General features: G+C 43.2%; 60 protein-coding genes and 2 pseudogenes (1 of these 62 only partly in view). 16 read left to right on the top strand and 46 right to left on the bottom strand.

Annotation, left to right across the window (positions count from 1 at the left end; genetic code table 11):
• Positions 1 to 134: 134 nt before the first annotated feature.
• The 7 genes from AB6735_RS12025 to AB6735_RS12055 all read right to left on the bottom strand — a co-directional run bounded on the left by AB6735_RS12025 (position 135) and on the right by AB6735_RS12055 (position 15,151).
• A complete protein-coding gene (locus tag AB6735_RS12025) occupies positions 135 to 2,792 on the bottom strand; it encodes a hypothetical protein (protein ID WP_370996172.1) in 2,658 nt (885 codons plus the stop codon).
• 203 nt (positions 2,793 to 2,995) lie between these two features.
• Positions 2,996 to 5,698: a hypothetical protein gene (locus tag AB6735_RS12030; protein WP_370996173.1), complete on the bottom strand. Its 2,703-nt coding sequence runs from the start codon at positions 5,696 to 5,698 to the stop codon at positions 2,996 to 2,998.
• A 137-nt stretch (positions 5,699 to 5,835) separates the two neighbouring features.
• Positions 5,836 to 7,350, bottom strand: coding sequence for a RagB/SusD family nutrient uptake outer membrane protein (locus AB6735_RS12035; protein ID WP_370996174.1), 1,515 nt, complete (start codon positions 7,348 to 7,350; stop codon positions 5,836 to 5,838).
• A 25-nt stretch (positions 7,351 to 7,375) separates the two neighbouring features.
• Entirely contained in the window at positions 7,376 to 10,408 is a 3,033-nt protein-coding gene (locus AB6735_RS12040; RefSeq protein WP_370996175.1) for a SusC/RagA family TonB-linked outer membrane protein, read from the bottom strand.
• A 193-nt stretch (positions 10,409 to 10,601) separates the two neighbouring features.
• A complete protein-coding gene (locus AB6735_RS12045) occupies positions 10,602 to 12,419 on the bottom strand; it encodes a class I mannose-6-phosphate isomerase (protein WP_370996176.1) in 1,818 nt (605 codons plus the stop codon).
• A 150-nt stretch (positions 12,420 to 12,569) separates the two neighbouring features.
• The gene (locus AB6735_RS12050; RefSeq protein ID WP_370996177.1) at positions 12,570 to 13,655 is read right to left on the bottom strand and encodes a 2Fe-2S iron-sulfur cluster-binding protein; all 1,086 of its coding nucleotides are present in this window, start codon (positions 13,653 to 13,655) and stop codon (positions 12,570 to 12,572) included.
• A gap of 71 nt (positions 13,656 to 13,726) precedes the next feature.
• Positions 13,727 to 15,151: a hypothetical protein gene (locus AB6735_RS12055; RefSeq protein ID WP_370996178.1), complete on the bottom strand. Its 1,425-nt coding sequence runs from the start codon at positions 15,149 to 15,151 to the stop codon at positions 13,727 to 13,729.
• 151 nt (positions 15,152 to 15,302) lie between these two features.
• Between AB6735_RS12055 and AB6735_RS12060 the strand changes: the two genes are divergently transcribed.
• The gene (locus AB6735_RS12060) at positions 15,303 to 16,154 is read left to right on the top strand and encodes an AraC family transcriptional regulator (protein ID WP_370996179.1); all 852 of its coding nucleotides are present in this window, start codon (positions 15,303 to 15,305) and stop codon (positions 16,152 to 16,154) included.
• Positions 16,155 to 16,497: 343 nt separating this feature from the next.
• Here AB6735_RS12060 and AB6735_RS12065 read toward each other — a convergent pair whose 3' ends face one another.
• The 8 genes from AB6735_RS12065 to AB6735_RS12100 form a co-directional block, all read right to left on the bottom strand.
• Positions 16,498 to 17,625, bottom strand: a complete 1,128-nt coding sequence (locus tag AB6735_RS12065) for a hypothetical protein (protein ID WP_370996180.1) — start codon at positions 17,623 to 17,625, stop codon at positions 16,498 to 16,500.
• A 267-nt stretch (positions 17,626 to 17,892) separates the two neighbouring features.
• Entirely contained in the window at positions 17,893 to 20,670 is a 2,778-nt protein-coding gene (locus tag AB6735_RS12070) for a glycosyl hydrolase-related protein (RefSeq protein ID WP_370996181.1), read from the bottom strand.
• A gap of 137 nt (positions 20,671 to 20,807) precedes the next feature.
• Positions 20,808 to 22,679 (bottom strand): DUF1565 domain-containing protein, encoded by a 1,872-nt coding sequence (locus tag AB6735_RS12075; RefSeq protein WP_370996182.1) that lies wholly within the window; start codon positions 22,677 to 22,679, stop codon positions 20,808 to 20,810.
• An 88-nt stretch (positions 22,680 to 22,767) separates the two neighbouring features.
• Entirely contained in the window at positions 22,768 to 23,589 is an 822-nt protein-coding gene (locus AB6735_RS12080; RefSeq protein WP_370996183.1) for a sugar phosphate isomerase/epimerase, read from the bottom strand.
• A 5-nt stretch (positions 23,590 to 23,594) separates the two neighbouring features.
• Positions 23,595 to 24,464, bottom strand: coding sequence for a phytanoyl-CoA dioxygenase family protein (locus AB6735_RS12085; RefSeq protein ID WP_370996184.1), 870 nt, complete (start codon positions 24,462 to 24,464; stop codon positions 23,595 to 23,597).
• Positions 24,457 to 25,842: a sugar porter family MFS transporter gene (locus AB6735_RS12090; protein ID WP_370996185.1), complete on the bottom strand. Its 1,386-nt coding sequence runs from the start codon at positions 25,840 to 25,842 to the stop codon at positions 24,457 to 24,459. Before AB6735_RS12090 ends, AB6735_RS12085 begins: the two co-directional genes overlap by 8 nt.
• Positions 25,843 to 26,628: 786 nt before the next feature.
• On the bottom strand, positions 26,629 to 28,452 hold the full coding sequence (locus tag AB6735_RS12095; protein ID WP_370996186.1) for a RagB/SusD family nutrient uptake outer membrane protein: 1,824 nt from the start codon (positions 28,450 to 28,452) through the stop codon (positions 26,629 to 26,631).
• 11 nt (positions 28,453 to 28,463) lie between these two features.
• Positions 28,464 to 31,637, bottom strand: a complete 3,174-nt coding sequence (locus AB6735_RS12100) for a SusC/RagA family TonB-linked outer membrane protein (protein WP_370996187.1) — start codon at positions 31,635 to 31,637, stop codon at positions 28,464 to 28,466.
• Between the two features lie 568 nt (positions 31,638 to 32,205).
• On the opposite strand from AB6735_RS12100, the gene AB6735_RS12105 reads away from it, so the two are divergent.
• The 4 genes from AB6735_RS12105 (at position 32,206) to AB6735_RS12120 (ending at position 36,834) form a co-directional block, all read left to right on the top strand.
• Entirely contained in the window at positions 32,206 to 33,099 is an 894-nt protein-coding gene (locus AB6735_RS12105) for an AraC family transcriptional regulator (protein WP_370996188.1), read from the top strand.
• Between the two features lie 231 nt (positions 33,100 to 33,330).
• Complete coding sequence (locus tag AB6735_RS12110; protein ID WP_370996189.1) at positions 33,331 to 33,777, top strand: GntR family transcriptional regulator; 447 nt, start codon at positions 33,331 to 33,333, stop codon at positions 33,775 to 33,777.
• Positions 33,778 to 33,983: 206 nt separating this feature from the next.
• Complete coding sequence (locus AB6735_RS12115) at positions 33,984 to 35,204, top strand: hypothetical protein (protein ID WP_370996190.1); 1,221 nt, start codon at positions 33,984 to 33,986, stop codon at positions 35,202 to 35,204.
• Positions 35,205 to 35,589: 385 nt separating this feature from the next.
• Complete coding sequence (locus tag AB6735_RS12120) at positions 35,590 to 36,834, top strand: thioredoxin family protein (RefSeq protein ID WP_370996191.1); 1,245 nt, start codon at positions 35,590 to 35,592, stop codon at positions 36,832 to 36,834.
• A gap of 367 nt (positions 36,835 to 37,201) precedes the next feature.
• Here the strand turns inward: AB6735_RS12120 and AB6735_RS12125 are convergent, their stop codons facing one another.
• The 15 genes from AB6735_RS12125 to AB6735_RS12195 all read right to left on the bottom strand — a co-directional run bounded on the left by AB6735_RS12125 (position 37,202) and on the right by AB6735_RS12195 (position 55,660).
• Positions 37,202 to 38,017 (bottom strand): PRTRC system ThiF family protein, encoded by an 816-nt coding sequence (locus tag AB6735_RS12125; protein WP_370996192.1) that lies wholly within the window; start codon positions 38,015 to 38,017, stop codon positions 37,202 to 37,204.
• Positions 38,014 to 38,754 carry a PRTRC system protein B gene (locus AB6735_RS12130; RefSeq protein ID WP_370996193.1) on the bottom strand — a complete coding sequence of 247 codons (741 nt, stop codon included), beginning with the start codon at positions 38,752 to 38,754 and terminating at the stop codon, positions 38,014 to 38,016. Before AB6735_RS12130 ends, AB6735_RS12125 begins: the two co-directional genes overlap by 4 nt.
• Positions 38,729 to 39,607 (bottom strand): hypothetical protein, encoded by an 879-nt coding sequence (locus AB6735_RS12135; RefSeq protein WP_370996194.1) that lies wholly within the window; start codon positions 39,605 to 39,607, stop codon positions 38,729 to 38,731. Before AB6735_RS12135 ends, AB6735_RS12130 begins: the two co-directional genes overlap by 26 nt.
• 98 nt (positions 39,608 to 39,705) lie before the next feature.
• Complete coding sequence (locus AB6735_RS12140; protein ID WP_176851928.1) at positions 39,706 to 39,882, bottom strand: hypothetical protein; 177 nt, start codon at positions 39,880 to 39,882, stop codon at positions 39,706 to 39,708.
• Between the two features lie 3 nt (positions 39,883 to 39,885).
• Positions 39,886 to 40,101: a PRTRC system protein C gene (locus AB6735_RS12145; protein WP_370996195.1), complete on the bottom strand. Its 216-nt coding sequence runs from the start codon at positions 40,099 to 40,101 to the stop codon at positions 39,886 to 39,888.
• Between the two features lie 16 nt (positions 40,102 to 40,117).
• Positions 40,118 to 40,741: a PRTRC system protein E gene (locus AB6735_RS12150; RefSeq protein ID WP_370996196.1), complete on the bottom strand. Its 624-nt coding sequence runs from the start codon at positions 40,739 to 40,741 to the stop codon at positions 40,118 to 40,120.
• A 4-nt stretch (positions 40,742 to 40,745) separates the two neighbouring features.
• Complete coding sequence (locus AB6735_RS12155) at positions 40,746 to 40,997, bottom strand: hypothetical protein (RefSeq protein ID WP_370996197.1); 252 nt, start codon at positions 40,995 to 40,997, stop codon at positions 40,746 to 40,748.
• Positions 40,998 to 41,027: 30 nt separating this feature from the next.
• On the bottom strand, positions 41,028 to 41,894 hold the full coding sequence (locus AB6735_RS12160) for a hypothetical protein (protein WP_090463807.1): 867 nt from the start codon (positions 41,892 to 41,894) through the stop codon (positions 41,028 to 41,030).
• Between the two features lie 35 nt (positions 41,895 to 41,929).
• Positions 41,930 to 42,250, bottom strand: a complete 321-nt coding sequence (locus AB6735_RS12165) for a single-stranded DNA-binding protein (RefSeq protein ID WP_090463804.1) — start codon at positions 42,248 to 42,250, stop codon at positions 41,930 to 41,932.
• 1,402 nt (positions 42,251 to 43,652) lie between these two features.
• Complete coding sequence (locus AB6735_RS12170) at positions 43,653 to 43,808, bottom strand: hypothetical protein (protein ID WP_176851927.1); 156 nt, start codon at positions 43,806 to 43,808, stop codon at positions 43,653 to 43,655.
• 107 nt (positions 43,809 to 43,915) lie between these two features.
• Positions 43,916 to 44,920, bottom strand: coding sequence for a glycoside hydrolase family 43 protein (locus tag AB6735_RS12175; RefSeq protein ID WP_090463800.1), 1,005 nt, complete (start codon positions 44,918 to 44,920; stop codon positions 43,916 to 43,918).
• A gap of 117 nt (positions 44,921 to 45,037) precedes the next feature.
• Entirely contained in the window at positions 45,038 to 46,489 is a 1,452-nt protein-coding gene (locus tag AB6735_RS12180) for a RagB/SusD family nutrient uptake outer membrane protein (protein ID WP_090463797.1), read from the bottom strand.
• Between the two features lie 20 nt (positions 46,490 to 46,509).
• Positions 46,510 to 49,617 (bottom strand): TonB-dependent receptor, encoded by a 3,108-nt coding sequence (locus tag AB6735_RS12185; RefSeq protein ID WP_090463794.1) that lies wholly within the window; start codon positions 49,615 to 49,617, stop codon positions 46,510 to 46,512.
• Between the two features lie 217 nt (positions 49,618 to 49,834).
• Positions 49,835 to 54,028, bottom strand: a complete 4,194-nt coding sequence (locus AB6735_RS12190; protein WP_176851926.1) for a two-component regulator propeller domain-containing protein — start codon at positions 54,026 to 54,028, stop codon at positions 49,835 to 49,837.
• Between the two features lie 183 nt (positions 54,029 to 54,211).
• Positions 54,212 to 55,660, bottom strand: a complete 1,449-nt coding sequence (locus AB6735_RS12195; protein WP_090463788.1) for a glycosyl hydrolase family 28 protein — start codon at positions 55,658 to 55,660, stop codon at positions 54,212 to 54,214.
• A 952-nt stretch (positions 55,661 to 56,612) separates the two neighbouring features.
• On the opposite strand from AB6735_RS12195, the gene AB6735_RS12200 reads away from it, so the two are divergent.
• Positions 56,613 to 59,771, top strand: coding sequence for a SusC/RagA family TonB-linked outer membrane protein (locus AB6735_RS12200; protein WP_370996198.1), 3,159 nt, complete (start codon positions 56,613 to 56,615; stop codon positions 59,769 to 59,771).
• Positions 59,772 to 59,784: 13 nt separating this feature from the next.
• On the top strand, positions 59,785 to 61,629 hold the full coding sequence (locus AB6735_RS12205; protein WP_090463783.1) for a RagB/SusD family nutrient uptake outer membrane protein: 1,845 nt from the start codon (positions 59,785 to 59,787) through the stop codon (positions 61,627 to 61,629).
• Positions 61,630 to 62,118: 489 nt separating this feature from the next.
• Here AB6735_RS12205 and AB6735_RS12210 read toward each other — a convergent pair.
• The 4 genes and pseudogenes from AB6735_RS12210 to AB6735_RS12225 form a co-directional block, all read right to left on the bottom strand.
• A pseudogene (locus AB6735_RS12210) lies at positions 62,119 to 62,325 on the bottom strand (DUF6805 domain-containing protein); the annotation flags it as partial.
• 459 nt (positions 62,326 to 62,784) lie between these two features.
• Complete coding sequence (locus tag AB6735_RS12215; protein WP_090463777.1) at positions 62,785 to 64,779, bottom strand: alpha-L-arabinofuranosidase C-terminal domain-containing protein; 1,995 nt, start codon at positions 64,777 to 64,779, stop codon at positions 62,785 to 62,787.
• A gap of 324 nt (positions 64,780 to 65,103) precedes the next feature.
• A complete protein-coding gene (locus AB6735_RS12220; RefSeq protein WP_090463774.1) occupies positions 65,104 to 66,045 on the bottom strand; it encodes a glycoside hydrolase family 43 protein in 942 nt (313 codons plus the stop codon).
• Between the two features lie 929 nt (positions 66,046 to 66,974).
• The gene (locus AB6735_RS12225) at positions 66,975 to 67,973 is read right to left on the bottom strand and encodes a family 43 glycosylhydrolase (protein WP_090463771.1); all 999 of its coding nucleotides are present in this window, start codon (positions 67,971 to 67,973) and stop codon (positions 66,975 to 66,977) included.
• Positions 67,974 to 68,395: 422 nt separating this feature from the next.
• Here AB6735_RS12225 and AB6735_RS12230 point away from each other — a divergent pair, with 422 nt between their 5' ends.
• Complete coding sequence (locus tag AB6735_RS12230; protein ID WP_370996199.1) at positions 68,396 to 70,870, top strand: family 43 glycosylhydrolase; 2,475 nt, start codon at positions 68,396 to 68,398, stop codon at positions 70,868 to 70,870.
• 204 nt (positions 70,871 to 71,074) lie between these two features.
• Here the strand turns inward: AB6735_RS12230 and AB6735_RS12235 are convergent, their stop codons facing one another.
• From AB6735_RS12235 to AB6735_RS12275, 9 genes are all read right to left on the bottom strand, one after another.
• The gene (locus AB6735_RS12235) at positions 71,075 to 72,727 is read right to left on the bottom strand and encodes an RICIN domain-containing protein (protein ID WP_370996200.1); all 1,653 of its coding nucleotides are present in this window, start codon (positions 72,725 to 72,727) and stop codon (positions 71,075 to 71,077) included.
• Positions 72,728 to 73,433: 706 nt separating this feature from the next.
• The gene (locus tag AB6735_RS12240; RefSeq protein WP_176851923.1) at positions 73,434 to 74,435 is read right to left on the bottom strand and encodes a family 43 glycosylhydrolase; all 1,002 of its coding nucleotides are present in this window, start codon (positions 74,433 to 74,435) and stop codon (positions 73,434 to 73,436) included.
• A 45-nt stretch (positions 74,436 to 74,480) separates the two neighbouring features.
• Complete coding sequence (locus AB6735_RS12245; protein WP_090463757.1) at positions 74,481 to 75,062, bottom strand: RNA polymerase sigma factor; 582 nt, start codon at positions 75,060 to 75,062, stop codon at positions 74,481 to 74,483.
• A gap of 239 nt (positions 75,063 to 75,301) precedes the next feature.
• Positions 75,302 to 79,435: a two-component regulator propeller domain-containing protein gene (locus AB6735_RS12250; RefSeq protein ID WP_370996201.1), complete on the bottom strand. Its 4,134-nt coding sequence runs from the start codon at positions 79,433 to 79,435 to the stop codon at positions 75,302 to 75,304.
• A 56-nt stretch (positions 79,436 to 79,491) separates the two neighbouring features.
• A complete protein-coding gene (locus AB6735_RS12255) occupies positions 79,492 to 79,638 on the bottom strand; it encodes a hypothetical protein (protein WP_176851921.1) in 147 nt (48 codons plus the stop codon).
• A complete protein-coding gene (locus AB6735_RS12260; RefSeq protein WP_369829166.1) occupies positions 79,622 to 79,882 on the bottom strand; it encodes a hypothetical protein in 261 nt (86 codons plus the stop codon). The genes AB6735_RS12255 and AB6735_RS12260 overlap by 17 nt, the downstream gene beginning before the upstream one ends.
• Positions 79,840 to 80,064, bottom strand: a complete 225-nt coding sequence (locus AB6735_RS12265; protein WP_143013807.1) for a hypothetical protein — start codon at positions 80,062 to 80,064, stop codon at positions 79,840 to 79,842. The genes AB6735_RS12260 and AB6735_RS12265 overlap by 43 nt, the downstream gene beginning before the upstream one ends.
• 410 nt (positions 80,065 to 80,474) lie before the next feature.
• Entirely contained in the window at positions 80,475 to 81,503 is a 1,029-nt protein-coding gene (locus AB6735_RS12270) for a LacI family DNA-binding transcriptional regulator (RefSeq protein ID WP_090463749.1), read from the bottom strand.
• A 65-nt stretch (positions 81,504 to 81,568) separates the two neighbouring features.
• Positions 81,569 to 83,473: a glycoside hydrolase family 97 protein gene (locus AB6735_RS12275; protein ID WP_176851920.1), complete on the bottom strand. Its 1,905-nt coding sequence runs from the start codon at positions 83,471 to 83,473 to the stop codon at positions 81,569 to 81,571.
• Between the two features lie 238 nt (positions 83,474 to 83,711).
• Between AB6735_RS12275 and AB6735_RS12280 the strand changes: the two genes are divergently transcribed.
• The 4 genes from AB6735_RS12280 (at position 83,712) to AB6735_RS12295 (ending at position 95,848) form a co-directional block, all read left to right on the top strand.
• Positions 83,712 to 85,193: a glycosyl hydrolase family 28 protein gene (locus tag AB6735_RS12280; RefSeq protein ID WP_090463743.1), complete on the top strand. Its 1,482-nt coding sequence runs from the start codon at positions 83,712 to 83,714 to the stop codon at positions 85,191 to 85,193.
• Positions 85,194 to 85,334: 141 nt separating this feature from the next.
• Positions 85,335 to 87,383, top strand: a complete 2,049-nt coding sequence (locus tag AB6735_RS12285) for an alginate lyase family protein (protein ID WP_370996202.1) — start codon at positions 85,335 to 85,337, stop codon at positions 87,381 to 87,383.
• 340 nt (positions 87,384 to 87,723) lie between these two features.
• Entirely contained in the window at positions 87,724 to 94,899 is a 7,176-nt protein-coding gene (locus AB6735_RS12290; RefSeq protein ID WP_090463734.1) for a cellulose binding domain-containing protein, read from the top strand.
• 16 nt (positions 94,900 to 94,915) lie between these two features.
• Positions 94,916 to 95,848, top strand: coding sequence for a PorP/SprF family type IX secretion system membrane protein (locus AB6735_RS12295; protein WP_090463731.1), 933 nt, complete (start codon positions 94,916 to 94,918; stop codon positions 95,846 to 95,848).
• 232 nt (positions 95,849 to 96,080) lie between these two features.
• Here the strand turns inward: AB6735_RS12295 and AB6735_RS12300 are convergent, their stop codons facing one another.
• Positions 96,081 to 98,411 carry a beta-galactosidase gene (locus AB6735_RS12300; protein WP_370996203.1) on the bottom strand — a complete coding sequence of 777 codons (2,331 nt, stop codon included), beginning with the start codon at positions 98,409 to 98,411 and terminating at the stop codon, positions 96,081 to 96,083.
• Positions 98,412 to 99,153: 742 nt separating this feature from the next.
• A complete protein-coding gene (locus AB6735_RS12305; RefSeq protein ID WP_090463722.1) occupies positions 99,154 to 104,952 on the bottom strand; it encodes a glycoside hydrolase family 98 domain-containing protein in 5,799 nt (1,932 codons plus the stop codon).
• Between the two features lie 549 nt (positions 104,953 to 105,501).
• Between AB6735_RS12305 and AB6735_RS12310 the strand changes: the two genes are divergently transcribed.
• On the top strand, positions 105,502 to 109,689 hold the full coding sequence (locus tag AB6735_RS12310) for a two-component regulator propeller domain-containing protein (protein WP_143013806.1): 4,188 nt from the start codon (positions 105,502 to 105,504) through the stop codon (positions 109,687 to 109,689).
• Between the two features lie 483 nt (positions 109,690 to 110,172).
• Positions 110,173 to 113,064: a glycosyl hydrolase 115 family protein gene (locus AB6735_RS12315; RefSeq protein WP_176851918.1), complete on the top strand. Its 2,892-nt coding sequence runs from the start codon at positions 110,173 to 110,175 to the stop codon at positions 113,062 to 113,064.
• 147 nt (positions 113,065 to 113,211) lie between these two features.
• Here AB6735_RS12315 and uxuA read toward each other — a convergent pair whose 3' ends face one another.
• On the bottom strand, positions 113,212 to 114,414 hold the full coding sequence (gene uxuA, locus AB6735_RS12320; RefSeq protein ID WP_090463713.1) for a mannonate dehydratase: 1,203 nt from the start codon (positions 114,412 to 114,414) through the stop codon (positions 113,212 to 113,214).
• A gap of 304 nt (positions 114,415 to 114,718) precedes the next feature.
• Between uxuA and AB6735_RS12325 the strand changes: the two genes are divergently transcribed.
• Together AB6735_RS12325 and AB6735_RS12330 are read left to right on the top strand one after the other, a co-directional pair.
• Complete coding sequence (locus AB6735_RS12325; protein WP_255366842.1) at positions 114,719 to 114,889, top strand: hypothetical protein; 171 nt, start codon at positions 114,719 to 114,721, stop codon at positions 114,887 to 114,889.
• A 34-nt stretch (positions 114,890 to 114,923) separates the two neighbouring features.
• Positions 114,924 to 115,343 (top strand): annotated as a pseudogene (locus tag AB6735_RS12330) (SDR family oxidoreductase) (it continues 207 nt past the right edge of the window).

The following is a 115,343-nucleotide window of genomic DNA, read 5'->3' on the forward strand; positions in this document are numbered from 1 at the left end:
CAACCAAATCTCAAGATCTCACCCTTGAAATATTTTTCAGCCCCCCTGCTTTTTGCTGTCGCCCCCTCGCAGGAAAGGCCGTCTTACTATCTGATAAATAATTTCCCATTGTTACTTTAGCGTTTATAATTTATTTACTCCAATACAAAACTTGCCGGTGCATAATGTCCCAAGAAAAACGTTAATTTACCCTTAGAAACCGATAGCTGTTTCCCGCTTTTTTCACCACGCAGGTTTACAGGAGTCGCTTTTGTGTAATTTGAACCTTTGGGTAATGTAACTGTAACAGAAGCTGAATTACCTGCCTGTTCCCATAAGCGCAGCAGTGTGCCTTTGTTGCCATCAGTATCTTCACCAAAAGCGGTAACAAGTACACCTTTACGTGAAACTGAGATGCCGGTTTGCTGCGCGGGCAGTATTTTGCCTTGCCCATTTGCGGCAACAGCCATTAATGGAGTTCTCGCTTCCCATGATTGTACAGCGAGATTCTCTGCTGTTTTTTCTCCTTTCTTGATGCTCCAGATGCGTACCCTTTCGCTCCACGATCCTTCGGTCCAGTATGGGAAATTGGTATTCCACATATTGTTGTACAGATTCACAAATACAGCGGGCTGTTTTGGAAAATAATCATAATCATATTGCCAGAGTCCCGGTTTGCCAAAGCTAAGCAAGGGTGCATCGATAGCACAAATACCAACACCCGATTGATCTGAAGCAACAAGTGACGCCCCTGTTTGTACACCGTATATATAGCGGTTACCACCAACAATCTGATCTTTTGCTAAATTCATAGCCCCACCCAAACGGCCTACGAGATACTTTGGCTTATGCACGTTAAACGGAAAGCAAAGCCATCCTCCCTCTGGTACGGTGTTGGGAGTTTTATTGGTAACATCCCACTCCACATCCACATACGCAAATGCTTTTGGAAAAGTAAAGCTGATAGAAACCGATTCGGCGATAGGATTTGCATTGTTTGTAACCAGCGTAACCTTATCAGCGACGGGTGATTGTTCTACTTTCATTTTCCAATCGACAGGCGTCGTAGCCGAATAAGAAATATCCTGCGGCAAGTTTGGTTTAAGGCCTGCCAGCGGATTATTCATTGTATAATTTCTGTCGTGGTAATCTTTGGTTTGTGCATAGCTGAAACGTTCATGCAGAAACTGGCCAAGCACATAATTGGAATGCTGATCAACCAACTCTTTTCCGGTTGCTTTTTCAATTAACGAAACAACTCCGCCTTTCTTCGTATCAAACTTTACTGTAAAAAAATTGGTATTGAGAATGGTTGTATTAGCATCCGATGTAGTAAAGGTTGATGCCCGATTTCTGATTACTTTGTAACCATCTGCAGGAATATTTTTGACCGCTATTTTTTCCCCATTAAAATCAACCATTCCGCTTCGCATCCAGGGCAATGGATTGTACACCACTATGTCGCCGACATTCGCCTTTATATTGCTGGCCAGCAGGTTAATACGGGTATTGAAATTTGTTCCAATAATGCTGTCTGTTGTATTAATGTATTGTGCCTTGTCTTTAAAGCTGGCTTCGAATTTCTCATAAAAGCCTTCTTTTCTTGCTTTAATAAAATCCTCATTGTACTTGTATCGATCTGCTACCGGCACTTCTGTTTTTCCGTCTTTTGAAAATACACCGGTGCCCGGTGCCCATGCACCAAAAGTATGCTCACTAAAGAGCATACTGTTTTCGTATGCCTTTGCCAAAGGTTGTGCTAATGATGTGGTTGCAACACCCCATGACTTCAATTCTGTGTTCAATACATCCAGAGCTGGTTCAAGCGGGCGAATATTCCTGGCAGTTTTTGATTCCTGAGGCATCGCCATTACACCGTGAATCCACGGATCAACCATATCTCCACGAATAGTGGGTACCTGCGGATTTTCGGCCAGCAGAACTTTCGCATATTCATCCAGGTCAGTTAAATGCAGGCGAACACCTTTCATTTCGGCTGCCTGCTTTTTCACCTCTTCAATTTCTTTGGGTGAAGGGGGGCCTTCATTGTCGTGCGTCATAATTACGGCGAGGTAATTTTTAGAAGGCCAGTTCTCCGGAGGTTTTACGCCAGAACCATAATGCGGCGTATAGTTGCAAAGCACTTTTGATCCATCGGGCCCCTGCCACCAAAAAAGTTGCGGCAGACGTACCGGTTGAACGGTATAGTTACAACCAATTTGTATAAATTTAATACCCGCATGATGTAGCAAGGTAGGTAATAACCAACTGTGCGCTGGTACATCTGTCATCTTTGCCGCAATCGGTAATTTATGACCATACTCCCTCGCAATCTGGGAAGAAAAGATCAGGCTCCGTACATAATCTTCCTGTTCCATCACATCCGATTCAATAGTGGCCGGTAACGCGTGTACACTTATAGCGCCAGCCCGGATGGCCTGTTCTACTTTTTGTTTTCGTTCGGCCGTTTGCAACGGACCAAGAATAACTGCTTTCATGGGCCAGCCGGCAATCGTCCATCTAAAGCGCTCATCAGGCGTTCTTTTCTTATCGGCCTCTATTAAGCGGATGGCATTATCCATCATATCTTCACGATATTTCTTAAATACCGCGCTGGCAGGCATGGTGTACCCCAGATCGCAATGTGTTTTAAACACTACCCATACATCAGTAACTACAGGCGCCTTTTTTCCTGGTAGTAAATTCGAGGGGACGGGCGCTTCTGGTATAGGAGAAACGGGTTTGTCTTGTGCGAATGTTCCTGTTGACAATATCAACATAGTAAAAACTAAAATCCTGATTTTCTTTCTCATACGTATTTACTTCCTGGTTTATAATTACCTCGTTTAGATTTTTTTTAAGTATTCCGACAATGCCGGAAATACTCATCAACTAAATCTCAGGATCTCATCCCTGAAATATCTTTACCCTTTTGCTTTTTTATCTTCGACGCCCAACAAAAAAGATCACATTACAATCAGAATAATAATTTCTGTTTTTACTATGACCATCCGATTTACTCTAATACAAAACTTGCCGGTGCATAATGTCCCAGAAAAAACGTAAGAGTACCCTTAGAAATCGAACGCTGTTTTCCGATTATTTCACCACGTAGATTTACCGGGGTTGCTTTGATGGAATTTGAACCTTCCGGCAATGTAACCGTAACAGAACCCGAATTACCGCCTTGCTCCCACAAGCGCAACAGAGTGGCATTTTGATTATTGTTGTGTGTTGCAAATACAGGATTATTGGCACTATTATGACGATAAGCAGTAATTTGGATACCTTTCCTTGAAACAGAAATCCCGGGTTGCTCAGTTGGAAGATTGCCTGCATTCCCATCGGCTTCGCCTACCAATAATGGAGTAGTTGCTTCCAGAGCCGGAGTAACCAATCTTGATTCTACCGTACTATTTTTCGTAAAGGTCGATATCCTCACTTTGGAGCTCCAGGTTCCCGGATACCAGTAACGATAGTTGGTATTCCATTGGTTATTATAAAGATTAAGATAAATAACCGCTTTATGCGGAATGAACTCCTTAGAAAACTTCCAGATGCCGGGTCTGTCCAAACTGATCAGCGGGTGATCAAAGGGAACAAAAGCTATTCCGGCTCCGTCATGACCGGTTATCGTAACCCCAGTTCCAACAGCATACATATCTTTATCTGCACCTTCCTGAATATCTTTGGCCGGGTCCATCATGCCTAAACAGCGGCCTACCGTAAATTTAGGTGTGTTTATTTTAAACGGGAAACAGAACCAATCAGCTTCAGGCCAGTTATCTTTTGCTTTGTCCTTAATCGTGATCTCCATATCCACAAAAGGCTTATCATTTTGTAGTATAACCCGCAATGAAGAGGCAGGAAAATGATTAGCAGTATCTGCAGGCATATCAATAATGCCTGTTTCCTGATTAACTTCTTTAATGATTTTTAAACTGCCATTTTTTGATAATGCAGCACGGTAAGGAATCTGCTTTTCTGAGATCATTCCAGGCTTGTATAAACCCGGATGCAGCCATACTCCTTTTGCGCCAAAGATGTCCATCGCACGCCCCTGCTGATATTCAGTATCGTATTTTACGGTTTGTTCATAAGTAAACCGCTCGTTCATATACTGCCCCATGCCCTGTTTAGCATTGCCGTCAACCCATTCTTTTCCGGTACGTTTGTCAATAAGGGATGAAATACCGCCCCGGGTTGGATCAAACGTGATTACGAAATACTTATTCTCGATCTTGTTTGAATTTAACTCAACGGCAGCTTTTTCCACCAGATCTTTTTCGGTAAAGGTTTTGTAACCACAGGAAGGGATATCCTTAGCATTAATATATTTATGATCACGGCCTGCTTCAACCCACCCTGATCTGCTGTAAGGAAGCGGGTTATAAATTATATAACGTTTACCTGGCTGATTAACATTTTGAGCGAGGGCCGACAGGTTATCTGCCAGCAGGGATTCTATAATATGCTGTGTTGTATGAATATAATTGGTCTTATCTTCCCATGATGCTTCCAAATCTTTATATGTTTCGGGTGAAAGGTTTTTAAATGCCTCTCCGTATTGGTTTACAGAACTGGCTCCTCCCCAGGTATGTTCCGCATACAATAACACATTTTCATAAGCTTTTGAAATATCTTTGGTTGGATCAGGAACATTTATATTCCAGTTTTTAAGTTGCGTGTTCAGCCCCTCGACGGCTGGTATAAGTGGATTAATATTGCGGGAGATTTTCATTCCACCGGGGTCGCTCATATTACCCTGGATCCAGGTGTCTGGTGCATCTGTTTTTACAATTGGTAATTGAGGATGTGTTTTTAAAACAGCGTCGGCAAAATCTTCCAGGCGCCCTACCCGAACCTTCACACCCGGCATTTTTTTTGCGGCCTCATCAAATAATGCTTTTACGTCTTTTGGACTGGGCGGACCCGAATTATCAAGGGTGACAAAAATAGCAGGCCATACTTTATAGGGCCAATTAGCAGGTGGAATTAGATTCTCTCCTACGTATCCATCTTTACCTCCCCATGCCTTTGGCCATGACAATCCTGTTGCGGTCCCGTAAATAGTCGAATAAAGCGTCAAAACACGGCTTCCATCAGGCCCTTGCCACCAGAAAAGGGGTGGATATTTTACGTATCCACTTGGCCAGTTGCAGCCAATATGCATAAATTTCACCCCGCCTCGTGCCAAGCCTGTTGCCAAGAGACTTGCCTGAGAAGGCACATCCGTCATTTTTGCTCCGCGCGGCAACGGCAAACCATATTTCCTGGAAACAAAAGAAGATGATTCGTATGACCTCGCAATATCTTCGGGAAACAATATTTGTGATTGAACGGAGAAAGGCATGGCATGGGCTACAAACCGCCCTGACTTAAAGGCATCTTCCAATCGTTGGTGGCGCTCGGGTGTTTGGCCGGGCCAATCTTCCAATACCTTAGCCATTACCCAGCCTGGTGCAGTCCAGGTAAATTGCTGTGATGTGGGCAAATCTTTGGTTTTGTCCATTATATCCAAAGCCTTATCGATCATTTCCGTCCGATAATATTGTACAACATCTTTAACCCGATGTGTATAACCAATATCAAAGTGCGTTTTGAATATCACTATAACCTCTTTAACATTTGGATTTACAGGCGGTAAACCGCGACGCTTATCCTGCCCCAAAACTATTATGCTATGGAGTAATAAGATGCCTATCGCTATTTTTTTCATAATTGCTTATTTTCTGATTCTCCCCGTTTTGTTCTCATTTTTCATAAGTGAGAAAGTGGTGCTATCACGGCACCACTTTCTTTAAAGGCAGCGACCTGAGATCTATTACTGTTAAAGTATTTGTATCTTTTTATGTCTTAGTATCCTGTATTTTGCGTAAGCTTAGGATTGGCTTGTATTTCAGATTGAGGCAAGGGGAATAGTAAATTTTTTGTCTGAAAAGTGATATTCGATCCGTAAGGAAAGGTATATCCTACCAAAGGTACAAATGCATCATTTTTGGTATCGTAAGCCATACGGGTTCTAACCATGTCAAACCAAGTTATATTTTCATAACAAAGTTCATGATTCCGTTCACGCCAAACGGCTTGACGAAACTGACTTTGACTGAGCGCTGTCAATGGGGCTAACCCAGCTCTTGATCTGATTTGATTCAAATAGGTATATGAATTAGCATCTGGAGTTCCATCCGCTTCATTTTGGGCTTCTGCACATAAAAGCATAATGTCAGTCAAACGAATTATTGGAAAGCATTTACCAGATTGTGTGTTATTAGCATAACTTACATTATCAAAGTATTTAAAAATATGCTGTCCCTCACTAAATACAACATCTGCACCTGATCCGTGATTTGCGTAATGAGAAAAGAAGTATTGATCTTCTTGTCCTCTTTTATCGCCAGGCTTGAATGATTTGTAAAACGTTAAATCTGGTGTTAGCGCACCGTTACCTGAATAAACACCGCTTATGGGCTGAAACAATGGAAGTGTCTGGGCAAACAATGGGTTAGACAGATCTTTGCTTGAAAATTGGGCCATAAAAATATTCTCCATCTTATTGTCATTCGACGGGTCACGGAACTGATCATAATTGCTGTACAACGTAAACTGATTTGACGAAATAACTTCCAGTGCTTTTTGTTTGGCTAAAGCGTGTTTATCTGCCTGCTGCAGGGGATAACCGGCCATCGTTTCATATACCTTTGCCAGCAATCCTTTTACCGCCCCCAATGACACTCTTCCTGTTTGATCTGCAAACGGTAAGCCGCTTTGCTCTGCCGATAATAGATCAGGCACAATTAATTTCTCATATATATCTTTAGTCGGGTTTCTTGGAATTTGTGAATCTGCAGTGCCAGTTGTTGGAGTAGTTAATAATGGTACATCTCCATAAATCCTTACCAAATTAAAATAAAACCACGCTCTTAAAAATTGAGCTTGCCCAACTAACTGACTCTTTTGAGTAGCAGACACGACTGAAGCTGGCATAGCGGAAATATTGGTAATTGCCAAATTCGCTGCGTCAATACCCTTATAAGATGTCCTCCACCATTGACGTACATATAAATTCGCAGAACTTGTATTTAGGTGTAGTAACTCTTGATTGTTGGTCGACTGGCTGATATCAGTGTTGGACTGACCTGTTGGCATTTCAAGCAACAGCAAACCTAAATCATCAAAATTACCGCCCTGACTGTATAAAGTACTGATTGAAGCGTAAATACCGTTAACAGCATTTTGTGCCTGAACAAGACTTTTATAGTAATTGGCTGGAGTATAGGCGCTTGGTGGATTCTCCTCAAGGAATTTCTTACAGGATGGCATCGCCAGAAAGGCGAATGCAATGACTGATAGTTTTATTATTTTTTTCATGACTAACAAATTTTACAGGTTGATATTATTTAATGTTCATGCTTAATCCAAGATTGAATATTCTTGGCCTGGGTTCACCATACAAATCGATACCGTAGGCAAAAGGTAAAGACGGCGCCCATGATGATGCCTCAGGATCGTGGCCGATTTTATACTTTGTAAGCATAAAGAAGTTTTGCAAGCCAGCAAAAACCCTTAATGAACTCATACTGAATTTATTAGCAATAGATTGCGGAAAAGTATAGCCCAATGTCATGTTTCTGCCTCTGATAAAGGATCCGTCGTATACGTACCTTGATGTTTGGAGCAGCGTAGACCCATGGGGGTCGTTATTCAAGCGTACATAGCCTACGTCCGTTTTTTGATTTGCAGGTGTCCACGCATTACGAACGGTTGTAAAAGCATTAGCATAGGTTTGTCTCTGTTCCTGAATAAGAACTCCGATGTTAAAGACGCTGTTTCCCTGGCTAAAGCCTATATCTAAGGAGAAATCAAAATTTTTGTACTTTAACCTATTAATAAATTCTCCTGTATAATTTGGATAAGAGTGCCCAAGTATGGTTTGATCTTTGGAATTAATTTGGCCATCATTGTTTAAGTCAACTACTTTAATATCGCCAGGCCTTTTCCCGTACTTTGCTGCTTGTGCAGCCTCATCTGAGCCCCAGGTGCCATCTTGTTTATAGCCCCATAAAGATCCTACCGGCTGTCCTACTCTTAAAATACCTATTTGGTCAAGAACTGACGGACCTGGAAATATATCTTCATTGTTAGTTCCTAATGCCAATACCTTATTTTTGTTGAAAGCAAGATTTAATGTGGTGCTCCAGGTTAAATCTCCAGTCAAATTATTTGAAGTAATTCCTAATTCAAGGCCCTTATTACCGACCGAACCAATGTTTTTTAATACGTTATCATAACCTGTTGACAAGGGAACCGGCGCATTAAGCAGCAAATTATGGGTTACTTTATTATAAACATCGGCAACGATATTTATACGCCCATGAAATAGATCCAGGTCCAGCCCTAAATCAAGCTGATTGGTTTGCTCCCATTTTAAATCCGAATTGGGAATAACACCCTGCACAACCCCGGCTGTCCTTGTACCTGAAAAAATTGCGTAATTTGTACTTAGCGTACTGAGAGACCGATAGGAATCTATGGAGGAATTTCCCGTACTTCCGTAACTTAATCTTAGCTTTAAATTGCTGATCAGCTTGCTGTTCTTTAAAAAATCTTCTTGTGAAACGCGCCACGCAATTGCCGCCGAAGGGAAAAACGCAAACTTATGATTTTCACCAAACACTGATGCTCCATCGTAACGGCCGGTTGCGGTGAACAAATATTTGTCTGACAAAGAGTATACTACCCTGCCAAAATACGAATTGGTTTGCTTTTTGTAAGCAGCAGACGTTGGCGGATTAGCAATGTTTGCAGCGCCTAAATTATTAAATAAAAAATAACTGCTATCAAAACCGTTAACACCGTCCGCAAAGGTTTCATCAGAAGTTTGTGACCACTCTGCACCCAGCGTTGCGTTAATTTTATGGATCCGACCGAACGTGTTATTGTAAGTAAAATAACTTGAACTTTGCCAATACAGGTTTTGATCTGTGCTTATAGATGCATTAATACCATTATATTGACCTCTATCCAGCAGATCAGAGCTATAAGCGAAATTATTTTTACTTGAATTCACCTGACCTGACAGACTCGTTTTGAAACTCAGGTTCGGAGAAAGAACAGCCTCCAAATAAGTGTTAGCGAAAGTAAGCGTCCGGTGGGTTAGGTCAAGGTCATTAGTAGCGTCTGCAACAGGATTGGCCGGAGTACTTTCACCTAATAAATGCATACCGTCGGATCCCCATTTTCCGTTAGGGAGTTTTACAGGAATATAAGGCAAAGATTCCAAAGCCATCCTCTGTACACCATAGCCAAACCCATCATTAGTTTTTGACAGATTGTAAATCCCTGATATGTTTAACCCGGCATTAAGCCATTGGTTTATCTTTGAGTCTACGTTTAGCCGGGCAGAAAATTTCTTATTATAAGTAAATAACGACAATGGCCGATCATCCTGATAACCAACAGCTAAGTTAAACTTAGAAGCATCAGTTCCACCACTTACAGACAAATTATGATTCTGTGAAAATGTTGGTTTATACACTTCTTTCTGCCAGTCTGTATTATACCTTGGCGTATTATCTGGCTTAAACAAATCCGGTTCAAGTACGCCGAAATTAGGATAAGGCACACCTGAATTGGCATAAGCTTGTTTTTCCATAGCCTGGTATTGGGTTGAATTCAAAACCGGGATCTCTCTTTGTAAGCTATTGAACCCCCCTACCGCATTGTAACTTAAAGTGGTTGGCCTATTATAATTACCTTGTTTTGTAGTAATTATAATTACGCCGCCAGAACCGCGTGCTCCGTAAATTGCAGATGCTGATGCATCCTTCAGTACATCAATTTTGTCTATATCATTTGGGTTTATCGCACTGTAATCAGCCCCGATAACGCCATCAATAACAAATAAAGGATTATTGGATGCGTTAATAGAATTGAAGCCTCTGATATTGATTCTATAATCACCTGTTTTGCCTGAGTTTTGAGTAATGTTTACTCCGGGTACTTGACCTTGTAAGGCACCAATGGCATCAGGTGACGATCTTTCTGTGATTGCTCTGCTATTAACTGAGCCGATAGATCCTGTAACATCTATTTTACGTTGTGTACCATAGCCTACAACTACAACTTCTTTCAAAGACGAAGACTCCTTTAATACTATCGCAGAAGAGAAAGTCTTGGAAGCAACATCAACCTCTATTGCCTCATAGCCGACGTAAGTAACTGTCAAAACAGTTTTCCCAGCAGGTAGTTTAATTGTAAATGCACCATATTTATCGGTTAACGTACCGGTACTTGTCCCTTTCACCCTTACTGATGCGGCTACCAGAGGTGTTCCCCGTAAATCCTTTACTGATCCTGAAATGGCTTGCTGGGCGAAAGCCTGTTGAATGCCTCCTAAAAGACAAAGCAATACAACGACAAGCTTCATTAGGGTTCCCAGCCCTGCATTTGTGTTGCATTTTTGTAAAAAAAATCTCATAAAATTGGTTTATAATTGGTTTATAATTAATTAGGCAAAAAGTTTAATTCTCTGGATCAGCAAGTTATGGCGGATATTTTAAGCAAATGCCAGACTCACCACACATAGAGGACTTTAGGATAATGATCTGAATCGTTGTCATCTATATCTGCTTTAAAAATGCTTTAATAACTTTTGCCCGTCCCTTACCCTGATTAGTCAGTTTATAATTTTTTGCCGCAGCCGGGATTACAAAGGTCTCAGCATAGGCCAAAGTCTGTTTAGTACCGTTAGCCGTTTCTACCAAAACGGCATCGCCTTCAACCAGCATCATCACATGGCAGCCATTATTGGTATCAATACTGATGGTGTTATCAAACTCAATTCTGTGTACATCATAAAAATGTTGCTGATGAGTTGGAAGGTGAACCAGCTGCCAATCTTCGCCGTCTTCAATAATCTGTGGCTTTGCAATAAGTTCCTCCTGCACACGATTTCCCTTCCGATCAAAATCGAGATTCTTAAATGCATGTTCAATATTGATCGGCCGGGGATTCCCATCCATATCCAACCTTAACCAGTCGTACATTTTAAAGGTGAATATGTACGGTGTTGCACTTATTTCAAGCACCATATTGTTTACCCCTGCGCTATGAATGGTTCCGTTCGGAATTAAAAACAGGTCATGCTTTTTTGCCGGAAGTGACTGAACAAAGTCATTAATCTTTACTTCGACATTTCTATTTTGACTATCTATTAAGATATTCTTAAAGGAAGCTGCATCAATATCTTCCCGAAAACCAAGATATACCTGGGCATCGCCTTTACAATCAAGTATATAGTAAGTTTCATCCTGGGTGATATTTTCGCCAAAAAGCTCCTGAATATATTTTAAGCGGGGATGGCACTGTATTGATAAGTTGCCACCATCATAGGTATCAAGAAAATCAAACCTTATCGGAAACTCATCTCCAAATTGAGCAGCATGCCTGCCCAACACTTGCTCTTGATTACAAAACATCAAAAAGTCGAAGGAGACTTCAAGTAAATAGCCATTACTTTCAAAAACCAATCCGTTCTCGGGAACAATCAGTTCAAATGACCAGGCGTAGTTTTCTACTTCTTTATTTACCTGGGACAGATGTTGTTTTATCCATTGTCCGCCCCATACGCCTGGCTCAAACCAGGGCCTTACGCGGATAATGGATTTACTAACCTGATTTAAACCTTCGATAAGGTCAGTTTTTAACATCCAGTTTATTTCATCAATCCATTGCCCATCAGCAATAACAGTGATTGTATCGAGTATCGATTTTTTATGCTGGTTTAGTAATACCCAATCCACAAAGTAGAACCTCTTATACATTGAAATGGGGTCAGATAACCGGTTGTTCCCTAAATTGGTAATCGAGCCCGCCCGCATTCGGTATTGCAATTCATTTTTTGGCAGATCGATATAGATTATCGGCACATTCCAGTCTATCAGTGACGCACCCGACCCCACAACAATATTAATATCATATCCTTCATCGGGCGATTGTGCCGAGAACTCATCCTCAAAAAGATCTTTAAGCGTCAGTAAACATTTTGTTCCCCAAACCGATTCCGGTTCACCTAAAAAAGGGCTTACCATAGCGTCGATTTCTGATACGGGTTTTAAATATGCGGCAGAATAAATCCAATTGATTGTTAACCCGGCGTTTATAATTTGTTGATTTAACGCGGACTGAACCCTACCCCAAAAAACTCCCACATAGCCGTCAATAATCACGTTTTTTTGTTGAACGATCCATTTGGCCAAGGAGGCATAACCATTAAATATCTTGTCCTCACCAAGTGAATGAGCCGGATAAATATTATAAGTCATCTCTGTATCCGGTCGATTTAACGTGCCAGGCATTAGCCTTTGCGAAGATTTGCGAAGCAGTATATGCTCCGGCATATAACCATTCACTTGATCAGTAACCTTATTTGAATTCATTTCTTGTTATTAGTAGTAATGTATGTACATATTTTATCTAAAAACATATCCTTTTCTATCTCAAAGCTTTAACTATCTGTTTGTTTCTGTTACAAAATGTTGGCTCCCTGCATGGAAGCTTAATTTCTAAAGCGAAAAGTATTAATAAATCTATGCATTTAATATCACATCACTTGTTGGTATACAACTGCAGGGCAAACAGTTACCTTTATCAACTGCCACCAGTGTTTGATGTGTATAGCGTACATTTCCTTCCCTTATCTCGGTAAGACAAGTACCGCAGTCACCGAAAAGACAACCAGAGCTTATTTCTATGTCATTCCCTTCCGCAAACTCCAGTATAGATCGGTACCGATTATCCCATAGTATCTTTTTACCCGACTGTAAAAACTCTACTGAAAAGTCAGCATTTAGTTTTAAACTTTCCTGACCGGATAACGGCACCGGCATTTCTCCTGCCAAATTCTCTTCATTTTTATGATTAAATGACTCCGTATGGATATTTTGTTTATCAATGCCTAATTTTTCTAGTTCTCCGGTAATATAGGTCATCATTGCGCCCGGCCCGCATATATAATAATCCAAATAGATCTCTTTCGTTATTTGTAATATGGTTTGTACGTTTATGAACCCTCCATAATCATAATGCAGCCCTTGTACATCACCGGAGTTTTCCTTATTATAAAAGGTGGTAATACAGCTATTATTATGCGCATCACTAATTTGCCGCAATTCCGTTTGAAAAGCATGTTCGCTACTTTCATTGACTCCGTAAAAAAGATAAACCATTTTGTCCGGATTAGATTTGGCAATTGATTTAATGATGCTTAGCAACGGTGTTATACCTATCCCGCCGGCAATTAAAACAACTGGTTTATTATCTTCAGGATTTAAATAAAAATCACCTGATGGTCCTTTTGCTTCCAGAATATCACCTTCCTTTACACAATCATATAAATAAGAAGAAGCTACTCCTTCCGGTAAATCAAAATTCTTACCGGGAGGAAGTTCTTTTTTTACCGATACCCGATAATATTCGTGATTGAACATATCAGAAAAGCTGTAATATCGAAATACAGGAACCTCATGACCAGGGATGTGCAGCTTGAACAGCAAATGCTGGCCTGGCAGAAACGAAGTTAATGGAATACCGTCTATTGGCGCCAGGTACAACGAAACGACTAAGCTACTTTCTTTAACTTTCCCGATAACTTTATACATTCTGTATGATTTCATACGCTATTTTTAAGAAGGAAAAACATCTGATCATTTCATAATGCTTTCCTGTCAAATAATTAAGATCTGTTCTATACCTTTTGCTGATCCGGCCGGGATTCCCTGTAACTGATATCAAAATTCAAAACCTCGGGGTCGGGTTCTATTTCCCAGTGTTTGCATGCCTCGGAGTAAATCTCGGGCCACCAATTGTGATGCTTTGTCCTCCCTTCCTGCTCAAATTGATCGTACCGGTTAGTTAACGCCTTGTCCCAGGCTCTGTTGCCAAATTCCAACGCCTTGTCCTGCCCTCCTAATTCAGGTACAATCCAGTCACGACCGATACGGGCATGTAATACCTCATCCGCCCAATCATAATCCTGAATTAATTCTGTGAGTCTGTTTGTTGTGGCAACGGCAACTTCCCACTCGTATTTTTTCCCGGTCTTCGCCGGCATTAATCCTTGTTCAATATAAAACAGAACCGCATGGCGCTCTTTATTACTTAACTCAGTATTAAGGATATGGCACCAGGTGACATCCATCGGTATTTTCTTCCAATCAATATCGAGCGACGCAAATCCTACCTCGCCCATCATGGCGTGTCTGGCTTCATCCCATATCTGACGAATCATTTCCCTATAATATTCCCAGGGCTTATCTTTGGTTTCATGCACGATGCTGGCCATCATCTCTGGTACATTAATTTCGCGCATGCGCTTAAAATAAAGCATAAGTGTTTTAGGAAGGGCATCAATATCCCTATCGAATAAGAAGGCTTCCGCATTAACCCGCATATTATATCCATCGAAAAAACGTTCGTCTCTTTGAGGAATAAAATCAAATAAGTAAGCTTCTTTCCAGAATAATTCATCAGACGCCACCACAGAAACTGGCTGTGTTCCGTCCAAGCCGCCCATTGAATTCAGACCTATTTCAAGATAACACATCCAGTCATGATACGCTATCAGATCATCTGCAGAAATTAAAGCCTTGATAGCTTTTTGTCCGTAATCCTCAATTTCTTTTATATCTGACAATGCCAGTTTGCATATCCTATATGTCGGATGATCAAAAAGCTTATTATTGTCTGCAATATGTCGTTCCAGACCACTCACAAGCGCTGGAATGATGTATTGGTAAATTCCTAATATCAGCGCTTCGGTGGTAGGGGCATTCTGAATTTCATTTAGTACAATGTCCATGGCAACATGGGGCGTTTCGTCCATGCCATAAGGAGGTTCGCGCATTTCCCTTACCCGGTTAAAAAACGGCTCTACGTGCTCTGCCAACAAATGCGCATGCATACTAAATGCCATTTTCAACTCATATATAGGCATCGACGTGATCCGTCCGATCAGAATAAGGCTTAAGCGTTTTGCTGTCCAATGATATCTTTTTAGTCTGTTCACACTTTCGGATACCGTTAAACCTTTATCAATTGCATCCTCCATTTTGTGGAGGCCAACGATTGCGGGTAATCCTTTATACCCCTTATAATCAGTAGTTACTGGCATGAAATTTAAATTGGTTTAAACAAAAGTATTTTAAACCAACAGATATTATCGCCCCTAATTGGTCAATTTCTTCCTCTCTATTGAATTATTGGTAGTCTTTGTTTGAATTTCCAATCAAAACAGATAAATTTATTAAGTAATTATTTTGCAGATGAAGACTCAATTTATAAAGATAACGGCCAACCCGGGGGAGCTTCTTGTTGCGAGAGAAGTAAAAGAGAAAAAATTTTCGGCTCCACTTCATTATCATCCGGAACTAGAGCTTACATTAATACTCAAAAGTCGGGGAAAAAGATTCATAGGCGACAGTATAGAAAATTTCGAACCTGGAGATCTTGTTTTGGTAGGAGAAAACACCCCTCATTTTTGGTGTAATGATAATCATTTACAAGATGATAGCTATTCGCTTGCCATTGTGGTACAATTTAACAAAGATTTCCTTGGCGAATACTTTTTCAGATTGACCGGAGCTGAGCATATCGAAAAGTTGATCAATAACAGTAGAAGAGGAATTTGTTTAAAAGATGCCACGACAAACGAATTAGTAAAGGAAAAAATATTGAAAATATTAGACCTGGCAACCTTTGAAAAAACTTTAGCCCTGCTTGAAATACTTAATATTTTTTCAAAGTCGGATATATATTACCTGTCCAGCCCAGGGTTTAAACCTTATTTGAATGAGGTTGACTGTACAAGGATGAACAAAGTTTACAATTACGTTTACAACAATATCAACAGCTCATTTGATGTATCAGAAATAGCAGGCTTATTAAACATGAGTGTTTCAGCGTTTAGCCATTATTTCAAAAAAAGGACTCAAAAAACATTTACCCAATTTATAAATGAAACAAGAGTTGGCAATGCAAAGCGGTTGCTAATGGAGACCGATAAATCCATAGCTGAAATCGCGTACGAAAGCGGCTACAACAGCTTGTCTAATTTTAACAAACAGTTTTACTCGTTAGTAAAATTCCCTCCAAAAACTTTCAGAAAAAATTATTGAGTTATAATTGTATTATAAAAGCGATACCTCAATAACGCCTATAAGAACCTCAATTCCTTTGCCTACTGTCCCTATTAATCAATTTATACTGATAATATTTAGTCCCTCGGCAAAAACCGGGCTTTTTCAAATAACTCTGGCAAATGAAAGTTGATCTTTTACAAGACTTGTAAGTCCCGATTTTTTGCAGGAAAAGTTAAATAGGACGAAACACAGGACAATTGCCAACGTTGAATATGAATTTTTCGACCTTGTTATGTTTTCAATTGAGTTGTCTTCATAAATTTACAGGTAAAGAAGTAGTATGATTTGTTAATTTCAAACAGAAACCATTATATCCGCATTATAAATCTGACGGTTTATAATAGTTGCTGGTTTTTATGGGGAGTAAGCCTTTCGCAATCATCATCAAATACACATTCCCGGTTGCCACAACTGCACCCCTGTTATCTGAAGAAGGATAGGTCATGCTTGAACTGTGAGAAAAACCAACCATATGACCAATTTCATGCACTGCTTCGAAACAGATGTTTTTGGTCATGTATTTGACTAAGAGATAGTCAGCCAAACCGTAAGTGGAGCCACCTCCTAATCCGGAAACATTCACCACCACGCCACAATTAAATTTAGGGATATCGAGTATGCTGTTAAAAGCCTGTTGTTTTTGTGCAGTTGTCATTAAAACCTTGTTGTTATCCGTGATCGGTTCAGCTAAAAATACTTTCTGCGTCGTGTCGGCCTGTAACATATACGCTAAATTGATCATCAAACCAGTGAACCTTCTTACATCTCTTGCGTCGATATTATCCTTCCAATTATCCTTGGGATTATCTGTGGGGTCAAAGTCCTGGTACTTGACCTTCCATTTCAGTTTAGCCAATGATTTGAGCTTTATGATCAGATCTGTAGTCCCGGTAAAATCAAAAGATACTTTGTTTGTTGGGATACCTGTAGTTTTATATTGGACCAGATCAACTACCTGATTGTCGGTATTTATAAATTTGGTACTCCCTTTAATAAATGAATATGGTATCACCTTAATTGCATGCGCCCTGATCTTCCCGACCCTGAAAAGCTTTATTGGTTTTGCCTGTCCTTCAATAGTCAAAAGTATCGTAGCATCCAAAATATCGACAGGCGCAAAGTTTGCCACTTCTATTGTTGTCGTATCAACCGCTTTCACACGCAGTACCTTTCCAATTTCATAACGCCTGGCTTCCGAAGTAAGAAGAGCCATAGATTCTCCATCCTGGAACATCAGACCGGAATTGCTGTCGTTATCAAAATTATATTCAACAAGGGATGGAGCCGGCTCGTTTTTGGGGCCGGGAGATGAGTTGTGATCCTTTAAAGGATCTATAACTCCCAATTTTTTGCAGGAAAAGTTAAATAGAACAAAACACAGGACGATTGCCAACGTTAAATGTGATTTTTTCGGCCTTGTCAGTTTTTTTAATAAATTTTGTTTCATAGTTTAATAGTAAAATATTTGGTGTGTTTAGATTAATTTCCTTTATGAAAGAATGTCATTGTTAGACCTTTTTGATCGGTAAAACTTATTGCTACCGCTTATGCAATTTGATTTGGTTTTCGAAAACAAAATCACGCTGGCCATTTACCTCTGACTATCTCATCTGACATTATTCGTTTCGTATTTTACCTCGTCTGTGTTCGCTTATAACCCGTCAATTGTTTGCCATAGAAAAACAACGTTTATACTACATGATAATTCATTGCCCTAGTTTTTCAGAACAAAACTGGCAGGAGCATAAGCATGAATCTCGAATGTTAACTTGCCATCTTTAATATCAATAGGTTTTCCGTAATTTTCCCCTCGCAGGTTTACGGGTTGAGCTGATGTTTTCTTAATATTCTGCGGCAGGGAAACTTCAATTTTACTTGTTAGCCCCCCTTGCTCCCAAATTCTAAGAACAATACCCTCGCCATCAGGATTCGGACCAAATGCCGTTACAGCTACTCCTTTGCGCGAAAGAGAAATACCAGCCTGTGTAACCGGTAAGCTCCCGTTCTTTACATTGGAACAAGCTGCTAGCATAGGCTCACGTGTCTCCATGGCCGGCGTATATAGCGCACTTTCAGACGTGAATTTGTCAAATGCCCATATCCGTACCCGGGCACTCATACGTTGCCCATTTCCGATCCACGCAGGGAAATTGGTACGCCAATGGTTATTATACAGGTTTATATATACATATGGTTTCCGGGGCTTATAACGCTTGTCAAACTTATATTCTCCGGGCTCTCCGAGGCTTACCAAAGGTGCATCGGGCGAACAGATACCTACTCCAGCTCCTGTAGTTCCATTATACACAGCTACTCCGGTATTGACCCACGATAAATGATAATTGGCGTTGTCAACGTTCATATCCTCAACCGGATCAACGTCGGCACCTATTCGACCGAGGCGAAAACGGGGATTGTCGCATTTAAACGGCAGGCAAATCCAGGCTGCTTCCGGCCAGGAATCGGGTTGTTTCTGCCAGCTCACTTCGAGATCGGCTATAGGTTGCAGACCGGAAAGGCTCAATGAGATAGAAATCTTTTGTGGTTGTCCGGGTCCGGGAATAGTACCAATTAATACGGCTTTAACATCTATGGCAGATTTTTCTATAGTCAGGGTCATATCCTCTGGAAGTGCCGAACTGTAGACAACATCCTGAGGCATATCATAAGCTACAAACGAAAACCTGTGCGCCTGATATTGGGGATAAAGCGATTTGTCTATCCATCCGGAAAGCTGCTTATATCCAAACCGCTCATAAAAATACTGGCCGAAACCTTGCGGAGCATTTGTATCAACCAGCTCTTTTCCGGTTCTTTTATCAATCAGGCTGGCAATCCTGCCCCGTTTAGCGTCGATGGCTGCTTTGAAAAACGGACTTTCTATCACTCCTGAATTTTTATCTGCAATCATCTCCGGATTATCAACCTTCTCATTGGAAGCTACATAAGTACGATAGCCCATGGGTGGAATATCCTTAACTACGAAACGGGACATAGGCGCTTTGTCTTCAATTGACGGGGATTCATGGGAAACTGTGATAGCGGCACCTCCATCAACCGGTTTGAGTGAGGCAAAATCGCTACCGAAGGCCAGGCGTGTATCAAGTTCAATTTCCCCATCGCGTTTCCAGGGCAAAGGATTATAAACAACTATGCGGTGTCCTTCCACTTTAACATTGTCCGCAAGTGATGCTACCGCATCCCGGTATGGATTTGAGATAAGTCTTTGAACATTGGTGATATAATCTGCTTTATATCTCCATGATTCTTCCATTAATTTATATTGAGGGGGCAAACCTTTGCTCCACAATTCATCCCAAGCTTTTCCATAAGGAACTTTTATGTAATGCTGGTTGGCGAGCCCCCAGGTGTGTTCACTGTAAAGCAGGCTTTGTTCATACGCTTCGGCCGTTATATTACGCAAGTCGGGACGGTAAATACCCCAGATCGTTTCGAGCGTCGACAGCTTGTCCATTCCACCAATTGAAGGCCTGATATTTTGAGCCAGTTTGGTTGCCTCGGGCATACTCATTGTACCATGGATCCATACATCACCAATATCACTGTGAACGACAGGTAGTTTGCTTAAATCCTCTTTCATGATCGTTTCGGAAAAATCATCCATTGTCCCAACATTGGCTTCAATCCCAAGCCTTTTATAATATGCGAGATCTTTGGCTATGGTTTCAGGGGCGGGTGGCCCCTGGTTGTCACCGGTCATGCTGATGTGTAACCAGGTTTTATAGGGCCAATTAGCTGGCGGAAGAGGGTCGCTTCCATAGCCATTATTGTAAAGCGTGAGAACACGGGATCCATCAGGTCCTTCCCACCAAAAAAAGGGTGGCAGTCCCAATGTTATATTTACCTGCGGCCCGCCCATGTGATAAAACTTAACGCCGGCGTTTGCGAGAAGCGTTGGAATAAACCATGAATAAGAAGGAGCATCGCTCATTTTTGCACTGATAGAAAGTGGCTGTCTATACTTTCGTGCAAGAGTTGATGAAATATTAAGCCCCCTTACCATGTCTTCAATATCTGCACTTTCTGCATGCATTGAAAATGGTAATGCATGAATAGCGATGTTGCCATCAGAGATGGCTTTTTCAATTTTCTTCTTGCGACCAGCTGCCTGTCCGTCCCATAGGATCTGCTTCATCGGCCATCCTGAAAGCGTCCAGACAAATTGTTTATCCTTAGGCTGATTAATATTTTTGTCGATAGCCTCAATTACCATGTCTGCCATCGACGTCCGGTAATCATGTACAACCTGTTGTACGGTCCCGGAGTAACCCAGATCAAAATGTGTTTTATAAACAATAATAACTTTTTCGACAGCTGACTTTTTTGACAAACTATCCTTAGCATTCTGTTCTTCTTCTGTCTTGTTTTTGCCTGGTATTGTTGATTTAGGATCATAATTCTGCGCTTTTGAAATTACGACAGATATCAAGCAAATGGCAAGTAAAATAACTAAACGAAAAATCTTTCTCATGCTAATTGAGTCTTCTTATTATTTGTCTTTCTTTTTCAACACTATTAAATACACATATCCACCATCGATTTGGATCAATTAGCCGATTGTATCCGCCTATGTTTCATATTTCTTTGAGTTCTGGGCTCTGTTGTGGTTTACCATACCCTGATTCGTTGCTTTCCGCTTTTCACTATTTCAAACGGACCCGGCGACGGATTTAGGACATTTCGTTTCTGGCCAAAATAGTCCTTGTCAATTATTAGCCGGGAGCCATCCGTATTCTCGAACGGTAAATCGGGAACAATGGCTTTAACCAACAGTTGTCCTGTCACTAATTTTCTTTTTTGTTTGATCAGCCAATTTTTGTCCAAAGCTATTTCTAAATACATTTTTTCCTTTTCCGCTATCAACTTCGCACCGGCATCAAAATTTTCCTCCGTCAAAAAATTCGTTTCCAGGGCATCTTTGTCCCGAACATTTTTTAGTTTCTCTTTTGCTTCTGAACTTATTTCGCCAAAGCTCCTTTTTTTATCGCCTGCTACTGCCCTGATAGCTCCTTTCAAATAAACATTCCCATCGAAAATCACCGGTAATATGGCTTTATTGTATTCGCCTGCATCGCCTCCATTCACAAATAAATTATTAAAAAATTGACAATCTCCGCCAGCGTTATCATGAAGTCCGGCAACAAAGGTAGAGTGTGGTTTGAGATAAGGTGTCAACCTGTTGTCGTAAGATATCACGGTCATCTTGCCTCCAAATATGTTGTGTGCAAAAGCAACGCCGCTGGAGTTCATCAGCAAACTTGTTTTTGAAAGTAAAATATTGTCACTAACCAGTATAGGCCCATGTTGTACCTCTAAAAAAATATCCAGATCATTATCGTGCATCAGGTTATTGTTCACCTGTGTACCTTGTGCCATCCAGTCGAGCCAAACGCCCATATTCGTGCGGTAGATATGGTTATTTCGGATTTGAACATCAACAGCCCCATGAAATTTGATGCCTGCCATCTCTGCACCACTGAACAATCTTCTGATATGAATATCGTGTACTGTATTGCCTTCAACAACGCTGAATGCACATCCCATGCTGCCTACCACACCTGCCTGCTCGCAATAGGCTATTGTATTGTTGCGGACAATATGACCTCCAACAGTACCTTTATTCCATCCAAGTGCCAATGCCCGGTTGATAGTACCTACATATCCCAATGCCGATTCGGTATTGTTATTATCCCATTGATCGCCATATTTGCCCAATGCAATGCCCACGCATTTTGAGTATTGGATGATATTGTTTTCAATGATCCATCCTTTACTCCAATGTGTGCCAACAAGTCCCATTTGCTCAGCTGTAGGTGGCGCCCAGTTCGTAGCAGCGTGCTGCATGGTAAAACCACGAAGCGTGATGTAATTAATAAATGGCTTATCCGGATAAAAAACCGTTTGCCTTACATTAATTTCAACCGTTTCATTATTAGGGTCCACATTTTTAAACTGCGCCCATATTGTTGTTGTGGTTGAATCAACTGTTGAAAACCAGAGCGGGTCTTTTTCGTCTGCTGCTTTCATCACATCTTCCTGTTTAATAGCCTCCATCAGCCAGTCGCCATTCAGATACACAGCCCCGGTATGGTAGGTACTGCCTTTAGGAGGCCAATACCAATCTCCACGGATTAAATCGTTGTATGGATTAAATTTTCCAAAAAAATTATTCGGGATCTTCGTCATCCAGGTGTTGTTACCGACTTTTTTCCAGCCTTTTATTATTTCCGAGCCTTTAATCTCAACCTTCTCTCCTTTGGCAGCCTGGTAAACAATTCGTTCCTTTTCTGAATTGCCACCCCGAGGGGGCGTTATCTGCTCCCGGTACACACCGGCATGAACAATGATCACATCACCCGGCATGGCCACGTTTGCTGCGGCAGAAATTGTTTTAAAGGGTTTTGCCAGACTTCCATCATTTGCATCATTACCGCTTAGAGATACATGATATTCTTTAGCCGAGACAACCAAAGTTGTCATTATCAATAAAATCAATAGTTTAAACTTTCTCATTAACATCTTTTTTTGTGTAATTTCCTCTCAAATGCCATTTTATTAACCATGACCGTTAACCATACCTTTCTCTTAATAGCTGCATCATGTATGCATTTACTTCCCATTGATTAGTAATAGGCTGTTGAGTAAATGGCATTGAAACCATGTAAGGAAATGGCCCAAACTCTGGTGTTATAGTTAACACGGCATCAGTACCTTCATTTGTTTTACGTGCAGCAATCTTATCCCACCAGTTCAAATGCATATCTAACGCATATTGCCATTCAGGTACACGTGGATCAGGCACCTGTGGTCCTTCTTCATAGCCTACCCGTGCATGGATGTGTTCTGTTCTCTCAATGGCTAAATGCATAGCTTCCTGCTGATTTTTTAAAAACGATTCAGCCACGCAAACCCAATGCGATGCATCCAATGTAATTTGTAAATCAGGGATTTTTTGGAGATATTGTTTTGTAATATGTGCAGCAAATGAGAACTTACCTCTGTGGGTTTCATGGTGCACTTTAATACCGCTATCCTGTGAAAATTTGGTTGCCGCGTTAATCAGAGATGCGTTCTCTTCGAAGGAGAAAAAATCTTTACCGGTCTGCGAATTAATATTAAATGGTTTGTAATTGTTCATTCTCCACAACCACGAGTTATAAACCTCATAATGTTTGTGGTAATCCGCTTCATTGGTATCGTAATGCTGGGCTATTATTAACATATCCTCCTTTGCGGCCGTGTTAAAAATCTCATCAACTTTTGAGGTAGGCGAATCGTCTGTGAAGCCATATTCTATGCCATCATACCCTTGTTGTTTAGCTAGTCTGAAGAACTCACCCAGCTTTATATTTTCGTTTCCCCAATGCGGACAAAAAACTTTTAATTCCATGTACGTTATACCTCTGTTTTAATTTTCAGAATCTCAGGCCTTAAGTAAGGTTTGTTTACATCTGTAATACCTTTATAGGCGTAAGGATCTTCGCCGGCAATTAATACAATATCCCGGCAATCTTCCGATGGCTGCAATTTCCCATCCTGGTCCCAGGGAAGCATTGATTCGGCACTCATGTAGTGATTAACCAATGCGGTACGGAAACAGTCAGATGTCCTGTTACTTTGTGAACTATGCAGCGTATAGCCGTTAAAAAAAACCACTGAACCGCTTTTAACTTCTACAGGGATAGGTTCGCCCGCGGCCGAAACGTCCACTGTATCTACATCGGCATAAGTCTTGTTGTCATTCGCCACCCTTTTCATGATGTAACCAGGTCTGCCGGGAATAATCCAGAGACAACCATTGTCAACGTTGGCATCATCAATCGCAATCCAGACGCCTACCAGTGATTTGTCTCTTGTTGGTATATAATACTCATCCTGGTGCCAGGATTGGCCGGCCTTGCCGGGTGATTTGACAAAGAGCATAGATTGCATACATTTGATATTGACGCTGACAGTGGCCTGTAAAATGCCCATAACCTTAGGCTGGAAAAGCGAATCGTGAATAATCTTTGAGATTTTGTGCGGGAAGTGGATGGCTACATATCTTTTTAATACTTCCTCATCCGGTTCATTATCGGCGACCTGGAGCAGTCCCTCGATTTGTCCGCGGTCACCCTTAAAGATGGCCGCAGTCTCTTTTTTAAGTGTGCCGATCTCATCTGCAGTTAGTAAGTTATTGGCGATCAAATAGCCATATTGAGTGTAAAAAGCGATATTGTGAGGCGATACTTGCCCCATATTAATATATGCGTGTTCCTTATTCATGGATAAACAGTTTTTCAATTTCTTCTAAAGACCTCCCTTTGGTTTCCTTAACTTTTAAAAGCACATAGCAAAAAGCGAATACACATAACCCGGCGTAACAGCACAGAGTAGCCGCTGTTCCCAAATTTTTGGTCATGATAGGAAACGTATAGGTAATCATAAAATCCGCCAGCCATAATGACAAGGTCGCAACAGACAAAGCCAGTCCCCGGATGCGGTTGGGGAATATCTCAGAAAGGTACACCCACGTCACCGCGCCAAGCGCGCAGCCAAATGCACCGACGTAAAGTAGCATAAACAACAGCACGATGTAGTTGTCAAAATACCGGTAATGAAAGCAGAGTGCCACAGCACAAAGGGAAATCCCCATCAATAAACTTCCGCATAGCAGGAATTTTTTACGCCCTACCTTATCTACCAGACCGATAGCAATAAAAGTTGATATCACGTTCACCACACCAATACCAATGGTTTGCAATAAGGAAGATGCAGTGCTTAGCCCGGTTTCTTTAAATATAACGGGCGCGTAATAAAGAATGGAATTAATGCCGGTTACCTGCTGAAAAACTGCGATCAATATGCCCATGAATAGTACAGGGCGATAAGTCTTGCTAAACAACACCTTTAAACCCGAATCTTTTTCACAATTAAAAGTATTTTCAATTTCTTCTATTTCCTGGTTAGCGGTTACACTACCCGAAATTCTCGTCAATATCAATAATGCTTCCTGCTTAAGGCCTTTTTTAACCAGCCAACGTGGTGTTTCGGGAACAAATAACAACATTACAAGGAATAAAAAAGAAGGAACAACTTGTGATATAAACATATATCTCCAGTTGTTTTCACCAAATCCTTCAAAAAGATAATTGGAGAAATAGGCCAGTAATATGCCAAGCACAATGGCCAGCTGGTATAATGCGACCAACCTGCCTCGTAGCGAAGCGGGTGCCGTTTCAGCAATATACATTGGTGAAATCATTGCCGCCGCGCCTACGCCCAATCCTCCGATCAAACGAAAAAAGGCGAAGAAAGTAAAGTCTGATGCTAAACCTGATCCCAGACCAGAAAGCGCAAACAACACAGCACATATAATGAGCGTTAAACGTCTCCCATATTTATCTGCCACCAATCCTGCCATCATTGCACCCGCAGCACACCCTATCAGGATTGAACTAACCGCCCAGCCCAGCGAAAACCCACCGAGTCCAAAATACGAAGTAATATAGGGTATAGCGCCTGAAATAATAGCTGTATCAAACCCAAATAGGAGACCGCCTAATGCGGCCACCGTGCTAATGATAATAATAAACCTGGTATTTATTATTTCTGTTTTCAGCGCTGGTTGTTTCGATGTTTTTAATGCAGGTACTATAGCCATGTCAGCCGGATTGGTTTCGTTTGGTAAAACACTAAGCTAATTGCTTTTCGTATTGATACCTTACACTTTCATATCGAAAAAGTAAATTATTTTATTAAAAAAAGCCAAAATTGAACTGAATTGTAACACAAACACAAAATATAGTCAATAGACGAAGCTCTTTGTTCAAAAACTACCGTTAGATGAAACCGCGTCTTTTGTTGCCAAAACTTTTAGAACCGCGCATTTGAAGTTGATGGCACCAGCATATTGAAATGAACTTATCGATCCTTCGTTAAGTTTGCCGGTGGTTTCACTAACCATAGAGCTATCTACCCTGACCAGATTACACTTCTTTCTTTTAGTTAAAGTACATGCCTGGCAAACTGCGCATGGATACATTCATAGTTCTGCCTAAAATAATCAGGGGTCAACTTTGGACAGTCTTTCTAAAATAGAACTTCTGCGTACCGTTCCACCTTCATTGAGATTAAAAGTATCCTAAATACGGAATCATTGAACGTGTCTTCGGGGGTTCGTTGACTAAGGTCACCGATATAAATAAAGTCGATGCAGTGGAGGAGTTCTATATGTCTACCGTTTAACTGCGATGCATTCAGACATCGGCCCGACTTATAAAGTGACATTACTTTGGAAGGTAAGACGGCCTCAATAGCAATAGATCAATTGAAAGACTTAGCAGTCATCACTGCAAAAAGCCAATGACAGGGCTCTCCTGTCATTGGCTTTAGCTATAAATCAAAAAGACTTACGAATCTAGTTAATTATGTCATAAAAAGGCCGGCGTTAATATCCAGGGTTTTGCTTTATCGATCCATTGCTTTTCTTAATTTCAACGTTTGGAATAGGGAACAAGTAATAATAATCCCCTTTCCATTGGCTTCTCACCTCGGCTGTAGGAATTACACCGTAAGTAAATGTCAGCTTTCCTAAATCTCCTGGTTTAGTACCTGCCCAGTCCATAGTCACACTGGTTAGGCCTCTGACCGGAATGTCCACATGTCCAGGCGCAGCTTTCCAACGCATAAGGTCAAAGAAACGTGAATCTTCAAGGAGCAATTCTACAGCTCTTTCGTTTCTATAATCTTTAGTCAAAGCCGCGCCAGAACTTGTTATAGGCGGCATATTAACTGATGGCCTTTTCCTAACCATATTAATATACCGGCGCGCCGTAGCTTCATCGCCTAAAGCTATTTGAATTTCGGCATAGTTTAAATAAAATTCTGACAATCTCAGGTAAGAAACTATTTGAGCGAAGTCATAACTCATAGTGGCACGGGGCCCATTAAAGTCAACCAGCTTTTTAAAAGTGTACCCCGTTTGAACTCTCCAAAAAAATGGTATTATCCCCGCTATCCAGGATGATTTGGAATCCCTGCCAAAATTATTAAGGGGTTGTCCATTAACAGGATCGGTCGGCTTATTAGGATTTTGGACGCCAGGATTTCCATCTTCCCAAAATTCATAGGTCCTTGTAGTACTCAATGCATCATCATGTATGGTCACCGGGGCGCACCCAGGATAAAGAATATCACTATAGTAACGTGGGTCTCTATTAATATTAGGATTTTGCGGGTCATATCCCGAAGCGGCATTTACTGTTATGCCATCATCCGTATATGGATATTGTCCATTTGTCAGTTGAAACATATTAATAAGTGTTTGGGTTGGAACAACTTTTTGAAGAGCATCAAACCCACTAGGCCAATAATCATAATTCTGACCCCAACCGGGTTGTCTGTTGCCGGGGGTAAAAGATCTGCCAAAAATGATTTCATCCGTTTTTAATGGCTTTTTAAACAGGTCTTCATGTGTAGGATGTAAGGTAAACCCAGCATCAATTACAGCTTTTGTCGCTGTTTCAGCTGCCCGCCACTTTGCCAGATCGTTTGATGGGTTGTTCAACGGACTTGCCATATACAACAATATCCTGGCTTTTAGTGCCATAGCTGCTTCTTTACTAACTTTACCAGGAACAGGTGTAACGCCATTCAATAAACTGATGGAACTTTCGCATTCATCTAATACGAATTTCGCACATTCATCATAAGTATTTCTGGGCACATCAAAACTATTATCCGTTAAACTAAAGCTTTTTGTAATTATTGGTACCCCGCCATAAGTACGCATCAATTCAAAATACATCCATGCACGTAAAAAGTGTACCTCTCCTTTCATCGGATTAAGTTGAACAGGGCTAATAGAGGAACTGGCTGTTTTTTCAAAGAAAATATTAGCTTTCCTGATATAGCCATATTCTTCATTCCAAATATTAGTAAGGTCTGAAACATTATCAGGGTTAAGAAGGCCTTGCAAATATTCACGAATTCCCGCAGCTCTGTCATGTGTTTCGGGTTGATCAACTGCAACATCAGTTAGTGATTCATATCCTCCTGCTCCGGGGCTCCAGGGTAGTCTCACACCATTATACACATCATACACATAGCTTTGTAAAAATGCAGGATCGGTAAAAACGGCTTCTTCAGATATTTCATTTAGTGGTTTTTTATCCAATATTTTGGAACACGAAGTGACAATGGCTATAGCGCCTATAAGCAATATTGCGAAAGCTTTTATAGGCAATTTATTTTTTACTATTAAATATTTCATAATTTTATTATTTAGAAAGTAAGATTAAGTCCTGCATTTAAAGTTTTCATATTTGGATAACCTCCCCCATTTCCATATAAGAATTCCGGATCGCCAGCGCCATATTTTTTAAGATTGTTAATCAGCATAAACAAGTTATTACCGGACACAAAAAATCTTAAAGCGGAAATTTTAAACCTCGAAACAAGGTTTTTGGGAAGTGTGTATCCCATTTCAAATGACTTTAAACGCAACCAGGTTGACGTATGGTAGTAAAAATCAGCATCCGCCCCTTCTGTGCCTACCGGCTCAATTCTTGGAAGTAGTGAATTAGGATTTAATGATGAATAACTGTTATTAGCTACATATTCAAGTCCGTTACCACCTGCACCTGAATTAAACGCATTGCTTAAACGAAATTTAGCTCCGCTTTGTCCTTGTAACAATATGCTCAAATCAAAGCTTTTGTAATTTAATCCGATGTTTAATCCAAATTGCATTTTAGGAACTGATACTCTGCCCATACCCGTAGTAGGGTCGGCAGGAATGGAACCCGCGTCATACCGATACCGATCATTCGCATCAATTTTACCGTCATGGTTTAAATCTGCAAAGATCAACCCGCCCAATGTTGCCCCCGGGTAGCTTAAATTATTGCTGAGGTCTGCTGCGGTTCTGTAAATACCAATGGCCTTGTACACCAAAATGGAGCCAATAGGATGTCCTTCTGCTTTTTGATAGAGTTCAGATTGGGGCGTTTCGTCGAAATACACCACTTTATTTGCATTGAAGGACACATTCCCGCTAACATTAAGGTTCACTCCCCCTATATCCTGTCTGTATCCTGCTTGAAATTCAATTCCATGACTTTCCATTTTACCGATGTTTTCATCAGGAAGCACCAAGCCTGTATATCCTGGAATTGATGCTTGTCTTTGGCCGAGGATATGCGATGTCGAACTCTTATAAATATCTGCTTCAAAAGTTAAACGATTCTGAAAAAAACCGGCTTCCAAACCTAAATCGGTTTTTTCACTTACTTCCCAAGTAATGTTTGGGTTAGGGGTTAGCGTAGCGCTAACCCCACGGACATCCAGTCCGTTAATAACATAACCTTGAGAATAACCAAACGCACCAATATACTGGAAGGGGTTTACTCTGTCGTTACCTAACCGGCCCCACGAAGCCCTTACTTTTAAGTTGCTAAATAAATCCTTAGGCATAAAGGACTCTTCACTAACTACCCATGCCGCAGAAGCCTGGGGGAAAAATCCAAACCGGGTTGCCGGAGGGAAGATAGGCGAACCGTCATACCTGGCGCTGAATCCAAGAAGATACTTATTCCGGAATGCATAATTTACGCGCCCAAAATAATTTTGCCTTCCAGACTCAGTAGCACTACCATCATTACTCCAATTTAGACGGTTTGGGCTACCTGCAAAAAGTTGATCAATCGCCCCGGAGTCATACCCGGTGCGTTGGGTCGTGAAAAAGTTATCTTTATATGCACTCTGCTCGTACGAAACAAAAGCATTGATTTTATGGTCATTATGGATAATGGTACTATAAGAAAGTTTTAGATTTTCGGTGGTTCTTAAACTTTGAGAAAAATACTCGCTCAATGCAGTTGCGTCTGCTCCTCTCGAAACCATTTTTTGGATTGCACCATCTGCGTCTTTTTGATAAAATGAGAATAGATAATTAAAGTTTTTGTTATAGTTATACGTTTTATCTAAAGAGGCAAAACCATCTAAAGCCAGCCCTTTTAGAAAAGGCATATTATACTTGAACCTAATAGTACCACTGGCAACATCGGTTGTATTCCTAACGTAACCAGGGCTTAGCAGCCTTGCCGCTGGATTTAATTGTTCCCAGCCTTCCGTCGGATAATTATAGTTCCCATCTACATAAGCCTCTACTAATGGACTGGTAACTGCAAAGTAATTAACATTTCCACCGGGACCGAATTCGGGGCTTTGCGTGTACTTCTCTCTCAACGCAAGATCAACCCCCACATCAAAATTATTGGTAACCGATACGTCCAGGTTATTCCTAATGTTGTATTGCCTAAGCTTTGTGGTATTGTCGCCACGAAGAATTCCTCCTTGTGAGCCCATACCAATAGAAGTAAAATATTTTACTTTTTCACCACCTCCACTCATTGTAAGAGATTGTTTTGACTGCATGGCCGCAGGACCACCAAGCAATGCATTCCACCAATTTTCGCCCCTTCTTTTTCCACTTTTAAAATCTGCTACTAACGCATCGGGAAAGTCAGGAGGTGTACCTTCTAATGTTCTTCTATCATTAAGAACCTTGATATACTCAAGCGCACTGGCGGGCCTTACCGCCATTGTCGGGGTTTGATTTGAAAAATTAGTGCTGAAATCAAAAGATGGTTTACCCGATTTGCCACGTTTGGTAGTTACTAATATAACACCACCTGCAGACTGTGCACCATAAATAGCCGCAGAAGCATCTTTCAATACAGAAATAGATGCTATATCATGCGGGTCCAAACGGTTAAGCCCATCCGGGTCTGCATTCGCCACCCCATCAATAACTATTAGTGCTGCGCTATTCCGGTAAGTGTTATATCCTCTTACCAAAATTTGTGCATCATCAAAACCCGGACCAGAACTCGATTGGGTTACATATAATCCGGCCAATCTGCCTGATAAAGAATTGGATAGGGACAATTCATTGGATTTGGTAAGCTCCTTACCCGTTGTCTGTACAACGGCATTGGTAAGTTCGGATTTCTTTTGAGTCCCATATCCAACAACAACTACCTCATCAAGATTTTTTTTGCTTACTTCCAGCTTTACATTAATAACAGTTGAAGAACCTACTGGCATTTCCCTGTTCAAATACCCCATAAAAGAAACTACCAGGATACTGTTTTCATTTTTCACTTTAATGATGTAATTTCCATCGTGACCGGTCATGACACCATTATTAGTGCCTTTTTCCAGGACGCTGGCACCAGGAATTCCAAGCCCATTTTCATCCGTTATTTTTCCAGTAACAGTTATGGTTTGGAAATTTTCCTTCTCATATTGACTAATATCAAAGGCTTTTCTCCCCGTATTTATTCGGGCATGAGGCGTATTTGCCCAAACCGGCGGGCAAAAAAAACATATTAGGATAAAGCCACAAATAGTGAATTTAGTTATATACCTATAGTGTAGTAATTTATATTTCATAATTGGTCATAATGGTTGATAAGTAATTAAACTTGGGGGTCTATAATTGAGGTGTTGCTGGCAATACAATAAAAACCTTTTATTTTAAGCCTGGTCTTTTCTAAGGGCTGTTTATATTTTCCATCGCTTTAGTTTGCTGCTTGACCGGCGAGATTTAAAGTCATTCTCTTCAATAAAAGCTGAACCAGTGGTTTATTGAAAACACAAGTCACATAATTGTCAAATGTAATAATGTACATACATATTAATGAGACAGAACGCTCCTTGTAGAAAGGAGATAGTGGCTTTTTATCTTTGGTCAATTGTTGAACGAATATATAGCCAAACGAACTTCATTGCGTTCACTATTTTTTTTAAATGATAAACTATTTTAATATATTTGGGACAGTTGCCGCTATGATACCTGATATTTAGGTTAATTATTTGATTTTAACTGTGTTGGTTGTCGTTTTTGAAACAGCGCATAGCTTGGTTATTTTAGTTAGTTAACATGCTCAATTAGTTACCATTTCGATAGTCATTGTATTTGAGATATTAACTTTCCCATAAAATAAAATACAGTAAAATTATGCGACCACTGATTCAAAAGCTTCCTTACGATAACCAGACCTCGTTTGTGACCCGGACCTACCGTACTCCACATTTCGAGGTGGGCTGGCACCAGCATATCGAACTGGAACTGATCTTGTTTACAGAAGGCTCTGGTCTGGGCTTTGTGGGTAACCATGTAAGCGAGTTTGAAACTGATGATATCTATTTTATCGGTTCTAACTTACCTCATACTTTTCAAAAATCTTATCCTGAACTAATCACCAGTGCGGTAGTAGTGCAGTTCCGTGATGATTTTTGGGGAAGCACTTTCATAGAACTACCTGAGATGCAGCCGGTTCGGGAACTTTTCATGCTGGCTTTACAAGGCCTCAAACTGAACACCGGCGCCAGAGAAAGTCTGGCCCCCCTTATCAGGAAACTTGAATTCGTAGAGGGGTTTGAAAGGATACTACTGCTCGGGCAATGTTTGCAGTTAATGGCTGTGCAAAAGGCCTACAAATCTTTATCTACCAGTCAGGTGCAGATGCACAATCCAAAGAGCCGGGAGCGGATTGACCGGGTTTTCCAGTTCACGGTCGATAATTTCAAGGAACCTATTAGCCTGGAGAAGGTTGCAGCCATCGCTTGCCTGAGCGTACCGGCCTTTTGCAATTATTTCAAAAAATCTACTCAAAAAACCTATATCGATTTTTTGAATGAAACGCGGATCAGCTATGCCTGCCACTTGCTGCTCGAGACGCTTAAACCGATACCTGCGATTGCCTATGATTGCGGGTATAATACGTCAGCAAACTTTCACAAGCAGTTTCTAAAGGTCAAAATGACGACTCCATTACAGTACCGGAAATTGTTCGTGCTGGGGATGACGGAAAAAGGCGCCAATACCGGTATTGTTGATGTCAGCAGGTAACAATTGTAATTCTAGATTCAACCTGCTTCAACTGGTTATCTTAAATACATATAAACTCAGGGATTCCATAGCATTATCTGCCGCTATTAAGGAAATTATTTTATGTACAAACATATTTATATTTTAACAACGAAAATCATTACAATAAAAACACTTTTGGGCACTCATAGGTGAAAGCATTGTATTTATGTCAGCTCCCGGTCTAATAACTGGCTAAGCTTTTCACAGGAAATGAAACTGAGGGGAATTCCTATAAAGAATTTCGAACTTCATGTTACGTGGGTATATCCGGATGAAATCCTGGCAAATTTCTTTGAAATAAAGACCGATCGCAAAATACTGAAAATGGAAAGGGTAAGAGGAAAACCAAATGAACCATTCGTTTATTTTGTTTCTTATTTCCATCCACGCGTGGGCTTGACTGGTGATGAGGATTTTAAAAGGCCCTTATATGAAATATTAGAAAATGACTATTCTGTTATTGCCACCTTATCTAAGGAAGAAATAAGTTCCATAGCTGCAAATGAACTTATTGCCGATAAACTTAAAATGGAAACTGGCCAACCTGTTCTATTCAGAAAACGACTGGTATTTGATCAGGCGGGGAGGCAAACTGAATATAACCTTGGGTATTACAAAGGAGACAGCTTTGTGTATGCCGTCGAAAGCTCAAGATAAGGAAATCAGAGTCTTTACCCCCTTATTTTGTGGATTTATTAGTCAGTGTTTATCCTTGAATAAATCTGCAATTGTAGAAAGTGAAGATCACTTATAACATTTACATTTCTTCATAAACATTGAAAACAAATACTAAAAAAATCCTTGTAACTACCGTCATAATAATTGGCATTGCTATTCAAGGATTGGCTCAACAAAGACACAAATTGGCTGTACAAATTATCGCAGACAAAAAGCTGGATACTGTATACAAAAAAGCTACAGATATTTTAAGCAAAGGCTTTAATGCGGGTGACGGCTATCCACAGGTTTGGATACGCGATTTTAATACTTTCATTGAAACCTCGTATAAAGTTTACAGGCGTGACAGCATCAGGGCAAATCTTCTTACTTTTCTCAAGCTTCAACAAGCCAACGGTGAAATTGTAGACGGGTATGTATTAAAAGGTCATGTAACCTGGAATGATCCAAATATTTATGTCTCTTCAAATGAAAACTCCCATGTCGGTTTTAAGAATACCGTAGAAACAGACCAGGAAACGTCGTTAATACAGGCTATGGCCAAATATATCCGCATAACCGGTGATAAATCCATTTTGCAGGAAAAGATAGCAGGGAAAACCGCATTACAACATCTGGAGGTATCCATTAGTTATTTATTAAAAAACCGCTATTCAAAAAAATATCATCTTTTAACCGGAGCTACGACACAGGATTGGGGCGACGTACAGGTTGAAGGCGGCGCAGTAGTTGATGTTGATGAAAACACCCATTGGGCTATGGACATATATGATAACGCCATGTTTGTTATAGCGCTTGATGACATGGCCGGCTTTTATAAAACCGGGCCGGAACGGCAAAAGTGGCAACAGCTAAAAGCCATTACTATAACCGCTATCAGAAAATTCCTTTGGGATGCAAAAAATCATAAATTCATTCCGCATTTATACATTGCTAAATCACCTTTCCCGATAAGTTTCGATGAAAACAAAATCTACTTCCATGGTGGAACGGCGATAGCTATTGAGGCTGGGATCTTATCAAAACATGAAATCCGGCTTGTTAATCAGGACATGCTAAGGAATGTCAAACTATCCGGCGCGCCGTCTATTGGTTTAACACTTTACCCTGTGTATCCTGAAGGTATTTATAAAAACTCGACAGCATCAAAACCTTTTGTATATCAAAACGGCGGAGACTGGACCTGGTTCGGCGCCAGAATGATTCAGCAGCTTATAAGTCATGGATTTATTAAAGAAGCTTATGCTGAATTACACCCCATGGTCGCCAGAACAATTAAAGACAATGGTTTTTATGAATGGTATGGCGTTGATGGCAAACCCAACGGTTCCGCAGCTTTTAAAGGCTCGGCCGGGGCATTGGCAAAAGCGATTGACCAATTGAAAGAGTGGGCAAAAAACAATTAATTAATACCTAAATAAATAATCCCGACAATAATTATAGCAGTAATATAGTATGAGCATGGGTATAGGTATGTGATCTTACAAAATCAGATATAATGTAACCTAATAACTCTACCTGTAGGGAAATAAAGCCGTACGGTAGTACAATTACACTCCCGTTAATTTCTTTCGGTTGTATGCCCCAATTGACCATTGTAGTTTTGGCGAAGATTAAGGAATAGCTATGGACCTCACATGGCAGGCAACGAATTTACAAATCTCCCAAACAAAAGCACGGGATAAACGATATTCATTTAATCCGGCCTCATTCGCTGGCCTAGTCCGACCCCTACGAGGCTAATATTTTCGGTATTTACAAGGTGCGAAGTTTTGATAACGCCATTGATTGATGAAAAAATTCCATTTTACCCTTACCTTATTAGCCCTGTGTGGCCAGGTAAGCTTTAGCCATGCGCAAAAACAACCAACAACGGGCATCCGGTTTTCCACGGAAAACTGGGCTTCAGTGCTCAAGACCGCCAGCCGGCAGCATAAACTGGTTTTCGTTGACGTTTACACCTCCTGGTGCGCTCCTTGCAAACGTATGGAAAAAGAGGTTTTCCCGCTGGTGGAAGTGGGCAAAGTTTATGATTCGCTTTTTGTCAGTTATCGGCTGGATGCCGAACACGGCGAAGGGCCCAAGTTCGCCGCTGCTTATGGTGTTAAAGCTTATCCTACCTACCTGTTCCTGGACAGCGCTGGTAATTTATTATATCGTAGCGGCGATTATTTGAAAGCTCCGGCGTTCATCGCCGAAGGCTTGAAGGCGGCTTCCGCAAAGCAGGCCGGTGAAACACTGGCCGGACTGGAGGCGCGTTTTAAAAGCGGAGACCGGCAACTTGCCACCCTGAAGGCATTGCTGGTTAAACGGACGAGCCTGGGTATGGACAATGCGGAAGTCCTTAATGCCTATGTCGGGGCCATATCACCGCAAAGCCTGCGCAACCCCGAAACGGTCATCTACCTGAGTCGGCATTTGGGCAGTACCGTATCTGCCGCGCTGCCGTTGGTTATCGAAGGTTTGAAGGGACTGGACAGGGAACAGCAAAAGCAGGTTAGTGACCGCCTGTACAATGAAACCCTCTATTATGCACTCGGCAACGCGATCAAGGACAAAAGATTAAGCGATGCGGCAACTTTGCTGGCAGACGTCGACAAGATCCGCCCCTGGCTGGCGGAACAGCGCCTGCCTTCGGCGGATAACCTGGCGCTGCATTATTACCAAGCGGCCAAGGATACTGCCGGCTTGAAAAGAACCGGCTACCGGATGGCCGCTAAACAAATGGCCGTTCCAATCGACTCTATCAAAAAGACAGATAGCGTGTTGTTTGTAAAAGTAATGGAGCCCTTCCTGACCGGCAAACAGGACAGCACGAAGATTCCTGGCTTCGCAGTAGAGAAACGCCTGGCAGCCGTGCAATATTCAGCGGGCATCGCAAGTACCCTATATACAGTGGCCAACGCTTTCAAGCTTACCCTTGCGCCAAAAGATAAAGCACTTTCGGATGCCCTGGAATGGATGCGCTTTGCCTGCCGTGTCTACCAGAACCCGGCTATACTGAAATTAAGATCAGAACTGGAAGCGATGCAATGACCACTCGCTTCGATGGGTTTCCTGCAGCCAGGAATCATCGCAAATATCAAACGCTATTGCTGTGCCATTTGTAAATTCAATAACAAAGGAAATTCGAATTTCCGGATAGTTTTACCATTTAAAGCCGCAAAGATCTTCTCCGCCTGGTTAAGCATTTCCATATTTCCATGAACAAAATATATAAGTTCATGAAATAATCTTTTTGTAATGGAGCGTCCCGTATTTTCGCCAAAGCACGAGTAATGAACCGAAAATAGGGGGCGAAACGGGGCTCCGGCGCGCCGGAGCCCGTCGGGGAGTTTTCACGGGATGGTGTCAATCCGCCTTAATATATTTATATATTTAGTGCTGACTGACACCAGAAAATTCAAGCCACTTTTAACGGTTGTGTCCTGAAATCTCTAAGGTTCAAAAAGAACCCCCTGTTAAACAACATTCCCTCCCGGAATAATTGCCATAACAACGATGCTCCCAAGTTTGCCAATGCAGAATTGATAAATAAATCCTGTTTGGTCAGGGCTTCGGCAAGCGAACAACTTGGCGTATTATCGCCAGCTTCTGATACAGACAAAAGTTCGCCAAATTCATCAGTTATCATCGGCAACACATCTGTCGTGCGATACTGTTTGGATTCAGGCTGCTTGATTTTACCGATGGTGGATAAGATAACCTGCCCTGTTTCCCTGCTGTTGCCAAAATCCATATAGTACAGCGGTTGGCTACGGCTGTTTCCCATGCTTTTGTTCAGCTTCTTAAGAATCGCAGCTATCTCCAATCTGGCCTGTACAGTATCTACACAGCCTATGGTGATTGTCGCCCATGCGTTCTCTCCATTATATGACTTATCGTATTTTTCGGTCACAGCTTTCCAGTTGGTGCCGAAAAAGCGGTTGATTCGATTTATTAGGCCAACGGATTTGTGCAAGCCCAATTCAGCGGTTGTAAATAATTGCCGTCCTAAATTCGCTTTGGTGACTGTATCGTCATCAAACACGTTGACCATTAAGCCGGGATGATTGAGCGATATCAATGCCTGGTTCATTCTTGCCAAAGCGGTCAATACCTGTCCACCCGTACCGCCTGCACCGATCAGGTTGATAGTAACGGGATTATAGGGCCGTAAGAGTTCTTTGTTCACGATATGAACCGCAGTTCTTTTGTCTTCTTTGATTAGCTTTTTCATCTGATAATGTCTTTTAATGTTTTACCGTTTTTGATTAATTCATCCTGCGGGAAATCCCTGCCTGTGCCGATCTGTCCCTGCCATAACTGGATTAGATTGCCCTTAGAATGCCGATGATTGCCGAGCGTATGCGTGAAATAGCTGTTAAAGAAATAGCTCTCCCATTGGGTCATCAACTGCTCCAAATAGGTTTGCCGGTCAATCTGCACATTAACCGTACCCATACAAACGCTACCGTTTTGAGACAGATTGAATAAGGGGGCATAATAAAGCGGAGTATCAGCATTAGGCTTGTTTTTACCTTTCAGGGCAAAGACCTCCAACCGCTCTTTCGCCGCCTTCCATAACAGGGCGGGTATTTTGGCTTTACCCGATGGAATACCTAAAGCATCGCTAAAAAACAGGTTGACTTCCTGTGGTGTCGTGTACCAAACCGCATAGCCATTGGTTTGACTGTTGACATAAATTAAATTCTGCGGTATCACACCCTTGCATTGCAGATAGTTGTTTTGAAGTTCCTGTGTCGATTGCAATAACTCGCTCAAGGTGCTCATTTCTTTCAGCGATAAAGGATGCGCATTAATGGGATTGCCGTGTTTACCGATGTCATAGCTTTCCACGTAAATCTCGGTTGGTTTATACTCATAGTTCTCACTTTCCTGTTCGGCTGACTGGTATATCAGCAGGGCTTTGACAGGCAGGTATTGTTCATTAAATTGCTGGCTCACATTGTTCATGATCGTAACGGTTTAACAGCCTGCTCAGGTCGTTTATGAGGTCAAACAGGCGGGTTTCAAAATCAAAATCAGCTGTTATACTTTCAGGCGGGTAATCGAATAAAGTTACATGTGCAGGTTCATCCATATAGGCAATTTCCTGAAAATGGTTATCAATCATCTCAAACAGGCAATCCTGAAAACAATCGTTTCCACTCCAGTAAAAGCTGATGTACTGGTCTGCGTAAATGCGATCTTCGTCCTGTGGATATAACAAGGCGGAATGGATATTATCGAATATGGAGCGTGCGGGGTACTGCCTGTAAAGCTGTAAAAAACCATCCGCTACCAACTTCCAATCCTGTTCCTTTTTACGGGGTTGAAAGTTCTGAACGACACTTTCAAATGTTATCAGTTTTTGCGGGTCAATAATTTGCGCATAGATTTTCAAGCCCGCATTGTGCATCGTGTACAACTCGTCCAGTTGTTTGTCCCGGCAGGCATCATCTTCCTGATCATCATTCACCCATTGTTCCAAGGTTTCGTACTGGCTTGCCAGATAACTGTCCTGTTCCGTATAAAACGGAACTCCAACCACCTGCTCCAAGTAAGCGAACATGCTGATTATCAATTCAGCCAAGCTTTGACTTTGACCGCATTGCATCCAATGCCATAAGGGACGCACGGGGATATAATATAAGGTCATGTTGGTATCGAACCGTTTAACGGTCGCCAATGTGGCCACATGCCTTTCGTCCTTTGCGATGATGCACAACAGCTTTTCATCGATGGCCTTTAGTTGCTGATAGATGCTTTGCTGTGTTTGGTAGATATTTTGCGGGAAGCTATCATTTACACCAGCGGGTATCTGCAAATCATAGTGTTGGCAAAGGATGGAAAGGGAATATAGAAACTCCCTTTCTGCCCTTTCCCTGCTTCCGCTATATTGCCAAAACGGTGTGAACCTGTGTCTTAAAAAACCATTTCGGTCAGCCCGGCGGGTGCGCTCCGCATAGGGTTGCGCTGAACCTCTCCGGCATCGGGCAAGCGGTTTAACTTGTCCACGAACGCCCCGAATTGCTGTTGTAGCTTCCATTCCCTGTTCTCCTTTTTTATCTTAACCACCCTTGTTTTTAGCTCTCTTATCATGGCTTATCCTTTAAACCCCATCGTACTCTCAAATCGGTACTGCACTTCATCATCCTTAATTTCAGGGCCGATGATTTTCGCATTGGTGAGTACGGGATAATTAGTGGAATAAAAATTCTGTACATCGTTTGCGGTAAATTCCGCTCCGGGGTCTGCCAAACGTACTTCCTGTCCGTTTTCCTTATGCAGAAACACCCTTTTTAATTGGTTAACTATCATGGTCGTATGATTAGCGTTAAACTTCGGTTTGTAAACTGGCGTAGAGTTTCTGCCGTTGCTGCAATTGCTCCCGCCTTTTGTTGATTTCGTTTGCCTTATCAGGGTATTCATCCACATCAGGCAATTGGGCAATAGCTTCCTTGTATTTCATGTCGGTGTTCAACCGGTTCACCCGTTGCATAGCCTCGTCATACAGGCGTGCTTTTTCCACTAAAGCTTCCGTTTCATCGTGCTGTTCCTCCAAATCATCATGCACATCATCCTCATGTTCCTCCGCAGGTTGATTAAACAGGCTGTTATCCACGGCTTTCTTATTATCGACCGTTGCCGTTTTACCGCCCGGTTTTTCGGGTTGTTTTTTGGCCTTGTCCAGTTCGGCCTGATAAGCCTCAAGATTGGCAAACAGCCGCACGGTTTGTTTCGTGGGTTCGCCTATTTCCGTAAAGAACTCTTCATCCAATTCCTGCGCAGTGGCTTTTAACAGCATCGGCGGGATGTTTTTACCCGAGGTGATTTTGGGGTTGTTATTCGCCAATAGCACCGATACGGTAAGCGTACCGCCCTCGTGTGGCTGGATATTGATTTGCAGCGTGCCATTGATTTGCAAACCTGCTATCTGTTCAAAAAAATTCGTTTTCATATCGTTAAAATTTAAAGTGGTTAAAGCCTGTGATGGCAAGGAAAAAAACGCCCGCCCAAAGGCAAATTGTCCCGATAAAATAAATGCCTCTCTCCACGATGACCGTTAAAATGAACCTGCCGTAAGTCGGGAATTGCTGCTGGCCACCGATGCCCCGGCGGTTAAACCTGCGCCTGCCGATGTTATACCGGGCAAATAACCCGATGGTTATCAATAGCAAGCCGCACGTTAAGGTGTATGCACGATGCTTTTCCATTATCTCGTAATTTTTAATGAGAGGTGGCCGTTACCACCTCTGTTTTTTGGCAAAAGATTTGATTTCTGTTAAGGATACCTTATGGCAACCCACCCGGATGAATCTGCTGTTGATTTCGGTGATATTGTACCTGCCTAAAAAGGTTTCTCCACAATTTTCACAACCGCCTTTTTCAAGGGACGCCAAAACGAAACTGTAAAGCAGACGGCCTGCGGATAATGAAAATTCAACCCTTTGGGTGGTTTCGATTATTTGATTAGCCTTATGAAAGCGCAGGTAATCAAAACCGTCAGCAGTCCGCAGATAATGAACTTTGAATTTCCGCCAGTCCTTCAACCGTGTTTTCTGCAAACGCAGGGCCTCAGCTTGCGCTCTTTGTTCCTGTGTTTTTCGCAGTTCCCGCTCCTGTTGCAATAAATCATGGTATTGTTCACCACTTTGAATTTCACCCGCCTTTACCAACACTTCGGGCAGTTCATAGTCAAAGAAATCCGCATAGCGCCTGGCTTCGTCAAATACCCGCCCGATTTCCAGAATGTGCTTTTGTGGCTTACGGGCACCGGCAAGTGAATCAGCAATATTCCTGATGTCGCCATACCATTTTTCAAAAAGGTCTTCCTTTGACAAATCAGGATCAGGCACAGGCAGTTTATCCAAATGGCGGGAAGCATTCCGGACGATCGTTACATGCGCCGAAGTTGACCTGCTGTAAGTACGCCCAGTGAATAACACGGCCTGTTCTCCCCTTTGATTGGCCACATGTTTGGCTATCAGGAAATGACGCCCATAGGAATAGATGTTGTCATCCTCAAAAAACAAGTTGCTTGCCTTAGCGCTTTCCCCGATACGGTTCGCCCAATTGTGGGCTACCGTATAGATATCTCTAACTCTTTCCATCTCTCTCGCTTTGATTTCTGATAAACTGCCGTTCCTCAAGCTAATTTTTTTGCTGATGCGCCTAACAAGGTGATTTCATTAGTATAAAAGTTCAGGCTTGCCATTGGTTCACCGTCACGGCTCACCCAGGGCTGTGCGGTCATGTGTCCGTACAATTGGACCAATAGTCCTTTGGTCAGATAAGGCGCTATTTTAGCAGTACGCCAGTAAGCGCAATCCACATAAGTAGTTTCCTCTTTTTGTTCCCCGTTCGATGTGTACCTGTGGTTAATCGCCACCCGGAACCCGGTTACTTTTTTGTCGTTTTTTGTTGTTCTCACAGCAGCGTCTGCTACTACTCTTCCGATGATTTCCATTGCTTTTAATTTTAATTCTTAAAAAAATCTGTTTGTCAATGACCATTTCGGCAGAACCCTCATTTGGCCTTTGATAGAGGCAAAAAACTTGCGCGGGGGGCAAGCGGGGCAAGGCTGCCGCAAAAAATACGACCCGAGCGCAGCGAGGTGTGGAGATTTTTTAAAGCGGCACTCGCATGGCCTTGACCGCTGAAGAGGGGTAAATTTGCCTCCAGCAAAGGCTAAATGAAACAGGATTTCAAACTTGGCAGCAGTCCGGGAAAAGTTATGGAAAAGAAAGTTTGAGGTAATTAGGTCAGGATTTTATCCGGCTAAAAGGACAACTGCCCTTCCGGCTACCGTTGCCGGACGAGGCATCCGGAGGGCCCGGTTATCCTTTCCGACGGGTCTTTTGTGAGCGCACAAGGACTGTTTTGGTCATCATATAGGCATAAGCGTAATTAGCTCCGCCAGATAATGTATAGAAATAGTAATAGATGCCGTTTCGTTTAAATAGGACCCGGCCTTCAGAATAACCAATTCTTTTGGTTGGAATAGAAATTTCCGGGCCTTCCATAGTTTTTCAGTCTTCACTTAGTTTGGCTGCTTTTCGACGGCACCAGAATACGGAGGCTTGCAAGCCTTATCCACAAAAGGATCCCCGTCTATGTCAGCCACAACAGGCTTTGTCTCTTCCCTTTCTTTTTTGGGCTGGTTAAAAAAAACACTCGTTCCATTGCTGAACATAAAGGGACCTTCCGGTCTGTTCGCCGTTAAATGATAAGTACCGAGCCTTGAATCAGGCTTAACAATGGTAGCATACAAATGATAAGGTGTACGTTTTTTTAATTACCATGCCAGGGGTCCCATATCTGAAATAGCGCTTTTTTTCCCTTCCGGGCCATAGGTATAATGTTTGTTCCAATCAATGCCCGGAAAAAAGCGTTCCTTTATAGCTCCAGTTAACAAGGTCCTTTGAGGTCCATACTACTGGCGGTCTCATTTCCTGCAAATCATGGTCAAGAGATGACCGGTTGAGGTAAAGGCCGGTTATTTTGCCGCGCTTTAGCTTCAAAACCGACAAATAAGAGCCCCAATAAACCTAAACTCTTAAAAAAACTATTGTTCATAAGCATTCTTTACTCAGATTTCCGCTGTCCAATCGCGATAGCCGATCGGCTGGTAATATCTTGATATTAACTGAATTCCAGCAGAAGTCTCGACTTTCGAATGTAGTTGTTTAAATAAGAAGATCCCAAGACCATTCATACTCCACCATCTGTAACATTTTTTTTATTCTCTGAATTTTATAGCTCATAACATCATGCTGCAATTCCCCCGACTATGTGTTTTGTATCATTTTCATATAAGCCTAACAATATCAATCAGCCGGCCATTTCCTTAACGAGGCATTCTTCACATATCAGCCGATAAAGACGCCTGCCATATCTGATGTTTTGTACCATCCCGGCATACCCGGCATTTTATCTGTTCTCAGTTTTCCATTAATGCGAAGATTTTCGAATACCACATTTTTGAACTTCCTGAGACCACTGTAGCCGGCGATTATTGACGTCATTGCTGTTGTTACTTGCCCCGCAATGCCTTTACTTATGGATCACTGGTCAATTTCTGCGGAATATCCAACTTTGATCACCGTATTAAGCCTAATTTCGGTATAATAAATTAAGGATTATAAATCTCTATTTTATCATCATTGAAGTTCAAAGGCAACCATAAATACCCGGACTTTTCCAGATTGGTTTTATCCCAAACATCACCCATAAAAATAAACGCTCCTGGCTTGTTAATAACAGGTTGTACAAATGCTCCCTGTGAGAAAAAGGTTACCTCTGCATTTGACCCTTTACATGGATTGCCCTGCTCTTTCCATGGCCCCATAACATGATCAGCAACCGCGTATGATGCCGCATTCGGCGACCAGCCCGAACAACCTGATGTAATTAAATAGTACTTCCCTTTATTTTTAAAGATAGCAGGGCTTTCCCTTCTCTTATTCTCAAATATTCTTACGTAAGTTGTTGTTGGTTTTAAATAATCATCACTCAACAGGCAAACATGCATGGTGTTATTATCCTCAGAAGAGTAAATCAGGTAAGCTATACCGTCTTCATCTTTATACAAAGTCATGTCCCTTAACATTTGGTCATTGGGTTTTATGCTGCCCTGGTATTGGTACGGCCCGGACGGACTATCACTTATGGCAACTCCGCCCCGTGAGTAGTTATAGTCATTCTTGTCTATGTGCATCCACATCACAAACTTCTTTGTACGTCCATTATAGATCACTTTAGGTCTTTCTATCACCCTGCCGGTATCCAGGTCATTACCCGGGTCATTAACAACCGATTTTAAGGCTATTCCCCGGTATTTCCAATGTTTCAGATCGACAGATGAATAACAAGATATCCCTCCTGCCGGAACCCGGTAATCTTCCCAGTTCTGGCCTGGAACAAGCCAGGTTTTCCCATTTTTTATTTCGCCAAAAAGGTAATAAACACCTTGATGATACATTACACCAGGTCCGTGGGCATTGATGGGCTTACCATCTGTATCAAGTAATACCCTACCATGTGCAGATGTATCGGCAATAGATTTGTTCGTATTTGCAAAGGCTAAACTTTTAATAACTATTAATAATGTAATAAGTGAGATGTGTTTCGTTTTCATTTAGGTTGACGTTATCAGGATATAAATTGACTGGAATCATTATCGGCGATTCCAGTCAAAATTGTTTAACTTTTTAATTATTTTCAATTCAGGCCCAATATGGAGCAGTGTTGCTGTTTAGTTTCCTAAGTTCGGATTTAATTGCAGATCGCCGGATGGAATAGGCAAATAGTATTGCGGCGTTCCAATTGGGGCATTTTCTGACGGATCTCTGTTAGCAATAACCTGGGTTAGCAGCTGTAAACGTACTATATCAAACCACCTGGTATATTCGCCCGCAAATTCCCATGCTCTTTCATTAATGATCGCTTTTATAAAATCTGCACTTGATAAACCACCCAAAGGAACTAAACCGGCACGTGAACGTACTGCATTAACACTGGCGTAAGCCTGGTCATTGGCAGCGCCGCTCCTGGCTTGTGCTTCGGCATATATCAATAAAACATGGGCATAGCGCATCATTTGAACGGTACCACTTGAACCGTCAGTACTGCCCTCAACGGGTGCCCTGAATTTCTCAAAATAAGGATGTTTTACAGCATCGCTCTGCCATGGTATGGTTGTACCATCAGACTTTTTAATGACGGTGTGGAAAGTGGCATCTTTTCTTGGCCCGGCCGGGAAATCATTGAAAAATTTGATTTCGGTAAAATAATCATCCCAGCCGTTTTCTTCTCCGGGCATTGCAGAAGAACCATAAAGTGCATTTGAATTAAACCAGTTACAGGTACCGCAATTATGAATGGCAAATACTTCTTCAGATGTTGTTGTTCCTACCCTTGTATTCTGCCATAATGTGCTCAGATCAGATACCAGATCAAAACCATAGGCAGCCTTATTGTCAATTACCTCTTTTGCCTTGGCAGCTGCCAAGGCATATTTTGTATTATCGTTAACGGGCCAACCGCCTTCTGTAAGGTAAACATCTGCAAGCAGTGCTGACGCGGCGCCTTTTGACGTACGACCGGCATCTAATTTTTTGTTCTGCATCAGTTTTTCAGCATTCAGCAGATCGCTTTCGATTAGTTTATATACTTCGGCAGGAGCAGATGTCCCCACCTTTAAAACATCCGGGTTATAAACTTCCGATGTGATTAGCGGGATCTTTCCCCATAGTCTGATAAGCCAGTAATAATCAAGCGCGCGCAGGTAATAAGCTTCGCCCAGGATTTGATTGATGGTGGCAGCATCGCCTGTGGTTGATTTATAATTGTTAATGATGTTGTTAGCACCCTGTATAGATTTGTAACAGCCGTTCCAGATATTGAGCATCCTTCCGTTAAGATTGGAAACATGGTATTGATCAAACTCCCGCAAATCGGCCTTGTTGCTGGCCGGATGTGTGGTCAGGTCATCGGAGCCCATTAACACAGCAACTACCGCTGCTGTAGTAAACCCGCTTACCCAGGTGGTTGACAATGGTTTATAAGCACCTACCAATGCTGCATTTAAACCGGCTACGGTACTTAATGCCTGCGTTCCTACTACCTGTCCTTTAGGGTCTTCTACCAGCGCCTTTTTACAGCCCATTACCGACAGGATCATTATTATAATTAATATCTTTTTCATAATTTATCTTTTCTATAAGTTTAAAACTTGAATATCGCGCCCACATTAAATGTCTTCGAGTTAGGATAAGAACCAAAGTCAATGCTTTGGGTAACATCCGAACCCGAACCCGCGTTAGTGGATTCCGGATCAAATCCTTTATACTTGGTTATGGTAAATAAATTGGTTGCACCTATAAATAGCTTAAGGTCCACATTTTTAATAGTTCCTTTTGGCAGGTGATAAGAAATATTCAAGTTCTTTAGCCTTACAAAGTTTCCGTTCTCCAAAAAACGGCTCGATTCAAAATAGTCTGTATTGGTTGAACTGAATGCAGGTATATTTGATGTTTCATTAACACCGGGTATATACCTGTTCAAAACCCCTACGTTGGTAGCTTGCTTGGCATCTGCATTAGCGGTTATGGAACTGGCATAAGTGTAATCAAGCTTACTAAAACCTAATAACGACTGTACAAATATATTTACTGAGAAATCACCATAAGTAAAGGTATTATTCCAACCCAGCGATTGTTTAGGCGTACCGTTTCCGATGATCTGAAAATCACTACCGTTTATCGCATTGTCCCCGTTCAGATCCTGATAGTGTGAATCACCCGGCTTATTGCCATATTTGGCAGCTTCGGCAGCCTCATTTGGTTTCCAGGTTCCCAAATATTTCAATCCCCAGTATGACCCAAGCGCATAACCGGGTTTAATAATAAATTCAGGTTGGGTTGACAGGCCCGCACCTGCGTTTGCAACACTTTTGTCTGAAAACACACTGGCTAATGTACCTAAGCTTTTAACAAGATTTTTTTGAAACGTTATATTAAATGAGCTCGACCAGGTAAACTTACCTGATTGTACAGGTGTACCACCAATGTTAAATTCAAGCCCGCTGTTTTTCATTTTCCCTACATTACTGATAATGTTCCCTCCACCGGCATAGGCAGGCAACGGAAGGGATAAAAGCAGGTCCCTGGTATTCTTAATATAGGCATCGGCTGTAAAACTCAATCTGTTGTTAAATAATGACAGGTCTAAGCCCACGTCTTCTGCTTGTGTTGTTTCCCATTTCAGAAAAGGATTGGCGGCATTACCCAGTACAATCCCTGAAGAAACCGACGTATTGTTAAAACTGTTGGCAGCAGAAAAGGCATCGCTAAGATAGGTTGAAAGCGTAGCATAAGGGTTAATGGCCTGGCTACCCGTTAAACCCCAACTGCCCCTGATTTTAAATGTATCAAAAAGATTCAATTTTTTAATAAAGGGCTCTTCAGAAAGCTTCCAGCCTAAAGCCACTGATGGAAAGGTACTTTCCTGGTTAGTGGGTTGAAACTTTGAAGATCCATCCCGCCTGACAGAAACGGTCAGCAAATATTTGTCTTTATAAGCATAATTTACCCGGCCTAAATAAGAGATTAAAGCTGATCCTGAATAAGCAGAACCTGCCGATTGTGTAGTAGATAAGGCAAGGTTATCATAGCCCAGGTTGGCAAACGTAAGGCTATTAGCATTGGCGCTAAATCCCGTTGAGGTATATTTTTGTTGCTCAAATACCGCGGTTACATTTAAGCTATGTACGTTGTTGAACAGGTGCGAATAGTTTAAGGTATTGGTATTTTGTAAATTGAACAATTCTGTAGATGTGCGGCTGGCGTTTGGAATGTTATTGGTGACAGATGGTCCGGAATAATTTTTTCCCTGAATATTTTGATAATCTACACCAAAACTTACGTCTAATGAAAGGTCCTTGAAAAAATGGTAATTCGCACCTCCGTTTAAAGTTACATTAGAGTTGTCGACGATATTTTCCACGTCGTTTGCCAAAGCAACCGGATTATAACGAATAGAGCCCAGCGGATCTACAATGGTATATGTTCCGGCGGCTGTCCTTACCGGTGTAGTGGGTGCCCATGCCAAAGCCTGGTTAACAGAGCCACCGGTACCCTGATTATTTGTATTCAGGGTTTCTCTTCGTATGGCTGAAATGTTAAGCCGGGTGGATAACTTATCAGAAAACTGTGAATTAATATTTGACCTTAGGGCATACCGTTTATAGTTTGAGTTGATAACTATACCATCCTGATTCAGATAATCTCCTGAAATAAAGAATTGGGTTTTGGCATTGCCACCTGAATAGCCTAATTTATATTCCTGTCCGGGCGCTGTCCTGAAAACTTCATCCTGCCAGTTAGTTCCGCCAGTAACCCTGAAATTATCTATCTGCGCCTGGGTAAAATAAGGTGATATACCAAGAGCCGTATTTCGGGCATTTACCGTGGTAGCAAAATCAGCCGCACTTAGCAGATCCATTTTCTTGATAACCCTTGATGAATAAAATATGGGTGTAAGGGTTATTTCCTGCTTTTCAGCATTTCCTTTTTTGGTGGTAATTAAAACTACGCCATTTGCTCCCCTGCTACCGTAAATTGCGGTGCTCGATGCATCTTTCAAAACTTCAATATTTGCAATATCATCAGGGTTCAGGTTGTTAAAATCGCCGCCTATGAAACCATCAATAACATACAGCGGATTGTTATCCCCAAGTATCGAATTGGAACCTCTCACCCTGATCTTAACATCACCACCGGGTGCTCCGGAATTGCTAACCACCTGCACCCCGGCAACCCTGCCTTGTAAAGCCTGGTCAACACGGGTAACCGGTTGATCCTTAAATTCTTTGGATGACAGGCTGGATAGGGAACCGGTTACATCAGATTTCTTTTGCGTGCCGTAACCGATAACAACCACTTCTGACAGGTTTTTACTATCTGGCAACAGCTTTACGTTAACCGTAGACCGACCGTTGATATCGACTTCTCGTTTTATATATCCGATGTACGAAAACACCAGCGTGGCATTTGCTGATGCCACATTAATTGAATAATGGCCGGCATTATCGGTGACCTGCCCCGTTGTAGTGCCTTTTACCCCTACGCTTACCCCGGGTAGCGTAATTCCTTTTTCATCTTTTACAATACCGGAAACGCTCGATGTTTGGGCACCGGCAATAAATGAATGGAACGCAAATAACAGGACAAATAAAGCTACCAGCTTTCCTCGCCGAAACACTTGCCCGGAATCAATATTCAGCGGTAATGTAATGGGTAAAGCCCCATTAATGGAATGTAAGTTTTTACTCATAATAAATAATTTTGTAAATAATTAGGTTATCGAACGTTACCATCCATGCCAGCTAAATCAGTCAACTCAAGGAGGCGGGATATAACAATTGGTTGATACAAATGAATAGAAAAAACAAGCAGGTGAGTGCGCTGTAACGTCCATATTATGCGCTCAAATAACCTAAAAAAGCCCCATAATGAGCATTATGAGGCTTTTTAGCTATTTAAAGTATTGACTAACCTGTTTTAACTTCTTTTATAAACTGAGATGGCGTTTTTCCAAACTCTTTTCGGAATGCTTTTTGAAAGTATGAAACACTCAGTATCCCGATACGTTCAATAAGCTCAATTTGGGTTACATCTTCGTGGGTCATGATATAAGCGGCTTTTTTCAATCTGATAGTTCTCACAAACTCATTGATAGACTGGTCTGAAATACTTTTTATTTTTTGATAAAGCTTGGAGCGGCTTGTAAACATGTGGCGGCAAATGAAATCTACGTCCAGTTCCGGTGTTTGAATATTAGTTTCAATCAGCTTAATTAATTTATCTAAAAATGCTTTGTCTTTAGCCGAATGTACCAATTCGGTAGCTTCTGCATAATAATCCTGCGTGTACTTTATTTTTAGCTTTTGCTTTTGCTCAAACAGGTTATGTATAGTTAACAACAGCAAATCGGTACTTAACGGCTTGGAAAAATAATAATCGGCGCCAGATTCCAGCCCTTCCAGCCTGGCTTCCAAAGCGTCCTTTGCTGATAATATCAAAAAAGGGATGTGGCTTGTTTCAAATTTCTCCTTTATCTGTTTACATAGCTCAACGCCATTCATAACCGGCATCATCACGTCGCTTATTATTAAATCCGGAACTATTTCAATAGCGAGGTCAAGTCCCTGTTTCCCGTCAACCGCTTCATATACCAAATAGTGCGGCTGTAACACATCCTTTAAAAAAGATCTGAGCTCATCATTATCTTCAACCAGCAAAATATGTTGCTTAGCAGCAGTTTTCATTTTGGTTTCCTGCACTGGTATCTCAGACTGAGCGGGCATAAGAATCTCTGTATGGTCAACTTTCTCCAGCATAGTTACTGCTTGACCTGCATTATGCGCATTTCTTTCAGCCTGTGAATAATTTACCGCGCCAAGCGGAAGCGCTATAATAATTTCAGTCCCTTTATAACGCTCACTGTAAACATAAATATCGCCTTTGTGCAATAATGTTAAGCTTTTCACCAGTGCAAGTCCCACACCTGAACCCAGGTGGTTATTACTGATCCGGTAATAACGGTCAAATATCTGACTAATTGATTCTTTTGAAATGCCAATACCTGTATCTGCCACTCTGAAGTATATATATGAGCCGGCACGATGTTCATTTAACAAACGGTATCCGGCATCATAAGCCGGTTTGAAATCATCAAAAGCAAAAAAAACATCAAGGGTAATACCACCTCCGGCGGGCGTATATTTAAATGAGTTGTTTAACAGGTTAAATAGTATTTTTTCAACAATTTGCTGGTCAAGCCAAATTGATGTGTGCTGCTCTGCAAGTTTTAAAGTATAGGCTATGTGTTTATTATCGGCCAGCTCCTCAAATTCATCAAACAGGGCGTTGATAAACCCACTGAGGCTTATCCGGGTTACCCGGAGCTTAACGGCGCTGTCTGCCACTTTGCGAAAATTCATCAACTCATTGATCAGGTTGATCAGCCTTTTAGCATTCCGGTACATGATCTGGTAGGTATGCTGATAAGCGGTATAGGTATTTTCTTTAATTAAACTTTCTAAAGGGCCAATTATCAAAGTTAACGGCGTCCTGAATTCGTGCGATATATTGGTAAAAAAATGCAATTGCTGTTGATAAAGCTCTTCTTTTTGCTGATGCATCTCTTCGCGTTTCTTTTCTTCCACATCACGTACGGCAAGCTCACTTTTTAGCCTGTACCACCGGGCCTGATAAACATAGATGCCAACCAATCCAGAAAGAGCTAGTATAAAATATATAATTTTGGCCATGGTTGATTTCCACCAGGGAGGAGTAACAATAATTGAGAGAATGGCTTTGTCTTTGCTCCAAACCCCATCATTGTTAGTTGCTTCTACTATTAAGGAATAATCTTCATAATCAAGATTGTTATATGCGGCTGTAGGATTATTGCCATTCGTAAATTTCCAATCTTTATCAAATCCTGTCAGTTTATACCGGTACCTGCACTTCTGCGGATTTGCATAATGCATAGCAGAAAAAGAGATTACAAAATTGTTTTGAAGGTAATTCAGATTAAGCCTGTTGCTATAACTTATTGATTTTTCCAATATAATTTCCGAAGTCCTCTCCTCACCTACTACCACTCTTTTACTATTGACGATGAGATCAGTAAATACAGGATGGGCTGCTATTTTGTTTGTTTTAATACTATCCGGAAAAAAATAATTGAGGCCGTTGATCCCTCCAAAATACAATCTTCCGTCTTTACCCTTATAGGATGCGCCTACTTTAAAACTATTTCCCTGTAAACCATCATTTTTATCAAACCTTACCAATTTGTTATTGCCAGCATCCAAACATTCCAACCCATTACCACCCATCCATACTCGGCCTTTATCATCCAGCTCAATGGTTTCCACATCATTAAATACACCATACCGGCTGCCGTACGTTTTTACCCGATAGGTGTTATCCTTTTTTAACACCAGATAGTCCAGACCGCCACCTATGGTACCCACCCAGTATGAACTGTCACTTTGTTTTTGTATAGGAAAAATATAGTTGGAGCTCAAAGAATTAGGCCGGCTATTTACCTGGTAGTGGAAAGTTTTGATAACATGGCCTGAGCTATCAATAACCAGCCGTGTAAGACCATGTATACTTGAAACAAGTAATTCAGGTTTGCTTTTGTCTGCCCATATCAGGTAACCCGAGCCCGAACCCCAATATTTAACCCGGTATAGGTTTTTTTTATCTTGGCTTATACAGCCAAACCCATTATAATAGCTGCCAAACCACATATTACCATAACAATCCTTTGTTAAACTGGCAATGGAATGGACCGGAAATTTTGCATAACCGGCAGGGTGCCACAAACTATTGCGTTTTTGGTTAACGATATCAATACCTTTATCAGTCCCTATCCATAAATTGTGGTCATTGTCTAATTCCAAAGCATCAATTTCATTGCTTTTCAGTTTTACCGCGCTGTTTTCAGCATTATAACGGGTGAATTTTCCAGTATGAAGATCATACTCATTCAAACCGCCGGCATTGGTACCTATCCAAACCTTTTGACCGGATTCCTCCACTATTGATCTGATGTGATTCCCTGACAAAGTATTAGGAACCTCTGGGTTATGCTGAAAGGTATAAAACAGTTTCGCATTCAGATCGCAAAAATCAACTCCACCGCCAAAAGTGCATACCCATAAACATTCAGAACGGTCAATAAATATTTTATCCAGGTAATTGGTATTCAAGCTTTTGACAAAACTCTGCGTGGTAATAGTTTGTTTTAAATTAAACGCCTTATCCAATAAAAATAGCCCGGCATCGGTACTAACCCAATAATTCAGCTTTTTGTCCTGTATAATATCATTGATAAATGAACAGCCCGGGATCAGAAAATGTTGAAAGGAGTGTATTTTTAAAGCCGGTGCACCTAGTGACGACAACAATTCCCGGCTGTTTTCCTTAGCTAAAACAATGGTTGTACCTTGCACAACCAACACCTGATTTTTGCGGTTAAGAAATACTTTACTTAAATTATTGAAGTAACGCCCTACACCATCAATAATATCAAAATGCCAGAAATGATACGAACGATCCAATACCCAGGCACCACGATTGCTTGATAACCAGATATTACCTGCGTTATCAAGGGTCATATCAGTATATCTGATGCCACGTGGATAGTTTAAGGAAATATCTACTAAAGTTTTACCGCTTATTTTAAATAACCTGAATTGATCTTCTGCAAGAGTGGCTAACAAATTACTTTTTAAAGCAAGCAATCGGGTGTAGGTTTTATTGCCGGTATTGTGCTGTACGTTATCAACATCCGTGTATTTCTCTGATTGGGGGTCAAAGAATTGAATACCATCTTCTGAACCTAACCAAATTCTGTCATTTTCATCAAGGCACATGCTTCTGATCCGGTTCTTGAAGGAATTACTCTTTGGGACACTGTTATTATAAAACCTTTTGATAGCATGTCCGTCATACCTATCCAATCCAAACAAGGTAGCAATCCAGATAAATCCAAGCCTATCCTGTTTAATCTCTTTAGCGTCCGTATGCGATAGTCCATCATCAACAGTCAGATAAGAAAACCTTAAAGGGTTTTGCTGGGCATTTACAGCCATCTTTCCGGAAAGAGTAAAAAAAAATATAATGCCTGCCCTCGCAAAGGTTTGAACGATTACTCTCCAGTTCATGATCATTATTAAACCATAAAGTTAACATTCCAGAGGAGTAATTGGTTAATTGAAGTAATCTGATAATTAAATCAATACACCTATCACGGTCAATCATATAGCACATACATCAGGCTGCAATTCTCCCGGCCATGTGTGTTTTGTATCACTTTTCATATAAGCGTAACAATATCAATCAGCCGGCTATTTCCTGAACGAGACATTCTCCACATGTTCGCCGATAAAGATGCCTGCCATATCTGATGTTTTGTACCATCCCGGCATACCCGGCATTTTATCAGTTATCAGTTTTCCATTAATGCGAAGATTTTCGAATACCACATTTTTGACATTCCTGAGATCATCGTAGCCGGCGATTATTGACGTCATTGCGTTGTTGCCATTGTAACTTAGGTTTTTGAACGTAACATTTTCTATGCCCCTTCCTGGTGATGTACAATATTTTTTATTAAAAAACACACGCAGATTAAGCAATTGCCCATGCCGAAAATCCTCAATCCGAATATTGTCGAAACTGACATTTCTGATCAGATTGCTATCGCCTGCGTTTAAACTCAGGCATCCCTGGTAATCTAATTGACCTTCCATATGATCCAATATATCCAGGTTTTGATAAGTCAGTTCTTCAAGAACTACAGGGTCTGTTGTGCTGCCGTGCGTACCGATCAGTATCGGATGGGCCACATCAGCCCAAAGTGTCGAATTTTTCATTATTACGTTTTTGCAGCCGCCTTTGAATTCTCCACGGGAACCATAGACCGTTGTACAATCATCCGAATTTCTATTAAATACCCCATCGAATACGACGTTTTTACTTGAAACAACATTCATCCCGTCTCCCCACCGCCAGTAGCTGATTGCTTTTACATTGTTGATCATGACATTTTTCGAACCTCCGGTGAAGCACTGACTGGAAATAATACCGTCTACCTCTACATTCTTAGACCAGGCAATTCTAACCCCTTTGCCGGCAGCCTGTTCGAGCATACCCCTTCCCTGTATCTTAACGTTACTAACCTTTTCGATTAATATCTGGCCGCTTACCACCGCCCCGCCGGCGATATATACGGTCTTTCCAGCAGGAACTTTTAACTTCCCTCCAGCTATCTGGTGATATCCCGGACCGAAGTAGATCACATTTGTATCGTTTGGCGCGGGTATATTTTCCTCTATTGGATTTGCAAAAAGCTGAAGGTTACCGAAAATATCGCCATTAACTTCTATTGATAGATTGGCCGGTTTTTTCAATTTGAAAAAAATCGTCCGGTTTTTCAAATCATGTTGAATACCATAAGAAAGCGGCCTGATTCTCGCGGTCTTGACCGGGCCTTTATTGAAGGTAACGGAAACCTCAACCTCACCAGAGAAATCGAAATAGGCCATTGATGAAGCCTGTTGCTGATGTTGAGTGCCGATGACCCTATCAACTTTAATGAGATATGCGGGCAGATCCTGCCATTTTCCGCCGGGAACTCTTACACGCACTGTAAAGGATTGATTTTGGGCGATACCAACAGGAGCCGGATAGGCTTTGAGCTTATTCTCAGCTCGTCCGCGGCTTACAAACACAAGCAGAAAGCATATAATACATAAAAATTGTCCGAATGTTCGATACGTTCTAATTTGTTTCATAAAATATTAGGAACAGCGCTTACTGCTTTTCGTGAAAGACAAGAAGAAACATTCGGGATACTCAAACAAGCAATTCTTACTTAACGAAGCTTTCAGCCCGTAAAACCAGGTCGTTATATTTCCAATTTATTTCAGTTACATTTTGAATCTTTCGATTTGAGGTACGCGTATGTTTTATTTTAAAGCGATTAGAATTTTACTTGTATTTTTTTGAGTATAAATATTTCGCGCTCTTATATTACCTAATGGCGGCCTGCCTGATCAGATCAAAATCGGCTCCAATTATAAAGCAGTGCATTTGAGTCTCGGGGTATACCCGGGTGTTTAAATATTCAAGATAAACGAAACCAGTATTCAGGATTTGTTGCAAAAAGTTGCATTCCGGCATGAGCAGCAGGGGCATTCAAAACACTTATTTTTTCTCCATTATAATCCCTATTATAAAAGTTGTATCGTCTAGCACTTTCCATTTAATTGAGGTTCGTTAAGTACTAAATTCAAAGCCCGTTAACTGCTTACTGTCCAAGTGGCCCTGCCTTTAAACGATAGCCTGGTCAATGCTACCTGGTAATATCGAAGGGCCTTGGTGATTGTTGGAAAAGGCAGATCTGCATGTTTTTTCGATAAAAATTTTAATAATATGAGTATGACATTATTTAAATCATGTCCTTAGTTTAAAGAAACGCAATTCCGGCTTTTCACAATCATATTCCTGATAATTAAAACTTAAACAATGAGCCATTTAAAACCAAGAAGCCACCTGGTGCGGGTATCCGAGATTCTCACGACAAAAAAGTATCCGTTTAAAATACCAACTGGATGATTAAGTATGGTCATTGTGGGTAAGTCCTCACTGCCAAACCATGCGGAATTTAGTAGCGACGGCCTCCCATCCTCCGAAGAGCAGTTTTCAATAATTAGCACAACCAATTAATTAAACATTCAATAAATTATGAGAAAAGCAGTACTTAATTACAAAGCGTTTGCAGCGCTATTTACCATACTGCTGGCATTGGTAAGTTTTCGCGGCTTCGGCCAGTCGACAGTGTCGGGACAAATCACCGACGCAAAGACGCATGAAACAATTATCGGTGCCACAGTAAAGGTAAAGGGCACATCAACAGCAGTTGCGACAGATGTGAAAGGCAACTTCAAAATTGCCGCTTCACAGGGTGAGATCCTCCAAATCAGTTATTTGGGCTTCAGTCCTTTAGAAATTGAAGCGGATCCCAAAACGATTATGCATATCAGCCTTAGCGCTGTGCCGAATGACCTCAACGAGGTAATCGTAGTCGGCTACGGCACCAGGAAAAAAGAAACATTAACGGGTGCGATCTCCCAAGTCGGATCTGAAGTGTTCAAAGACAGACCGGTACCCAACGTGGCACTTGCGCTGCAGGGAGAGATTCCGGGTTTGGTAGTTACCAGAAACTCACCCAGGCCAGGCAATGAAAATTTGACCATCAGGCTACGCGGGGAATCGTCCACTTCGGCTGTTTCACCGCTGATCATTATTGACGGTGTGCCGACTGTAGCAGATTTTGAGATCAGCACTTTAAATCCTAATGACATTGAATCAGTCACCGCACTTAAAGATGCATCTGCTGCAATTTACGGTGCACGTGCGCAGGGAGGTGTATTATTGATCACAACCAAACGAGGCAAGGGAAAACCTCGGATTAATTACAATCCAAGTTATAGCATAAACACGGTTGCTAAAACAGTTCCCTGGGCCAATATGATGCAGTGGGCCAGCCTTTATCTTGAAACATCAATGCAGGACAGGGTCGATGCGTCTGGCACCCCAATCCAGTATCTTCCGCAATGGACACTTGCCAACCTGCAGAGAATGGCAAACGGAGAATCATTTGATTATACACAGCCAAGCGGATTGGTATCGCATTATGGTGATAATAACTGGCAAAGGGCACTTTACGGAAATTCAAATTCACAATTACAGAATCTCTCGCTCACGGGTTCAACAGATAATACAGGTTATGCAGCATCTTTGGGATATTCGAACAATAAGTCCGTTCTTAAAACAGCTTATGACGGCGAAGTAAAATATAATGCCCGCTTTAACTATGATTACCAGATCTCTAAAAAAGTAAAATGGCAATCAGGTATCGCGTACGATACAAGAACAGTAAAAAGCCCCAGAAATGGCGTCGGAGCAGGCTTTTTTGATGCCCCCATTTTTCCCGTCTACAACAGCGTTGGTAATTACTATGATGATTATGGTTACCGCAACCCGGTCGCGATGACGCAGGCAGGTGGTCGTATCAGGAATACGGACAACTTCTTTCGTTTCAACACCCGGCTCTCGGCAAATATCATTGACGGTTTAACAATAAGCGGAACAGCAGCAATCACCAAACGTGACGGCATGAAAAACGAATATAATCAAACTTATAATCTTTACAGCTGGACCGGAGACCGTGTAACTTCAACCATTTATAATCCAGCTTTCGTAGGGGAAACGATCACAAATACCATCTATAACAACTTCGGTGTCCTCGCAGATTACAATAAGACCTTCGCGCAAAAGCACAATGTGGCAGTTACATTAGGCAGTACTGCCGAGCTTCAGGAAGACAGGGTTTTGGGCGCTGGGCGCACAGGCCTGTTATACCCGGGCCTTTACGATTTGAATACCGCGACCCCGGTAAACGCGACCAATAACAGCTCAGACGTTAAGGTAGGGCTAACATCGTACCTTGGACGTTTTGACTACGATTATAATAAACGCTATCTTCTGGAACTGATTGGCCGTAGTGATGCCTCTTCCCGCTTCGATGCTGATCATCGTCGGCAAAACTTTTACGGCGTTTCGGCCGGGTGGGCCTTATCAGAAGAGAGTTTCATGAAGCCATTAAAGTTTGTGAACTACCTTAAGGTGCGTGCGGGCTATGGAGAAACCGGCGGACTCGGGGGCGGCACGAGTGGCTTATCAAGCACAAATGGTGCAATTGGCGCTTTCAACTATGTATCCGGCATTGGCGCCGGAACCGCAATATTCGGTAGTACAGCCGCCGTACAGGGTACCAACTCAATCTCCAATATATACAATGTCGAGCTGACCTGGGAACGGATGCTGAACAAAAATATAGGAGTTGACTTCACCTTATTCAGCAACAAGCTTAGCGGATCCTTTGATGTATACGAACGTAAAAACACAGGGTTAATCCTCAGCTTGATTTATCCTGGCGTATTAGGTGCAAATGCGCCCCCAAGCAATGCAGGCAACCTCAGGGTACGCGGGTTTGAAGCAACGCTCAACTGGCGTGATAAAATTGGCGAGGTTTCCTACAATATCGGCCTGAATTTAAGCAACAACAAAAACCTTTTGGTGAAGCGAACCGGCGCAACTGCCATCGCACCCGGACAAAACCTTCCTTTACAAGGATATCCGCTCAATTCACTTTTCCTTTACAAAACGAATGGGGTATTCCCAACACAGGCTGCCGCAGATGCCTATACCGCGAAATACACCGCGAGCACCACTGGCAACCTTGGCTCCATGACCGGAAATAGTAAACTGCGTGCAGGCGACCTAAGCGTTGTTGATTTGAACGGTGACGGTGTTTTGAATACAAGTGACCTGTATTTTGCAGGTGATGCTGATCCCCACTATACATTCGGTACAAATCTTGGTATACGCTGGAAAAATTTCGACCTTTCCGCCTTCTTCCAGGGAGTACTTAAACAAAATTTATTGCGTGGCGGGAATGGCAGAGCTCCATTCTTTCGCAATTACTTAAATATCAATACGTATTATATTGGAAAAACATGGACACCGGATAACACCGATGCCCTGTACCCGAGGTTATCATTTGACAGTAACCGGAATAACTGGAACTGGGCAGTTAATGACGCAAACATGGAAACTCTCCGTTATGTTCGACTGAAAAATATGATCATCGGATATACCCTACCAAAACAATGGATGGACAAATTAGGCATAAAGCGGGTGCGGGCATACGTTTCCGGGAACGACTTGCTGACATTCTCATCTGTTAAGGACGGCTTTGATCCGGAAAGAGGAACCTCGTCTGACAGCAGCTATCCTTTCATCAGAACATATACATTCGGCCTGGAAGTTGGATTTTAAATATTGTGGATAAATGAAAAATTTAAACTATATAATAGCGCTATTCCTGATTATTTCAGCAAGCGCATGCAAAAAGACATTTTTGGATCTGAACCCGATCGACCAGCCTACGACAGCCTCGTTCTTTCAGAATGCGGCCCAGTTCAAATCATTTTCCAATGATTTTTACAATAAAATGATAGGCTTTCGTCCTGTAAAATCCGATGTTCAGGGTGCCGGAAATAGTAATATTTACGATTTCATGGACGCAGGCTCCGATTTGACAGAAGCAATCAGCACTTACGGTCAAGGTGCAGTATCGACACCGCAGACCGATATTTACTGGTTAAATACCTATGCCTATATCCGTGCCAATAATGTATTGATCGAAGCAGCGGATAATTACACCGGTGACAAGGCAGCGATCAAACAATATGTGGCGGCAGCTTATTTCTTTCGCGCCTGGCACCATTTTTTGCTTTTGAAGAGATTTGGCGGAATACCACTGGCGACCAAAGTACTGAATGTAAATTCAGCTGACCTTCAGGCACCGAGAAACACGCGCTACGAAGTAGCAAATCAGATTTTTAAGGACCTCGATGTTGCTATCGCAGGCTTGCCATTAGAGGCATCCATTGCAGCAGCAGATAAAGGACAAGTAAGTCAGCAAGCAGCCAAAGCTTTTAAAGCACGTGTGCTGCTTTATGAGGCGACCTGGGAGAAGTACGTTAGTACCTCTACTGACTGGGCTCAAAACCAGAAAAAGGCCGACAGTACAACAACATGGCTTACGCAGGCTGCTAACTTAGCCTCCCAGGTAATGACAGACAATACCTATTCGTTGTTCAATGGAGTAGACACATTGAGTTATTATTACATGTTCAACCTCGATGATGCCAATTCAAACCCGAAAGGATTGACCAAAACAGCTAATAAAGAATATCTCCTATCAAGCCACTATGACTATACGCTTTTACAAGGCAACGCTAACTTAACCCACACTTTAGTAGGTTGGGGACCTTCCAGGAAAATGATGGATATGTATCTTTGCACGGATGGGCTTCCTTTTACGGTGTCCCCACTGGCTAAAGGGTACGCAAAAATGACGGACGAATTTGAAAACCGTGAATGGAGATTACGCAGCCTAGTCGTTATACCTAAAAAGAAATATTGGGGATTTGGTTCAACGACCGGAGCAAATTATAATTTGGCTAATTATATTACGACATTTAATTTTCCGGCTATCATAAAGCCTTACTATCCGGACCTATATACGAATATAAACGGCGGTTACCCGAATCGTAAATTCTGTTCTGAAGAATCAACAAGGGCCGATTACCAGGAATCTTATGATTATCCCCAAATACGCCTTGCGGAAGTCTATCTGATTTACGCGGAAGCAAAATGTGAGTTGGGCGGAGGTTCTATTTCAGATGCAGATCTGAACATATCGATTAACAAAATCAGGGCACGTAACGCGGTTGCCCCGCTTACCAACGCCTTAATTGCCCCATACGCAAGTCTTACCATGCTGGGGGAGATCAGAAGGGAACGTGCACTTGAGCTTTACCTGGAAAACAGCCGCTTTGATGACCTGAAACGGTGGGGCATAGCCGAAACAGAATTGAATAAGCCAATCGAGGGTATGGTTGTGCAATACAACGGCCAACCGACTGAAACCGCGACCGGCACGAATCCCATTACCCAGAGCCCGATCTATAATCCGGCTAAATTTGTTTACGGTATCGATAATCAAACTGGCGCGGTCATACTGGACCCGGCCAGTAACCGGAATTTTAAACGGATGCATTATCTGCTGCCCATTCCAAATGATCAGCGTTCTCTAAATCCGAACATCGTGCAAAATCCAGGTTATTAAAAACAAAAGGCTGTATTATAACTGATACAGCCTTTTGTTATTTGATTTTATATCCATTATTCAGGATTTCAAGCCCATATAATCAAACACAGGCCCTTGCTACTCCATCTCCTCATCCAGCGAACCTGTTCGGATTATCAATGCAGTATTGAATTTATAAAGACTAAATATATTAAGGGCAGATTACCAATACGAACTTGCGCCATTGTTTGATCAACAAATACCAGAATATCAGTGATATATTGATGTTTTGACAAGATCGAATTTGAGACGTTTCCTCTTAGTCTTCCCATAGAATCAATGGACTCAGGTCAATCTCTGCAATGTTATTTGGGTATCGACATAGCTGCTCATTCAGATACCATAATTCCATTTATCATTGCGATTATAAATTACGGCTTTCGCTGCGATTTGAGTCGTATTCCTATTGTAACAGAACTTTCATGTGGGGCAGGGAAACCGGCACCGGCCAACATGAAAATTCTGCGATCAATTTTTCAACAAACGGATCTCGTATACAGGACCGGCGACCGACCCTTTTTCCGCCAGGAATTTAACGTTGATGGATAGATCACCAGCGTAATCCAAACCACCGGGGAGGTCATAAGCCAACGTAAAAAAGGAATCCTGTTTAGCATTGATATGATCGACTTTTTTCAGTTCCCTGTCGTTTACTAAAATGGACAACTTATGATTACGTTCTGTCCCGAAATCACGAGGTCTGTCGAGTGCAGAACGGGAAGGCCCGACATGGTATGCATGGTTGTCCGGTCAGGTAGTAATCATTACCAACCCTGATCATATCCGGATCGGAGAACTCCTCATAAAAAAAGGGATTTGTAAAAGTACCATTGCCATTGTCGGACACCCAGGTACCTGTTTCCCATAAAACATGGCTACGACCATTCTTGTTCTGGGCATACAGGTTTTTTCCCGCTACTGAAAGGAACAAAAGAACGACTGTTGCAATCTTAAATTGATAGGAATATTTCATAATTCTTTTGGGGGCCAGATTGGTTGTTCAAGTGATCCCGGCCATTGCTGTCTAAAGAACTAAAGGCGGAAAAATCCGCTGATCCGGGGCAGACCTTCCCTCGCAATCCAGCTATTTTTCAACAAGGGAGACTGTCTTACAGTTGGCTAACCGGTCCCATTTCAGTCATGGCCGGTTGTTTTTTCAGTTTTAAGCCGGATCACACTCAGGGAAAAAGGTGGTGCTACATAATTTTCAAGTTCGGACGATCCGATATCCTTTTTTACTGATCGCACCACGTCAGGACCACTGATGGAATTTTTATCTGAAGGCGCACCTTTCAATAACTCGAGGGTAGCATTTCTTTGTTGGATTTTCAACCCGGCAAGGTCTATTGTTGTATTCGCTTCCTTTCCCCCCGCATTTACAATCTTCAATATGATATCCCCTGTACCGCTGTCTTTTACACAAGAAGCCGCGAGCGTTGAATCTGTTTGGGCGGCAGGCAATCTAAATTTAATCACATCGGATAGATAAATGTCCCCCTGATTGGCAGAAAACATTTGCTGAACAAAATAATTGGCTGTCCGGAAAAGGGTTTTATTATTAAAATAAATCAGATCAGGGTTCCACGAGACATGCGAAAGATTGGCTAACAAAGGGGCGTATGACGCCATTTTAACAATGTCGCCATTCCTTTCAAGACCGGTCATGAATGCAGCCTCGGATAATGCATTGATCAGGTTGTTGCCCCATGAGGCATATTCTCCAATGTAAACTTTTGATTTTGGCCGCCGGAACCCATCGTAGCGGTTATTATTGTTCAGGAACCAGGCCGGCTTTTGATAAAAATGTTCGTCAACAACAGGAACGTTCAATTTGTCTGCAAATTTCCAGCCCAGGTCGTAATCTTCGCCCGAAGGAAAGGGGCCAACTGTACCAACTATTATAATTGCCGGATATTTTGCACGCACCACGTCATAAATAATTTTAAACCTGTCCCTGAAATCGGCGGTTTGTTTATCTTCATTGCCGATACCGATATATTGCAGGTTAAAGGGTTTAGGATGGCCCGCTGCAGCCCTTTTTGCGCCATATTTCGAAGTTACCGGCCCATTAGCGTATTCAATAAGATCGAGGACATCCTGGATATATGATTTCATATCCGCCGGTGGCAAGGCCTTCTGACCAGTTCCCCCTACCCCTCCCGAATTCTGACAACTCACGGCCGCCGCAACAACCGGCAAAGGTTTAGCACCAATATCTTCACAGAAGCGGAAATACTCAAAAAAACCAAGACCATAACTCTGGTGGTAATGCCAGATATTCCTTTGCTGGCTGCGGAGTTCTACAGGGCCTATGGTATTCTTCCAGCGGTACATATTGTCAAGGCCATCCCCATGAACAAGGCAGCCGCCCGGGAACCTCATGAATTTAGGTTTCAGGTCGGCGATTGCCTGCGCCAGGTCTGCACGCAGCCCATTCTTTTCACCCCTGAATGTATTCCTGGGAAAAAGGGAAACCTCGTCAATGGCAATTTTACTTTTGGCCAGTGCCAGAACTGTTAACTTCGCAGAATCAGCATCGGCAAGTGCTTTAATCGAACCGGTATATTTCGTCCATATTTTTCCGGCCGTTTTAAAGGAAAACTGGCCGTAGGAAATGCCATTTTTGCCACGAAGCTCCACCTTAACAGGTACCCGGCTCCCTGTAATCAGTTTGATATATACAGAAAAATCATAGTTTTCACCTGAATGCAGGGCGATCCCGTCGAAACCACTATTGGTGATGCCAACACCTTCTGTCCCGGGATCATCTATATCCAGAACAATATAATGAGGGTTAACCGAAGCAATGGGTTGTGCACTTTCGACAGTTATTTTTCCATAACCGTGACCTTCCGTCGTGTAATCCCAGAAACTTAGCGGATTCCATTTTTTGTTATCGCCCGGGCTGTATTCAAAAGACCGGTTTTGTATCAATTCCGCATATAAGCCCCCATCTGCCGAATAACTCAAATCTTCGAAGAAAACACCAAAGAGATCCTTGCTGATCGGCTTCACCGACTTTTGGCCAATATGGCTCTGCACGGATATGTGCTGTTGCGCCCGCCCGGTTACCGGCAGCAAGGTAGTTAATAAAAGAGGGTACAGTAAGTTTTTGTTAAAAAGGTTCATATAACGTTGGTTATGTCATCATATTTAAGTCCAAGTAATTGCGCATACTTGGTTTACTTGAATCCAAAAAAATTTGATAATCGGCGACACAAATTAATCATTTTTGCATTTCTGGCATAATTAATTGTTTTTTTAACAATTAATTTATATCTTTTCCAAAGCGATCATCACCGTAAAAAGCGAGCTCCGATTTAACCCGGGAACATATAGCACTAACTAAGTTTTTGAATTTCGCACATTGCTTGCTTTCCTGTTAAAATACCTGCGTATTTTTAACTGATTCGTTTCCGGGCATGTATCTGGAATGATATCCAGCAATAGATATTATCGACCGATCAGCCTCAAAGCCACATTTTTAGGTATTTCGATCACCGTACCATGAGCCATTTTCAGGTCGGTAACTTCCCGCTGCCAGGTTTTGAGATCGGCAGATACGAACATATAGGCGAAGTCGCTTTCAAATGGGTCTGTGAACAGGCAATAACGGTCACCGATCCGGACTACAGAGGGACCTTCATCCCCGGTTGAAGGAGTTACAGGTCCATGTTCGTTTCCCCACGGACCTTCAGGCGTTTCACCAGCCCTGAAATAAATGGTAGGAACCTTTGAGTTATCATCCTTTTTATAGAACAAAAGGAACCTGTGTTCTGTGTCCTTATAAATAAAAGCATCGATGGGCCCTTTATTTCCGGGCGCGCCTCCGGCCGGAAAGCCATTTCTGAACAAAACTTCAGGTTTACTGAACGTTTTAAAATCAGGGGTGGTCACATAATAGATCCTGCCCTCCCCGCCTTTTTTCCAAGGGCCGACGTTCGAGGACCAGTAAATCATATATCTCCTTCGCTCTGTGTCATAATAAATTTCCGGAGCCCAGCAGTTAGTGGTACTGTCGATTGCCGCGCCTACCGGTATTGCCTGTTCTTCACCCCAGTGTACAGGGTCTTTAGAGGCAGCATATCCTATGGTCTTACTTTTCCAACCGGTTGTCCAGACCATCCTGTAGACACCGTCCGGGCCAAGGTTGATACTCGGGTCTCTGACCAGCTTTTCGCCGACCCGTGCCGTCGCCACTACATTTCCCTTGTTAACGGGAACCCAGTTTATGCCATTGGTACTTACGGCAAGATTAACGCCGGCGTCCTGTTTAAGAAAGTAGGAAAAAAGGAAATACTGTTTTGCTGTTGTATCGATGGCTGGTTGGGCGTGTAAAAAGGACACACTTAATACCCGAAAGACACAAAACCCAAAAATGATTGTTTTCTTCATGTTTTTTATGAGCTTTATATAATCAGGCGGGTCATAACACCTGATTTAGTTTTAAAAATCTGCAGACCTGATAACCATAGTTAAAAAGCAACCGGGCATATCTATTCATGATATGAAGGTAACATCATACTCTTCACGGAACCGCTTCGTGAACGGGAGTCGAATCCCTGATCATATTGACAATTTTTACACTCATAGTGAATTAGGAGGACCTTAAAGAAGGAATATAAACTATCATTAAAAGAAGAGCGAATACAATTGTAATTTCAACAATTAAACCTGGTTAACGACACCGGCAGAACGAAAGTGCAGGTGAGCATTCTCTATTCATAACTGATCTTCAAATTGAACCGGGTAAAACATTTAGCTCAGCACGCCTTTAGGCATCCGAAACGCTACCTGTAGTCGCCCCATTCATTCGGACGTGGATACCAATAACGATGTCATTACTACCCCCGTCTATAATTTTTCCGCTGATTTTGCTTCTATGCACAGATCATAACAGAGAATGACCACCAGGAATAGGTTGGCAGACCAGTTCTTTCTTTGAGATGTAAAGCAGATTACTCATAATTTCACTTATTGATAATTAGGTAACTAGTTTCTTCCGCTTAATTAAGCCAGCGTAGTTGGATCACATCATAAGGTCATTATTACTTGGACATGAAAAGTGTTGCCGGATACTCTATTCCCGTTCATTTTTTTTCATTAATTTAAAGTCGGACCCGCACAAACAAAAAAGCATGAAATATCTCTTCCAGCTTTTACATTACCTATAAATCAAAAACACTGAAGTTTGTATCACCATATATTTTTGAACATTTTAAAAACCGGAAGATATTTACCCATTGGCTTATCCCAGGTTGATTTCCTATAACCGGTGTCTCAAATATGATGGCTTATGCCAATAAAAATGAACTGACAATCAATTATGGTTTCAACTCTACATAGGTAGGCAAATCACGATTACAAGACAGTTTCCCGTCGGCATACCTAAGTTCCACTACTTGGATACTGGATCGTTGCTTTTCGTAGCGGTTCACCTTTGCTCCGGTGTTTCCGGGGTGTAGAAAGTAAAACAGGTAAGCGCGACCGTTCGCACTTATCCGCACATCACAGTGCCCGCCCTTCACACCGTCATCCCGTCCCTTGCCTGGTTCGGTAAGCAAGTTGGCACCGGGCTGTCGGCTCCACAAAAGCAGATCGTCGGAGGAATAGACAGCCAACCCCTGCCAGACATCGGTGATCATCCAATACTTGTCCTTCCATTTAAAAACCTTGGGCCCTTCTCCCGGCTGGTCGTAAATTGCTTTCTTCCCGTCGGTCCAATGGTATAAATCAGGGCTGTTCGCAAAATAAATAGATTTATGGTCTTTCTCATTATTATACCACATACGCCAGGTACCGTCCGGAAGCCGCAGGACGCATGGGTCAATAACGCTATTATTGACCAAGTGTAATTTAGATTCATATTTCCAATCCAACAGATTTTTACTGGTGAGGTGGATGATGTTCCGCGGATGATGCCAGTCATTGAACACCCCGGGTACATAAGTAAGGTACATATGGTAAATACCTTTATAATCAATCACTTCCGGAGCCCAGTAAGTATAGCCTGAATCGGGCTTATAACTGATTTTAGCAATACCGTGATATTTCCAATCAGCGCCGTCGGTGGATTCTGCGATACCTATCTCCGTGCCATGCACCCAGGCCACGCCACCATCGGCGGTGTCGGTTGCACGCCGGTTGGTATAAAACATAAACCACTTTTTTTGGGCGGAATTCCAGATCAGGGTTGGATCGGCAGCACCATCATAAACCGGATCACGGAATAACGGTTTGGGAGCAGGTTTGCCTTCGCGGCTCTGCCCGGAAGCGCCGTAAAATGACAAAACACAAAGTACCAGTAATGAGATTCTTTTCATCCTTATATTATTTTGGTTAAAATTGGTTAGCGACAAAATATCGGCGTGCCGTTATAATGCAAATCAAAGTAAATTAAATCCGATTTGGCATGTTATGCCTAAAATCGTCAAATAAGGGGTACAAATTCGCCTTTAACCTCCTATTTCAGCGTTGCCTGTCCTTCTGCTATTCCATATTTGTTTAAAATGTTGCAACCGGCTTATTTAAGTTTAACACCATGGTTTTTTTCTGAATTTGAAGCTCTGTCTTTTGTTCCGGTATTCTTAATTTTAAACATTGAGTATACCGGTGATTTTTTTTTGTCTGATCATTGTAGCCAAGGGTCTGCTTATTAGTAATTAAACAGTATCCGAATGCTATAACGATAAGATAGCCGGGTTTACGTACGGCTGGTAAAGAAGGCATTCAAATAACCCACAAAATGATAAAACGAATAATTCTGATTCTACTTTGCACATCATCCGTCTTTTCAATTCTAAAAGCACAGCAATATCCGAGGGTGATCATACCTGGTGATTATGCAGACCCTACCATTATGCGGGACGGCGACGACTATTATATGACCCATTCTCCTTTTTATTATGCACCAGGCTTTCTCATCTGGCATTCCCAGAACCTGATGAACTGGGAACCGGTAGTAAGGGTAATGCCCGAATATGAAGGCTCGGCTATGGCGCCAGACCTTTTGAAATATAAAGGCAGATTTTACATTTATTTCCCTTCCGCGGGGACGAATTGGGTGATATGGGCCGACCATATTAAAGGCCCCTGGAGTAAACCGGTTGACCTGAAAGTAAAAGGTATTGATCCTGGCCATATCGTTGGTGAGGATGGCAAAAGATACCTGTATGTAAACGAAGGTGAGGTCATACAACTTACCGATGACGGGTTGGCCACCATGGGCGAAAAGAAAAAAGTATATAAGGGTTGGCAATATCCTAAAAAATGGAATACGGAATGCATGTGCCTGGAATCCCCCAAGCTATTGTTTAAAGACGGATATTATTACCTGACATCGGCAGAAGGCGGCACGGCCGGCCCTGCAACGAGCCACATGGCGGTAGTTGCCCGGGCGAAAAGTGTAAATGGCCCATGGGAAAACTCTCCATATAATCCGCTGATCCATACTTATAGCGACACCGATAACTGGTGGTCGAAAGGGCATGGGACCCTTATTGACGATGTGAACGGTAATTGGTGGATTGTTTATCACGCTTATGCTAAGGGCTATCATACCTTAGGGCGGCAAACGCTGATTGAGCCTATTGAATGGACAAAGGACGGTTGGCCCAGGCCAAAGGCAACCACGACGCCTATTATACCAAAGAAAAATATACCTAACGGGATGCCGCTCTCCGACAATTTTGATCATAAAGAACTCGGCCTGCAATGGACATTCTGGAAAGAAAATGCGGCTAAAGCGGTTTCAATAGAAAATCAGAGCTTGTTGATATCCGCGAAGGGAACAAGCCCCGCAGATGGCCGGCTGTTACTAACAACGGCAACCGATAAAAACTATGAAACCCAGGTAGAGATAAAGCCGGGTAAAGGAAACACCGCGGGTTTGATCCTGTTTTACAATGAGAAGGCTTATGCCGGCGTATTATCTGACGGGAAGCAGATCACCGTTTATAAAAACGCAGAAGAAAAGATCGGGCTACCCGCTAAATTCAGCAACACCTTTTTCCTAAAAATTCAAAACCGCGGTAATAGCTGCACTTTCCTCGCCAGCAGGGATGGCAAAACATGGACAACATTAGCGGCAAACGTGGATGTATCTTCAATGAACCACAACAAATACCACGGGTTTTATGCTTTACGCATAGGGCTTATTTCGGCTGGTAAGGGTGTTGCCTCTTTTAAACAGTTCCGCTACAAAAACGCCATTCCTGCGGAGCACGATATGAGCGCGTACCTGATGGTTTACCATAAAGACGAAACACACGGACTTTATATGGCGCTAAGTGATGACGGTTATTCATTTACAGATGTCAATAAAGGTAAACCAGTTATTGCCGGCGACACGATTGCAGATCAAAAGGGAATTCGCGACCCGCATATTTACCGCGGGCCCGACGGGGCTTTTTATCTTGCCATGACCGACTTGCATGTTTTTGCAAAGCGTGACGGCCTGAGGGACACAGAATGGGAGCGAGATCCCAAAGTTTACGGATGGGGCAACAACCGCGGCCTTGTATTGATGAAATCATGGGACCTGATCAACTGGACACACACTAACTTGCGCCTGAACGAGGTTTCTGCACAGTTCAATGAAATAGGTTGCGCCTGGGCTCCTGAAACAATTTATGATGAAGTAAGAGGAAAACTGATGATTTATTTCACCATGCGTTATCGTAACGGGCCTAACCAGCTTTACTATGCCTATGTGAACGACGACTTCAACCGGCTCGAATCAACACCTGAATTGCTATTTCAGTATCCTGACGAAAAAATTGCCGCCATTGACGGGGATATCACTAAAATTGGCGACAGGTATCACTTATTTTACGTTTCCCATGATGGTACGCCGGGCATTAAACAGGCAGTTTCAGATAAAATCAACGGCGATTACTATTATGACCCACGCTGGTATGATCCGGAATCAAAAGCATGTGAAGCCCCTACGGTATGGAAGCGGATTGGTGAAGACAAATGGGTGCTGATGTACGATGTTTATGGGATAACACCCAGCAATTTTGGCTTTTCTGAAACTTCAGACTTTGTCAATATTAAAGATATCGGGCATTTTAATGAAGGTGTGATGAAAACAACCAACTTTACTTCACCCAAACACGGGGCGGTCGTCCATTTGACAAGCGAGGAGGCAGAAACCCTAAGGAATTATTGGGAACACCGCGAAAACAAAACGAAAACGAAGGCCAATAAAAATAATTAGCCTGATGGCATCCTACCGGCCAGAAAAGAAATTCCTCAACCCTGTAATTGGATTGAGGAATTTTTTTTTATTTGCAAATAACAGCGACCCCAGCAATGAACAATGGCACATTTAAGCCTATTCATGCAGAAAAGGTCGAAAGCATTCACACGACATCTGTATAGTTTGTGCTTATTCTATTTTCGTAAGCTTAACGATAGCCGATCATGGCACGATACGCCATTGCTGATTCAGACTACCATTATTACCATAGAACGTCATGGAACTACCATTTGCTGTACCTCCGCCGGTATCCAGGCATTTGCCATTAGTCCTGTTCACGATTTTATAGAACGAACCGATCTGAACAATTGTCCACTGCTGGTTCGTACTACCCCCGCTTGTCCATTGTGCAACGGTTGAAGCATCGGCAGAATGGTTATAACTATCCAAAGCTTTTCCACTGGATACGCAAACCAGCTTATAATAGCCACCACTATAGGTCAATGTCCATTTTTGATTATCACTGGAACCTGAAGCCCATTGTCCAACGTCAGCCCCGTCTGCAGTTGCACCGAGATTGTCGAGGTATTTTCCAGTTGCCCGGTTAACTAGGTGATAGGTCCCATTGGCAATCGGCTGTGTGCCGACAGTGCAGGTAAGCGTACCAAAGCCCAGCTGATCAAAACCGCCGCTGGTTGAGCCGTAGTTTCCACCACCACCTTCCGGCCTGACTTGAGTGGCAAATTGGCCGCTATAGGTCGCTGTTATACCCATGACGTTCTGATAATGATTATAAATCAGTTCCCAGCAGGGTCTGATGATACCACGGGAACCGTCTGAAATAATCGTTTGGTTTACATTATCGCAATTATTGTAGGTGTTGTAAGGTACGCTCATATTCAGATTATATTTTGCGGTATATTCAGCTAAAGCAAGTACCTTGTTGTTTTCATAAGCGAACAAATCCTGTCCCTGATTGTAGGCCATCTGGCAAAATGCACCGATTAGTGAGATATCCAGCGTTGCATGCCCCTGGTCACGGCCTGCTTCCTGGTTTTGTCCCAGGTTGCCGGGATGAACATAGAACACCGCTTTGTCGATATTGCCATTCCCGATGCCACTTTTAAAATAAGTTATGGCCTGGTTAAATTTGGCCTGATCGTCACATAGAATACCGATAGACAAAATAGTAGCCATATTGCACAAATCCCAGTTTGCCCAATAATGCGTATCGCAGGTGCCGTTGTGAACAGTAAGAAATCCGTTGGCTGCCGGATAGAAAACATTTAACATAAATGTTTTAAAATTGCTGAAATCAGCAGCAGCCCAGCCGCTATACGAGCGAAGAATCTCTGCAGCATTTGCAAGCTGGTATCCGTAAAGGCCAGAAGCCAGGGCATAGTTCGAATCCCCGCCTATCGCTTTACATGTGGTTGCCCAGGCGTTGAGGATACTCACGGCTTTATCGGCGTAGGCATTATTGCCCGAAATGTACCATTGTAACGCATCCTGGTAGGCTGCGGCTGCGTCCCGCATGAGATGTACATAATTGCCGCCCGTATTGGTTCTTGTAATGGTATCGTTCGGGCCGGCCATCGTGTAGTTTAGCTGCGCGTAGGAATTCGCAGTAAGTAAATTATAACTGTCTACCCAGGGAGCAGCATTGGTATTCACTTTGATTTGCATCCTGATCAGGTCAGCAGAGGTATGCAGCATACCCGGATGTATAAAACTGAACACCGCATTTGTTTTCAGCTTTGTGGCCCCGTTCAGATTGCTTTCCGAACTTAGGTTATCAGGCGAAATCGTCTTTTTACAGCCCAGAGCTGCAATGATGCAACAGGAGCCAAATAATACTAATAACTTTTTTCTCATATTTTTAATTGTTAAAGTACAGGCAGCACGTAGCCGCCGTTATTTACTGGGACCGTTTACAATTGGTTATAAAAAACGCTCCTTCTATTCCTAAAAAGCTGTATTTGATACTAGCGGCGGTCAATAAATCGCTCCGAAACAACAACTCTTAAGGAATTATAAATAAAACAAAATGGTGACGCTGCATTTTTCAGGGCTGCAACTTTCCCTTACCTGTTGATGAAGACAGGCTGCTTCACTGTTGGCCAAACAATATTTGATAACCGATGAGGTTAGACTCATAAAGAATAATCAGGGGATGAAAATAACGGTGTAGCATCGGCGACAGCGTATGATCTTTTACAAAGACGCGGATATTTTAGATTGATACTCAACGATAAAGTATTTTATGTGGCAGCAAGCAAAATAATTACTCGTTTAGTATCATATACACTTTCTTGCAACAGCAGTGTGCTGCTGTTGCAAGAAAAATTGCAATTTAATTCAAACCGCTTGAAAAACACGTGCACTTCCGGAGCGGTCATCTGTCAATAAAGTTGAGTGCGGTGCGTGTAAGCAAAATAAATACCGGGCAGCGGGTACTGCAACAGGCAGTGGAAGACCCAGGCCAACCAGTTTATGCGGCAATCCAGGGATGCCAAATCCACAAATCGGTAGCGGCGGAAACAGTCAAAGCTACTTCCTTTTCGGCCTGATAGTTAAAAGTTTATTGTGGGGTCTTTACCGCCGTACCACTCTTAACATCTATTTTAAAAGGTTCCGGCTGAGGTAACCAAAGCTTCCCATCGCCGATTTCAACAGGCATCCAAAGGTATCGTGAGTCCCACTGTGTTTTGGGTTTCCAGATATCGCCCAAAAACAGGATAGTGGTATCCCTTCTGCCTGTTACCTTCAGCAACAACGTTGACTGTGAGCCGTAGGTATTGGTTTCCTTTGGCGCAATATCCTTAAATTCCGACCACGGCCCCTCAAGAGATTTGGCAGTTGCATACTGGTTAGGATTAGCTTTCCAGCCTGTCAGCGCAGACCCTATAGCGTAATAAAGTCCCTTATAATGAACAATGGCACCGCCTTCCATGTGTTCAGGTATTAAGCATACCTCACTGTCAATATTACGGCAGTCTTCGGTCAGTCTGGCGATGTGAAAACCAAGTGGGCGATCCTCGAAGATAAGGTATGGTGTACCATCGTCATCCACAAACTGCCCGATATCCCGGCTCTCGTGCCCTAAAGGTCGAAAGCTTTTGAGATACTGAAAATCACCATCGGGTTTTTTGCTAACCGCGATGCCAACCCTGGCATACTTATAAGTGGCGTTGTCAAGATGAAAATACATGACGAACCGATGATCTTTTTTGCTGTAAAACACTTTGGGCCGTTCCAGTATCCAATGCCGGCCCAGGTTCTCCGGGTCTGTCATCTGAACAACATCTCCCCTGAATTTCCAATTCATCAGGTCCTTGGAGGTATAACAACTTACATAGCGTTTGTTGCTATCAAGGCCCTGTCTTCTTTCTTCGCCGTACCAGTAATAGGTATCTTTTACCTTGATTATACCACCACCATGGGCCTGTATATGTTCACCCTTATCGTCCGGCCATACTCCCCCGGGACTTACTTTAGTTAATTGCTGTGCTGAAATATGCATGCCAGAGATTAGCCCAAGGGAAAGAATAGCAGATTGTAATAAATATTTTATGATCGACATTTTGTTAAATAAATTATGGATAAAGGTGGTTTCTAAAAGTTATGATCAGGCGACAAGCTCCCTCGGGAAAGTTTTTTTATTTTCCGTTAGCTTGAGTCTAAGCTGACTAACACCGCGGTGTACGTGATTGACAACGGACTGATACTGCAAACCGGTCACTTCGGCGATCTGGTCATAGTTCCATTCATCAAAATACCGGAGAAAAATCATTTCTTTCTGACGTTTGGGCAATGTATTTAAAGCCATCGCAAGGATCTGCCGGGCTTCCCTGCCGACTTCAATATTAACAATCAGGTCTTCAGCGGAAAAAACAACATCTACCTGTTTATGATTTTCGGGATCAAGCGACTCCGGCCGGTAAGCCTTCAGGTAGTTAATTGCGAGGGACCTGGCCGACTTAAAAAAGTAATATTTGACATTATTTATCGGTCCAAACCTTTCTTTCCGCTCCCAAAATTTAATAAAAAGGTCCTGCAAAATATCCTGGGCGATATCTTCATCCTTAACGATCTTAAACAGATAGAAATACAAAGGAGAATACAATGTATCGTGGATACGACTAAAAGATTTCACATCTCCTACGAGGGTTTGCGCCCACCACTTCGTTAATTCGGTACCGTTCTTCATATTGGCTCCATGAGTTTTTTAATAGGCCGCGTCAGGCAAGCAGGCTCAACAACGATTTCCAAAATCGATTAAGGAGCTTTTATTCCCGGCTTAATAATTGGTTTATGAAAGCTAATATGAGAGGTTTTGATGATCAAGAAGGGACACAAATTAATCATTTTGGCGGTACAAATTCGACATTTTAAGAAAAACCTAAATGGATTAAGGCGCACCAATTTTAAGTATTAAAGTACTAAATATCAACTATCTACATTAAATCTCTTTTTAAAGATAGGTCTTTTTTGCTTCAGAAAGTCTGAGGGATTAGCACCAAATAATTTAAAAAACTGGCTCCGGAAGTATTTTATGCTATTAAACCCTGTTTCAATTGCCACCTCATTAACATTCAGATTAGACTGAATCAGCAGTTCCGCAGCCTTACGCAAGCGGATATATCGGATAAAGCTGTTGATCGTGTGCCCGGACAAGGATTTTACTTTACGGTACAGGTTTGAATGGCTCATCCCGATCTGCGCAGCCAGCACCTTAATGGAAAAGTCATCGTCGGTAATATTCTTTTCCACAATGTCAATACATTTTTCGAGGAACTGCCTGTATTCATCTGAGATGGTTATGTTGGCTTTTTTAAGCGTAATCGTATTATAGAAATACTGTTGTAAATTATCGCGATTCTGCAGGAGATTTGCTATACGGGCAATCAATACTTCTTTTTCAAACGGTTTTTGAATGTAATCATCCGCCCCGCTTTCAAGGCCTTTGATCTTGCTTTCGGGAGACGCACTTGCCGTCAGCAGGATCATCGGAATATAACTGAGCTGGGGATCGTTTTTTATCTCGCTACAAACTTCAATGCCACTTAACTCCGGCATCATCAGGTCACATATGATCATATCGGGCCGCTTGTCCCGGGCCATTGTTAAGCCGATCTGACCATTCTCAGCTTCATATACAATATAATAAGCTATTAGCAAAGACCGGATATAGCGCCGCAGTTCCGTATCATCGTCGATCACCAGGATAGTTTTTTTATCGCTGACAAGAGCTTTTGTTTCAAAAGTAATCTCATCGGTCTCCGCACTACCGCCTTCATCTGACAATTCATTCAGCAACGGCGAAATAAGATCTACCCTATCAGAGACGATAACCCCGGGAAAGTGACTTGTACCTTTCAAAAGCTCCAGGTTAAATGTCGTCCCGTTACCCGGGATACTCTCGAAATAGAGTTGTCCCTGATGCCGCAGCGTAAATTGTTGCGCCAGGTATAACCCAATTCCAAACCCGGCCTTTTGCCCCGTTTTGGCAGAGCGATAAAATCGCTCGAACACATGGCCACCAGCTTCCTTGGGTATTCCGGGGCCATTATCTATTACTTTTATAATGACTTCTTCCGGCGTGTCATTTAACCGGACCGTCACCGTCTTCCCGTTTGCAGAATATTTAATTGCATTGGAGATCAGGTTGAACAGGATAATCTCGATCTTTTCACGATCTCCGTAAATAATAATAGCGTCGCCGGGGGCGTCGAGTACCAGGTTAATCTCCGAGACCTTTGCCTGATGAAAGAAACAAAGATAAACCTCGCGACAAACGAGCACGATGTCCATCGGTGCGATGTGAAGCTCGTCGGCCACTGCATCAGCTTTACGAAAGAGTAACAACTGGTCAACAAGGCTCAGCAAACGCCTTGAATTACGGTAAACGATATTCAGATCCTGCCGTTCACTGGCGTTACTCCTGGCCAGCAAATCTTTTACAGGATTGATGATCAGTGAAAGTGGAGTGCGAAACTCATGGGCAACACCAGTGAAAAACTCAATGCGCCGTTCGTTCAGTTCTTTTTCTTTTTCCTGAAGATTACGTTGGTATTCGGCATCTGCACTTGCAAGCTTAATTTCATACTTCAGCTTGGTTTCCCTAAATTTATTGCGTACATACCAATAAATTATTCCGGCTATCAGTAATGCATAAGCAATAAATGCCCACACGGTGGCATACCAGGGCGGAAGAACCACAATGTTAAGGGTAAGTTGATTTTCGGTCCATTGTCCTTCCGGGTTCGTGCAATTGACTTTCAGAACGTAACTGCCCGGATCCAGCCGTGTATACAATGCGTTGCGCTGATGGCCGGCATCAATCCATTTTCTATCCCATCCCTGAAGAATATAACGGTACTTTATTCTTTCCTGCGCCGTAAACTCTATAGCGGCAAACCGAAAAGACAACGACGCGTTTTTATAAGGTACCGTCAGCGAAACAAGTTCGTTATGTTCATTAGCTTTGAAAAAGCCGGGATAAAAATCCAGTGGTTGAGCGTCGATCCTAATATCTGTAAACGCCATATCCGGCGCATTACGCAACGGAACGAGTTGTTCGGGGAAAAACAGGGTAAGCCCGCCTGTGCCACCAAATGCCAGCTGGCCATTCCTCAACCTGAGTGAAGCATTGAAATTGAACTCTTTACTTGCAAGCCCGTTACTTTGATAAAAATTAGTAAATGTATTTCGCCAAGGATCAAACCGGCAAAGCCCGTTATACGTGCTTAGCCAAAGCTGCTTAGAATTATCTTCTTCTATTGCCAATACATTATTGTTACTCAGGCCGGCCCGGGTCGTAAACTGCCGGGTGACTTTGCCGACGGATGTCTCGAAATACACCAGGCCGGCTTCTGTTCCGAGCCATAGGTCGCTGCCAGCGGATTGGTGGATAGACCGGACCGGTTTTCCGGTTGTGTAGAATTTAAATTTCTTTTGTTTGATATCGACTTTATAAAGTCCGTCGAAATTTCCGGCCCAAAGGTTTCCGGCCCGGTCTTCAGATAGCGACAAAATGTTTGACAATTTTGCGTCATACAATTTAAACTGGTCCGTCTTATGGTCATAAATGAACAAGCCATTCTGTAAACCGCTCGCCCAAAGGTTCCCTGCGTGGTCAACATAGAGGCACCAGAAGGTTATGCGGCTTTCTTTACCGTGCACATCGAGTCCACGGTAAACTTTGAATCGTTTTTGCTGGGTCTTGTAAAGATTAATCCCTCCGTCAAAAGTGGCGATCCATAAATTTTCCGCTGAATCCTGGATAATGCTGGTGACAAAATTTGAGCTTAATGACCCTGGCACCCCTGGCTCGTGCCTGAAGTTGGAAAAATGGCCGGTGCGCCGGTCCCAGATACTCAGCCCGCCACCATCTGTGCCAATATACAGCTTTCCGTCCCGGTCTTCAAAAAGTGATTTTACAAAATTGCTGATCAGGCTGTTGGTATTCAGCGGATCATGACGGACGTTTTGAAACCTGTCTTTAACCTCGTCGATCACATTTATTCCTCCCCTGAGCGTACCTATCCATTTTCGTCCATTCCTATCCAGCAGCAGTGAATACACGGCATTACTAGAAAGCCCCTGTTCGTCGTTTCCTTCCGCCAAATAAGAGATCTGCGTACGGCTCTTATTCAATATCTGGATTCCTCCCCCATCTGTTCCAACCCATAAACTACTATCCGGCATTGCCTGTAAACTGGTCACTCTGTTTGATCTGAATTCTCCCTCGGACTCATTTAAAAATCGGTCATAGGCGCCAGAGCGGGTGTTGAAATGGTATAGCCCCTTTGTGGTGCCCAGCCAAAGGTTACCGTTATCGGGGTAAATACAGGTAGCACTGCGCACCGTACCATTGAGCAAATGAAATTTATTCCCGGCTGCGTCATACTCGCATAAGCCCAGATCAGCGATCATTGCATAAATGCGGTTACCGGGCCGCACTAATAATGCCTCTACACTATAATTCCATTTAAGCTGCGCAATAATATCAAGAGGTATGGGCCTGCCTACACGGCTACCCTTGTTAAAGACAATCAAGCCGTTACCTTGAGAGGCTACGATTATATCTCCACTGTTGTCTACCTTGATATCCCGTATATAACTTTTAATAACAATCTTCCGGCCGCCGGGCAGTACCGCATAAACAGCAGAGAATTTATCCGTGAGCGGGTCCAGCATGCTGACCCCCTGCCTGGTACCTACCCATAAATTATTGCGTGCATCCTGGGCGATACAATTCACATAACTATGAATAATGGAAGAACTATCTTCCGGTTGGTTACGATATACTTTAAAGTCATAACCATCATAACGGTTCAGGCCATCATAAGTACCAAACCAGAGAAAACCGCGACGGTCTTGAAATATACACCTGACTTCGCTATTGGAAAGCCCCTCTTTCAGGCTTATACGATCTATATGTGACGCAGGAGCGACTACCGCGTCTGCATGGTTACAGGAGCAGAATAAGATGATCAGGGCCATTTTTAAAAGCAAATCAAAGTGCATTGATAGTCCTGCAAAAACACATGCCTTTTTCCTGATTGTACGCTTATCCAATTTTTGAAAATCTTTGTTCAAATCATCAATAGCCTAATCGCTCCTGACTATGCGGTTTAACGGTCCGGCTTTACCTTTTCAGGCAGCTTGCCCAGCTTTTTGGAAATCGATTCCCAACTATTTTTAATTTGCTGTTCGTCAATTTTCGGCTTTTTCAGTTTAAAAAGAGCCGGAATGTCCGCTTCTTTATAATTTTTTTTCATTGGTGATACCGATAGCATTCTGCACCTTATAAAATTTAACCCCAAACAAAAATATAACAAAATAGCATATAACCGGCAGGTAATATGCGTATGCAACATCATGATCAGCAATACGTTCCATGAGGAGCGGAAAAACAGCACCAGCGACTACACCCATAGCAACAAAAGAGGATGCCTGCTCAGTATGTTTTCCCAGATTTTTCAGAAACCGCTGCACCAGTCGCGCTCGTTCACGTAACTCCATTCTTTTGTTCCTGTCAAAATAGAACGCGGCAGGTTTTTAGTACCAGCGTGGACGTTTGCAAGCGTTTTTTTCGCCTGTTGTACGCAATAAGCGGGGGCATCCTGCGGGCTGGTCTGGGCCAACAAACGGCTTGATGATAAACATAAAAAAATGGTAACAATGAAGATTGGTTTCCCTTTCATATTAAAGATGATTTTAACAGTCATAACTCATTCGCGCAAAATTCCCGGCAAATACGGCTGATGTAATCCAGGCTTCGCCATACTTTTAAAAGCCAGTTATCAGCAAAAAAGCTTCTTTGCAAGAAGCCTTTTAACCAATTTTAACAACCGGACGGTCGAATACGAAGAGTTTGGTACAAAGACAGCAGAAAAAACTATCGATACTCCTTTTTTTTACATTTCGACGGATGATGATAAAGATTCATTACCGACACCTGCTTCATTTGAATTTAAATAACTCCTAAAGGCCGGATTGCAATAACGTCCCCACTCTATACATCAAAAAGACTTTCTGCAAATGTTCAGAAACCGGTGAGTTAATGTACAGCGGCAGTATTGTTAACAGCAAGAAATCGCTCTAATATTTAGGTTTAATCAAGCTTGCGCAGCGGGGCTGATGAATCCCGTATAATCAGTTTGGTTTTCAGCAAAATATTTTGCGAATCAATCATATGATCTTCCTGCAACTGATCCAGTAATATTTTTGTTACCTGCAACCCAATCTCCCGGATCGGCTGAGCAACAGCGGTGATGGCCGGGGTAAATAGCGAAAAATTGTTATTGTCGTCAAAAACAACTACACCGATGTCTTGTCCAACAATCATGTCCAGCTCTTTAATGGCCTCCAGCCCACTTAATGCCAGATAATTGGTAGAAAAAAACAGCGCATCAATATCAGGCTTTCCCTTCAGCAGGTTCTTGATACTTTGAACGGTTTTTTCTTTTGCTTCCCTGAACTCTATATCCTTGATCACCGCTGGTAAATCGTGAGCTTTCAAAGCTGCCAGGTAGCCATTTGCCCTTTCAGTCATTTGATCCTGAGGGGATGAAAGCGTAACAAAAGCGATGTTCCTGAAATCATTTTCGATCAGGTGGATGGTAGCGGATTCGCTGCCACGGAAGTTGTCTACGGCTACTTTTGAACATGGCAGGCCGGGCAACGTACGGTCAAATAATATAACAGGAGTTCCGGCTCTGATCAGGTCCCCTAATACCTCTTCCAGCGCGGGTGCGGGCGCCAGTATATAGCCGTCAACCTGGTAATTTTTGAAAGTTTGCAGCAAATCATTAGCGATCTCTGTTGAGTTTTCTGAACTTCCATAGATCAGCCTGTAACCATATTGGTAAATATGCTCTTCAACAACACGCGCTATGGCCGAAAAAAAGGGATCACTGATATCTTCGACGATCATACCGATGGTTTTACTTTTACCAGTACGCAAGCCAACTGCCAATCGGTTAGGCTGGTAACCTACCTTTTTTACAAAGCTGATGATTTTATCCTCGAGTTTTACACTTATACCGCTTTGCCTGGCCTTTCCATTTAAAACGATGGAAACTGAAGCTTCGGAAACGTTCAATGCCGACGCAATATCTTTGATGGCCAGTTTCTTTTTCATTTTAATTGATGTAAAAGCGTATATGTTAATATTCTCTCCTGGCAGTACCGCGCAAAAGGCGGAAACTAACGGTCGGGCGTGATAATGGCCGCCTGGCCGCTTTTACCACTAAGGTTCACCAGATATGTGTCGCTATATGTTACATTTATCGTTCTCGAGCGGATGCCGCCGGCTCCATCATCCTCATAAACAGTAGCGGCATAGCGCTTATTCTTATCAAGAAAATCAAGTCGAAATTTTCCTTTCCAGGGCTGCAGGCCCGCAGCGCTTCCAAGGTACCAGATACTTCCCTTGCGCCTCGCCACACTGATACCTTCGCCGATTTCCCCCGCCAGGTACCTGCTCTCGTCCCAAACCGTTGGCACATATCTGAAGAATTCTATTTCGGTATCGTTCTGGTAATCCTGCGAACGCCCATACCAGAATATGGCCTGTAGGGGATCAAAATAAATAACGGTCAGTGCCAGTTGCTGCGCTTTGCTCACTTTAACGTTCTTGCTGTAGGAATTAAATTTGTTCGGATAACAAAAAGTGAAATCCGCCGCGCCGGCAAGAAAGCGCGTAAATGGCAATACCGTGGTATGAAACGCGTCGGGGCTATTTTCGTCCCCACGGATACCTTCCGAACTCAGCACGAATGGATATCTCCGGCTCAGGCCTGTAGGTTTATAATGATCGTGTACATTGAGTACAAACCCGTTGTCGTTGACTTTCTTCATAGCGGTATCCAGCCATGCCAGGCCCTTTTGCGTGCCCCCGTCTACGAATCCGAATTTAAATCCACTCACCCCCCACTTTTTATAAAGGGATAACAAGGTGTCGATTTTAGACTTTAATCCCACATAGTTTACATATAATATCACGCCAATTCCTTTTTGACGCGCGTGGGCGATAATCCGGTCCAGTTCAAAACCGGGGATCGGCTTCGTTGGGTCGGATATCGTGCGAAATTCCGACCCGTACCATCCTGCATCAATCAGGATATACTGAAAATTCATTTTAGAAGCAAAATCCACCCCATCCAAGGCACCCTGTGTGTTAATAGGAACCCGGAAAACTTTTCCTGGTTTTATCCCAAGAGGTACTTTGTTATTAAGTGGTTTCACAAGCTTTAAGTTCAACTGGCTGAAATTATGCAGGCCAATGGCGGTTTTGCTGTAACTTACCGTCCGCCACGGCGTGACCAGACTATCCCTGAACATAATTATCGAATCCGTCCGGATCGAAACCTGCTGATTCCGATAAATCGTATCTATATAAAAATGAAACGCTAAACTCTTAGGACGGCGTCCGCGGACCAGCACGCACTTGGTATAATTGCGGTTGTCCGCCTCCCCAATACTAACATAACCCGGCACATCGGAAACCAGCGTAGATGGTAAATCGCTGATCCCCTTCAGCGAATCCACCGCTACCGGGCTAAAAACCGACTCTTCATGGTACTGGTATATCCGGTATCGGGCGGTCATGTTGAATTCCGTCAGTTCCGCTAAAAGCCGGACAGGACGTTGCGGCAACAGGTAACACGCATAACGAAAAGCCAGACTGCCATTGTAAACGCGGGTTAGGAGCTCAAATGTTCCGGTCTCGGTCCTGCAATGGAAGGTAATGCCGCGATAGCTGTTTTTTATGGTAGCATCTTCGCCAAGCGGCCATGAAAACTTTTCTTCTACCCTGTGTTGACTTAAAACGGAGACCGAAATGAGCGAATCGAGCGAGGGCCCATCAGTTTTAATTCCCAGGCGCGACCAGTCCAAAATCACCCGTTTATCGCAAGTTAACCTGTAACAGAGCTTCCCCTGTTTATCAAGCTTGAATTGAGCCTCGGTAAGCCGGTCGGGCGATTGAATTCTGAATACCACTTCCTGAGCGCCGGCAGCGGTTGCCAGGTAAATTAGAAAGGATATGCTGATCAGGAATCTATAAAATGAATTATTTCGCTGACTGGGGAAGAATATATTGGTTTGCATGTGTTGAAAAAGACAAATCAGAATGTTAAATATACTCATCTAAATTGTATCTATTTTTTTGCTACACATCCTGCCGCGGCAACTACCGTCTGTAATTCCCCGCTGTAAAAAATCAGAGGTTATGCCAGAGTGACTTTGGAAGTCATTTAGAGATGATCGCTAAATAAAAGTCAATTTTTTATGAGTATATAAAATTACGCTCCCTGTCTTTATTCAGATAAGTAAACTGTAATACTCTATGACTAAAATCTGCCTGTTCCTGACCCTAAGCCTGTTATTCTGTAAATATTCCGAAGCCGAAGTGCTTACCTACAAACAGCCGGATTGCACAATTATCAGCCACACTTATGAGGTCCAGGTGAGGGATAGTCATGGCAAATGGCAAAACACCGGGGTTTACAACGTAAATGTTGCCGCGAGATTCGATTCAAGACCTATAACTAAAAAAACATCATTTGCTTATTTTGATTGTTCAGATAGCGTAAGCGTCAGAGTAAAGGTAAATTACACACCGGTGTGGGATGCGAAAATCAGGTCTTCCGGCCATAGGATCACTCCACGAATCAATGGCAACATCATAGAATTTGCTATGAAATCTTCCGAATATCTTTCATTGGAGATCAATGCCGATGTTTTTGAAAACCTACAGCTTTTTGCCAATGCCATTGAAAAAGAACACCCTAACCCTAATGACCCCAATGTGATCTACTTTGGCCCGGGAGTCCATGATATCGGCAGGATGACCATACCGTCGAATAAGACCATCTATATAGCCGGCGGAGCTGTGGTAAGCGGAGCGTTAATAATTGACCACGTTAAAAACGTAAACATTTGTGGACGCGGCATCCTGACACAATTCCCCGTCCGGCAGCATAGTTTTGTGCCCAACCAAACGGTGCCGCCTCAGCAGTCGAGGGATGACCAGTTGCTCATTCAGTTCAGTGAAAACATAACAATCAGCGGGATTATTGAGATGTCAAAAGGGTATTCTGTGATGATAGGAGAGTCGAAAAGCGTACACATCAATGATTTTAAAGCCTTCAGTTCTACCGGAAATGCTGACGGTATCGATATCTTTTGCAGTAAAGATGTGGCGATCAACCATATATTTATGAGAAATTCAGACGATTGCATCGCTATTTACGGACATCGTTGGAACTATTACGGCAATACGACTGATATTACCATTGATAATGTGATACTTTGGGCGGATGTGGCCCATCCTTTATTGATCGGTACCCATGGCGATTCTGACCATCCGGATACGTTGCAGAACATTAGAGTTCGCAACATGACGGTACTCGACCATCATGAAAATCAGCTCGATTACCAGGGCTGCATTGCCTTAAACGCGGGAGACAGTAATCTGATCAGGAACATCGGCTTTGAAAATGTCAATATCGGGGATATCCGTAAAGGGCAGCTTTTCAATCTGCGGGTTATGTTTAACCGGAAATACAATACGTCACCTGGCCGCGGAATTGAAAACATCTTGTTTAAGAACGTTATCTACTCAGGATCACATGCGAATATGTCTGTTATCAGCGGATATGATGAGCAGCACGCCATCAAAAACATAACTTTCGAGAATCTCAAAATCAATGGCACTTTGATCTATGACGCAATGAAGGATAAACCAGCCTTTTATAAAACAGGGGATATGGCAAACATTTTTATCGGTGAACATGTGGACGGGATGAAATTCGTGACCAGTGAATGATCTGGAATTTGTATTTTGTTCCGGGTCTACGCGTGATCTTTCCTTTGAACTTATTGAAGAGGCCGTTCGTTCTACCCATTTATCGCCTGGGAGGATAAAAGGATTGAAGCCAAAGTTGGCATTTGATATTAAAATAAAATGATGAGAAGTCTAAAAAAAACTCTTTGTATAGTCTTATTTTCGGGCATTTATGGCAGTGCCCGCTCCCAGCAGTTTATCCATCCGGGCCTTTTGAGTAACGATAAAGATATAGCGAGAATAAAGATGGGGCTAACTACCGGTCAGCCGGACATTAAGGCAGGGTTTGAAGAACTCAGCCGACACCCTCAATCACAATTCACCTACCAGCTTCAAGGCCCGCTAACGATGGTAGGCAGGAATCCTACTGTGGGACAAGGTGCTTATGACAACGATGCAAACGCCGCTTTTCAGAATGCTTTGATGTGGGCTATTACAGGCGATATCCGTCATGCGAAGAAAGCTATAGAGATCGTTAACGCCTGGTCAAACACACTGACGGCTATCACCGGAAAAGATGCAGTGTTAATGGCTGGCCTGGGCCCGTTCAAAATGGTCAATGCAGCGGAGTTATTACGTTATACAAATTCCGGCTGGACCAAAAATGAGATCCTCCGTACAGAAAAACATTTCCGGGAAATAATTTACCCTGTCATTCAAAACTATGCTCCATTCGCAAACGGGAACTGGGATAGCGCAGCCCTGAAAACGGCTATGTCCATAGCTATTTTCTGCAATGATCATCAGATCTTTGAAAACACACTCGATTATTACCAGCGAGGAGCAGGAGACGGTAGCTTGACCAACTATATCATTAACGATTCTGGGCAGAGCCAGGAAAGCGGGCGGGACCAGAGCCATACACAGCTTGGAATTGCCCATCTTGCGGATTGCTGTGAAATGGCCTGGCACCAAGGTCTGGATCTGTATGGTTTACAAAACAACAGGTTACTGAAAGGATTTGAATATACTGCGAAGTATAACCTCGGTTACGATGTTCCATTTACACCGACCATAGACAGAACAGGCAAATACCGGCATTACCATATTTCCGGGGATACCAGGGGCAGGCTTAGAGCCGTTTATGAAGAGGTTTATAACCATTACGTCCGCCGGCGGGGCCAACAGGCCCCATTTTCCGCTGAAGCCGCTGCCCGGTTGCGGCCTGAATCACAAGGAGCGCCTGGGGCCGATCATACCGGCTTTGGTACACTTTTATATTCAAGGCTGTATCCGGACAGTATTACTGCGAGTGTCCCCTATCGTTCTGCCGGCGTTATCGTGACGAACTCCGGAGATGTTAATATCATTACCTGGCCCTCAATAAATAACGCTGGCTATTACAGGATCAGGAGGGCAACAAAGCCTGATGGACCTTATGAATTATTAGCGGGCAAAATTATGAGCGATCATTTTATTGACCGTAACCTCATAAAAGGCCGGTTATATTATTACGCGGTTGCTGCGGTAAATCCTAATGGCCAAAGCGCGTTTTCAACTTCAAAATCCATATGCGCGGGATTGCCGTTCCCATGGAAAATTGCCGATATCGGCATAGGTGGCGATCATGTTGAAGGAGATCCGGATACCTTATTCTCAACAGGTGGTAAGAAAAGTATGGCCTCGTATAATGGTGCTACTTTTGAACTGCATGGTATCGGCACAGGTACAGATAGCCAAGGCGATCATTGCACCATGCTTTACCAGCCACTGAAGCAATCGACCGGTATTATGATGAGATACGTACCACAGCTTAGTGCACAGGCAACCCAGCTTGGATTAACTATCCGCAATGGACAAGACGCGAATGCCGGGAGTGTATCGTTGTTGCTGCGCTCCGTGACCCAATCCAATCCAGAATCGCCGGGCTGGCGGATGCAGTTTCTGCGGCACCTTGAAAATGGCAGGACCGAGGTTATTGCCTCGAGTGATGAACTAAAATCCCCCGTTGTGACATCTGGGCGAATGACCGGGTCATTATGGTTTAAGATCAACAAGTCCGAAAATCACTTTATATCAAGTTATTCGGCAGATGGCAGACAGTGGACAACACTGGGAAAAGCTGATTTTAAGACGGCGACCCGTTCGGTTGTGGGCGTTCTTGTAGCCTCCGGATCAACACTTATCGATACACAAATCGCGATTGGTGAGTTAAAACTTTTGAAACCCTGATTGCAGATACTTTCAGGTTAATGTTCAGGATTTCACCTGAGCAAATCTCTGCTCGTAGGCCACCCTTAGTCGCCTTCCTGGCTCACATTTAAATGCTGAAAGCCAGGGATATTTTCCGGACCGCCAAATCCTGCCTTCAACAGGGTCTAACCACCGGCCCCCGCTTTTTTGATAAATGCATACTTTTTTTCTGATAAGCATCTGATGATGAGTATCCATTTCAAGTTTGCTTGTCTTCTCCCATATCCAGTTATAAAATATCTTGCTAAGTATCCTGTAAGGTCGTTGGACCAACCCAGGCACAACCGCAAACTACGATTCACCTAAATTATCAACTCTAATGGAAAGAATTTTTACGCTCAACAAATTAACATTATGCAAACGCTGCATGTGGCCCTTGATTTTTTACCTGGCAGCAATGCTGATCTCCATCGATGGAAATGCTCAAACATTTGTACATCCCGGTGTGGCCTTTAACCGGGCCGACATGGACCAGCTCAAAGCCAATATTATCAAGGAGCCCTGGCTTTCGGCTTACAATACATTTAAGAGTGATTACCGTTCCCAACTTAGCTACAGTCCCTCTACGCCGCAGCAAACCGTAACCCGTGCTCCGGATTTGAATAATGGTCAATGGAAGACCGATATGATTGCCATCCACAACCTGGCTTGGATGTGGTGGTTTACAGGAGACTCTACTTATGCCCGCAAAGCTACTAACATACTTGATGGTTGGGCGGTAACCAATACTACCTGGGGCGGTAATGAATCTATGCTGGATATTGGCGACTATGCCCAATACTGGGGCGTAGGTGCCGAAATCCTCCGCTCAACTTTTCCCGGCTGGACGGCAGCCAATACACAGCATGTAAAAAATTATTTTGCTAATGTATTATTTCCGACCTCCTGGGTGCCCGGTCCCTTACGCGATGCAAACAAAGGAGCTCTTCAGTTAAAAATAGCCCTTGCCGCATCGGTTTTTTGTGATGATGCGACCCGATTTAACCAGGCGGTGGATGTGTACAGGATGGATGCCGGAGGAGGGATGCGCAATTCACTGCCCGATGGCGAAATTGGGGATTCAGGTCGCGATGACCACTGGCGTGTACAAGCAACGGCTCTGGCCTGGGGCGCAGAAGTTGCCTACAAGCAGGGGGTAGATATGTTTGCTGAACTGGATAACCGGGTATTGGCAATCGGCGAACTTTATCATAAATACGCCTTTGATGGAGCTACGATGACCTATATCCCGTTGGGGGGGTATGCCAGTTATTGGACCAGTTGGGGGATTCAGCCCGGAGCAAGAACCGGCGACATGACCAACCTCATTTACAGCGCTTATGCTGTACGTAAGGGAATACCTACCCCTAATACCGACAGGATGAGGGCTGCATTGATGCAACCCGGGGCCACCAATTATTCTCCGGCCGGTGGTGATTTTTTATATCTGAAATCATCGGATACTTCTAACGCAGTTAAACTGCCGGCGGTGTATTATCCTGCTGATCATGTGCAAGCGGTGAGCAACCTCACCAATATAGATATCGGTAACACCGGATTGGCAGGCAACGCTTCGTTCAATAACGGAATTTGGACACTTAAAGGTGCGGGAACTTCCACCAGTAATGCCTTCAGCTTTACCTTTAAAAAAGTTAGCGGCGATGCAGGTCTGGTGGTAAAAGTTGAGAATATGTCGTTAAATACCGGTGGTTGCGGCGTCATGTTACGCGAGTCATTAGCGCCCGGTTCCGCATTTTATGATCTTTATCTTAACGCCACCGGCGGTGCCGGCAGGCATTGGCAACCCAAAGCTCCCTGGTGGCTAAAAATTGAGCGTGTTGGCACCCGCATATTTGTTTACCATACGCAGGATGGTGTAAACTGGACTAATGATGGTTGCTGGTATTCTGCAACAGGTTTCCCAACTAATTTGTACGCGGGATTTTATACCCTCTCCAATAATACTTCAGCATTGAATACCGCTACGTTTAGTAATGTGGCCTATAGTCAAACCGCGCCAGCCGGATCTCCCGACATCACCAGTGCAACCACCGCTACAGCTACCATTGGCACGCCGTTCAGTTATAGCATTATTGCCAGTGCTAATGCATCTTCTTATAGCGCCAGCGGCTTGCCCACAGGGCTTAGCATTAATACGGCGACCGGCGTCATTTCCGGTACACCTTCTACAACAGGACAAAGTGAAATTACCATAGCTGCCACCAATGCCAGCGGAACAGGCACAGCAACGCTTATGCTGAATGCGATCAATAACGAAACGCCACCTGCACCGACTTCGGCTGCGGCATCGATAGTTAACACACAAATTAATCTCACTTGGGTAGCTTCTGCAAACGCTACGAGTTATTCGGTAAAACGGTCGCTAACGCCGGGAGGAACTTATGCAACGATTCAGACGGGAATTACCGGTACTGGTTTTACAGATGTATCTCCTATACCAGAAGTGAATAATTATTATGTTATTACGGCCCTTACAGGTGATAAGGAAAGCGGTAATTCAAACGAAGTTTTCGCTGCCGTTCCTCCTACAGCACCGGCACAACCCTCTGCGGTTAATAAAAACAACGAAGTTGATCTGAGCTGGAACAGCGCTTCGGGAGCAGCTACCTATAATGTAAAACGGGCAACAGTAAGCGGCGGCCCTTATACTACCATAGTCAATGTATCGACTAATTCGTATGCCGATATCAATGTAAGCAATGGAAACCCTTATTATTATGTCGTTTCTTCTGTAGGCGCCACAAAGGAAAGTGCCAATTCGCCTGAAGCATTTGGCGTACCTGGTTCAAACTCATTTGTATGGAATCCAACGGCAATTACAGATTCATTGAACCTCGCAGGCAATTGGGTTGAAAATACAGTTCCGGTAAATCCAGCCATTATAACTTTTGGTGAAACGCGAGATAGTACATTAACCAATAATATTACTGGTTTGGCAGCCCCAAGAATTCAGTTTAGCCCAGACGCCAATGCAAATAATACCATTTCCGGTAATGCCCTGACATTGAAAAATGACCTGGTTAACAACTCAACAAAAACTCAGACCTTAAGCACACCCATACAGTTAACTGATCAGCTAAATGTGAATACCAAAGGTGATGTTGTTCTGAACGGCGGGATAAGCGGCTCGGGATCTTTAATGAAATCCGGGGCGGCTGCATTATATGTTAGAGGAGGCAATAATAGCTATACCGGAAATACCATTATTGTTGGCGGTACACTTGCGGCGGCTGGCCTAGGAACGGGAACGGCGAGCAATCCAACAGCGGGACCTTTAGGCACCGGTAAAATTCAAATGAGCGGGGGAGCGCTGCAAGCTACAGCCGGTGCCGATCTTTTATTGTATAACGACATACAAGTATTGCCCGGAACGAGTTATATGTATGAAGATGTTAATTCAATAACTCTTTACGGAAAGCTGTTAGGCTCTGGTACGCTGCAGCATGACGGAAACGATTATGCCGGCCTTAATCTCCTGGGCGACAATAGCCAATTTGCGGGTACTTTTATTTCAAAGCTGAGAAGTGGCAGGCAGAGAATACGTTTTGGAGTTCCTGAATCAGGAAGTGCAAATGCAACCTGGTTATTAGATGCGAATGCCGTTGATTGTCAAGGTATCGGTTTTTCAAATGGAACGCTAAACTTTGGTGCGCTTAACGGTCGTGGTTATATCCGTGCCGATGCAGGTGGTGCACCTGTTATCAGTATAGGCGCCCTTAATACTTATTCCAGTTATGGCGGAACCATTAACGCAAATGGCAGTGGCTTAACCGTTGTAAAGATAGGTACAGGAGTTTTAGAAATGTGGGGTAATCAGGCTTATGGAGGAACTACCACTGTAAAAGGAGGAAAGTTATTGATAAATAACAATCCAAGTAATGGCGTTTTTAGCAGCCCGGTAATAATAGAAGCAGGTTCACTGGGAGGCTTCGGCGTAAGTCAGTCCTCGGCCACTCTGGGAACCGGGTCAGGTGCGGGTACAATATTAGAACCCGGGTTTTTAAAGGTCGGTACTTTAAGTGTTGGAGCACTTATAATGAATTCGGATGCGACTTATACCTTAGAACTTGATTATGGAGCCATTACAGGCGACAGGGTTATTGTTACCTCAGCCAACCTGGTTAACCATCCTGCATTAGCAATAACGCCAATAGCAGGAACATTGCCTTCAGGTACTTCTTTTACCATAATTGATAACACTGGCAGCAACCCCATATCCGGTACTTTCAAGAATCTTCCGGAAATGGGCCTTGTCAATGGCGGGGCGTATAACTTCCGCATCACCTATAAAGGAGGTACAGGCAATGATGTAGTACTGCTTGATGACCGAACCCTGGGAGTAACCATTACCAGCGCATTAATTGATACTGTACTTGTAGGCCGGCCGATGACCTATACGGTGACCGGAATTAAGTCGCCAAACTATTTCTCGGCCAGCGGACTGCCGGCAGGTCTTCGGATAGACTCATTATCCGGCAAAATCTCCGGCACGCCAAGTGTAACGGGTGTTTTCAATGTTATGCTGACGGCGGGGAACGGCAATACTACCGGTACGGCCACATTGGTTTTAAATGTGCAAAGCAGAACAGTCGGTTCTCTGATAGTTGCAGCGGGCGATGCCAAAAACATTCTGGAATGGCAGCCTATCAATGGGTTCAGCTATAATTTGAAGCGCGCCTCGGTATCCGGCGGCCCTTACACCACCATTGGCACAACGGGCAGTCCGACCTATACCGACAGTAATGTAACGAACGGTAACACTTATTTTTACGTAGTCACCTCAGTTGACAGCACCGGCGAAAGTGACAACAGCCTTGAAATTGTAGCCAAACCTAATTTAGGACAGCAGGAATTTTATCAGGTTGATGAAACCGGGGGTTTGAAGGGTATTGATGCCTGGGGGGCTAATCACGCTGTACTGGCTGTCGCTGCAAGCCGCTCGGCAGGTAAATATGGACAGTCGCTGCTATTGAATGGATCGGCAACTGCCTATGCGACGCTGCCGGCCGGGATATTCAGCAACCTTAATGATTTTACGATCAGCGCATGGGTCAGAATGGATGCAATCAGCACCTGGATGCGCGTGTTTGATTTTGGGGCAAGCACTACGCAATATATGTTTCTTACCGTACAGGCTGGTGTTTCCAGTGGTAAGTCCATTATTCGGTATGGTACCAAGAACGGTTCAGCTGCAGAACAAAGCCTAAGCTATAACTATACCTTTCCCTTAAATACCTGGACTTATCTGGCGGTGACCCGGGCAGGGAATACGACAACCTTATATTTGAACGGCACTTCGGTAGCTTCATCGACGAACATTACGATCAAACCGTCTGCGCTCAGCAATACCTCGTTGAATTACCTGGGGAAATCACAGTTTTCTGACCCGATGTTCAAAGGTTCCATCGATAACTTCAAAATTTACGGGCGGGCGCTGAACAGCTCTGAAATAACAGCAGATATGTTAGGTGACCAAGCGATTAGTTTTGCAGCAATGCCTGTAAAAGTGCTTACTGATGCTGATTTTGTTCCGGTGGCTACAACAACCTCGGGTTTACCGCTAAGTTTTACCAGCTCCGATACAACGGTTGCAGTCATTCTCAATGGCAAGGTTCATGTAAAGTCAGCTGGCACAACGGTTATAAATGCATCACAACCAGGGAATACCAGTTACAAAGCGGCCACATCGCTGAACCAACCACTGACGGTACAAAAAGCATCCCAAACCATCACCTTCGCTGCTATCCCCGATAAAATACTGTCCGACACCGATTTTTCCGCCGGCGCGATATCCAGCTCGGGGCTGGCAGTTAGTTACGCCAGTTCCGATACCTCTGTGGTAAGGGTGATCAACAATAATTTACATATTGCAGGAGCAGGGAGGGCGACCGTCACGGCATCGCAGACCGGAAACGCGATTTACACGGCGGCTCCTCCCCTGAGTCAAAATGTGACGATTCATAAGTTGGAACAAACCATCAGCTTTACTGCCCTGCCCGCCGGAAGGCCTGGTGATCCTGATCTATTACTTAACGGTTCTGCAAGTTCGGGACTGCAGATCAACTACAGCAGTTCCAACACCGATGTAGCAATAATCCTTAATAATAAATTGCATATCCTCGGACCGGGTACTAGTATAATAACTGCCGGTCAGAACGGTAATACCCAGTATTCAGCGGCGGCACAAAGTCAGAATTTCACCGTTTTACCATATAATATCCATATGCAATCCTTAGACGGCGATAATGGCCAGCTAACCAATAATTTAATCAAGCCCTATCTTAAAATATCCAATCAGGATTCAGTCGCCGTTAAGTATAGCGAGTTGACCGCACGATATTGGTTTACAGCCGAAAACTACGCCGGCATAAATACCTATATTGACTACGCACAATTAGGTACAGGCAATATCACCGCAACGTACATACCATTACCAAATCCGCGTAGTAACGCATTTGGCTACGTCGAATATGCTTTTGCGGCCACAACCGGCAACTTAAATCCTGGGAGCACATCCGGTGCCATCCAATCCCGTTTCGGTAATAGTGACTGGTCAAATTTGTCAGAAGCGAATGATTACTCGTACCGTCAAGGTTCTGCCGTTTATGCGGATAACCCCAACATCACGCTTTATCGCAACGGTGTGCTTATCTGGGGTACCGAGCCTGTCTTAGTTGATAAAAACCGCCAGGTTAAGGTTTACACCGAGAATAAAACGTCATCAGGAAATACCATAAGTATTTACCTCAGTATCGATAACCAGGGAAATGTTCCACTCAATTACAAAGATCTGAGTATTCGTTATTTCTTTACGAATGACGGTTCTAAGCCGTTAAATTACTGGATCGATTACGCAAAGATCGGCATATCTAAAATTAACGGCCAGATCGGCCCCTTCTTGCCAGCAGACACGATGGCCGATACCTATTTCCAGCTCAGCGTAGATTCCTCCGCTGGTAAATTATATCCATTAAGCACCACCGGAAATATCCAATACAGGATCGCCAAGACCGACTGGTCAGCGTTTACCCAAACAAACGACTACTCCTACCAGTCAGGCACCAGCAGAGAAAACCCGCATATCTGCGTTTACTATCAAAATCAGCTTATTTACGGCACTGAGCCTTCTGGATCTGTTTTGAGTACGGCGGCTTTCCACAGCAAGATGACGGGGGTAAGCGATAACCCCAATAATGTTATCCCTGAAATCTCTATCGCCAAGGCGGTATCGCCTAACGGAGACGGCATTAACGATTTTCTGATTATTGAAGGGATAACCAGTTTTCCCAATAACAAGCTCACCGTTGTCAATCGTACCGGGTCATTGATGGCAGAAATCAGGAACTATAACAACGTTGATAAAGTCTTCAACGGGCGCAGTACCGGTGGTCAGCTGATTGCCGCCGGGACTTACTTGTACTTGCTCGAATATGTAGATAACTCAGGTAAAAAGGTCAGGAAAACCGGATATTTTCTACTGAAATATAACGATTAATTATAAGGAAAGAAGGATGAGCAATATTTCAAAATCTATTCAAACCAACGGCCGCCTATGGGTTGCCGTTGGTTATTTTCTATTAGCCCACGTATTTACCGCCAGCGGACAAAACTCGTTCACTTACAGCCAGTATATGAATAACCCGCTTCCGCTAAACCAGGCCTATTCCCTGCTGGACAAAAATGGTTCCATAACGGGGCTTTACCGCAGCCAATGGACGGGGATAGAAGGCGCCCCCAAAACATTCATGTTTAATACAGCCATCCCCCTGGAAAGCATGAACGGAGCGGCCGGACTAACCATTCTGAATGACCAGTTCGCTATTGAGCGGGTGTCTGAAGCCAATTTCTTTATAGCGAAAGGCGTCCGGCTGGGCAACGAAAGCTTCCTTGGGGTTTCTTTAAACGCCGGAGTCAGGCAGTATGTGGCCAATTATTCAACACTCACCACGTCCGATCCGTCGTTCCGTAATGATGTTCACCAAACGCGGCCTAATGTCGGCTTTTCAGTCATGCTATATGCAACAAATTATTATGTAGGATTTGCACTTCCGGAACTTACCGTAGCAGCCTTAGGCGGAGGATCTTTGGAAGATAACATCTATTTCAACAGCCATTTCAATTTTTCTGCAGCCTATCTGATCGACAATGGATCTGATTTCAAATTTAAGCCGGCATTTTTGGCATATTATACCAAAAACGAACCCCTGATTGCCGATTTTTCAACGACTTTGTATGTGAAGAACATCATCGGTCTAGGTGCCGACTACCGCACAGACAAACATATGTCCGGGATCATTAGTATCAATTCCAGTAACGTCCGTATCGGTTATAGCTACCAATTTGGTACAACCGGAAATAACCTGGGCGGAGTTAACAATGCTGTTCATGAAGTGATGCTGACCTATCGCTTTGGGAAACACCTGAATAACATATCCTTGTTATAATAAACTGATGAGTCAGGATTGATCATCAGTCGAAACCCATTTACCAGTTCCTGTCATCTCTTTGACAGGAACTTTTTTTACAGGCAAATGAAGGCTAATGCCTTGTAAATTGAAGGTAACATCCTTATTTCAGGAAACGCCTGCTTTCCGTGTTTCTGTTAAAATTTAAAGATATAAGCCAAGAGTTAAGCTTAACATCCAACTTCCTGCTTTTAATATTGGTATGGCTTGTTTAGCGAAACTCGGCAAAGGCATTGTCCGGAACAACCCGGACATCCTGCATGCACAACTCTTCGTTGACCGGTCGCAGACTCAAGGCGATCGTGTTGATCTTACCCGCACCAAAATGTAGCCAGGTTTCGGGTATGTAGAAATCACGCTGAGGTCCAACCTGCCAGTAACGGCCCAGGCATTGCCCGTTAACGTAAATAAAGCCATTTCCGGTAGCCTCCAGATGCAAATGCCAGGGCACCCATACACCCGGCTTTGGCGATGGCAATTCGAACTGCATCCGATACCAGGTCAGGAGTGCATGGGTGGCCGGCGCGGAACTTTGTTTTATTGTCACCTTCTTCCAACCATGGGCAATTTCCGTTTTCGCGTCTGAAAGGGCTTCGCCAACCGCATGTTCTTTGCCAAGCGATCCACCTTGAGCAAATTGAAGTGGCACGCTTTCATTTGCCCCTTTGACTGAAAGAAGGCCGTATGTACCGCCCGTTTCCATCCCTTTCGGACCATTGCGGTGGCCACGTTTATCATGAAGCACAATCAATTCCTTCGCATCCGGAGGCAGTGTGAAAGTAAAATATTTATGGTCTTCGCTGACAGCCACAGGTAGCATTTTTCCACCAGCACTTCCAATAATCCCGTCTTTTGGTTGTACTTCAATATCAATAGTCGCTCCGGAATTAGCGGTAATCCGATAATATACAAAGTGACTACCAAACACAGCGTGTGCTTCAATCAACTCATTGGATTGGAGCGGTGTCCAGACAAATGGCAACGGATCGCTAAGTTGTTCCAGTTTATCGATCTCCACCGTTGAAGGAAGATCGGTTGGACGTTTGATAACCGGCGCGGTCTTTGGCAGCCATTGACCTTTGCGGGTATCGGTCTCACCGGGAGGAAGGTAAAATACGACTGAACCAAACGCTTCAAGGTCGTATTCGAATGAAAATTCCGTGCCATCTTTCTCTTTCACCCGTGCCAGTCCGGCACGCCGGGTATGATAATCGTCGGTCCGAATAAAGAAATAACGGCTACCATCGAAGGCTCGACGCTCCGAGATCACCACGTCATTGGTGGTCGTTTTTGTGTCAATCTCTACCAATTGAGCGCGCACAAGTTTGCCTCCATGTTCGCGGATCATCTGACCAAGCGACCGAACACTCTGGTAACGCACATCAATACCACCGTGTTCTCGGATTGGCGCATCATAGTCGTATGTGGTGGTAATATTGTATCCGCCCCAGTCATCAAAATTGGTACCTCCAAACAACATGTAATAATTGGTGATCGTCTCGCCCATCTGCCAGGCATAAAGGGTAATGTTTTGGATTTGCGCGGCAGTGAGCCCATCCTGTTGGTCGCTCAATTTACCACCCACCACAGAAAGCCAGCCGCCTTGTAATTCGGTTGTGGCAAGGGGAGCTCCCGGCTGCTCCTGCCGTAATTTTAAAATCTGCGTTCCAAGTTCCCTTGAAACGTTCCAACGCGGATAGAAATTGCAACTATCAAAGACCTGCCGCAGCACTGGATCCTTAGAATCACGAACCTGTTTTGTCCAACAGGTAATGAACGGAACGTCAATGCCCCCGGCTCGTGCAAAGCGTGCAAGCGCCTTGATCTGATTGATTTTTATATCGTCAGTATACTTTGCAGAGTCATATTCATTTTCCAGTTGCAGTAATAAAACACCCGGCTTGCCCGGCTCCTTCCGCGTGATCTGATGTTTCGCGATAATTGGGCATACCGCATCAAACCAATGTTTTGTCCATGTCAAAAAAACCGGATCGTCTGAACGCATCCAGCCATCCTTGTGCAGGGGTTTAGTTGGCGTCTTCAACGCACTAAGCCATAAAGGTAAGCCGCCGTTATCCCATTCAGCACAAATGTAAGGGCCAGGCCTGACAATGATATTGAAGCCGAATTCCTCGGCCATCGTTAGCCATTCGTCAAGGTCTTGTAACTTATCGATTTTCGAAAAATCATCCGGAGAGTCCGGCATTGATCGCTCGTGCCAGTTCCACGGGATATAGGTTTCGACGGTATTAAAATCGGCTTCTTTAATTTTTTCAAAACGATCGCGCCAGAGTTCTTTTGGACAGCGGAAATAATGAAATGCGCCGCTGTAGATAAAGGTGTCTTTTCCATCGATAGTCAGGCATGCTGAATCAAAAAGAATGCGCTCTGATTGAGCCAACAACAACGACTCATTAGCGGGGATAGGATGCACCCCGTTGTCATTAAAACCATAAGCTCCAAATGAGCGAAAAGCAGCCAATCCAACGAAGGCAAGGCTTCCATTTTTCAAAAACACACGTCGGTTCGTGGCAAAAGACATATTAATTATAATTATTCAATATCAATATAAGACCGATTTTCAAGCCTTCTCATACTCTAATTATCTATAAATAGTTTTTATTTTTTGATTCTTATATCCTGGTATCGTTATACTATTTGCTGCAGACCAAAATTACTTGCCGGAATTGACTTGACCCGGCCTGGCCCGCACAGGGCCCCCAAAAGAAACGGCTCTTTAAATGCTTGCTGGTACTCTTGTTTTTTGCTTTTTTGTTTTTGCTGGCGTTTGGGTTTTTCCTTTTAATTCTTTCAGCTTTTTATCTGCCAACTTACTTTCCCCGAAGGCTTGCTTCAAATGCTGCGTCTGACATGGTTTGCTGTTTATCAATATTAGCTTTTGACTTTTTAATAAAGAATTCGGCACTGTTCGACTTAGCGCCGACATAATTCTTGCCACATCAGGGTAAAAGCCCCGTAGGATGAGGCTTGTATCTGTGTTACCGAATCAGGCTTAGTCATTCGGTTTCCATTTAATTATTATCCAAACATTTAATCGGAAAGCCAGCTGTAAATCTACCGTTTGAGGAATATTTGACAGTATACCTTAAATTCCAAATCGGTTCTCATCAATTATTTTCGACCATAGTTATATTGCCGGCAATTCCAGCACGTTAAACCATCGTTGTAAGTACCGCATGATCGCATTGTTCCTGTTCCATCTCCTGGTACGCAGATATCAAGGCTATGTATTTCTAAAAACCTTGATATTTTAAATACTGTTATTAATGATCAACAATCATTTTGATCATCGGCAGGCTATTAAGTTGTACCGAGTATACCCCTTTTTGGGGCGCTGAATTTAAATCGACTCTCAGAATACCGTCAGAAGAGTTTTGAAACCTCCTGTTCAGAATGACACTACCGGTTTTCATATCGAATATTCTGACGTTGATCAGCTGATCGTGCAGATCAGCGGTTGTCTTTACGTTAAAGGACGCACCGGCAACGGGATTGGGATAAATCATATTGGTTTCAATCTTTTTATCGCTTAACCGGTGTGTTGAAATTGAATTGGAATTGTGGCTTGTCATTAAATTGCTATCATAACTTGCCAAATCGGGTTCATTGCCAAAAATGATTGCTCCCTTGTAGTAAATGGTTATTTTGTTACTCAGTACGAAGGCGGAAGAACCGGAAAAGGAATAATCATTGCTTTGGACAAAGTTTGACCAATTGCCTTTAGAAATCCTATGCTGTATATTTCCAGTCGAACTTAGTGGGTATAATTGTCCTGCATTGCTGTTAAATTTAACTTCAAGATAAGTATCAGCCATATTTTTAACCGGGCTCAGAAGGGAAAATGCCCCGCTTAAATTACCATTACCAAGTTTGGCATAATCAAGCCAGTAGTTCAATGATGTATTACCGTCATTCGTAAACCAATATCGGAAAGACAAGTCACCATAATCAACAGGTATATTCCCGATGTTGCTAATCTTAATATAATTACTGATGGCATTCGTTATTGCCGCTGTGTTAACGGTCAGTATTGATGCTGTAAGCTGAAGATTCTGTGTCGCAGCAGCCGGTTCAATTCCCCAGATCAGAACGCCATTACGATAAATTGTGATATGGTTATTAGTGACCGGCGAACTGGTTTTTAAATAGGAATAGTCGTCCGTCTCATCCAGGTTCGACCAATCGATATTTGCTGCCCTTGATCTGATCGGGCCTGATTGGGCTTTTGGCGACAGTAAACCTGCAGAAGGTTTAAAGCTGTATTCCAGATAACCTAAAGCACCGGTTTTAGGAGACGATAAGGGTTTGTATAGCAGATTAACATTGCTGCTTCCAATCTGGGCATAATCTATCCAGGTATTAATGCCCGCATAATTTTCAGGTGTTAACCAATAACGTAGGGTGATTTCATTATAATTGATAGCATTGTTACCGTTATTAAGGATCTGTATTTCAGGCCGAACAGTGTTATCAGAAGTACTGTTGTCTTTATTGACATACTGAACAGCAAGATCTACCGGACTAACCGCGAGGTTTTGTCCAATACCGTCAGCCGCCAGGTATGTGCTGTCGCCGGGTTGCGAGGCGGTAATTACAGACTGACCAACACCAACGATATGAATTTGATTGCTCACCACTGTAGCTACCAATTCATTCGAACTTGTGACGGCGATGGGTAAATTAGATGTTGAAGTAGCTGCGATAGTAAAGTCAGTGTCGCCAAGTAATTTCGCCGGTATCGGTTCAAACGTAATTGTTTGTGCCTTTTTCGCACGGATCAAATTGATCGTGATGCTTTGTTCCTCACTCCAATTAGCGCCATCGTTTACCCTTAGCTTTAATGTATAAGAACTTACATGTTCAAAGTCGATCTGGGAAGCCGGTAAGACTTTGATGACACCAAGCGTATTGATGCCGAACAGTGCAGCACCGGTACCGCCTGTGATCTTCCAATTACCAAGCACGGTCCCGGCATCCGGATCAGAAGCGATCACCTTTCCGATGGCCAGGGAGGAATCTGCACCTTCGCTAACAGTGAAAATTTGTCCGCTTTTGATGATCGGCGGCCAGTTGGATCCAGCCAGGCTATCCAGCTCTAAAACAGTAAAACGCTGATCTGATGCACCAAACACAAACTTATCTATCTGCAAACCGTTTTCCCTGCTACCAATTTGAAAGGTTTGCGTTAATGCATTTTGCTGAACAGTAAATGTCACCGGTGTATCTCCGCCGTTGAATCCGGAAAGGTTGATCCATTTCCAGGTACTATTACCGGCTGTTCCATCCGCCTTAACTGTGTCTCCCTGTGCTATATAACCTTTACCGGCCAAATTGTTAGCTGTTATCCAGTCGGAATTATCCGCAAATGGATTTTTTATACCAAAGGATTGTCCGTAATAGAAACTATCGTCATTGGCAGCACCGGTTCCCACCCAAATTTTCGCATACAGGTCATAACTGCCGGGCTTATCAAAAGTTACCTGATAGGTTGCCACCTTTGAACTGTCTCCAGGATATGCTGAATTTAAAAGGTCTGTTTTTGAAGTAATATAGCTCACATCTGATGTAACTACAGACCAGTCGGTCCCCAGCTTTCCAGATTCTGCCTGTACCACGACGGCGGCTTTCTTCGATACTTTTGCAACGGCACTGTAAGTAATAACTCCTTTTTGATCAGTGGCTTTTACCTTATAATAGGTGAGGTTAGCAGACAGCGTATCAAGGTGAACATAATAACTATCCTCTGTGTTATTAGCATTAACTGTATAAATTGTACTGAAATTTACGCCGTCTGTACTTTTTTGCAATTCGTACTCCAGTAAATTCTCTTCAGCTGCCACCCTCCAGTCAACCTGAATCTGGGAGTTATTTTTTTGGACCGCATTAACGGAGACGAACGAAAAGGGCAATACCTGTTTGGTCAAGATTATTTTATCCATGTTGATGTTTGCACCTGCGGCGTTGGCTTTGAACATTATCGTATCGATCCCTGCTTTCAGTTTCACATTTTGCGTAAAGACGGTCCACGTGCTGTCTGTTGCCGTAGCGGCGAATACCGGCGTTCGTATCTTCGCACCGTTCACAAAAAGGTCGAGCTTAGTCACATTCCCCTTTGCCGCTGTATACCTGGTTTGCAGTTGATAAGTCGTGTCGGCAGGGATATTGAACACTTTAAACCCAACTGCAGATCCTGCTGTGCTGCTGCTTGAAAATGTAACATATCCCGTTCCGTGATAACCTTTTGAACTCTTGGCGGTGCTTGCTTCCGCAATGATGATACCACCCTCTGCTTCGTACTCTTTGTCGCCGGTGTATGGATCAGCCGCAGCAAGCGGGTCCATGGTCACCGGTAGAGGTGCGGTCAGTCTCCCCGTCGCCGCACCAGCACAGTCTACCGTGATATCAACCGGTCCGTTATGGGTGACCGTCAATGTATAAACTCCGTTTGTCCAGACAGCATTTGCCGTACTTGACTGATGGCTGCCCCTTTCAGTTATAATAAAACCCGGTTGCAGAGTGGCACCATAAATCTTGATGACGCTGGTCCGCAAAGTTCCGTCCCAGGGACTTACTGCAAATGCGGGAAGTATGGTATTTTGCAATACCCCCCAAGTAAAATCGTTCGGGTATTGTGACCATAACTGATTTTTATCCGTACGGTAATTGTTCAGATAAATTTTCAACTTGTTGTTGGATTCATTGATCACACCAAGTGTGTGTGCCGGGTAGGAAAGTACTACACTGTCGCAGGTATTGTATTTGAACGGAATAGATGCCATAGCCGACTTGTCAGTATTGATGTATGGATTGTAGGTATACAAGCTATTGTTCATTCTGGCAACAAACATGTCACCATTGGATTCTGTTGGATAAAGACTGTTAAATTCATTGATCTTGTTAACCTCATTTGTCCATCGTGTCTTGTATTCCGACTTCTTTACCAACGCTGCACCGGACAGCAAAGAAGTCTCATAAGAAGCGGAAGAATACAATTCCGGGATCGAGGCATAACGACCACTTTTTTTAAACCAGGTTCTGTTATTCTTTAACGCACCATCCATCGCGTATAAGCCAGCGAAAAGTGAATCGGTAGTATTATAATCCACATCGTTAACAAACGCTATTTTTGTTCTGCCAGCCACTTCATCCACCCCTGGTATCCGGATAGTCCCGTCCAACACTTTTCTGAAGACATCTGCCAGCATGTTATTGAACGCCGGAAGACGGTAATTGCCGATGACGGTAGTCATCCATGGGACTTCGGGGCCATCTATCACAGTCGCGCCTGTCAGCATCAGGTGTTCGACAATAGGTACCCCCATCACTGCTTCAGGGCATGCGAAAAGCCCCCGGTTACCGTCGGTATTTTGCCCGCCGACCACTTCTGGCCCGAAAACCTGTCCCCTTCCGGAGAATGGCCAGGAATATTGATCATACCGGATGGCATAATTTCCGGCATGGCCTGATAAAAATGCACCCAGGGCTCCGCTTTCATTGTCATAATACCCATAGGAATGGGTGAACTTGTCACCGTAAATCATATGATCTTTATAGACTTTGGTGGCATTGGCAAATTCGGTGCTCGTTTTTAATTTGGCGACCGTATTAAAACTAGCGTTGGAAACGGAAAAATTGTCGTTTATGTACAGATAACCTCCATATTTCTGACCCATTGCCAGGAGGTTCACAAAAAGGTTTAACCTGGACTGAAATGTATTAGCATCGAAACCCCATGCCTGTTCAGCAAAATTATAACCAATAAAATTCGGGTATTTTTTATACAGCGACTCATACAAAGTTAGCGCAGTGTCGGCCGCAAATGCATTTTGAATACCGCTGCTTACCTGAACCATCGCCCAGATGCCGTTTTGGGCGCAGGTATTTAACCAGGACTCTGCACAATTATAACCATTGTTCCCGAGTATAGAGGTAGACAAAGAAATATTTATAACAACATTAGCCCTCATATCCGCAGGGATAAGATCGATGACCTGTTGTGGTTGATGGGCCCAGACATCGGCATGCAGAAGATACATCGGTCTTGTGGGAGACAGTGATCTTCTCATTGCAGCCACGGGAAAACTGGGATTAGAGCTAATGGAAAAAGGAAACGGGGCGGAAACTGCGGTTTGATAGTTATCATCAGCGTTAACCGTCGCGATTACCTGATAGGTCCCTGCAACAACCGGCCGGTAAACGGACGGGCCGTAGGAAGTGGTGCCGGTACCACTGTAACTATAGCTGACGGTTCCTGTTGACCCCGTAACATTTGCCGTCTGCGGGCCTTGAGCTGAACCATTGTAGAGGTAGTTTGATGCGCCAGTCACGGTTATTGTAGAGCTTGCCTTCACCGACGCTTTAAAGGCAATGTCGTCGTAATAATATTGACCAACTGGGCTGGCAATTCCATAAACGAGCTGCGTAGCGCCTGATGAGTAAAGATTTGCGGCATCGGTATAGATCGCACCTGTTGTAAAATTCGTTCCATCCATAGAATAAGCAAACGTCAGTACATTACCGCTTATGGAAGCGCGAAACCAGCAGGCTTTATTTACCGCAAACCCCGGTATCGTTAAAGAAACGTTCTTTAGTTCAGCAAGGGCAGTAGAAGCGGATGAGTTTAAAATCCGAAAGGATACCGATCCTGTAGTGCCATTATTCTGCACCATGAAGTAATAACCCTTTTTTATGCCTGTGGCGTATCCGCCGGTACCGCTTCCGCGCAATAGAAATCCTTTTTTGTATGTCGTAGCACCCTGGGTAATATACTCTTTCCAACTTATGGCGTAATCAGTGCTAGTTACAAACGAAGTCAGATCAGACACTCCGGTTTGATTGAGTGTCCCAACACTCAGGGGATGCAGTAATTGCGTCGTATTGGCCACACCATTATCATTAGCATTAACGAGTGTAGATATCTCGAGCGATCCGGAAGCCTGGCTTATATCGCCCAGGCCATGGCCTGCATCGAAATCGTAAACTATTTGTGTTTGCGCCAATGTGTAGGTATTGCAAATCAGGGAGAGCGCACCTATTAAGCAAATGAGTAAATTTTTTTTCATAAACAATATTTAATTGGTTTTACTTATCCGACCTTAAGGGTCTCAACTGTTACGAATCAGTCCCTTATCATTCGCGGATTATAATGGACAGGCAAAAGGTATAGCGATTCGGCTCAATTGGTTTTCTAAACCAAATCTACCTGTAGCTGATGGATCAGAGAAAGAGGTTTGAATATATTAATAGCACAAATGTTTAGCAAAACGATTAGAAGATTCAGTTGGGATATCAGCTTGTCCCAATCAATCGCAATTGATTGGCCCTTCATTTACCATGAACCATGACAGAACTGCCATATGGTAACTATTATTAACTTAGGAAAATTATTTTTCAAATAATTTATGCAATCGATTGTATTTTCAGTTATAACTTCGTAAGTTGCTTTAAAAAGATATCTTGTGAGAAGGTCAGGGTATATCCGTAATGATATGCGTGCTTTAGATATCAGTTGTTAATTTACCAATTAGGGCAGCCTTTCAAAACGGGTTCTACATCGTTTACTACGATATTTTAACCGGACGGCTACGAAAACCAATAAGGACATAAAGGTGATGATATCAATAAATTTGAACGGCTATCGGCGGTTATTGCTGATTTGTTTTTTTTCGGCCTGTACATCTTCTTCTGCGCTTGCGCAGTATGATCTCAATTTTACTTCCCTAACCACAAAAAACGGGCTATCTTCCAACACCGTGTACACAATTTTAAAAGACAAGTCCGGCCTGTTATGGTTTGGAACTTCCGACGGACTGGATAAGTTTGACGGAAGCAATGTCACGGTTTATAACCATGACAGCACAAAGCCGGAAAGTATACCAGGAAATGAGATTACTTCTTGCCTTGAAGATAGCAAAGGCCGGATATGGGTGGGAACGAGCGGCGGCGGCATTGCTTATTACAACCGCAAAACAGATAATTTTGTGCGGTTCAATGGAAATGGCCTGTGGCCCTCTGTTAACAATATTTCCATAAGCGCAATTGGCGAAGATCATTTTGGCCATATCTGGATCGGATATTATTGGGGACTCAAAATAATTGATCCCTCCACCGGAAAAATCACTTCCCTGACTATCGATCCTAAAAGCAGTATCAACTCCAGGGCAATACTGAAGATATTTGAAGATCGTCAAAAAAGAATGTGGATCGGTACAAATAACGGCCTTTTTTTATACAATTGGAAACTGCATACCTTCCGCCATTTCCGCCGCGATACAGCGGATTTACATAGTTTGAGCGATAACCAGATACAGAGCATTTTACAGGACAGAGAGGGACAGATTTGGTTTGGCACCGGGAACGGACTGAATCGTTTATTACCTGATAGTCAAAGCTTTGAAGCAATTCTGCATGACTCGTCGCCGGGCTCGATCATCCATAACAAAATTTATGACCTTGCCCTCGATAAGGCCGGACGTTTGTGGGTAGGTACTGAGGGAGGCGTTAGCATTCTGGATATTCACCGGAAGACGGCAATCAATTATGTACCAAACCGCCGCAACAACTTTAGTCTTGTCAACAAATCGGTCCGGAGCGTATATGTCGATGACCAGGGCATTGCGTGGCTGGGCTGCTTCCAGGGCGGTATAAGCAAGTATGATCCCAATCTGGCACTATTTCACTATGTACAAAGTGATCCGTTTGATGCGCAAGGCCTTTCAGCGCCTATTGTAACGTCATTCGCAGAGTTACGGCCGAATCAATACTTCATCGGAACCGACGGTGGGGGACTAAATCTTTTTAACCGTAGAACAGATCTGTTTAAGCATATCAATATCCGCAGCAAAATCAATCCATCCAATCCCAACCTTACGGTTATGTGCCTCGAAATTGATCATTTGGGCAATCTTTGGATGGGCACCTATCAGAATGGTTTTTTTAAAATTAATACAAAAACCTTTACTTATGAACAGTTCCTCAATGGTCCAGGAATCGACAAACCCAATCATAACGAAATTTTCTGCATCAGGGAAGACAGCCGCGGATGGATTTGGATAGGCACGAACGGCGGCGGAGTAAATATTTATGACCCACGAACCGGGCATTTCAAAAGATACATAAAAAATCCGATTGTCGAGAATGACAGAAAGCTAACGGTAAACATGTTCATAAGGGACATTGACGAAGACCGCTATGGGAACATGTGGATCGGTACCAACGGGACTGGACTGGCTTATCTGAACGTTAAAAGCGATTCTATCATCGTATTTAATCGTACAAACAGTAATCTCTCAGATGATAATGTCCATTGCAGCTACATTGATCAAAAGGGAAATATCTGGGTAGGGACTGATGGTGGCGGATTAAATTTACTTTCCCATGGCGCAAATAGGTTCAAACACTACGCGGGGAGCGAAGGACTGGATAATGGTGTAATTTACAAAATATTACCTGATAGTAAAGGCTTACTTTGGCTGAGCACCAACAAAGGTATCAGCAGTTTTGACCCGGTAAAAAAGCTTTTCAAGAATTTTAACCACTACAATGGCGTCCAAGAAAGTCCATTTAAGTATGGTTCCGGAATCCGGGCATCAACCGGTGAACTGTATTTCGGCGGTGAAGATGGATTTAACTACTTCAACCCGCAATCCCTACCAACCAATGATAATCACCCTTCCGTATTGTTATCAGACTTCAAAGTATCGAACATTACGGTTGTACCCGGTGAGGACGCCCCTATTAAGGAAGCGATCGGGGTTGCGAAGGAAATAAAACTGGATTACGGGCAGAATTTTTCAATCAGTTTTGTAGCGCTAAATTATACCTCACCTCAGCAAAATCAATTTTCCTATAAATTGGTCGGGTTTGATAAGGACTGGATGGCCGTATCCCATTCCAAAACAGCTCACTATACCAATATTAGCCCTGGAACCTATACTTTCTATGTTCGAGCTACAAACAATGAGGGGGTTTGGAGCGACAAAGCAACGTGTATCCGAATCATTATTCTTCCCCCATTATGGCGCACGGTTTATGCTTACTGCTTTTATGTTTTAGTTGCATTCTCTATACTCTTATTTGTCAGACACAGAGGCATTAAGAAAATTGAGCGAAGATTTGAATTGGAGCAGGAAAAAGCCAGTTCCAGGCAGGAAGCAGAACGCGAAAAACGAGAGATTGAACGCTTGCATGAACTTGATCTGTTAAAAATTAAATTTCTAACCAATCTCAGCCATGAATTTCGAACACCCATTTCGCTCATTATGGCGCCTGCCGATGAACTTTCGATAGCAGTCAAAGATGTAAAATTGCAGCGTCAAACTGATATCATTAAACGCAATGCCCGTCGGCTGCTGAACCTGGTTAACCAATTGCTGGACTTCCGAAAAATGGAAGAACAAGAACTTCAACTGAACGCGGCACCTGGTGACTTTATCATTTTTATCAAAGAAGCGGCCGGGTCATTCCAGGACCTTTCAGAAAGAAAGCGGATCGATTTTTTTGTTAATACCGAATTGGAACACCTATCTGCCATATTCGATCACGACAAAATCGAACGGATTATTTTTAACCTGCTTTCTAACGCCTTCAAATTCACAAAACAAGACGGGTCTGTAAACTTGTCACTCAATCTGGCTCAAGCGCTAAATGACGGTTGTGACACTCTTATTATTACCATTATTGACACCGGCATAGGTATCCCTCTGGAGGAGCAGAAAAAAATATTTGAAAGCTTCTACCAGCATAACACGGCGGCAAGCATTTTGAATCAAGGCAGCGGTATAGGACTAGCGATCGTCAAAGAATTCGTTGCCCTTCATCGCGGGGAGATAGAGGTTCAAAGCAAACCTCAGGAAGGAACAACATTTATAGTAAAAATACCTGTTGTATATAATGAGACCACTCAACGCGAGAGTATTCAGGAAACCACTGGTCTGAAAAATGAAGGCCAAGCAAATTTGCCCTCAAAGCAAACGACGAACAACCCGTTGCCCAAACCTCTCATTTTGCTTATTGAAGATCACGAAGAACTTCGGGAATACCTCAAAGAAAAATTACTGGAACAATACGCCGTCATTGAAGCCGCTAATGGCAAGGAAGGCTGGCAGCGAGCGCTCGCCGCTCATCCGCACCTGATCATCAGTGACGTCAATATGCCTGAGATGAATGGCATCGAGCTTTGTAAAAAAATCAAAGCAGACAGGCGAACAAGCCATATCGGGGTAATTATGCTGACCGCAATGACAGCAGAGGAAGACCAGCTTCGGGGGCTTCAAATTGGGGCCAACGACTACCTTACCAAACCGTTTAATCTTGACATACTTAACGCCAAGATCCGCAACCTTTTAACCTACAATTTTTCTTTGAAAGACACCTATTCCCGCCAAATACAAGTAGTCGGAAACGAGATAGAAGTTCCATCACAGGATGTCAAGCTGATCAATAATATCGTAAAATATATCGAAGATAAACTGGCGACGCCGGAATTATCCGTCGAAGAACTCAGCCGGCATGTCTGCATGAGCAGGGGTGCTTTATATCACAAAGTACTGGACCTTACCGGCTTAACGCCTGTTGAGTATATTCGTGCCGTTAAGCTGGAGCGTGCGGCATCATTGCTGGCTAAAAGTGATCTGAATATTACTCAAATCGCTTATATGACCGGATTTGGAACACCCAGCTATTTTTCACGGCAGTTTAAACTAGGCTTTAAAATGCTTCCCTCCGACTATGTCGCCTTGCATCGTAAAGACGTTAAAATTAATCCGCCAAATATGGAACTATCCGTCGACCGTAGCTAATGAAGCATTACGCGCCAATTGGCAACATCAATTAACGTTTTGCAAAAACATTTCTGACATAAATATATCTAATATTGACCAAACCCACTGAACAAAAATCATGACATTTATATCATGCAAGCTACTGATCATAAGACTGGCCCGGCTATTAACCGGTTATCCTGCCTCAAAATCGGCTTGTGGTTAGCTATTTAAAATTCAAATTACCGCTATTCCAACTATGAAGTTGATCCAGATGTTAACGTTTATTATGCTTTCCGGTCAATCATTAATGGCCGAAGTGCGCCTTCAATTAATCAACACAACTGATAGTTAAAACATTTTTGCTATTTATATATTCAATCGTCCTGCTGAAATACAGACAAGTTACAGACTTTAGCCTGAAATCTAATGAATGGGCCAAGCACGAAATGCATTGCCATGAAAGGGCATACGCGTCAACTCGTTCCGCCAATTCTTATTTGCAAAAACCAGCAAAAGGATATGACTATACTTTCATTCAACAAACTTTTTTTTAAGGCGATATTACTGGCCGCGACCTGTATCTGCATTTGTTCGCAGGCAAAAGCTGCCTTTCCTGATTCGACGTTTGTCAGCAGGGCATCAAGCCGCAGCGGATTTCCATTGGCCGGAAACAACAGCGTTGCCCCGCTCTTCATCTCCACTGACGATTATCCGGGTGTGTTGAGAGCTGCCGCTGATCTTCAGCGGGACCTTACTTCCGTTACCGGCCTTACACCAACCCTATCCAGCAAAATACCCACTGGGAAACGGATAGTGATCATTGGTACGATTGGTAAATCGCGATTGATCAACGATCTGGTCACCAGCAAAAAGCTGAATGTGGCGGACATCATGGGACGATGGGAGACTTTTGTATTGCAAACCATTAACAAGCCGTTTCCGGGAGTTGACCAGGCGCTGGTCATCGCTGGAAGCGACAAACGGGGAACCATTTATGGAATTTATGAGCTCTCTAGGCAAATCGGTGTATCACCATGGTATTGGTGGGCAGACGTTCCTGTCAGACATTCCAGCACCCTGGTTGTATCTGCCGGCCGGCATTCCTTGGGTGAGCCGGAAGTAAAATACAGAGGCATTTTTATCAATGATGAAGCACCGGCATTTTCCAGTTGGGCCAGAGCCAAATTTGGCGGTGTTAACCATGAGCTATATAAACATGTGTTCGAGTTACTGTTAAGGCTGCGGGCAAACTACCTATGGCCTGCTATGTGGGGCAACGCGTTCAACGATGATGATCCGCTTAACCGAAAAACAGCCGACGAGTATGGGATCGTCATGGGTACCTCCCATCATGAACCCATGGACCGGGCACAACAGGAGTGGAAGCGTTATGGGCGAGGAGAATGGAACTATGTTCAAAACAGGGATACGCTTCGGGCATTTTGGCGAAAAGGAATTGAAAATATGGGAAAGGCTGAAACCGTCGTAACGATCGGCATGCGCGGCGACGGCGACAAAGCGATGGAGGATGGTACTAATATCTCGCTCCTGGAGAAAATTGTAGCTGACCAGCGCCAGATCATTGCCGATGTCACACATCAGCCCGCCGGGCAAACTCCCCAGCTTTGGGCGTTATACAAGGAAGTACAGGATTATTATGATAAGGGCATGCGGGTACCTGATGACGTTACGCTCTTGCTGTGTGATGACAACTGGGGCAATATCCGCAAACTTCCCCCAGCCGGCGAAAAACCCCGAAAAGGCGGATACGGCATTTATTATCATTTTGATTATGTGGGCGGACCCAGGAATTATAAATGGTTAAATACCAACCCAATCACCAAGGTATGGGAACAAATGCATTTGGCTTACGCTCATCATGCCCGGCAGCTTTGGGTTGTAAATGTTGGTGACCTCAAGCCGATGGAATTTCCCATTTCGTTTTTCCTGGACTATGCCTGGCGTCCCTCCGCTATTTCAGCAAGTGATCTGGAAAATTATACCAGACAATGGGCAAGCCAGCAATTCGGAGAAAAATATGCCAGACAGGCTGCTTCGATTATCCAGGTATACAGTAAGTTTAATGGTCGCCGGAAACCAGAACTACTGAATGAAAAGACGTACAGTCTGCTTAATTTCAGGGAGTTTGAAACGATGGTTTCGAATTATCGCGCATTGGAACGACGCGCGGATTCTCTTTACACTATGATGCCGGTTGATACCAAAAACGCTTTCTACGAGTTGGTTTTACATCCTGTTAAGGCCTGTGCTAACCTTAATGATCTTTATTACACTGTAGCGCTGAATCATTTTTATGCGGCACAGGGAAGATTAAGTGCCAATAAAATGGCGGAACGGGCGAAATCTCTTTTTAAAACCGATGCGGCAATAGCCTATTATTACAATAAGGAATTGGCGGGGGGCAAATGGGATCATATGATGGATCAAACCCACATTGGCTACACTTCCTGGCAAGAGCCGAAAGTCAATCTGATGCCTGATTTAAAAGAGGTTACACCTGCAAAGAGCGCTGCACTCGGCATTGCGATGGAGGGAGACAGCCTTGCGTGGCCGGTTAACAAAACGCTCCGGTTAACTGGCCTCAGGGAAACCGGAGATACGCGATTTTTAGAGTTATTCGTCCGTGGAAGTCTGCCGGTTAAGTTCAAAATTGATGCACCACCATTTTTAGAGCTGGACGTCCTTACTGGTACGGTTACCGATCAGCAACGAATTTATGTTATGCTGAACAGGAACAAACTATCCGGGCAGGTACGGGAGGGTATAATTAAAATATCAGCAGATGATGGTACCCATGCAGAAATAACTGTTCCCGTACCCGCTAAGGCGACTTTCGTGGCGAACACTTTTAAGCAAACTTCCAATTTTATATCAATTGAAGCAGCCCACTTCCAGCGGAATGTGGTTAAGGGCGGCGCGAGTTGGACAGTACTACCAGATTATGGAAAAACACTTTCTGCCATTACGCCTATGCCGGTTATAGCCGAAACCCAAAAGCCCGACAATAACAGCGCCCACGTGGAATACCGGATCGATATACAAACTCCCGGAGACTATGATGTCAGGACCTATCTCGCTCCCTCCATTGATTTTACGGCGGATAAATCGCTGAAGTATGCTGTTTCCATAGATGAAGAAAAACCACAGGTGATCAGCGTTAACGCGGAGGCGAATGGTCATTTGTGGAATATGGCGGTAGCCGATAATATCAATATTTACAAGAGCACACACCACATTGATCAGCCCGGAGTTCATACTTTAAAAATCTGGGTGGTTACCCCGGCCATTGTTCTGGAGAAAATCGTGATCAGTTCCGGAGCGTTGCCGTTCAGCTATCTCGGCCCTCCGGAGAGTACTTTCATACCGCCAGCTAAAGTCTTTAAGCAATGATCAAGCGCTCTATTAACGCATAACTAATTCGGACAAACGCCTGCATCAATCATCTTCGGGTTGACAGAACCATATTCTATCCCGGGTCAGTACCTATTATGAACCCATAAGGCGATTTCCCGGAACCGCTTTATGGGTCCTGTTGATTTAATCGGCAAGTAAGTTTCTTCTGATACCAAGTTCCAGGCCTCGTAACTCAGCCAAACCCTTCAGTCGACCAATTAAAGCATAACCCGGATAGGTGTCGTATTGTTCGTCGTCAGCCAGTTTATGTCCATGATCCGGGCGCATAGGAATTGCCAGGTCAATTCGGCCCTCCACAAACCGGCGTATCTGCTCCGCCACAACCGCTTTCATCACATCATACATATCTGTACTTCCCCCGAGATGATCCGCTTCATAGAAGCTGCCATCCGCCTCCCGCTTTACATTTCGTAAATGCAGGAAATGTATATGTTTACCCAATCGTTTAATGATGCCGGGGATATCGTTCTGCGGATCCACGCCGAGCGACCCGGTACAAAGTGTAAAACCATTTGCAGGTGAATGACAAGCATTCACTATTTCGGTCAGATCGGTTTCATTACAAGCGATCCGGGGTAAACCCAAAATAGATATGGGCGGATCGTCCGGGTGAATACACATTTTAATTCCCAAAGCTTCTGCTATTGGAACAACAGCACGGAGAAAATAATAAAGATGCTGCTTCAGTTCGGCACGACCGATACCCTTATAATTATCCAGCTGGCACTTGAATTCAGACAGTGAAAATACCTCATCCGTTCCGGGGAGTCCTGCCAGGATAGTTTTAGCTAGCCGGTTTCTTTCAAAATTGTCTGCATTATCATAATATATTTTAGCCGAATGTAGCTGACTTTCCGTATAACCCAGCTGTGCCTTATCCCGTCTAAGGATAAAAAGATCAAACGCAGCCAGTGCAATCGCATCAAAACGCAGGGCTATTGCACCATTGGGCAACCGGTAATCCAGCGACGTTCTCGTCCAATCTAATACTGGCATAAAATTATAGCAAACGGTTTTTACACCTGCCCGGCTAAGATTAGACAATGTTTTTATATACTTTTCGATGTAGCTATCGCGCTCCGGGCCGGCAGTTTTTATGGATTCATGAACGTTTACACTCTCGGCAACTGACCATATCAAGCCGGCTTCTTCGATCATCCTTTTACGGTACACTATGGCTTGGTCCGACCAAATTTCACCAGCCGGGATATCATGCAAAGCCGTCACTATCCCGGTTGCTCCGGTTTGGACTATCTTTTTTAAAGTTACCGGATCGTTCGGGCCGAACCATCGGAAAGTTTGTTTCAAATCAGGAACACGTGTCATAGTTCTACTATTGATGCAGGGAGGTCTTGTTCAAAGTACGGCAATCAGTTGGAGGTTTACAACGCCGGCAGACGAGTTTGTACATAAGTGGTACAAGTATCAACAAATGGGCAAGAGAATCCCTGTATGTCCCAACCCTCAAGCCGAATCCTTTGGGTTTCAACAGGAATCCACGGACTTATAAAACCCCTCACACTATTCGGCTATGACATTTGTATTAAAAGTATAAAGAAAACGGCGGGGCAACTTCCGGTTCTATTCCCTAGTTTTAGGAGTTAATGAGAATTAAAAATTTCACTACATCATGAATAGGAAATATATTGAAGAGTTTTCGTTGGAAGGCAAGGTTATTGTAGTTACAGGCGGAACAGGGGTGCTTGGTCACGCTTTTATCAAAGGCATTGCCGCCGCAGGCGCCACTGTCGCCGTTCTAGGACGGAACGAACAGGCAGATCGCAGAGCAACGGGTAGCTGAATTAACCGATGCCGGCGGGAGCGCAACAGCATTAATTGCTGATGTCACCGTGGCGGAGGAACTGATTGGAGCGAGACAGCAATTAATGGAAACCTATGGCAGTATAGATGGCCTGGTTAACGGTGCAGGTGGCAATATGCCAACTGCCACTGTCCAACCGGCAGATGACTTGTTCAATCTGGATATGGCAGGTCTGAAACAGGTTATCGATCTCAATCTACATGGCACACTGCTTCCTACACAGGTCTTCGGCCAGGCCATGGTCAGGTCAGGAGGCGGTAGCATTGTAAATATCTCATCCATGGCCTCCCAGCGCGCGATTACCAAAGTCCTGGGGTATAGTTTGGCTTAGGCGGCAATTGATATCTATACGAAGTGGTTTTCGGTTGAAATGGCGAACCGTTATGGTGACAAACTTCGTATGAACGCTATCGCACCCGGTTTTTTCCTCACT

This window comes from Mucilaginibacter sp. RCC_168 (assembly GCF_041355315.1).
Classification (GTDB): domain Bacteria; phylum Bacteroidota; class Bacteroidia; order Sphingobacteriales; family Sphingobacteriaceae; genus Mucilaginibacter.

Coding starts and splice junctions, on each gene's coding strand:
- AB6735_RS12105 (WP_370996188.1), top strand. CDS start 32,206: ATGCGACCACTGATTCAAAAGCTTCCTTACGATAACCAGACCTCGTTT.
- AB6735_RS12290 (WP_090463734.1), top strand. CDS start 87,724: ATGGAAAGAATTTTTACGCTCAACAAATTAACATTATGCAAACGCTGC.
- AB6735_RS12130 (WP_370996193.1), bottom strand. CDS start 38,754: ATGAACAATGTGAGCCAGCAATTTAATGAACAATACCTGCCTGTCAAA.
- AB6735_RS12230 (WP_370996199.1), top strand. CDS start 68,396: ATGATAAAACGAATAATTCTGATTCTACTTTGCACATCATCCGTCTTT.
- AB6735_RS12270 (WP_090463749.1), bottom strand. CDS start 81,503: ATGAAAAAGAAACTGGCCATCAAAGATATTGCGTCGGCATTGAACGTT.
- AB6735_RS12050 (WP_370996177.1), bottom strand. CDS start 13,655: ATGAAATCATACAGAATGTATAAAGTTATCGGGAAAGTTAAAGAAAGT.
- AB6735_RS12310 (WP_143013806.1), top strand. CDS start 105,502: ATGATATCAATAAATTTGAACGGCTATCGGCGGTTATTGCTGATTTGT.
- AB6735_RS12170 (WP_176851927.1), bottom strand. CDS start 43,808: ATGACGTCAATAATCGCCGGCTACAGTGGTCTCAGGAAGTTCAAAAAT.
- AB6735_RS12150 (WP_370996196.1), bottom strand. CDS start 40,741: ATGAAAACGAATTTTTTTGAACAGATAGCAGGTTTGCAAATCAATGGC.
- AB6735_RS12200 (WP_370996198.1), top strand. CDS start 56,613: ATGAGAAAAGCAGTACTTAATTACAAAGCGTTTGCAGCGCTATTTACC.
- AB6735_RS12295 (WP_090463731.1), top strand. CDS start 94,916: ATGAGCAATATTTCAAAATCTATTCAAACCAACGGCCGCCTATGGGTT.
- AB6735_RS12265 (WP_143013807.1), bottom strand. CDS start 80,064: ATGAAAGGGAAACCAATCTTCATTGTTACCATTTTTTTATGTTTATCA.
- AB6735_RS12040 (WP_370996175.1), bottom strand. CDS start 10,408: ATGAAGCTTGTCGTTGTATTGCTTTGTCTTTTAGGAGGCATTCAACAG.
- AB6735_RS12275 (WP_176851920.1), bottom strand. CDS start 83,473: ATGCAAACCAATATATTCTTCCCCAGTCAGCGAAATAATTCATTTTAT.
- AB6735_RS12280 (WP_090463743.1), top strand. CDS start 83,712: ATGACTAAAATCTGCCTGTTCCTGACCCTAAGCCTGTTATTCTGTAAA.
- AB6735_RS12185 (WP_090463794.1), bottom strand. CDS start 49,617: ATGAGTAAAAACTTACATTCCATTAATGGGGCTTTACCCATTACATTA.
- AB6735_RS12035 (WP_370996174.1), bottom strand. CDS start 7,350: ATGAAAAAAATAATAAAACTATCAGTCATTGCATTCGCCTTTCTGGCG.
- AB6735_RS12025 (WP_370996172.1), bottom strand. CDS start 2,792: ATGAGAAAGAAAATCAGGATTTTAGTTTTTACTATGTTGATATTGTCA.
- AB6735_RS12075 (WP_370996182.1), bottom strand. CDS start 22,679: ATGACAACTTTGGTTGTCTCGGCTAAAGAATATCATGTATCTCTAAGC.
- AB6735_RS12155 (WP_370996197.1), bottom strand. CDS start 40,997: ATGGAAAAGCATCGTGCATACACCTTAACGTGCGGCTTGCTATTGATA.
- AB6735_RS12190 (WP_176851926.1), bottom strand. CDS start 54,028: ATGAACTGGAGAGTAATCGTTCAAACCTTTGCGAGGGCAGGCATTATA.
- AB6735_RS12145 (WP_370996195.1), bottom strand. CDS start 40,101: ATGATAGTTAACCAATTAAAAAGGGTGTTTCTGCATAAGGAAAACGGA.
- AB6735_RS12045 (WP_370996176.1), bottom strand. CDS start 12,419: ATGAATTCAAATAAGGTTACTGATCAAGTGAATGGTTATATGCCGGAG.
- AB6735_RS12175 (WP_090463800.1), bottom strand. CDS start 44,920: ATGAAAACGAAACACATCTCACTTATTACATTATTAATAGTTATTAAA.
- uxuA (WP_090463713.1), bottom strand. CDS start 114,414: ATGACACGTGTTCCTGATTTGAAACAAACTTTCCGATGGTTCGGCCCG.
- AB6735_RS12055 (WP_370996178.1), bottom strand. CDS start 15,151: ATGCCAGTAACTACTGATTATAAGGGGTATAAAGGATTACCCGCAATC.
- AB6735_RS12240 (WP_176851923.1), bottom strand. CDS start 74,435: ATGTCGATCATAAAATATTTATTACAATCTGCTATTCTTTCCCTTGGG.
- AB6735_RS12060 (WP_370996179.1), top strand. CDS start 15,303: ATGAAGACTCAATTTATAAAGATAACGGCCAACCCGGGGGAGCTTCTT.
- AB6735_RS12245 (WP_090463757.1), bottom strand. CDS start 75,062: ATGAAGAACGGTACCGAATTAACGAAGTGGTGGGCGCAAACCCTCGTA.
- AB6735_RS12080 (WP_370996183.1), bottom strand. CDS start 23,589: ATGGAATTAAAAGTTTTTTGTCCGCATTGGGGAAACGAAAATATAAAG.
- AB6735_RS12300 (WP_370996203.1), bottom strand. CDS start 98,411: ATGTCTTTTGCCACGAACCGACGTGTGTTTTTGAAAAATGGAAGCCTT.
- AB6735_RS12160 (WP_090463807.1), bottom strand. CDS start 41,894: ATGGAAAGAGTTAGAGATATCTATACGGTAGCCCACAATTGGGCGAAC.
- AB6735_RS12100 (WP_370996187.1), bottom strand. CDS start 31,637: ATGAAATATAAATTACTACACTATAGGTATATAACTAAATTCACTATT.
- AB6735_RS12235 (WP_370996200.1), bottom strand. CDS start 72,727: ATGAGAAAAAAGTTATTAGTATTATTTGGCTCCTGTTGCATCATTGCA.
- AB6735_RS12205 (WP_090463783.1), top strand. CDS start 59,785: ATGAAAAATTTAAACTATATAATAGCGCTATTCCTGATTATTTCAGCA.
- AB6735_RS12220 (WP_090463774.1), bottom strand. CDS start 66,045: ATGAAGAAAACAATCATTTTTGGGTTTTGTGTCTTTCGGGTATTAAGT.
- AB6735_RS12260 (WP_369829166.1), bottom strand. CDS start 79,882: ATGGAGTTACGTGAACGAGCGCGACTGGTGCAGCGGTTTCTGAAAAAT.
- AB6735_RS12090 (WP_370996185.1), bottom strand. CDS start 25,842: ATGGCTATAGTACCTGCATTAAAAACATCGAAACAACCAGCGCTGAAA.
- AB6735_RS12225 (WP_090463771.1), bottom strand. CDS start 67,973: ATGAAAAGAATCTCATTACTGGTACTTTGTGTTTTGTCATTTTACGGC.
- AB6735_RS12095 (WP_370996186.1), bottom strand. CDS start 28,452: ATGAAATATTTAATAGTAAAAAATAAATTGCCTATAAAAGCTTTCGCA.
- AB6735_RS12325 (WP_255366842.1), top strand. CDS start 114,719: ATGAATAGGAAATATATTGAAGAGTTTTCGTTGGAAGGCAAGGTTATT.
- AB6735_RS12140 (WP_176851928.1), bottom strand. CDS start 39,882: ATGATAAGAGAGCTAAAAACAAGGGTGGTTAAGATAAAAAAGGAGAAC.
- AB6735_RS12255 (WP_176851921.1), bottom strand. CDS start 79,638: ATGAAAAAAAATTATAAAGAAGCGGACATTCCGGCTCTTTTTAAACTG.
- AB6735_RS12180 (WP_090463797.1), bottom strand. CDS start 46,489: ATGAAAAAGATATTAATTATAATAATGATCCTGTCGGTAATGGGCTGT.
- AB6735_RS12215 (WP_090463777.1), bottom strand. CDS start 64,779: ATGAACCTTTTTAACAAAAACTTACTGTACCCTCTTTTATTAACTACC.
- AB6735_RS12195 (WP_090463788.1), bottom strand. CDS start 55,660: ATGAAACAAATTAGAACGTATCGAACATTCGGACAATTTTTATGTATT.
- AB6735_RS12305 (WP_090463722.1), bottom strand. CDS start 104,952: ATGAAAAAAAATTTACTCATTTGCTTAATAGGTGCGCTCTCCCTGATT.
- AB6735_RS12065 (WP_370996180.1), bottom strand. CDS start 17,625: ATGAAACAAAATTTATTAAAAAAACTGACAAGGCCGAAAAAATCACAT.
- AB6735_RS12285 (WP_370996202.1), top strand. CDS start 85,335: ATGAGAAGTCTAAAAAAAACTCTTTGTATAGTCTTATTTTCGGGCATT.
- AB6735_RS12030 (WP_370996173.1), bottom strand. CDS start 5,698: ATGAAAAAAATAGCGATAGGCATCTTATTACTCCATAGCATAATAGTT.
- AB6735_RS12110 (WP_370996189.1), top strand. CDS start 33,331: ATGAAACTGAGGGGAATTCCTATAAAGAATTTCGAACTTCATGTTACG.
- AB6735_RS12165 (WP_090463804.1), bottom strand. CDS start 42,250: ATGGAAATCATCGGAAGAGTAGTAGCAGACGCTGCTGTGAGAACAACA.
- AB6735_RS12085 (WP_370996184.1), bottom strand. CDS start 24,464: ATGAATAAGGAACACGCATATATTAATATGGGGCAAGTATCGCCTCAC.
- AB6735_RS12315 (WP_176851918.1), top strand. CDS start 110,173: ATGACTATACTTTCATTCAACAAACTTTTTTTTAAGGCGATATTACTG.
- AB6735_RS12120 (WP_370996191.1), top strand. CDS start 35,590: ATGAAAAAATTCCATTTTACCCTTACCTTATTAGCCCTGTGTGGCCAG.
- AB6735_RS12070 (WP_370996181.1), bottom strand. CDS start 20,670: ATGAGAAAGATTTTTCGTTTAGTTATTTTACTTGCCATTTGCTTGATA.
- AB6735_RS12125 (WP_370996192.1), bottom strand. CDS start 38,017: ATGAAAAAGCTAATCAAAGAAGACAAAAGAACTGCGGTTCATATCGTG.